The organism is Rhizobium sullae (genome assembly GCF_900169785.1).
Taxonomy (GTDB): domain Bacteria; phylum Pseudomonadota; class Alphaproteobacteria; order Rhizobiales; family Rhizobiaceae; genus Rhizobium; species Rhizobium sullae.
Window position 1 is genome coordinate 1 of sequence record NZ_FWER01000013.1, and the last position, 114,234, is coordinate 114,234.

Consider the following 114,234-nt stretch of genomic DNA (forward strand, 5'->3'; position numbering starts at 1 on the left):
TTCTCCGCAAGCACCCGTGCCAGGGCATCTTTGAGAATTGCGCGGATCTCGTCGTTCGCTAAGCCTTGAATTGCGAAAGCCCGGCTTGGTTCGACGCCCGGATCTTCTTCCTGATCGCTGACGGTTTCATTGTCGCGCACCAGCGATTCCAACGCCTGATGAAACTTGGGATCTCCGGCAATGATTGTGAGCAGCGACACAAAAAGCCGACGATGGGCGTTCAACCGCGCTTCCGTTTCGTCTGCCATGTCGCTCATTTTATCGATCCCGCATCTAGCAGCGGAACGAGAGCTTGAGAAATTTGTTCCGGCGCTAAGCGCAAATCGAGACGCCGACGTGGTGACGTTTCAAGATCGATATTGCATTCGGTGGCCGCTAGTCGGACGAACTGTTCCAGCGCAGAACCGTGGGAAGCATTCCCCGCTCCGCCGGCCATCCGGTCAGGGAACGATACCTCGGCAGGCCCAGGCGACGTTCGCAAAAGTTCTCCGGCCGTCGGGCTGACCGGCCTCGTAGGCGTCGCGCACGGCAGCCTCGGTGCGCACCCGTTCCGCGGCGTCGAGCGTGGCCACATATTTGCCGAGCGGCCCTTCGCCAGCGCCAATCGGTGTCCAGTAGTCGTCAAAGTTTTGATAGTCCATGCGGATCATCAGCTGGGTTTCCGTGACGTTTACGAGACCCTGCTCGACAAAAGTCCGTTTCATTTCGTCCGGTTGCATCATCGGTTGGAAGCAATAGCGGGCGCGCAGCTGGCGCCCGGCGTCGCTGAGAGCCGCCACCGTGTCGACCATCATGCGCATGCCGGGCATGCCGCCGAGATGATCCCATACGGCCGCCGCGACGATGCCGCCCGGCCGGACGACGCGACGCATCTCGGCGACGGCCTTACTGGCCTCGGGTACGAAGTGGAGGACGAGCAGCGCCAAGGCGCGGTCGAACGTGCCGTCATCGAAAGGGAGTGCGCAAGCGTCCGCTTGCCGGACCTTTATGCGCGGGTCGGTGTTGCGCCGGATTGTTTCCTCGACAAAGACGGGAGAATAATCGATCGCGGCGATCTCGCCGAGCTCGGCGGTCCTGGCGAGCGCGAACGTCAGGCTGCCGGTGCCGCAGCCGACATCGAGAACCTTTTCGCCGTCGGCAAGCCCCGCGAAATCAATGAACATGGGCGCGAGTTTTTGGCTCCAGCGCCCCATGAGTTGCTCATAGCCGGCTGCATCGTGGATGGTGAAGCTTGAGGTCATCGAACTATCCATAGATTTTGGTCGTATGCTAGACTTCGATAGAGTGCTTGCCAAGGCGCAAAAGCAATCGCTTTAAGGGGTAACTGATCGCTGTGTTCACCCCGCTTCAGTCATCTCGATCAACTGGATCAAGTTCCCGCAGGTGTCGTTCAAGACGGCCATCTTGACAGTGCTTGCATCCATAGGCGCTTGCGTGAACTCCACTTCCAAGGGCACGCAGCCATATTCCGCGTCCAGTTCATCGCCTCGGGGGTGCGCTGTGGAGGCGTCGCGTAAATCTGAGGTTTCTTAGGTGGAGCTTAACATTCTGGAATTAAGCATGTTCTCATGAAAAGGGCATGCTACACATGAAACATCCTCGGCTTCGCGCGGTCTTCCTTCTCCTCATCCTTCCTGCTGCCGCGTCGGCGTCCATCTGGGCGGCGCTCGCGATTATGATCGGGGTCGCAACAGGAGCTACCGACGAGGCGTCCATTGGACGGCAGCGGCATCTTGCGGAAATCGTGGTTGCGAAGCTGCAGGAGGGCGTGGCCCACGATCAGGAAAGCGTGACGGTATGGGACGACGCAGTGCGAAAGGTTGCCGCTGGTGATCAGGACTGGATGGAGATGAACCTCGGCAAGTGGATGTTCACTTACTTCCAGCACGAGCGGGCGTTCGTGGTCGCTCCGGACGGGAGTGCAATCTACGCCTTCGCCAGTGACGAAGCCGACCCCAAAGAAGCCTTCCGGCAGATGCATGACATAGTTCTTCCGCTGGCCCAGAAGCTCCGGAGGAGGCTGGTCACAGGCGACCAGAATGGCGTCTCCGACCAAGTCCTTAGCATCGGCGAAAGCGAGCTGGCCCTCGTCAATGGCCATCCGTCAGTCGTCAGCGTGAAACCCATAGTGTCGGATTCCGGCGATATAGAACAGGATCCGGCGCGCGTAAATCTTCACGTCGCCGTACGCTACCTCGATGGCAACTTCCTATCCGGCATGGAGCAGGAATACATGTTCGACGACCTCCGCTTCGCATGGGCGCGAAGCAACGACGACGGCCGGTCCTATGCGAAGTTGAAGAACGCGACCGGAAGCGACTTCGGATATTTTTCCTGGCGACCGTTCGCACCAGGCGCCGCCGTGGCGGCCAGCGTCGGCCCAACGGTCGCCATCGCCGGTATCGCCGTCTTCGCTGCCATGAACGCTATGGGAGGGGCGGTGCTGCTACGAAGCCGCCGCCTGCAGCGCAGCAGAGCCGAGCTGGAGCACCTAGCCGCGCACGACGGCCTCACCGGACTGGTGAACCGCTCCGAGTTCCAAAGACACCTTTCTCAGTCGTTCGCCTCCTCCGTACCTGGACAGTCCACCGCAGTGCTGTTCATCGACCTAGATCGTTTCAAGCAGGTGAACGACATGCTTGGCCATGCGGCGGGCGACGCTCTCCTAGTGGCGGTTGCCGGCCGCCTGCACGATGTCTGTTCCGGAAGCCTTGTAGCGCGCCTCGGTGGCGATGAGTTTACCGTCGTCCTGAAGAACGTCTGCGAGGAGAACGTGGCCGCCGTCTGTGAGCATATCCTTGAAGCGATGGGGCGCCCCTTCGAGATGGACGGAGGCCCGATCAGCATCGGCGCGAGCATTGGGGTGGCTATCGCCGAGAGCGGAATGGCCGCTTCGGAGCTAACGAGAAAGGCTGATATCGCGCTGTATAATGCCAAAGGCGCCGGCCGAAACTGCTACGCGATCTTCGGCGCTCATATGGAGGAGCTCCTCCAGACGCGCCGCGAAATCGAATACGATTTGCGGCGGGCCGTAGCCGAAGGAGAAGGACTGGAGCTTCATTTCCAACCCGTCTATGTGGCGGACAACGGTGCGCTCTGCGGTGCTGAGGCGCTCCTGCGCTGGCATGACCCGATCCGCGGCAGCGTCGGTCCGGACGTGTTCATACCGATTGCGGAAGAATGCGGGCTCATGAACTCGCTTGGAGAGTTCGTCCTGAGGGAGACGTGCCTCGCCGCGCAGCGCTGGCCGGCGCTCAAGATCGCAATGAATGCGTCCCCGAAGGAACTCCGGGGCGATGGCTACCCGCTCAAGGTGATGTCGATGCTAAATCACTACGGCATCAACCCAGAACAGATCGAAATCGAGATTACGGAAGGTACGCTCCTTGACAGCGGAGGACAGTGCCAGCGAAACATCGAGACGCTTCGATCGGCTGGCGTCCACTTCGCGCTCGACGACTTCGGAACGGGGTTCTCCTCGTTTGGACGCCTTCAGAACGTCAAGGTCGACCGTATCAAGATCGACAAGAGCTTTATCGACCGGTTCGGAAAGGAAGAGGAGGGGCAGGCCATCGTCGAAGCCATGATCGGATTGGCGCGCGCCAAGGGCTTGAAGACGACGGCCGAGGGCGTTGAAACCGAGGACCAGCGCGTGGCGTTGAAGGAACTCGGCTGCGATCATCTTCAGGGGTATCTGCTGTCCCGGCCTCTTTCGAAAGAGCAGTTCGATGAACTCGTCGGAGGCAACGTCGTCAACCTGCGTCTGTCAAAGATATCAACCCTCGCTCACGCCTCAAGCAGCCAGACCGAATAGCAGCGGCAGTGAGGCGGTCAGAGTCGCAAGCAGCATCCCGGACGGCGCGCGAGGTCGACGCGCGGCGTGCTGTTGCTATTCTCGTTTAGATTCCGCCGCGCAAGAAGCCGCCGCGGCCGCCAGGCCCCGCGTCGCCAGCGTTCCACGGCCGCAGGTACTGCTGCACGAACGTTTGACGCTGTCAAACGCCTTGGCTCGATCTGCAACGTACGATACTCTAGCTGCTTAGAATGGGAACGGAAATCAGGCTCTCACTTGGATGATGTCAGGGATTTCGACGGGAATGTGCGCCTCGCGAGCGGCATCGATGAAGGCCTGCCTTGCCTGCTCTTTTGACGTTCTTCCGTCAGCTACGCCGATGCATACTTCCATGGCATCGAAAAATGCTTTGCCATCGGACACAGGCCAATACCGGAGAAGCATATCGAGGGCCTCCCGCGTATTTGTAATGGTGTAGAGCTGTCCGCTCTTCTTGCAGACAATCATTACCGGCTGAACCCATTGCGCATTGTCCATGGCCCACCTCACGACCTGTCGGCAAGTTACACTCACTGGAATCCTGCACGGGCGCAAGCGGATTCAAAGGTTGGGTTAATTTCTCATCGATCCTGAAGACACAGAAAAACGCGGGGGAGCAGTTACCGCGCGTTTCGTTCGACACCGCCCGAACGCGCAGCGGTTTCCGGAGCCTTGGTGCGGGCAAGTTCCTGCAGGAATTGGTCCATCAGGGGGAATCTCCAAGCGCCAATACTTGCGTTCGGAGGCCAGCGAAAATTCAGGTTTTGTCTGCACCAATCGCGCCATTTGCAACCTGGGCTTCTGTCACATCCCCGCGACCCGCCAGCAATCCGGGTCGGTCGCTGGGAGGCGTCGGCAACACCACGACCGCGGTCGGCGCTACGGACGACCGCGGTGCTCACAAATATGCTGCTAGGCTCGGCCATGGATTCAAGCCGCGAAAGGTCTCTCCGCAAAGCCGAGCTGGATACCGATAGCCGCATCAAGGGCCTCATTCACGCTTGGGAATGCGGTGAGGAACCGTCGCCGGCGCTCTTGAGACTCCGGTCACCGTGGCGCTCGACCGACGGTTTGATGACATCATCGAAAACTGAACGCAGCTTTGCCTAGGTCGCAGCCTCGTCCTCGGCCACAAGGCGGCTATATCCGGCGATGTCGCCGGCCATGATCGCAGCGAGCTTCCGTTCCACGCTAAGTTCTCGTTACTTTACTTCGGGTCACAACGTGCCTCTTGCCAACACCGGTTGCTATCGGGTTGGAGGAAAAGGAGATCAGCCCTTGCGCTTGGTCGTTCCTGAAATCCATTTGGCCTGCTGGCCGCTGAGCAGGGCGCGATAGCGTTCCTGGCTGGCGGTCAGGTGAGCACGCATGGCGGCGCGGGCGGCTTCCGGGTTATTGGCAGAAATCGCCTTCAGGATTGCCAGATGCTCTCGTTGCAGGCCTTCCTGATAGTTACGCGATAGCATGCTGTCTGTACCCCAAGGGGAAGCGACGTCGCAGGGGATCGCCCGCATGCCGAGCGCATCGAGAACTTCTACGTAGTAGGTATTATTAGTGGCGGCCGCAATTGTGCGGTGGAAAGCGAAGTCGCTCTTGCCCGTTGCCTCGCCGCGCTCAAGCAGCCGGTCGAATTCGAAGAAAGCTTCCTGGATCTGAGCCTCCTGAGCGGCATTGCGCCGCAGTGCAGCAAGCCCCGCGCTCTCGATCTCCAGTCCCATGCGCACCTCGATCACATTAAGCGCATGGGAGATCTTGTTGCCGACATCAAGGGTGATCGAACCGAAAGCAATCGTCGGGTGGTCCTTGACGAAGACGCCGGCGCCTTGCCGCGCCTCGACAAGTCCATCGGCGGCAAGGGTCGCAATCGCCTCGCGGACAACGGTGCGGCTGACGCCGAAGAGCTCGCCCATCCGGCTCTCCGTTGGTAGCTTCTGGCCGGGCGCGTATTCCCCGGACAAGACCTGAGCACGGATGGCCGAAACCACGCTTTCGGAGAGTTTCGGCCTTCGCTCGACCCTCAAATCAACGGCTATATCGGCCGCCATGTCGCTCTCCTATTTGAACACAGCCGGCAGCCACAGCGAAATTGCCGGGATGTAGGTGACCAGTCCGAGCACCACCAGGCCGGCGCCGTAGAACGGCCAGATCGAGCGCATAGCCTCCCAGACGGAAATCTTGCCGACCGCACAAGCCACGAATTGCACGGCGCCGACTGGAGGCGTGTTCAGCCCGATGCCGAAATTCAGGATCATGATCACGCCGAAATGCACCGGATCGACGCCGTAGGCCTGCGCCACCGGTAGGAAGATCGGCGTGCAGATGATGATGGTCGGTCCCATGTCCATGAACGTGCCGAGCAAAAGCATCAGGACATTGAGCAGCATCAACACCGTCAGTGGATCGTCGGCGACGGTCTTCATCCAGATCACCAGCGAGGCCGGCACCTTGAGGAAGGCCATCAGCCAGGAGAAGGCGGCGGCGGTGCCGATGATCAAAAGCACCATTGCCGTCGTGCGCACGGCGCCTTGCGTGGCGTGGACGAAGTCTTTCCAGCTCATCTGCCGGTAGACGAAGAAGGTTATCAGCAGCGCGTAGAGCACAGCGATGCACGAGCTTTCCGTCGCCGTGAAGATGCCGGACCTCACCCCGCCGAAGATGATGGCGATCAGCAGAAGCCCGGGCAGCGCGACAGCGAGCAGATGCGCCGCCACGGCAAAGCCGGGGAACGGCTCCGTCGGGTAGCCGCGCGAGCGCGCGACGATGTAGGCGGTCACCATGAGTGCAACTGCGAGCAAGATGCCGGGTAGTATGCCGGCGGTGAACAGGTCGGCGATGGAGATCTTGCCGCCTGCGGAGATCGAATAGATGATCATGTTGTGGGAGGGCGGCAGGAGCAGCGCGATCAGCGCCGCCATCGAGGTCACGTTGACCGCATAGTCTGCGCCATAGCCGCGCTGCTTCATCTGCGGGATCATCAGGCCGCCGACGGCTGCGGCTTCTGCCACCGCCGAACCGGAAATGCCGCCGAACAGCGTCGCGGTGACGATGTTGACCTGGCCGAGACCGCCGCGCACGTGGCCGACCAGGGACGCGGCGAAGGCAACAATGCGGCTCGCGATGCCGCCGCGTACCATCAAGTCGCCGGCGTAGATGAAGAAGGGGATGGCGAGCAGCGAAAACACGCTCATGCCGGAATTGAGCCGCTGGAAGACGACGAGCGGCGGTAGGCCCATGTAGACCACCGTTCCGAAGCTGGCAACCCCGAGGCAGAAGGCGATCGGCGTGCCTATCAGCATCAGGGTGGTGAAGACACCGAATAGGATCCAGAGTTCCATCGCAACTACACTTTCAATTTGACGTTCGGGTCGGCATTGATGTTTTCGATCTCGACGGCGATCTCGGCGGGCAAAATCTCATCCAGCGCATCGTCGATCGGTTCGCCGGCGAGACGAAGCACGATGCGCTCCAGCGAGAAGATCACGGCAAGCACACCGCCGGCGGCGAGCGGCAGATAGTCGAACGCGCCGGAAATACCCAGGGACGGCAAGGTGGTGTTCCAGGTCAGGCTCATAAGCGCACCGCCGTACCAAATCATGCCGGCGCCGAAGGCCAGAATGACCACGTCCGAGATCATGCGCAGGACGCGCTTGCCGGATTTCGGCAGCACGTAGAGCAGCACGTCGAAACCAAGATGGTTGTTCTCCCGGATGCCGATGGCGGCGCCGAGGAAGATGAACCAACTCATCAGCATGACCGAACCCGGCTCCGTCCAACTCGGCGAGTCGTTCAGCACGTAACGGCAAAATACCTGCCAGGCGACGAAGGCTGTCATCAGCACCAGGCCGGCGCCAGCGAGCCACAGTGCGGCGTTGCTCAGGCGCGTCAGGAAATTGGTGACGGGTGTCAGGTTGTTCGACATAAGGGCCTCGTCGAATTTGGGCGTTCACTCTCCCTTATGGGGAGGATCGATCAAGATTTGCGTGAAACGGCAGATGAACCGGGGTGGAGATAACCGCCACCCCGGTAGCCTGACGCCGCCTCCTGCAAAAAAAGGGACGCAAGGCGCGGCTACTGCACCGCTTTTACATCCTCGACCATCTTCTTCAGCACGTCGTTGGTGACGTGCTTCTCGTAAACCGGGGCCATGGCGTCGATGAACCCCTGCTTGTCCGGCATGGTGATCTGCGCGCCGAGTTTTTCGACATTGGCACGCGATTCAGCGACCTTGGCTGCCCAGAGCTCGCGCTGCTTGGCGACGCTGTCCTTGGCTGCCTGCTTGAAGATCTCCTGATCCTCCGGCGTCAGCTTGTCGAAAGCGGCCTTGTTCATGACGAACACCTCCGGCAGGATCGTGTGCTCGTCGAGCGAGTAGTTCTTCGCAACTTCGGCGTGCTTGGCGGTGTCGTAGCTCGGGAAGTTGTTTTCCGCGCCGTCGATGACGCCCGTTTCGATCCCCGAGTAGACTTCGCCATAGGGCATCGGCGTGGCGTTGGCGCCGAGGGCCGCCACCATGTCGACGAAGATGTCGGACTGGATGACGCGGAACTTCAGGCCTTTCATGTCGGCAACCGAGGCGATCGGCTTCGTCTTGTTATAGAAAGAGCGTGCGCCTGCGTCATAATATGCCAGCACCACGAGGCCGGCCGGTTCGAACGCCTTCTTGATCTGGTCGCCGATCGCGCCGTCCATGACCTTGTGCATGTGTTCTTCTGAACGGAAGATATAGGGCAGCGCCGGCACGATGGTTTCCTTCACCGTCCCGTTGAACGGCGCCATCGAGATGCGGTTCAGCTCGATCACGCCCGAACGCACCTGCTCGATCGTGTCCTTCTCTTCGCCGAGCTGCGCGGAATGGTAGACTTCGACGGCGTAGCGGCCGCCCGTGCGCTCCTTCACCAGCTCGCCGAAATACTTGACGCCCTCGACGGTCGGATAGCCATCCGGATGAGTATCGGACGATTTCAGGACCGTTTGAGCGCTGGCCGCGCTGCTCATGAACGAGGCGGCAACAATAAGACCCGCCGCCAGTTTAACAAAGCTTTTCATGCTCTCCTCCCGATTTGCATGACGATTTAATTTTTCAGAGCCGGTACGCCTGCTTTGAGAGTCCAAAGGAAAAGTCCCCCTGCACGCTTTGCCTCCTTCCGGCGATAGTCCACGACCAGACACTGGTGGTCCGGCACGATTGAGAAGTTGCGCGAATTAGGAAGCCGCTCCTCCAACCGGCCCTCTATGGCTAGGGCCAGCAAGATGTAATGTCAACATACAAAACCTATGTACTTGTATGATGAATTCTTGCGCCCCGTACGGCAGAAAAACAAGCAGGGAACATGCAGACGAGGCGACAACGCAACATTGACAAGCAGGTGAATGCGGGCGTTCCTGTGTTGATCGATTGAAGGGCTGACGGAGGGACTGAGATGGCAAAATTGCGCATCGGGTTGATCGGTCTCGGCATGGCCGCAGCGCCGCATGCCAAAGGGCTGCTCGATCTTAAGGACAGAGTGGAGGTCGCTGCCGCCTTCAGCCCGACGCCTGCGAGGCGGAAAGCATTTTCAGAGACCTACGGTTTTTTGACTTGCGACGACGCCGAGACGATATTCAGCGACCCGTCGATAGTTGCGGTCATGATCCTGACGCCGCCCAATACGCACCTCGAACTGGTACGGCGAGCAGCCGAAGCACACAAGCACGTGCTTCTCGAAAAGCCGCTGGAGATCACGCAGGAGCGGGCGCGGGCGCTGGTCGAGGTGGCGGAGCATGCCGGGATAAAGCTTAGCATCGTTCTTCAGCATCGCTTTCGTCCGGTCAGCATGGCATTTGCGGGACTGATCAATGAAGGGCGCCTCGGCGAGATCGCCAGCGCTTCGGCGCGCCTCCACAACTGGCGGCCGCAAAGCTATTATGACCAGCCGGGACGCGGCACTCGGGCTCGTGATGGCGGCGGCGTGCTTCTCACCCAGGCCATCCACACACTTGACCTTCTGGTTTCGCTCGCCGGCCTTCCGGAGGAGGTCAGAGCCTATGCGGCAACCAGCAAGGTGCACCGCATGGAGACGGAAGATCTGGCAATGGCGGCCATCCGCTTCGCAAGCGGAGCAATCGGGACGGTGAGCGCCACCACCTGCGCCTACCCCGGTTATCCGGACGAGATCGACGTCATCGGCACCCGCGGGATGGCCCGCCTCGGCGGGCGAAGTCTTGCCGCTTCCTTCCACGATGGAACCGAAATTTCAATCGAAGACAAAGCAGCCGGTGGTGCCGGCGCCGATCCTATGGCCTTCCCGCACGACCATCACCGCGCCGTGCTTGCCGATTTCCTCGACGCTATCGAGCATGGAGGCGAGCCGCGCGTGACCGGGCGCGAGGCGCTAAAGGTTCACCGCCTCATTGATGCCATTCTCGCCGCCGCCGAAAGCGGCCAGCCGGTACGTCCGTAAAGCGTTTCCGCGAGCAACCAAGCCGGCATGGTCGAGCTCAGTCTGGCGTCTGGTCGACCTAGCTCAGGAACTATCCTTCCCGGCGGGAGTTGAGCGTGGAAGGGAGAAACCGACATGCCAGCAAAATCCAAAGCACAGCAGAAGGCGGCTGGAGCAGCTCTCGCAGCAAAGCGCGGCGAAATACCGAAAAGCGAGCTTAAGGGGGCGTCCAAGCAGATGGTTGAATCCATGAGCGAGAAACAGCTCGAGGAGTTCGCCGCGACCAAGACAAAAGGAAAACCGGAACACGTCTCCCGGAAGCAGTAGGACGGCGTCAAAGGCGACTCCGTGCCCTCGGCCTATATTTGGCTCAATGAATCGGCAGGTTTCTCTCTCAACGTTGGCCCTACAAGAATGTCATCGGCCCTGCGTTCAGGATCACACGCCCGCATTTCGGCCGTCAGCAATTTTAAAGCCTCAGCCAACTTTCTTTCCGCATTGACGGTAAACGCTGAACCGGCTTCCCGCAACTCGCCGTAGGCTTTTGCGCACTCATAGACCTCATCGACCCTGGCAAGACACTCCGCTGTGGGTTTGATGAGTCTCAGGGCGAGACGGAGGTTGATTGCGATCGCAAGTTCGAACGCAGCAGCCGAGAAACTTGCAACCGCGCCCGGGGGATGGACGCGGTTCAGAAACACCTGCCATTGAGGGATCATTGCGGTCTCCGGAACACCGACCTAAATTTCATGAAAAACGAGAGTACGCGAACACATATCTCTCGTGGGTTGATCATGCCCTCCAAGTCCTCGTCTGTCCTCGGACCTTAGTCTTAACGCTAGCGGACGAAAGTCTGATCCCGCCCATGGGAAAGGTCTGATGACCTTCAATCCGGCGTATCGAGGGTTGACGGCCAGCATCCGACATGAGCAATCTCATGGAGCTTGGGCTGGAGTTTTTCGGCTTCGAATCTTGGCTGCACGTAAATTTGCTCAGCAGGTTTTGCCCGCCGTCTCGAGCCGAATGTCCGCCATTGCTCCAAGTGCGCCCTTTAATTATCACAAAGGATGTGGGTGCTGACCCGCGTCAGGTAACAGCGATGACTACGCGTCGGAATTTTCTAGCCATCTTGTGTTGGGCTTCGGTCGGCGCTTCCCTTTCGGTTCTTCCCTACAAGATCGAAATTGCCGGATCCGCATTCGGCGTGACCGCCCAGTCTGCTCTGGCCAAGAGTGGAAACAACGGGAATGGGGGTGGCAACGGCGGGGGCAATGGCAACGGCGGAGGCAATGGCGGAGGCAACGGCGGAGGGAATGGAAACAGCAGCGGCAATGGGAACAGCGGCTCGAGCAACGGCTCTTCCGGAAAGAACTCTGGTGCATCAGCTACGACAAGCGACAACTCCTCGCTCGAAGTGCGTCACGTCGATGGAATGAGCGAGGAGATCAAAAGGGGACGCTACGTCATGAAGGACGCGAAAGGACGCACGATCGTCAATCGGCGCGCCACCTTTGATGATGTAAAGCGGCTTCGGTCGTTCAGTCCCTGACCAGCTTTCGATCAACGGCATCGCGAAGGACCATCGCCGCCTCGGTCCTGTTATTGACGTCAAGTTTCGCCATGACCTGTGTCATGTGATGCTTGATCGTTTTCTCGTGCAGGTCGAGTTTTCTGGCCACCTCCTTATTGCTAAGTCCTGTCGCGACGAGGCTCAGAACTTCGTGCTCGCGTGCGGTAAGCGCCGCAATTGCGTCAGCATCAGAAGACGGGGGTGGATTGTGAAGCAACTTGGCGGACAGCGTCGGCGCGACATATCCGTCCCCCGCAGCCACCGTACGGATGATGTCGGCAAGCGCCCTGGAGCCGACACCCTTGAGAACATAACCTTTCGCCCCCGCTTTCAAGGCGCCGGTAACGTCGTCGTTGGCTTCAGAGACCGTCAACATAATGATCTTCTGCGACGGTGATACTTCAAGGATCGGATCAATCGCATTCAGTCCCCCGCCGGGCATGGAAATGTCGATGAGCATGACGTCAGGCTGCAGGTTCTCTGCAATTCGCAACGCGTCATCCCTCGATCCGCCTTCGGCAACCACCTCGAAGCCGTCGATCTCCGACAAGCTCCTCGTTACGCCCTCTCTAAACAACGGATGATCGTCGATAACCGCGACCCGTATCTTTTCGCTCATACTTGCTCGGCCTCCTCAGTATTCAGTGTCATTCTGACGATCGTGCCTGGCGCCGCGGATGTGATCTCGAACGTACCGCCAAGACTTTCAACGCGTTCCCTGAGGCCTGCAAGCCCAAGGCTGGTAGGCCCGACGTCGTCAGGGTTGAAACCCGGCCCATCGTCTGCAACCTCCACAGTGACGCACTTTCCCTGCAGGCGTTGAATAACGTGCTGGCCACCGCCGCCGTGACGATGCGCGTTATTCAGCGCCTCCTGGACGAAACGGTAGACGCATATCTTCGCAGACGGCGACAGACAAACAGATGTGCTGGATGTGACCAAGTCGACCACCGTTCCGGTTCTCTGCCGATGCGCGTGAACACTCCGCTCCAATATTTCCGAAAGACTCGCAGCCTCGATCTGCGGCAAGACCAGACCGCTGCAAATCGTGCGGATTTCGTGCATGGCCTCGTCGAGGCTTGCCTTGATGGACGCGATCTCCTGCTCGCGCCTGGCCGGAGAGGTCGGGGAGCCGACGACGGTGCGACTATCCAGCCGAAGCGACGCATAGGCTATAAGCTGGGCCGGGCCATCGTGAAGATCAGCGCCGATGCGCCGCAGATGGCTCTCGTTCAACGCCGTGACACGCTCGGACGCGCGCTGGACACGCTCCCGGAGAGCCTCGTTCTGGGCGAGTAGGGCGGACAGATCGTCAATCCGCTGCCTTAACGCGTGACGCTGGTTTTCGATCGTCCGGCTGCCCCTTAGAACAATCGCAGATAGCGTGGCAAAGAACACGAGCGTAAAGCCTGCCACGGCGAGCCACGTATGAAGCCGGGCCCGGTTCAGGCTGTGCTGGAAGTCGTAGGCAATCTCGTAAAACTCGGAGACGGCGACCACCTGTCCCGACCAGGGCTGAAGGACAGGGTTATAGATCTCCAAAAGCGGTTTTCCGGCCAGGCGTTCTGTCTCGTCCTCGACATCATCGAGGTCGTTGAATTGCGCCGCCATCTTGCCGGCAAAGGCCGTCTTGAGTTCATCGCTAAGCGGGAACCTCTTCCCGACCATGGCCCTGTCGTTCGAATAGAGAACGGTTCCGTCCGACCGCCACAAACGGAATGACAAAAGCCGGTCTCCGAGCGCACCTTGCCCGAGCGTCTCGTCCAGAGCTCTCGCGACCGTGTCGTCAAGCGCCTCGCTCGTCTGCATGTCAGGCAGCAGCGGAGCAACGACACTGTCCACGTAAAGGGCGGTCGTTGCGGCAGAATTGCGTGTAACGGCGTCTTCGATCATACGTGTCACGAACGCCCCGACCAGGAGCATCGCCACGATCGAGACGACGCCGCCAATGACCAGGAACTGCTTGGCCAGCGACTGCGAATTCCACTTTGAAATCAGGTTGGGCCGACGCACGAGTATTCTCGGGGATTGGTCGCATAATATGGGCGACCCGTTTCGATCTGGCAGACAGCCTACCGTCTCCGCTGCGGCGGTCAATGGTGAGCTCGTCCTGCCCCGACTATCAGACGTTTGGAATCCCTCCATCGGACTTAAGTCCTAACCGCCGCGGCATTGGTCTGAGGATCATGGAATCGCGCCGCTGCGCGAGCTATTGTCGCCCCACTGATGCCGCTCATCTGCAGCGACCGCGATTTGCATCGCTGCTTCAACAAGGAGACAATCACATGCCTATCAGGAAACTTGTCGGCCGGAGCATCCTCGCGCTCGCCATGACCGTCGCTCCACTGGCGGGCGCCTCGCTGGGGATATCGGATGTGGCCTTCGCCAAGGGCGGAAATGGCAACGGCAATTCCGGGGGTGGGAATGGGAATGGCAACGGCAATGGGAATGGCAACGGAGGCAGCCATGGCAGCGCCGGTTCGAACCATGGCAAGTCTGGGAACGCGCATTCGAAGGCGAGTTCCAAGACTGGGACTGCAAGCACGCCGACGCTCGAATCGCTTTTCTTTCACGACAAGAAACCCAGCAAGGCCGTAAAGGCGGGTAAGCCCGCGAAGGCCGGCAATGCTGCAAAGGCAAGTCTGAGGAGCGCCAAATCAGATACGGCTGGCCTGAGTTCGTTGAACCGCAATTATCACGCCTACATGAATTCCAACGACCCGCGGCTGGCCCCTGTTGCCGACTATGTGATGGCATATGCGGAATTCGAAAAGGTAAGCGGGCCGAATGTGCTTCCGACGGATCCCGAACTGAGCGATGAGGCGCTGCGCGAGGCTCTTGCGGGCTTCACGAAGGGAGGGGTCGTGAGCGACGATGCCCTTGCAGAAGCAAAGGAAATCCTTGGCGTGGGGCCGGCCGTCGGCAAGATCGATGAGATTCGCGAAACGCTCCCCGAGCCGGAGATCGTGGATACCGTTGAGGAGCCGGCAGCCACGGAAACGACAACTGTGACGATCGTCACCGAGACGCCAGTCGAACCGGCGAACTGACGTTGGTCATTCGCCGGTACCTTGCGGCGGTGACTGAAGAGTAGGTCCGCTCGGCTTCAGGCTATTTTCGTGCTAAAGTACAAAAATTGGGGGGCGATGTTGAATGGGAGGACGAAAACATGCCCACTCAAGTCCCAAAGGATTTCCGCCGTGTGATCGTTGCCGCGTCGGTAGGAAACATCATCGAATGGTATGACTTCTATATCTTCGGAAGCTTGGCCGCCGTGCTTTCGGTGAAGTTCTTTGAGCAATCCAACCCGGTTGCAGCTCTGCTGAGTACGATTGCGCTGTTCACCGCAGGATTCCTGATCCGTCCCTTGGGGGCGTTCCTCTTCGGCTGGATGGGCGACCGGGTCGGCCGCAAATACACGTTCCTCATCACGCTCAGCGGCATGGGGTTGGGCACAGGCGCCATCGGCTTGATACCGAGCTATCAGGCGATCGGGCTGACCGCCGCATTCCTCCTCTTCGGCCTGCGGATGGTCCAGGGCTTGTGCCTGGGCGGCGAGTATGGCGGGGCCATCACCTACGTCGCCGAGCATGTCCCCGACGAACGCCGCGGCTACTACACAGGTTGGCTTCAGACCTCTCCAACTCTCGGGATCGTGGTGTCGCTGGCCGTGATCATCGCGACGCGCACGTATTTCGGCAATGAGGTCTTCGACGAATGGGCGTGGCGCATTCCGTTCCTGGTATCCTTCCTGCTGGTAGCCATTGCAATCTATATCCGGCTTCAGCTCCGGGAGACACCGATCTTCCAGGAGATCAAGGCTAAGGGACAGATGACCCGAAATCCCTGGAAGGAAGCCTTCCTCAGTGCCAACATCCAATACGTCGGGATCGCGACCATCGTGCTGATCGGGCAAGGAGTGGTCTGGTACAGCGGCCAGTTTTGGGCTTTGTACTTCCTGCAGCAGGTTTCCAAGGTGGACTCGCTGACCTCGTCCTACATCGTGGGAGCTGCGCTGCTCATTGCAACGCCGAGTCTGATCTTTTTTGGCTGGCTGTCAGACATTGTCGGCCGCAAGCCAGTGATTCTCGGAGGCATGCTGCTCGCCGCGATCACGTACTATCCGCTGTATTTGTGGCTGGGAACAGTCACGCAGCCTGACAACATCAACTTCCCGGCCGCGATCTTCATCATCTTCATCCTCGTTTGCTATGTCGGGATGGTATATGGCCCGGTCGGAGCGTTCCTGGCGGAATACTTCCCCGGCAGGATCCGGTACACGTCGGTATCGGTGCCGTATCACATCGGCAATGGCTGGGGCGGCGGATTGGTGCCGTTCATCACCTCGGCGGCGTTCGCGGCCACCGGCAGCATCGGCTACGCGCTGATCTACCCAATCGCGGTTCCTGCCGTATGCTTCCTGCTCGCCCTCTTCCTGATGCCCGAGACCCGCAGAATAAGCATCTGGGAGCCGGTCGAGCCTAGTACCGGATCGTAACAAGGTTGTCCGTGTGCGGGGCGCAAGGCCCGCCTCGCACCGTCGCATAGGAGCGCCCGTGACCCGCCAATCGCCTTCGACAGCCATCGCGGCAATCGCATCACCGGCAATTTCATTCTGATCGACCGGATGACCAATCGGACCATCGATGCCAATATGTGTCGAGCGGAAAATATTCGCTGGCAGGCTCTTGAGATCAATCGCGGGTCGCGTGCCGTCCTGATGAACCAGCGGCCTGCGGTCGTATGGTTCACCGGGCTTTCAGGCTCAGGCAAGTCGACTGTTGCAAATAGTCTCGAGAAGCTGCTCCACGCTAAAGGCCGTTACACCTACGTGCTGGATGGCGACAATATTCGCCATGGCCTCAACCGCGATCTTGGCTTCACCACTGAAGACCGCGTCGAAAACATCCGGCGCGTTGCGGAAGTGGCCAAGCTGATGGCCGATGCCGGATTAATTGTGCTCGTCTCCTTCATCTCGCCTTTTCGCGCCGAGCGCCAGCTCGCACGCGCGATGATGGAAAAAGGCGACTTCTTCGAAGTATTCATCGACACACCGATAGAGGAATGCGCCAGGCGCGATCCGAAGGGGCTCTATAAGCGCGCGATCACCGGCGAGATCAAAAACTTCACTGGAATCAGCTCCCCCTACGAGCCGCCGGAGAATCCTGAGCTCCGTCTTCGCACGGTGGGTTCCGATCCTGATCGGCTCGCCATGCAGGTGGAGGAGTTGCTCGGCGTGCGCCCTGCGGGCTGAGGGTGGGAAATCAAGTTGAGGGCGAACTGACAAGCTATTCTGCCCATCGCGGCGGTTCCCTCTATCACTGAAAGTTGAAAGGATGCGCGCGGCGGAAGGTCACTCCCGGACCAAGCTGTGTTACAGTTTTCTTATTATTTGACTAACGCAGTGATTGGGTTGCCGATGCTTACGACACTCGCTGTGCTCATGAGCCTCTCTGGCGCCGCTGCGACGATGGCGCAAGCGGCAGGAGGCGAGGTCGATGTTGAGCTCGTCCTCGCGGTCGATACCTCCCGGTCCATGGACTATGAGGAAATTCGCATCCAGCGTGAGGGTTATGTCGAAGCGCTCAAGCACAAGGAATTCATCGACGCGGTAAAGAACGGTCCCATCGGCCGCGTCGCCATAAGCTATTTCGAATGGGCAGGCTATGTGGTGCCTGGTTCCGTGATCGATTGGGAGGTAATCGAGACGCAGCAGGATGCGGTCGATTTCGCCGGCAAGCTTGAAGCACGGCCGATCAACACGCAGCGCCGCACGTCGATCTCCACCGCCATCGCCCAAGGCACGATGATGATCGCCTCCAGCCCCTATAGCGGCGTGCGGGAGGTGATCGATGTTTCCGGGGACGGCCCAAACAATTCCGGCGACCCGGTCACGCCCAGCCGAGACAAGGCGATGAAAGCAGGCGTCGTCATCAACGGCCTCGCGATTATGCTGAGGCCATCTGAGAGCAGGCTCGACGAGTATTATGCAGATTGCGTGATCGGTGGGCCCGGCTCCTTCGTGCTGCCGGTTCACAAGATCGAGGATTTTGCCGTTGCCGTGCGCCGTAAGCTGGTCATGGAGATCAGCGGCCTTACCCCGCCGGCCACGGTACGGAAAGTTGCTGGCGTCGAGCCAACCACCGATTGTCTGATTGGCGAGAAGCAGTGGCAAGACCTGTTCGACCGCTGACTTCCACTATTTCATCCTCTCCAGCTTTGGTTCGGTTCTTGAACGGCGGACAGGAAAGGCGACCGGGCGCAGCTGGATCTCAGCTGCGCCCGTGTGCCTATCCACCTCAGGCGGCAAGATCGAAGCGATCGGCGTTCATCACCTTCGTCCAGGCCGCCACAAAGTCGCGCACGAACTTCTCTTGCGTGTCACTCTGACCGTAGACTTCGGCGAGCGCTCTCAGTTGGGAGTTCGAACCGAAGACGAGATCGACACGGGTGCCGGTCCACTTCATTTCATCCGTATTGCGATCGCGTCCCTCGAATACGTACTTCGATTCCGGTGCCGCCTTCCAAACCGTGCCCATGTCGAGCAGGTTGACGAAGAAATCGTTGGTGAGCGTTTCAGGGCGCGTGGTGAAGACTCCGTGCTGGGATTGTCCGGCATTGGCGTTCAAAACGCGTAGGCCGCCGACGAGAACTGTCATTTCCGGCGCTGTCAGCGTCAGCAGTTGCGCCTTGTCGATCAGCAACTCCTCGGGCGAAATGGAATATTCGCCCTTCTGATAGTTGCGGAACCCATCGGCGATCGGTTCGAGTACGGCAAAGGAGTGCACATCGGTCTGCTCCTGCGTCGCGTCGGTGCGGCCGGGCGTGAACGGAACTTCGATGTGATGACCGCCGTTCGCCGCCGCCTTCTCGATGGCTGCTGCGCCGCCGAGCACGATGAGATCGGCGAGCGACACTTTCTTTCCGCCGGACTGGGCGTCGGTAAACGCCTTCTGAATCCGTTCAAGCGTATCGAACACGATCGCCAGCTGGTCTGGCTGGTTGACCTCCCAATCCTTTTGGGGTGCGAGGCGGATGCGCGCGCCGTTTGCGCCTCCGCGCTTGTCGGAGCTGCGGAAGGTGGATGCCGAGGCCCAGGCGGTCGAGACCAGCTGGGAGATTGACAGTCCCGATGCGAGGATACTGCCCTTGAGATTGGCGATATCCTGTGCGTCGATCAGGACGTGGTCAATCGCGGGGAGGGGATCCTGCCAGATCAGTTCTTCCGCCGGAACTTCCGGGCCGAGATAGCGCACGCGCGGTCCCATGTCGCGATGGGTCAGCTTGAACCAGGCGCGGGCAAACGCATCTGCGAACTGATCCGGATTTTCGAAGAAGCGCCGGGCAATCTTTTCGTAGGCAGGGTCGAAGCGGAGCGCAAGGTCCGTGGTCAGCATGGACGGCGCGTGACGCCTGGACTTGTCGTGCGCGTCCGGTACTGTACCGGCACCGGCACCATGCTTTGGCGTCCACTGATGCGCACCGGCCGGGCTCTTCGTCAGTTCCCATTCGTAACCGAACAGGTTCCAGAAGAAGTTGTTGCTCCACTTCGTCGGTGTCGAGGTCCAGATGACTTCCAGGCCGCTGCCGATAGTGTCGCCGCCCTTGCCGGTTCCGAAGCTGCTCGTCCAGCCGAGGCCCTGCTCCTCGATGCCGGCCCCCTCGGGTTCAATACCAACGTGCGAGGCATCGCCTGCGCCGTGGGTCTTGCCGAAGGTATGTCCACCCGCAATAAGGGCGACAGTCTCTTCGTCATTCATGGCCATACGGGAGAAGGTCTCACGAATGTCCCTGGCGGCGGCAAGCGGATCGGGGTTGCCGTTCGGCCCTTCCGGATTGACGTAGATCAGACCCATCTGCACGGCGGCGAGGGGAGTTTCGAGATCTCGTTCGCCGGAGTAACGCTTGTCCGCCAGCCAGGTATCCTCGGCGCCCCAGTAAACGTCTTCTTCAGGCTCCCAGACATCCGGACGGCCGCCGGCGAAGCCGAACGTCTTGAAGCCCATCGACTCCAGGGCAACATTGCCGGTGAGGATCATCAGGTCGGCCCAAGAGATCTTGTTGCCGTATTTCTGCTTGATCGGCCAGAGCAGCCGGCGTGCCTTGTCAAGATTGACGTTATCCGGCCAGCTGTTGAGCGGTGCGAAACGCTGCTGACCCGCTCCCGCACCGCCGCGGCCGTCGCCGGTACGGTAGGTACCTGCACTGTGCCATGCCATGCGGATGAAAAGTGGGCCGTAGTGACCGAAGTCGGCCGGCCACCAGTCCTGCGAATCGGTCATCAGCGCGAGGAGATCCTTCTTTAGCGCCTCCAGGTCGAGCTTCTTGAACTCCTCGGCGTAGTCGAATCCTTTGCCCATCGGATCGGACAGGGAGGAGTTCTGATGGAGGATCCTGAGGTTCAGCTGGTTCGGCCACCAGTCCCGGTTCGACCTACCGCCATGGGCCGTGTGCGTATGCACGACTGGACACTTGCCCGCAGTATCGACTTTTGAATCCATATTTTTCTTCCTTGTGATCACTTGAATTGGGCCACCCAGGGGAAGACCGCCCTGAAGCAAAAGAGTTCAGGGCGTCCGGCGCCTGGATAGTCTGTACGTCAACAAGCTACGCTACGCACCATCAGTGACCATTATATGGGCCGCGTGTGACGGTGGCTGCATCTCATCTCCGCTTCAGGCACTATACCCAAGCAGGTTCATTAATTTAAGTTGGATTTTCCGATCATTGCGATAAGGTTTAGTTATGCAAAGACACTTAAGCAGCTTCGCTGCTTTTCGAGGCGTTGGCGTCTGCCATCGTCGGCGACGAAATCCGTTTTTGTTTTCTAGGCATCACAATTGCAGCAACATTGCCTGAACATCCTTCCGTCCCAGTAATGCTGTTGCAACCTTCGCGGCAGACAAGGGAGGGACGCGAGGGCGAGGCGACGTATTGAGGCTTCTGTTAATCGAGGAGGAGAGAACTGGCCGATGCGCTGTCGGTGGCGCTGAGCAAACACGGCATCGTCACAGACGATACAATGCATCTCGCTGACGCAATCGAATTAACGCGCCAAAATGTTTACGATGCGATCCTCCTGGACCGGCGTCTACCTGATGGTGAAGGATTGACGTTCATTCCGACGTTGAGGCGGGCAGGTTGGTAGTTGCCTATGAGGGAGAAAGCTCCTGCGCTCTGATGAGCTCATCGCGCTGACATCGATAGACACCTGCAGAACGCCTCCTATTCCGGACACGCGCGATTTACGGAGCCGTCGAGTTCGATGGAGCGCCGGGAATACCGGCTGGACTTCCCCGGCATCTGCAATGGCCGATACGCGATCCGGATCCTTCCAAAGAGATTTTGCTTCGACCAAAGCGATGTTGGCTTTGGCTCGGAGGATCATCTGCTTTCGGTGGACGTTCGATGCGATTGATGGCCGCGACTGGAGCCACGGCCGTCTCTTGCGTTCAGGATGGCATGGCCTGATCGCAGGGCACACCGCAGCGGCGCCTAATGCCCGTGGCAGTGATCAGCGCGCCGGCCACGGCGGCTGCGACCGGGACGATGAGCGCCGTCTGAAGCGATACCAGCCGCGCTTCAGCAGATGTGGAATCGCCAAGAGCATAGGCGCCGATGGCACTTGCACCCGAAAGGCCGAGGGCTGCGCCGAACTGGAAGGCGGTATTGACCAGCCCGCCGGCCAGCCCCTGTTCGTCTTCACGAATGCCGTCGGTGGCGGTGATTGTCAGCGGGCTGTAGGCGATCGAGAAGGCCAGTCCGAGCAGCAGCATGCTTGGGAAGATCGCGGCATATGTCCAGTCGAGTTCCATCCGCAACAGTAATGCATAGGAGATGGCGGCAAGAACGAAGCCTCCGAAGATGACGCGTTCGTTTCCGAAGCGATCGACAAGCCTGGGCGTCAGGATGGGAGCGACGACCGCGTCGATGCCGATCACCAGCATCGCAATGCTGGTCTGCATGGGTGTCCAGCCAAGCAGTTCCTGGAGATAGAGTGTCGCGATAAACTGGAAGCCGAAGAATGATCCGGCGAACAGCAGTGCTCCGAGGTTCGACCGGACGAGGGATCCGGAGCGGAATATTCCGAAACGCACGAGCGGGGAAGCGGACCGGCGCTCGACGAGGACGAAGGCAAGCCACAACGCCGCACTCGCTCCGAACACGCCGAGCGTCCATGCCCAGTTCTGGTCCGGATGTTCGAGGCGGGTCACGCCATGGACTGCAAGCAGCATCGCCGCCGTTAGCGCGACAGCGCCAGGGATGTCGAAGCGCTCCTTGGCGGTTGCAGACTGCGTGTCGGCGATGAGCCTGATCGCGGCCGCAAAGGTGAGGAGCGCGAGGATGACCGGCGCAAAGAACACCCAGCGCCAGTCGATCGCGGAAAGAAAACCGCCCAAGACAAGCCCAAACGAGAAACCGGCGGAGGCCGTGGATGCGTAAATGGTCACTGCGCGGTTGCGCTGAGGGCCTTCCGGAAAACTCGTCGTGACAAGCGCCAAGCCGGCCGGTGTCATGAATGCCGAGGCGGCGCCGGTGACAAAGCGAGCGAGAAGGAGCATCCAGCCTTCCGTGGCAAGGCCGCCGAGGCCCGAAAATGCAATGAAGACCGCAAGTGCGGAAAGGAAGACCCGGCGCTTGCCGAAGATGTCCGCAGCGCGGCCGCCGAGCAGCATGAAACCGGCGTAACCGAGCACATAAGCGCTCACCACGCCGCTCAGCGTGGTTGTCGTCAAATTAAGATCGGACCGGATTGCCGGAAGCGCGATATTCAGCATGGCGACATCGATGCCCTCAAGAAAGATTGCCCCGCAGAGGACGATCAGCGTGGCTGCGGCACGGGGCGTCATAGGTGCAGCGCCTGTTTCAGGGGATGAAAAGGTTGTTGACATAAAGCATGATCCTTGGTTGACGATGGAGGAACAGTGACTTTTCGTCAGCCAGTTCCCTCTTGTAACTATCAAACAATAAGGCCATGATCCGGCGCTATGAAAGAAGGCACTTTAAACTCACCGAGTAACCCTTGCAGCACCGAGGCGGATTACGAGGTCCTGCAGTGGGACGCGCGCGAAGGCTGCGAGGTACGGCAAATCCTCGATCGCATCGCCGACAAATGGTCGCTGCTGGTGATCGCGCTGCTGGAAAAGCGCACTCTGCGCTTCACCGAATTGCGCAACAGCATCGAAGGCATCAGCCAGCGCATGCTGACGACCACCTTGCGCAACCTGGAACGCGACGGAATTATCGAGCGGACGGTCTATCCCGTCGTGCCGCCGCGCGTGGAATACGCCCTGTCGCCCCTCGGCTGTACTCTGCACGAAACCATCCAGGCGCTGGTGGGGTGGACGGAATCGAACCAGGCTGAAATTCTGGCGGCCCGCGCCCGTTATGACACTAAGGCAGCCAGCGAGCGCTGGTGAAAGGTAATTTGCCGATGCCGACTGAACGTCCGACTTCGCCTGTAAGAGCGACGCTTGCTTCCATAGATCGCTTCTGCCGCGCCGTCTTCATTGCAGCGGGTACTGACAAGGCTACCAGCGATGGAGCGACGCGGGGGATGATGCATGGAACGCGGCTCGGCATCGACAGCCATGGCGTCCGGCTGTTGCCGCACTATGTCAGGGGCTTGACCGAAGGCCGCATCAACCGGCAGCCGAAGGTGGCGCTGGCTTCGGCATTCGGAGCGGTCGGTGTGCTCGACGCCGATAATGGCCATGGAGGGCTCGCTACTTTCGTGGCGATGGATCATGCGATCGAATTTGCGGACCGTTACGGCATCGGGGCCGTGGCCATCCGCAACTCCTCGCATTTCGGGCCTGCCGGTGCCTATGCGCTCGAGGCGACCCGGCGGGGCTTCATCGGCTTTGCCTTTTGCAATTCCGACAGTTTCGTCCGCTTGCATGACGGTGCGATGCGCTTTCACGGCACCAATCCGATCGCCTGCGCCGTGCCTGTCGTCAACGACAATCCCTGGCTCTTCGACATGGCCACCAGCGCGGTGCCCTATAACCGCGTTCAGCTTTACAGGAGCCTTGGCAAGAGCCTGCCTGCCGGTACGGCTTCGGATAGCCGCGGCCACGATACCACCAACCCGGAACAAGCCGACATGCTGGCGCCGCTTGGCGGTGAATTCGGGTTCAAAGGTGCGGGGTTGGCGGGAATTTCTGAAATCCTCAGCGCTATCCTGACCGGCATGAAATTGAGCTTCGACATCGCGCCAATGCCCGGCCCGGATTTCTCGACGCCGCGGGGACTCGGCGCGTTCGTGCTCGCGATGAAGCCTGATGCTTTCCTGGATAGACACCGGTTCGACGCTGCCATGACGCGCTATCTGGAGACGTTGCGAAATTCACCGGCCCGCGATGACCTGCATGTCATGGCGCCGGGCGACCGCGAATGGAACGTTGCTGAGGACCGCGAGAGGAATGGTGTCGAACTCGACCCCGCGACAGCGGAATGCTTTGCGGCGCTTGCCGCGCGTTACGATCTGAAACCCCCGTTCGGCCCGTAGGGCCTGTTTCTTGCGGCGGATTGACGCATAGGAAGATCAATGTTACCAAGGGATGAATTGGTCAGGCCACTTGGCCAATTTTGCGTTTGAGGAGAAACGCGCAGGGAGGCATATGTTTTCAGCTGTTGAATCGCGCCGCCTTTACAGGCAGGTGGCGGACCAAATTCGTTCGATGATCGCGACTGGCGAACTGGCTGTTGGCCAGCGCCTTCCGCCCGAGCGCGAACTCGCCGAAAAGTTGGCGGTCTCGCGCCCGACCATTCGCGAAGCTTTGATAGTGCTGGAAGTAGAAGGGCTCGTGCATATCCGCATGGGCTCGGGAATATATGTCGCCCGGAAGCACACCATTCAACCCGCTCAGCCGGAGCGCGAACCATTCGAAGGGCCTTTCGAGCTGCTGCAGGCCCGCGCCATCATCGAATGCGCGATCGCCGAAGAGGCTGCACAGCGTGCGACGCCCAGCCACATTGCCGTGCTCGACGAGAATCTGCAGCAGATGGCAAGCGTTGTCAGCGACACCAACGCGGCGCTCGCCGTCGACCGAGCCTTCCATACGGCAATCGCCGGGATCGTCGAAAATGCGGTGCTCATTCGCTTCACCGGCGAAATCTACGATCAGCGCATGACGCCGTATTTCGAGAAGCTGGCGAGCCATTTCGAGGGACCGGATTCCTGGACGTGGGCGATGGAGGAGCATCGCGCCATCAGGAATGCGATCGCAGCCAACGATCCCGTGGCCGCCAAACAGGCGATGCGGACGCATCTCGACAGATCGCAGAAGAGATTTTCCGAAAGCTTCGGGGAGGAGTTTTTCGGAGAAGACGAAGGCCGCGCGGCCCAGAGGAAAGCAAAGATCTAACGCAAGCTCGGGAGGAAAGAGCGATGAAGATCAGACTGGCTACGATAGTTTGCACGGCAGCCGCCATCATGGCGACGACGGTTGCAGCGCACGCACAGACGGTCCTGAAATGGGCCCATGTCTACGAAACGTCCGAGCCCTTCCACACGGATTCGGTCTGGGCATCCGAGGAGATCAACAAGCGCACCGGTGGGCGCTACAAGATCGAGGTCTATCCCGCTTCACAGCTTGGCAAGGAAGCGGACATCAACCAGGGGTTGAAGCTTGGCACCGTCGATGTCATCATTTCCGGGTCGAGCTTTGCCGCCCGCGACTATAAGCCGATCGGCGTCACCTACTTTCCCTATATCTTCCGCGGTCCAGAACATCTGATCGCCTACACCAAGAGCGATGTTTTCAAGCGCCTTGCGCAGGGCTACGAGGATAAGACCGGCAACCACATCGCTGCCGTCAGCTATTACGGCACGCGCCAGACGACCTCGAACAAGCCGATCGCGAAGTGCGCCGACATGCAGGGTCTCAAGATTCGTGTTCCGGACGTTCCGGCCTATCTCGCGATGCCGCGGGCCTGCGGCGCCAACACGACGCCGATCGCCTTTGCCGAGGTCTATCTGGCGCTTCAGAACGGCACGGTCGAGGCACAGGAAAACCCGCTGACGACGATCGAGGCGAAGAAGTTCTACGAAGTTCAGAAGAACATCATCCTAACCGGCCATATCGTCGATCACCTGAACACCGTGGTTTCCAAAACCCTGTGGTCGAGCCTTTCCGACGAGGACAAGAAAATCTTCGGAGATGTGATGCAGGAAGCTGCAGAGCGCACGACGAAGACGATTGAAGGGCGTGAGAACAAGCTCATTGCCACCTTCAAGGAAAAGGGCATCAACGTAACAGAAGTCGACAAGAGCGACTTCGAGAAGACGGTTGCCGAGAAGGTGGCCTTCGAGGACTTCGGCTACGAGAAGTCCGACTGGGAAGCCATCCGCGCTATCCAATAATCGTGACAATGCGGCGCCATCGAGCGCCGCATTCTCCCTTCCGGCAAAAACGGATGTCGCTCATGTCGCAAGAAGTCCATACCCAGATCACCCCCGACGAGATTGCCCACACCTTCGAAGGCGCTGCTCCAACCGCTAAAGCTTCGGACTATGCCCCGGAGGACTGGATCACCCTGATCGTCTTCTGGCTGATGACCGGCTGCGTCTTCCTGCAGTTCTTCACACGTTATGTCTTGAACGACAGCTATGCCTGGACGGAAGAGATCGCCATCAACTGCCTGATCGGCGTCGTCTTCCTCGGTTCGATCATGTGCGTGCGCACCTCGCGCCATATCCAGGTGGATGTGTTCTACCACTATATGCCTGCGCGTCTGGCGAGGGTTCTTGCCACCTTCGTCGATGTCGTGCGCATCGGCTTCTTTGCCTACGCCTGCTATCTGATGTGGCGCTATGTACAGATCGTCGCCGGCGAGGAGATGGTGACGATCGCGCTGCCCCGCAACATCGTTTTCTATAGCGTCTTTGCCGGATTCGTCCTGATGCTGCTGCGCGCCATCATGGTCTCCGTGGCCAATATGCGCCGCGGCTATTCCGTTCTGGAACGGCCTGAGGAATTCCAGAAAATCGAGGATTGATCAAATGCTCCTGCTCGTCGGCTCCTTTCTCTTGCTGATGGTCATCGGCGTGCCGGTCGCCATCTCGATGGCGTCCGCCTCGGTGCTCTATATCGTCCTTTATGGCGTCGCGCCCGACATCATCGTCGCCCAGCGCATGATCGCCGGCGTCGAGAGCTTTCCGCTGCTTGCCGTTCCCTTCTTCATTCTTGCCGGCAACCTAATGAATTCGGCTGGCGTAACAGGCCGCATCTATTCGTTTGCGGTTGCCCTCGTCGGCTGGATGAAGGGAGGGCTCGCGCAGGTCAACATCATCGGCTCGGTCATCTTCTCTGGCATGTCGGGAACCGCGCTTGCGGATGCCGCCGGCATCGGTACGATCGAGATCAAGGCGATGAAGGACCATGGCTATCCGGTCGAAGCTGCCGTCGGCGTCACCGCGGCCTCGGCGACGCTCGGCCCGATCTTTCCGCCGTCTCTGCCCTTCGTCATCTACGGCATGATGGCGAATGTATCGATCGGCGCGCTGTTTATGGCCGGCATCCTGCCCGGAATCGTCATGACCATTCTGATGATGGTGACGGTGGCCGGCTTCGCCTATGCGCGGAGCTGGGGTTCAGACGCGCCCTTCGATGTGAAGCAACTGCTGTCGGCGTCGCTGGAAATCGTCGTGGTGCTGCTCGTTCCCGTCGCGATCTATCTCATGATGCTTGCCGGCTTGTCGATGAACGTGTCGGCCGGCATTGCGCTTGCAGCGCTTCTGGCGCTGGACTGGTATTTCAGTTTTTCCGCCGTCATGGCGCTGATGACGCCGGTCATTCTCATCGGCGGGATGACGATGGGCTGGTTCACGCCGACGGAGGCGGCGGTCGCGGCGGTGCTCTGGTCGCTTTTCCTGGGGCTGGTGCGCTACCGCACGATGACGTTCGCAACGCTCGCCAAGGCGAGCTTCGATACGATCGAGACCACGGCCTCGGTCCTTTTCATCGTCACGGCGGCCTCGGTTTTTGCCTGGCTGCTGACGGTCAGCCAGGCAGCACAGCTCTTATCGACGGCGATCCTTTCGATCACCGACAACAAGTGGGTGTTCCTGATCCTCGTCAATCTGCTGATGCTTTTCGTCGGTTGCTTCCTGGATACGATCGCTGCGATCACCATCCTCGTGCCGATCCTGTTGCCGATCGTGATGCAGTTCCAGATCGATCCCGTGCAGTTCGGCCTCATCATGACGCTCAATTTGATGATCGGCCTGCTGCATCCGCCACTCGGAATGGTATTGTTCGTCCTGTCGCGGGTGGCAAAGCTCTCCGTCGAGCGCACGACCATGGCGATCCTGCCTTGGCTCGTTCCGTTGTTCATCGCGCTGATCCTGATCACCTTTATTCCGTCGGTTTCGCTCTGGCTGCCGCAGCAGCTCGGGTTGTTGAAGTAATCACGGAGGTACGCATGCAGACGCGTTTTGCCCGGCTTTACGGACCACGGGACCTGAGGGTCGAGGCAGGCTCGGTGCCGGAACCCGGGGAAGGCGAAGTGCTCTTGCGCATGGCGGTTGCGGGGATCTGCGGCTCCGACCTGCACTACTACCAGGATGGCGGCTTTGGGCCGGTGCGTGTGCGCGAGCCGATCATTCCCGGCCACGAAGCATCCGGCTTCGTCGAGAAGGCGGGCGCTGGCGTGGCCTTGCCTCCTGGCACCCTCGTCGCCGTCAATCCGAGCCAGCCGTGCGGATCGTGCGAATATTGCGAGTGCGGGCAGCCGATCCACTGCCTCAACATGCGTTTCATGGGCAGCGCCATGCGGCTCCCGCATGAGCAAGGCATGTTTCGCCAGTGGCTGGTCGTATCGGCAGTGCAATGCGTTGCCGTTTCCGGGGAGGTCAGTGCCGCCGAAGCAGCCTGTGCCGAACCGCTCGCCGTCTGCCTGCATGCGGCTTCACGCGCGGGCGATATCGCCGGAAAGAAGGTGCTGGTCACCGGCGCCGGGCCGATCGGATGCCTCGTCGTTGCCGCCGCAAGACATCATGGGGCTGCGGAAATCGTCGTCACCGACCTCGCTGATGCAGCACTGCAGCGCGCAGGCGCCATGGGTACCGGCAAGACGATCAATGCGAAAGATCAGGACGCGCTGGCGGCATACGAAGCCGGCAAGGGCTATTTCGACCTCGCTTTCGAGTGTTCCGCCGCAGCACCCGCAATCCGCTTTGCCATCGCGTCGGTCAAGCCGCGCGGCGCCATCGTGCAGGTGGGCGTGACCGGGGACATCGCCATTCCGTTGAACGCTCTTGTCGGCAAGGAGCTGCATATTCACGGTTCGCAGCGCTTTCATCCGGAATTCGCGGATGCCGTGGCATTGATCGCCGGCCGGCAGATCGACGTTCGCCCGATCATCAGCCACAGCTTTCCGCTCGATCGTGCCCTTGAGGCTTTCGAGCAGGCCGGTGACCGCTCGGCTGCGTGCAAGGTGCAGCTGGTTTTCTAGGGAGCAAAAACGAGATCGCCAATTTCCTTGCACGCGATGACGCGCAAGGTAGTTGACCACGAAGGAGTTGCCCTCGATGACTTTGAAGGATTTGTTGTTGTCCTTGAAGGTTGGCACGTCGCAAATGCGAGCCCTGATTTTTAGGGAGAGCCAGAAACTCGAACTTAACCTATATAAATAATAGCTATTTACTGTGCGCTCACGTTTTCGACGCTATCTGTATGGATAGAAGAAGGCACTGCGCGGGTTCTGCGGGGCGATCGAACATGCTGACCAAAAAGGGAAAATATGGATTGAAGGCACTGGTTGATCTGGCGCGTCTTGCGCCGGGCGAAACCGCCTTCATCAACGATGTCGCCGCGCGCAACAATATCCCGAAAAAGTTTCTCGATACGATCCTTCTGGAACTCCGCAATGTCGGTATCCTGCGCTCCAAGAAGGGGCCGGGCGGCGGCTATTCGCTGTCACGGCCGGCGTCGGAAATCCGCATCGGTCACGTCATCCGCACGCTCGACGGCCCGCTGGCCCCCATTCGCTGCGCAAGCCGCACAGCTTATGAAGCCTGCGATGACTGTTCTAACCCGGAAACCTGTCATGTGCGCCGCTCGATGACCGAGGTGCGAGACGCGATCGCCGATATCCTCGACAACATGACGCTCGATCAATTCGTCGCGAAGGGCGACAACCTTGGCGATGGAGTCGATGAAACGTCGCCGGTTTCCGCCGCGGGCTGATGCTCTACCGATCCTTTCGCAAATGATGGGCGGCGCGCTGATGAAGAACATCGGCGGATGTTCCCAGCGCGCGGATGCGGGCGTTTCGCCAATGCCGGTCGAGATTGAGGCCGACGCTTGCAGCGTTTTTTCCTGCCAGTTCGAAAGCCAGGGTCGAGGCATTTATCGCCAGTTCGCTTGCGGCAGCACGCGCGGCGGTGGCGGAGAAATAGGCATCTTCGACCGCCCGGCCGCCAATATTGATCTGCGCGATGTCGAGCTTCCGGCCGGCCCTTTCCAAAAGCGCCGCAACCGTCTCCATGGCGATCGCAAGCTTGCCGATGTCGCTTGCCTGTGCCGCGCCGGCATCCGCGGAAAGAACCGCGCGCGCGATCCCAAGATCGACGGCCGCATGCTGCAATTCGCCGATCGCCGACGGCGCAGTCGCGGCAGGCGCGACCGCGTCCGCGTTGACATGCACGTCGCTGGCCACGATGGCGGCTGTGCCGTTGGTGCGCTGCCCAAGGCCGTCCCAATCATCGACAAACTGAAGGCCTTCGCTGTCGCAGGGGAGGTAAAGCGTGCTCTGATCATCTCCGACCGCAATCCAATCGGCGAAGAGCACCGCGGGCGAAGACGTGCTGCGACCATTTAGTCGATACCCGAGACCGCGGGAACTGACTGCGGCAGTATCGGGGAATACGGTTGCGGCAAAGCGATCGCCGGCGAGCACCCGCGCAAAGAGGGCGCGCTGCAACTCCTCGCCGGCCTGCTGCCGCAATCCATCGAGCACCGTAAAATGAACTTCGAGAAATTCGCCGATCGAGGGATCGCCTTCAGCGATAATCGCAACGATTTCGGCGAGCAGCGAATTGGTGACGTCCAGCCCTTCATATTCGGGTGGGACCGTGATCGCGCCAAGGCCGGATTGTGAAAGCGCGTCGATTTCTTGATAGGGCAGTATGCGATTGATGTCGCGCTCGCTCGACTGCCGCTGGAACACGGCGGCAAGGCTGCGCGCCGTATTGATTGCCTCTTCCTCGCTTCCGATGCGCTGTGCGACCGGCCGCGTTCGGTCGTGAAATTGCGATACGGTTCCCATCTGTCGTACTCTTGTTCGAAGATGATAGAAGTGATGGATCAAAACCGGGATGATAAGGTCGGTTTTTCTACAAAATCAGTATGGTTTGAATTTTCTTGCCAGCTTGATAAAGATGGCGATGCCTGACTATCCCACAAACCCGGCAATTCTCAACGGCGCGACTTTCAGTCAGGCGCAGGATTGATTATGGCTCATCCGTTTGCAGCCGACCAAGAGGTTCCCATGATGCTATCGCCTGCCCGGCAACGCCTTGAGCTCGATCCCCGCGACAGGCCGATCTATGCCATAGGCGACATCCACGGGCGTCATGACCTGCTGCAGATGGCCGAACATACGATCGTGAAGGATGCAGCACGCCTGCCAGGGCGCAAGCTCATCATCATGCTTGGTGACTATATCGACCGTGGCCCGTCGTCAGCGCAGGTGATCTCGCATCTGATGGGGTCGCCGCCGGAGAATTTCGACCGCATTTGCCTGACCGGCAACCACGAAATCATGATGCTCGACTATATCGACGGGAAGATTTCGTTTTCCGAATGGATACGCATGGGCGCCGATTCGCTGCTGCGCTCCTACGGTCTCGATGCAGAGCATCTGCCGCTGATCTTCCCGACGGCGGCCAAACTTGACGGCTTCATTCGCCAATCGCTGCCGCGCCAGCACATCGATTTCATGCGGACGCTGCCAATCCTTGTCGACACGCCGGATGTTCTGTTCGTCCACGCCGGGATCGATCCAAGTTCTACGATCGAGAGGCAGAGCGACGAGGATCTCGTCTTTATCCGCGAGCGGTTCCTCGACAGCGGCATCCCGCTGCCGAAGCTTATCGTTCACGGCCATACGCCATGCAACGAGCCGGAGGTCCAGCCGAGGCGGCTTAATCTCGACACGCGGGCCTTCAAGAGCGGGCGGCTGAGCGTCGCTCGCCTGTGGCGAGGCCAAGTTCACCTCTTCTCCACATGATCAGGCCTCGGCCGACTGCCGCTTTGCCGGAATCTCGTCCGTGTAGTAGCTGACATATTTGTGGTGGTAGCGTTCCGTCCCGCCGAAATTGCTGAACTTGCCGAGTTCCGACATATCCGTTTTGTTGAGGATGACGCCGAGAATCTTCTGCTTTATCTGTGGTTCGGCATTCACGATGTCGCGGACCATGTTGGTCGGCGTCTGGCCCCATTCCGTCACAAACAGGAAGCCGTCCACCTGTGGGGCGAAGGCCTTCGCGTCGATGACCGGGCCGAGCGGTGCAAGGTCGACGACGATGTAGTCGAACATCTTGCGGGCATTTTCCATCAGGTTGAACATGCCCTGCGAGGAAAGAAGCTCGCTGGTGTGCATCAGGTTGTCGTTCGAAACGACCGGCAGGATCGCGAGCTTGGTGCGGCTGTCGACCCTGACGGCACTTGCCCACGGCACTTCGCCAAGTACCGCCTCGACGAGACCCTGCTGCGGCGGGGTCTTCAACATGCGCGTCAGGCCCGGGTTGCGAAGGTCGGCGTCGATCAGCAGCGTGCGCTTGCCGCTTGAGGCGAGCAGCGCTGCGAAGTTTGCGGCGGTCGTCGACTTGCCTTCGCCGGGAAGGGCGGAGACGACGCCGATGACGCGGTCGCTCTTGCCCTGGAACATGACGTCGCTTGCAAGCTTGGCGTTGCGAAGCGTTTCGGCAAAGACCGAGCGCGGCGCTTCGAGGACAATGCGCATGATGCGCTCGAAGCTTGCGCCGTCATCCGGCGCTTCCGCGGTCTGTGGTAGCGGGGTCTTGCGCGGCTGGAAGACCTTGCGTTCCTTCGGCAATTTGCCGACCAGCGGCAGATAGCCGAGGAACTTCAGACCCAGGATAGAGCGAACGTCGCCCTCGACGCGGAAGAAGCGTTCGCGGAATTCCTGGAATGCCGTCAGCGCGCCGCCCGCCATCAGGCCGAGGACGATCGCCAGACCGAGCGTCATCGTCTTCTTGGGGCTCGACGGCGCCGTGGGGATACCGGCTTCGGAAATCACGCGCGCCTTGGCGATCGGGAAGGATTGCTGCTGCGCAGCCTCCTCGTAACGGCCGAGATAGGCTTCATAGAGCGTCTTCAGCGCGGTCGCCCGCTGTTCGAGATCGTTGAGCTTGACGATCGACTTGTCGGACTCAGAGTTCTTTCCGGTCAGGTGCCGGATATTTTCCCGCAGCGACTCCTCGCGAGATTTGGCGACCTCGAACTCGTTGCGGTAGCTGGAGGTAAGCTGCTGGAGCTCTTGGAATATCTGACGCGTCAGGTCTTCCTTTTCCGTGCGGAGCTGCACCGCCTGCGGGTGATCGGCACCGAAATTGGTGGCGATTTCCTGCTCGCGGCGGGTGACCCCGATGTAACGTGTACGGAGGTCTTGGATCACCGAATTGTCGGTCTGGCCGGAGGAAATCGCGGCGTTGTTGACCGCACCTTCCGGACCTTGGTCGACAATCGATTTGAACTGATTGTAACGGGCCGAGGCGCTGGCCGCGTCAGCCTGCGCGACGATGAGTTGCTTGTTGAGGTCGGCAAGCTGCTGCTCGGACATCAGTTCGCCATTCGCCGACGTCAGGCCGTTTTCCGTCTTGAATTTTGCGACTTCGAGTGCCGCCTGTTGCGAGCGGTCGCGGAGATCGGCAAGACGTTCCTGCAGCCAGACGGAGGCGCGTTCGGTTGCGTCGAAATTCGCGTTGAGCTGGTCGTTCAGATAGGCGTCGGCATAGGCCTTTGTGACCCTTGCCGCCAGCATCTGGTCGGTCGAGCGGAAGGAGACGGCGATCACAGAACTGCGGGAAACGCGTTCCACAGCCAGCGCCTGCTGCAGCATGGCCGCGGCCTTCTGCCGGCGGCCGTTACGTGCATCCCCCTCGGTGACAGGCGGGCCGCCCGGTGTCAGGGCGCTCGCAACGAGCTTCACGCCGGACTTCACGAGCTCGGCCGGCGACATGCCGGGGTTCAGGATGGTGTCGTTCTCCGAGAGGTTCTGGGCGTCAACGACGCTCAGTGCCAACTCGTTCGACTTCAGGATCTCGACGGCGCTCGCGATCTGCATATCCACCTGCTGGGCGCTGGCGGCAGGCGCCTCATCCTCGGCGTATTTGGTCATGCTGTCATCGAGCAGGATCTGCGTCATCGACGTGTAGACGGATGTCGCAAGGATCAGATAGATGGCAGCAAGCGCCACGAACGCGACGACGCAAAGCGCGATCGAACCAGCGCGGCGAAACAGGATCGCAATCAGCCGATCGATATCGATGAAGCTGTCGGAATCGTCGGACGCTTTCGGTACGGTGCTGTGCAGGGTCAGGTTTCGTTGGTTCATGAGGTCATCCTTTGGGCGTGCGCGGTGCGCCACCGAATGTTGGAATGTCTGTCTTGAGGCCAGCGAGATTGCGGAATGCCGCGGCCAATCTGTTGAGGCGGACAGCGATCGGCATCTTGAGGTGGCGGAGGGCAATAGGATCGCTCCATGCCGCCTTGATCATGCCGGAGATCGATCTGTTCTTGACGCTTTCGACGAGGAGAAGGAACGATCTCGCCTGCCGCAGGCTGCGTGCCCGGAATTTCTGCGCAGCCATAGCCTTCACATCGAGCGTGTGCTTGCCGAGGAAGACCCTGTCTCCTTCCATCATCGCCTCGATATGCCGGAGCTCCAGCATGCGGGAGATGGAACCCTCGCGGATATTGTAGTCATAGCCGGCAACCGGCTCGACCACGCAGCGCGCGCCAAGCGCCAGCGCGGAGGCGAGGAATACATAATCCTCGCCGATCCGCAGATTCTCGTCGAAGCGCAGTGCATGGCGCTCGATGAAAGCGCGTTCGAAAACGGGCTTGAGATAACCGAAATTATGCGTCGTCTGGAAAAGCGCATTGGAGCGAATAAAAACGGGCAGCGTCAGTTCCGGCATGGCTGCGAGCATGCTCTCGGAGAACATCGTTTCCGGCGGCGTACCATCGGCGCGGATCACCCGCAGATTGTCGACTGCGATCTGCGCGCCGGCTTTCTCGGCGCGGGCAATCAGCCTGGCCAGCCGCCCCGGTTCGATCGCATCGTCGGAATCGAGCACGGCAAGCCACCGGCCCGTTGCTGCGGCCATGGCTGCGTTGCGTGCTGCGGCAGGTCCGCCGTTCTTTTCGAGGGCGAGCAGGCGGACATTCCTTTCCGCATAGCCTTGCGCCACTTCGCGCGTGTCATCGCTCGAGCAATCGTCGGCAACGATGACCTCGACGGTCACGCCTGTCTGCGCCAGCGCGCTTTCGATCGCCTTCGAAAGCGTTTCCGCTGCATTGTAAGCAGCCATAATGAAGCTGATGTCTGGCAGCTCTTTCGTCATGCAGTCCCCTCTGCTGCGCCATATTGGCGGATCTCGCGCACGCCGAGCAGGCCGCTGACGACGCCGAGATGCATCACGCCGCGAAGTGCGTAACGATAGCGCGGAACGGGAGCCAGGATGCAGATGAGCGCCACGCCCAGGCAATAGCCGGCCTTTGCCGTGGCAAACCCGATCTGTCTCAGGCGGTCAAGTCCCCGATGCTTTTCCTGCAGCAGGCGCCCATGCGTCTGGCCGAAGCGGAAGCGGCGTTTCGCGAGCCAGGAAAGCTCCGCCCGTTTTTCCGGTACCGCCTCATAGACATGCGCTTCGGGGGCGTAGGCGATGCGTCCTCCGTCCCGGTGCATATGGCTGAAGAATTCGGTGTCTTCGCCGCCCGTCTTTCCAAGCGCCAGATTGAAGCGGCGGCCCTTCACATGTTCGGAGCCGAGGCGGAGCAGCACATTGCAGGTGTAGCCCGTGCGGATTTCGCCGCCAACCCAGACCGGCAGGGTCGAATGAAAATCGCCGTCTCGCATCCAGGCAGGAGCGGTTGACGAGTAGACGCTCCGGACCGGGCCGAGGATCGCATCGGCGCCGGTCTTTTCCGCCCCATTCAGCAGCTCCACCAGCCAGCTTTCCGAGGCATCCTCATCGTCGTCGATGAAAGCCAGAAAATCGCCAGTGGCGTTTTCGAGGCAGGCGTTGCGGGCAATCGAGATGTTTGATGCCGGGCAGTGCACATAGGCGATCTCGTGCGGGATCGTCGAGCGGAGCGCTTCGACGCGTCCTTGTGCGCTCGGCGTCACATCATTGTCGGCAACGATGATGCGCAGGCTGACATTCTCGGGAATCGCAAGCACGCCAAGCGAAAGCAGCGCCTCGTCCAACGAGGCGCGGCGATAGGTGCAAACGCCGATATCGATCTGCATGCGTTGGTCCTTCATCAAGACGTCTTGCGGTTGCGGAAGTTCAAGAGTTCCATCCAGAAACCGGCCGACCAAGCGAAATGCATCACCATGGCCGAGAGTGCGGCAAGCGGCCCGTACGGATTACGCTGGCCGACCGCCATCCAGAAACCGTAGCCGACGCAGGCGGCGGCCCAGAGGCTGAACGGAATGACCGCAATCCAGCTCAGCACGGCCAGAAACGCGCCGATAAAGACCGGCACCACCGCGAGCGGCAGCATCTGGCGCAGGTTCGGCATGCTGCCATGCTTCAGAATGTTCTTCGCACGGCCCCGGCCATAGCCGAGATATTGCCGGAAAAGCGTTCCAACGGTTGATCTTGGATAATAAATCATCTGCGTCTTATCGGTCATCCAGATGCCAAAACCCGCCTTTTTCAGACGGTAATCTAATTCCGCGTCCTCATTATGGCTGAATGTTTCATCGTAGCCGCCGACGGTCTCGAAGGCTGCGATACGCATCAGCGCATGGTGGCCGTGGTCGGTCCAATGGCCCTTGGCCCCCCCGCGATGTTTCGAGCCGCCATTGCCGAGTTTGGAGTTCTGCGCGAAGGCGGTGGCCTTCTGGAACATGCCGAATCCGATCGTTTCCATGGAGACGACGACCGAATCCGCCTGGGTAAGCTCGGCTTCCTCGACGAGTCGTTGGCAAAAATCCGTCGGATAATCGCCATGGGCGTCGATCCGGATCAGGTATTCGTAGTCGCGGCCGAAAGTCTTGACTGCGAGATTGATGGCTGCGCTCTGGATGCGGCGGGGGTTGTTGAGAAGGATGACGCGCGGGTCGGTTTCGCTGATGCGGCCGACGATTTCGCGCGTGCCGTCGGTGCTGCCACCGTCTGCGACGACGATGCGGGCATTCAGCTGATCGAGCGCCGAACCGAGCTTTTCGATCAGGGGTTCGATGTGCTTTGCCTCGTTCAGGCAGGGAATGATGATGAGGCAGGCGACGCTGGAACAAACATCAGTCATCATTGCAGTCAACCCTTCTGGAACTGCTGTTGCGGGGCTAGAGGCATTGGCCGCGTGCGCTTCGGCGGCGGACGGTACAAGGCGGGACAGATTGTCGACTAAGGTGCGGCAATCGCTGCGGTCGGCGAGCCAGCTCTTCCGGTCTTCAGCAGCGACGGCCGCTGCAAGCGAGCCGTAACGCTCGCCGGTGAGGCCTTCGAAAAGCGCCTCAAGGCTTTCGACAGAGGCGTCGTGCAGCGTCAGGCCGATCTCCTTGCGGGAGAGGAAGCGAGCTGTCTCAGTGCTAGCGAGCGCTATCGGGACGCTGCCATAGAGGCAGCCTTCATAGAGGCGGTTGGGAAGCAGCCAGCTGGAATTGAGGCCTTCCTCGAAGAAGTCGATCGCCCAGGAGAAGTGGACATCGCTGTAAATTGCCGACAGGTCTTCCGGGTTCTTATACGGCCCCTCGAAGGTCAGATAGGGTTCGTTGGCGACGAAGGTGTCGAAATCCGCGAATTCGGAATAGGCCGGCCGGCCGCGCAGCACGACGCGGACGCGGCCATTCATCCGACGGGAGAAATCGGCAAGCAGTTGCAACGACTTGCGGCAGCGGAGCGCGCCGAACCAGCCGATTTTCCAGGGCTCGGCTTCGGCTGGCGGCAGGCGGAGCGGGGTTGCTTCCGGCATGCCGTTCAGCGCGAGGACCTTGTTCTCGACAAGCATGATCGGCGCCTTGAGAGCCGAGCGCGGAACGAAATAGTTGGCGATGAAGGCGGGCGAACTCGTCAGAATCAGCTTCGCCTCTCGCCCGAAATAGGCTTCCGCAAGGCCGACCGCCTTTCCGGCCATGCCGTCGCTCACGAGAAGGCGATGGATATCAAGGCACTCATAGACGATCGGCACACCGCCGAAGAGGTGGCTGGCGCGATCGGCGACTGCGAGCGATTCCAGATTGCGCCCGATGATCACGTCTGGCCGTTCGATACCCTTCAGCAGGCCCCGCAGTCCAGCGACCGCCTTTGCGACGGCGCTTATGCGCTGGCCAAATTTGGCGTCGGCGGTCCGCCCGAGTTCGATCGGCGTGAGGCCGTTGACGGCGGCAAGCGCGTTCTCGCCGCGCCGGAAGCCGGCCAGCGTCACCGAGGCAGCGCCTTCAGTCAGCATCAGCACGCGGCGGCGCACGGCGGGATCGGCCAGATCATGCGCCAGATAGAGGACTTTGAGCATCAATACTCCTTGCGCTATCCCGGATATCACCGGAGTCCGTTTCGGGGTGTGCTGTGCAATCTTTCGGCAGTTTCACTACGCTCAATTGAGCGTGCAGGCGATCGAACCCTCGAACTGGCATTTGTCGCCCGGAGCCGTGTAGGCCATCCGATCGATTTCCATCGTCGTTGGTTGCGTATAGGCGAATTTTCCCATCCAGTTCACAAGTTTGTCGGTTCCCCAGAGGCTGAAGAAGATCTTCTGCGGGTTCTGGGGGATCTTGGACGGGTCGGTGACGTCCTGGACGAGCTTGCCGTTCAGATAATAGCGAAGCCGGCCCGGCTCCCAGACGAACGCGTAGTCATTGAAGCTCTGGTCGGCCCCCTGGCCGACGGGCACGAGCTTTTCGTTGCCGCCTTTGGCCTTGATGTACTGGTTCACCTGGACAGTCGACGTGTCCTTGCCGAGCACCTCGAAGTCGATTTCGTCGTGCTGCTGCTTGTCGGCAGGGCCGATATAGGTGAAGAAGGCGGAGTTCAGGCCCTTGCCGGTTGCAGCCTTGATCCGCGCTTCATAGGTGCCGTAGCTGAAGCGCTTTTTTGTCTGGATCTCGCCGCAGAGATAGTTGCGGTCCTTGGATTTACCCTCGGCGAAGGTCAGCTGCAGCATGCCGCCCTCGGCCTTCACCTGGTTTTTCGACCAGGTGCAGTTCTGGTGGGCGCCGTTGTTCCAGCCGTCGGATACATACCAGATGCTGCGGTCGATCTTGTCGAAATCATCCACGAAGGATTTGCTCGTTGCCTGCTGGGCATGTGCGGGGAGGGCGCCGAGGATAAGGGCGCCGATCGTCATACTCTGGCAAAGCAGTCGCGCATGGGCGATTTTGGCCGTCATGTCTCACCTTTGCTGTGGAGCGAATTCTGCCGGGACCTTCCGGCGGAAAGCGGATTGAGAGCTCTTTTTGGTCCGTCCGCCGGTCAGCACGGCGTAGAGGCGCGGCGCGTTGTTGCGGACGAAGTTGTTGGAAAGCGCAAGCACTGGAAAAAGCACCAGAAGCGAGCCGCAGAAAAAGAGCGGATAGAAGCCGATGCCCGTCTTTTCCCAAATCATGAAGAATAGGACGAGCAAAGGATAATGTGCGCAGAAGATCCAAAAGCTCAGGCTTCCGGTCTTCGAAAGACGCTGGCCGAGGGAGGTCTTGATCAGCGGCGCCGAAAGCATCCAGAAGCCGGCGGCTCCGCCGATTGCCAGCGCATTGCGGCAAAGCTCCACCCAGTCCGGCATTGACGGACCGGTCATGTAGATCGCGGTCGCAAGCAGTGCCGAAGCGGCAAGCAGAGCCGCCACGCCAAGTGGTGCAAAGCGGTCGAGTGCCTTGATGTCAATCTTGTAGAGGCTCGCATAGATGCCAAATGCGAAGCTGAAGAGGATCGAGCGCTTGATCACGATGTAGAGCGACATTTCCGGAATGAGCGCGAGCAACAGCAAAGTCGACAATGTCAGCAGGGGAACGCGCCGGATGAGCCAGGCAAGCAGCGGCGAAAGCAGGACGCAGACGAAGAGGTCGCGCAGGAAGTAAAGCGGGATGTTGGTGGGAAATTCCTCTGCCGCAAAGAGCTGGCTGAGCAGATCGCGTACCGATGCCGTCCAAGGGCTTACGACGTAGCCGTCACCAATGCCGACGCTCAGCATTGCCAGCGCAGCGACAAAGAACGCGGTGTTCCAGATGAGAAACGGCAGGAAGACGGTCTGCGCTTTCGTGCGCACGGTTTTCCCATAGTTGAAGCCCTCCGTCCCGCCGCGAAACAGCAGGTAGCCGGAAATGGCGCTGAGGCAGGGAACCCCGACGCGGAAGAGCGCTTCGCTCAGGAAGACCCGCAGCCAGTCGAAGAAACCGTAGTTTCCGTTGAACGGCGTATTGGCAGGGTCAAACGGTATATGGACGAACACGATGCCCGAAATGAGCACGATGCGCATCAGGTTGATCCGCGAGGATACGTTGGCGTCAACGTTCACGTTATCAGTCACCCCTATTGGGTCGCACCTCCCCTTGCGACCGTTTCAACGAGAGCAGACTCGAGCCCGCAGACCAAAAGCTAGAGCGTTTTCACGGAAGAAAATATGGCACTGCAGCAAAAAGTGATCGGCGATCCCGTTTCGGGACGGCTGATTTTAACGGTTGCGGCCACGGGTTTTATCGTGTTTGGCTTTAAGAGAACCTACTGAAACGCCGATGGGCCAACGTATTTCGGAAAGTCATCATAAATTCAAATTGGTGAGGCTATGACGCCCGCTGCGGCGGAAAAGTTTTTTTCGTTTGGTGAAGGAGTCTATCCCTTTCCCGCGATGCCGGGCGCTTGAATGTGGCTGAAATGTGGCTTTCGCTACGCCAATGGGTTTATTCGGCACATGGCTGTTTGCGACCGCCAACGGTCTTTGACAAATTTCGGCCGGAATGACCTTGATCATTTCGCAGTGCAGCAACTTGCTTGGTGCGGTGTCGGCCCTATGTGCCCACCGGACGGCTCTTCAGGAGAAAGAATGGCGACCTTTACGATCATTATCCCCTTTTATCAACGCGAGGACGGCATTCTTCGCCGCGCGTTGGCCTCGGTCTTTGCGCAGAGTTTTCAGGACTTCGATGTGATTGTCGTCGATGATCAGTCGCCTTATCCCGCCGAGGACGAGTTGAATCCGCTTGTCGAAGAGCAGAGATCGCGGATTGCCGTCGTGAAGCAGGCGAATGCGGGACCGGGCGGGGCGCGTAATACCGGCCTCGACAATGTTCCGGCGGCAACGCGCTTCGCAGCCTTCCTCGATTCCGACGACTTGTGGACGCACGAACACCTGCAGAATGCCTATGATGCGCTGCAGAGGTTCGATGCCGACTGCTATTGGGCGTCGATCCACGGCGGCGAGGAATTCGATTATCATTTCAGCATCGCCGACCTGGAGGCCAGCGAAAAGGCGGTACGCCTTTGCGAACACCCACTTCTGCTTGAGATTCCGGATATTGCCAGCGTGATGCTCAAGAACTGGGCCTTCCTCCACATGTCGTGCATGGTCATCGGCCGACCGCTGATCGAGAAGGTGCGCTTCGACGCTGCGCTGCGGCTGGCGGCGGAGGACGTGCTGTTCTTCTGCGATTGCATGCTTGCGGCGCGGCGCGTTCTTCTTTGCGTGGAGCCGGGGGCCTTGCGCGGCGAGGGCATCAATATCTTTCACGGCGTCGACAACGATTCACCGCAGTTTCTCAAGCAGCAGTTCATCACCTGGATGGCGCTCGACCGGCTTGAAAGCCGCTTTTCGAAGCGCCCGGTCGAAATTGAGACCATCAAGGCCTACAAGAACCGGGCGCGGAAGCAGGCGCTCTGGAGCCAGGCGCGGCTGGTGCGCAGGCGCCGCCTGCCGGACTTCCAAATGCTGGCCCGCTGGGCGTGGCGCGATCCGGCCCTGTTTGCGAGCGCTCTTCAGATCGCCGGCGGCAAGCTTTCGAAGTAGCGCTGGCTATTCGGCCGGTGAGGCCAGCAGATATCTGAGGCCGCCGGCGCCTCTGGTGGCGATCTCGACTCCACCGGGGCTGCGGAACCGTTCCGTTTTGTCCATGAAGATGCCGCTGGCAATCGCCGGAACGGCGAAAGGATGGGCGAAGGCGTAGCGCAAGGCCGCACCAGCGCCCGACTGCCTCTTGATATCGAGGAAATGGCGAAGCTCATATTTGCCGCGGGCATGCCTCTCATGGCGGCGGACGGCCGCGGCGGCTTCCGGCGTCAGGCTGCCGCTGGCCAGAATCGCTTGGTCGGCTTCGTAGAGCTTGCGGAGGTCCTCTGTCCGGTGGCTGCCGCTCAACGAGTTGCCACGCACGACGGCGCCGTAGCCGCAGCTATGGATCACCTTGTAGCGCGCGCCGTTTGCCAGGGCCCGGACGTAGATGTCGTAGTCCTCACCGAGACGCATCTCCTCGCGATAGCGCAGCTTGTGAGTATCGAGAAACGCGCGCCGCATCACCGGTTTCAGGAAGCCGATTTCGCCGCGCCGGACGCCCCGCTTCGAGATATTGCCGTCGATGAAGGTCACCAGGTCGAGAAACAGGGGACGGTCCGGGAAATGGTCGAGTTGCTGAGGCGCGCGCATCACGGTCTCTGCCTCGACAAAGGCAATGTTGTCGGCGACGAAATCCCAGTCATCCTCTGCAAGCATGCGGCTGAACCGGCCTTCGAAAAAGAAATCGTCGGCATCGAGAACGCTGATCAGCGGCGCGGTGGAGATTTCGATCGCGTGATTGCGGGCGGCCGATGGGCCTCTGTTCCTCTCGAAGGAAACGACGTTCAGGCGACTGCTGCCGTCATCGGCAGATCTGGCGGCGCCGGCGGTCCCATCGCTGGATCCGTCGTCGATGACGACGACTTCAGCCACTTCTTTTTCCCGTAAAGCCGAAGCGACAGCCATTCCGATCGTATCGGCCGCGTTCTTGGCGGCGATGATCACGCAAACACTTGCCTGAGCCATTTCAACCACGTCGTACCCTCCGTTGTCTCGCGCAAGAGTTAGGACGTCGCCGCGTCGGCGGCAATGTAAAAAACCTTCAAAAGATTTTACGGGATCGTTCCGGCGCTATCGTTGACCGCGCGAAAAGACTTGTTCTTAACGGTTGAAAGGCTCGGAGCCATTGAAGGGCGAGACAGGAATCTTCTCGTTGTCGTCGCTGCGGGACGGTACATGGGATACCGCCATGGTGCCTTGCGTGTTGCGCGCCTTCGCTTCCTTCCACACGAGGAAAAGCACGCAACCGAAATAGCCGATTTGAAGGAGAACCGCACAGATCACCGTGTCGATCAGTGTCGTCGTCAGTGAGCCGTTTAGCCAATAGGTCGCAACCGCAAAAACGGCTAAAGCGCCGATCATGCTGACGAAAACGCGAGGTGCATACATAGCCTTGCCTCCCTTGGGGAGGTTCGTTCAATGAACAGTCATTGAATTCGGGCTTCCTCCCTAAGGACCCTTTACTTTGTATATTTTAGAAGGCTCCTCGTTTCAACCGAACGAGGACATTCTTTTTCATCCATTGCCCCTTTTCTACAGTATTCGGTTTAAGGTTTCTTTCCCGTTTTGGGTAAAATCGACGACGCCTCGTTAAGGAATGCCGTGAGGGCATTCGGGTAGCTAAATGTGTCGATTTTACTCCAGGTTGTCCGAATTTTGACATTGCACGCAGTACTTTGCGTCACATTTGCCTACCGAACCAACGCATGAGAGACAAATGCGTTCAACTTTTATTACAAAGTTTTCATCTAAATCGATTTGAGTGTGCGGCGCAAAATTGATGGTGCAACGCAATAAATTGGCGATAAGACAATATAGTTGACCTACTCCGGGTAGTGCCCTCATGGCTTAGCCAAATGTCACCCGGAAGGCGTAGAAAGATTTATTCTTCAATCTTTTTGCGATGCGAAGCAAATACGAAGACCTTTAGTGCGCCGCACAGAGTCTATTCAAAAACATTGCATGCTTTGAATATGAAATTTAGAGAACCCTTAAAAAAAGAAATGTGATCAAGACACGCCTGAAACGGGCCGTTACACAATCGCCATGAAATTGTGGCTTAAAAAAACAAATTCCGCCCATACACTCCTTATTCGTCAGCGCTAGCTTAGCGGCCTGGGCATACCGACCAAACGGCAAACATAAGTGGAGTTAACTCTATGAAGTCTGCGACGAGATCGGACGATACGCCATTCTTTGGCGTGGTTCATGCGAATGCGTTTCCGCCGACCGGCGGAATCATGAAGCGGGCATTCGATATCTCAGCTGCCTCGCTCGGGCTCCTTTTCCTGAGCCCGATATTTTTAATGGTGATGCTGCTCGTAAAGCTCTCCGACAAGGGGCCGGCTTTCTATGGGCATCGCCGTATTGGCCACAACGGCCAGGAGTTCCGTTGCCTGAAGTTCCGGACCATGGCCGTCAATGGCGACAAGGTCCTGCAGGAGCATCTGCGCAACAACCCGAAGGCAATGGAAGAGTGGTGCGCAACGCGAAAACTGCAGAACGATCCGCGGGTGACCGCGGTCGGAAGCGTGCTTCGCAAGCTCAGCCTTGATGAACTGCCCCAGCTCATCAACATTCTCCGCGGCGAAATGAGCGTTGTCGGGCCGCGGCCCGTCGTTCTTGACGAACTGGAGCTCTACGAGTCCTCAGCCGTCTACTATCTACAGGCGCGTCCGGGCCTTACCGGCCTTTGGCAGATCAGCGGACGCAATGATGTGTCCTACGCTGCCCGCGTTGCTTTCGATACTCACTACGTCGAAAACTGGTCGCTCATCCGCGATGTGAAGATCATTGCACAGACGATTCCCGCCGTCTGCATGCAGCGCGGCAGCTACTGAGAAGCCGCCTTCCATATACGCCAAGTAACGTACGGTACTGCTTTTGGCTTGCCGTGCCGATTTACGAGGAAGACTGAATGAGAGAAATCCTGTTGCGCCGCAACTTGCTTGAAAATTCGTTTATGCACGGCCTCGCTTTCGTTGCGGGGCTTGGCATATTGATCGGGTCCTCCGGCTTTGCCCGGGCTGCCGACTACCAGCTCGGCACCATGGACAAGCTGCGCATCCGCGTTGCCGAATGGCAAACGGCGGAAGGCGCGATCCGCGACTGGTCAGTGGTGAGTGGCGATTACACGATCGGCCCCTCAGGCAGCCTTTCACTGCCATTCGTAGGCGACCTCCCAGCCTCCGGAAAGACGACGGATGCAATCGCGAAGGAAATCGGCGTCGCGCTGCAGAAGCAGTTCGGCCTCAAGGACCGGCCGTCGGCATCCGTCGAGCTCGCTCAATTCCGGCCGGTCTTCATGACCGGCGATGTGGAAAACCCCGGCGAATATCCCTTCGCGCCCAATCTGTCAGTCGTGAAGGCCGTCAGCCTGGCTGGCGGCCTGCGGCGGGCCGATGCCGGCCAGCGCTTTGCCCGCGACTTCATAAATGCCAAGGGCGATGCCGTCGTCTATACGACGGAACGCAACCGGCTCATTGCCCGCAAGGCTCGGCTGCAGGCGGAAATTGCCAAGAGCGACGCGATCGAAATGCCGAAGGAACTCACGGATCTGCCCGAGGCAAAGGCCCTGCTTGCTAGCGAAACGGCATTGATGAGTACGCGCAAGAAGCGTCTCACACTGCAGCTTCAGGCACTGGACGACCTGAAATCGCTGTTGCAGGCCGAAATCGAGTCTCTCGGCAAGAAGACCGAGACGCAAACGCGCCAGCTCGAGCTTGCCAAGGAAGATCGCGACAAAGTCGAAAACCTTGCCGAGAAAGGCCTTGCGCTCAGCGCCCGAAAGATGGCCGCCGAGCAGCGCGCCGCCGATACCGAGGCAACGCTTCTCGATATCGATACCAACATCTTGAAGGCCAAGCAGGACATCAGCCAGGCCAATCAGGACGAGATCACCCTGCGGAACGACTGGGACGCCAAACTGTCGCAGGAATTGCAAGACACGGAATCCGAACTCGATACACTCAATCTGAAGATTGCGACCAGCGATGCATTGATGTCGGAAGCCCTGGCACAATCGAACGACGCCGCCCGCTTCGATCCTCAGAATGCCGCGAGCATCAGCTATTCCATCGTGCGGGAGGTTGACGGCCTGTCGAAGGAAATTCCGGTCCAGGAAAATACCGCATTGCAGCCGGGCGACCTGATCAGGGTCACCGCCGGGGTTGCAATGAGATAGCGGAGACCCGTATGCGGATCGCCAAATCGTTGCTGATAAAACCGGGGGAGAACGAGCTTTACGCCATTCCGGCGGTTGCGCTCTCGCTCTTCTGCTTCGCCTACTCGATCCGTTTCGGACAGGTGGCGATCCTGTTTTACTATGCCTTGTGGCTGCCGCTCGTCGCCGTCAATTATCGCAAGGTGCTCGGCAGCTACAGCCGGTTCATCTGGCTGTTCGCCTTTGCCGCTTTCGCTTTCCTCTCCGTCTTCTGGTCGGCCGTGCCGAGCGTGTCGCTGAGGGCGAGCATCCAGTATCTGACGCAGGTGATCTGCGCGCTGATTGCCGTGCGCGTGCTTGATGTCCGGACGCTGACGCTCGGATCGGTGGCGGGTGCGGCGATCGTGCTGCTCTATTCGATCCTCTTCGGCTACTACGAATATGACGTGCTCGACGGGACCTACAGTTTCGTTGGCGCCTTTGCGTCGAAGAACCAGCTCGGCTTTTATGCGTCGCTGGGCATCATCTTCGCCTTTGCCGCCGTCTTTATTTATGGCGAGCGACGCCTCTGGATGATGGCGTCGGGCGTGGTCGGGCTCATGGCGGCCTATTGCCTGCTTGCCTCGCAATCGGCCACCTCGGTCATCACGACGGCGGCGATCGTCGCGCTGCTGATAGGCTTTCGCGTCGTGCTCATGTTGTCGCCGCAACAGCGCAAGCTGCTGGTGGTCGGCGGCGGCGTCGCGGCTGTCATCCTGGTAGTAGCAGGTGTCTATCTGGGCGCTATCGACGCGGTGCTCGGCATCTTCGGCAAGGATTCGACCCTGACGGGCCGCACCTATCTCTGGCAGCAGGGTATCGAGGCTGCGGCGCAGAACCCGGCCATCGGCATCGGTTATCAGGCTTATTGGGTTCAGGGCTTCGCAGAGCCCGAGCGGCTATGGAAGGAATTCTTCATCGCCTCGAGAGCCGGGTTCCATTTTCATAATACCTATATCGAGACGGCCGTCGAACTCGGCCTGATCGGCGTGCTCATCCTTGCTGTCACGATCATCGCGACCCTCTGGGGGCATCTGCGCCGGCTGATCGAGGATGTGCGCAACGATGAATCCTATGTTCTTTTCGGTATCACCGTGCTGCTTCTGATCCGTTCGTTCGTGGAGATCGACGTTCTGACGCCCTATAACGTCGGTACCTTTCTTCTTTATTTTTCCGCGGGAAAACTTGTCGGCGCGCGCCAGCGCTCGGCGATGGCCGGCCTGCAGCGTTACCAATCTGCTGCGACCGTGCGTTCCTGATTTTTTGCATGTACGCCGCCGAACGTGGCGTGATGAGGGATATGCATGAAGACCCTATACGGGATCCAATATTTGCGTGCCTTTGCGGCACTGGCCGTTGTCGTTTTCCACGCGGCAGAAAGAAGCGGCGGGCATTTCGCGATTGGCTCCGCCGGCGTCGACGTCTTCTTCGTCATCAGCGGCTTCATCATGTGGGTGATCAGCGACCGCAAGCCCCTGACGCCGCAGCGCTTCCTTCTTGACCGCATCCGCCGTATCGCACCTTCATACTGGCTGGTGACGGTCATCATGATCGGCGGAGCGCTGGCAGGATTGTTTCCGAACCTGAAGCTTGACGCTGGCCATGTCCTGGGCTCGCTCTCCTTTGTTCCCGTGCGCTCGCCGAGCAGCGGCGAGATCTGGCCGGTCCTAGTCCAGGGTTGGACGCTCAATTTCGAAATGTTCTTTTATGTCCTGTTTGCAGGCGCGTTGTTCCTGCCGCGCCAGTGGCGACTGCTTTTCCTCTCCGTGGCGTTCGGTTTCTTCTTCCTGATTGGTCTCATATGGAAGCCGTCTTCGCCGATGCTCGCCACCTACACGCGGCCGATCATCCTGGAATTCCTCGGCGGTGTCATCATCGCCGAACTGTGGCTGCGGCGTTGGATCGCTGGCAACAGCCTCGGGCTTGCCTGTGTCGGCGCCGCACTCTGCGGTTTTGCGGCGATTCACCTGATAGGTGCCGAGTTCGACGAATTCATATGCGGGCCGCTTGCGATGGCGCTGGTGTTCGGCATGGTCTCGCTGGAGGCAGACGGCAGCATCGGCCGCGTCCCGGTGCTCACCTATCTCGGCGACGCATCCTATTCCATCTACCTATGGCACACGCTCGCCATATCGGTCGCAATCAAGGTTGCTGCCGGCATCCTCGGCATCCCCGGCAGCCTTGCGGTCGTTGTGGCTATCTGCAGCGGAACGCTCCTCGGTGTCGCGGCCTACGAAATGATCGAAAAGCCGCTGCGCAAGCTGCTGTGGGACGGAGAACTCAAGCGCCGCCCGCTTGCAAGGCGCCCTTCCTAATCAGGTTGCTCCTTCAGCCGCGGCTGGTGCCGGTTCGACGGGCTTGCGCCGACGGGCGCGCAGCACGACGTAGAAGACCGGTGTCAGGAACAGGCCGAAGATCGTGACGCCGAGCATGCCTGAGAAGACGGCGGTGCCGAGCGACTGGCGCATTTCCGCACCTGGCCCCGTCGCGATCATCAGCGGCACGACGCCGAAGATGAAGGCGAATGCGGTCATCAGGATCGGGCGAAGGCGCAGATGGCTGGCTTCAATCGCCGCCTCCACCGGCGTCTTGCCTTCCTCTTCGGCTTGCCTTGCGAATTCGACGATCAGGATCGCGTTCTTCGCCGCAAGGCCGATCAGCACGATGAGGCCGATCTGCGTCAGGATGTTATTGTCCATGGCGCGGAGATGGACTCCCAGCAGCGCCCCAAGGATCGCGAGCGGCACGATCAGGATGATTGCCAGCGGCAGCACCCAGCTTTCATATTGCGCTGACAGCGCCAGAAAGACGAAGATCACCGAAAGCCCGAAGATATAGATCGCGGTATTGCCGGTGCTTCTTTCCTGGAAGGCGATCTCCGTCCATTCGAACGTCGTTCCTGCAGGAAGGGCGTTCTCGGCGAGTGCTTCCATCTTGTCGAGGGCGCTGCCGGTCGAGGTTCCCGGGGTGGCATTGCCCTGCAACGGCACCGACACATACATATTGTAGTGCTGGACAAGCGCAGGGCCGCTGGTATCGCGGATGTCGACTAGCGTACCGAGCGGCACAAGCGCGCCGGTCGCCGACCGCACCTTGAGCGCAAGGATATTGTCACGCTCGATGCGGAACTGTTGATCTGCCTGCGCGCGAACCTGGTAAACGCGGCCGAAGGCGTTGAAATCGTTGACGTAAGACGTGCCGAGATTGATGGAGAGCGTGTCGAAGATATTCGGGATCGGCACGTTCAAGGCGCGGGCCTTGTCGCGATCGATCTCCAGGAAGTATTGCGGGCTTGATGTTGAGAAGGTGTTAAAGACGCCTGTGAGCCCCTCCGTCTGGTTTGCCTGGCCCATTATTTGATTGGCAATCCCCAGCACGCGGCGCATGTCGGCGCTTTCGCGATCCATGAGCTGCATCTTGAAGCCGCCGGCATTGCCGATGCCGGCGATCGGCGGCGGCGGAATGGCGATAATAAAAGCCTCCTGAATGCTCTGCAGGCTGCCGTACAATTGACCTATGATTTGGTTGGCGTTCTGGCCGTGCTCCAGCCGGTTTTCGAACGTATCGAAAGCCGCAAAGACAACACCGGCGTTTGACGCATTGGTAAAAGTCGCGCCGCTGAAGCCGGAGAAGGCAACGGCGTTCTTGACGCCAGGCGTATTCCTGATGATTTCCGATGCTTGCTGGATGACGGCGTCCGTGCGCGCGAGCGAGGCGCCTTCCGGCAATTGCACCACGACGATCGCGTAGCCCTGGTCCATGACAGGTACGAAACCACGGGGCACGATCGTACTCATATAATAGGTGGCGCCAAGCAGGCCCGCGAAAACGAGAAGCGCAACTCCGCACGCCGTCCAGGTCCGCACCGTGTGCCGGACGACCCACGAATAGCCCGAGCTTGTCTTGTCGAAGCCAGTGTTGAAGCCGTTCGCAAGTGCGCGGCCGAACCGGGAAATCGGGTTTCGCCGTTTTTCATGATGTTCGTGCGGCTTTAGAACGATCGCCGCAAGTGCCGGTGACAGCGTCAGCGAATTCAGCGCCGAGATGGCAGTGGCGACCGCAATGGTGACGGCGAACTGCCGGTAGAACTGGCCGGAAATGCCTGGAATGAAGGCCGTCGGGACGAAGACCGCGATGAGGACCAGCGAGATTGCCACGACTGCGGTGCCGACTTCGTTCATCGTCACATGTGCCGCCTCCCTCGGCGTCATGCCCTTCGCGAGATTTCGCTCGATATTTTCGACGACGACGATCGCATCGTCGACCACGATGCCGATCGCCAGCACGAGGCCGAAGAGCGTCAGCATGTTGAGCGAGAAGCCGAATGCGAGCAGGAAGGCGAAGGTGCCGATCAGTGACACCGGGATCGCGACGATCGGGATGATCGCCGTGCGCCAGGACTGCAGGAAGACGAGGACCACCAGCGCCACGAGGAGCGCAGCTTCACCGATGGTCTTGTAGACCTCGTTGATCGATTCCGCGATGAATTCCGTCGGATTATAGACGATGTCGTAGGAGAGCCCCTGCGGGAAATCCTGCGACAGGTCCTGCATCGTCGTCTTGATCGAATCGGCGGCAGCCAGCGCATTCGTTCCGGGACGGGAGAAGATACCGAGGGCGACCGCCGGTTTGCCGTTCAGATAGCTGTTTGTGACGTAGTCCTTCGCGCCGAGCTCGATACGGGCAATGTCCTGCAACTGCACGAGACGACCGTCCGCAGTCGCCTTGACGATGACATAGCGGAATTGCCGCGCATCTGAGAAACGGCCCTCGGTCGTGACCGTATATTGGAATGCATTGGTGCCGGAACTCGGCGGGCCACCGATTGAGCCGCCCGACACCTGGACGTTCTGGTCCCGCAGTGCCTGCACCACATCGCTGGAGGTCATGCCATATGCTGCAAGCCTCTCCGGATCCAGCCAGATGCGCAGCGAATATTCGCGTTCGCCGAAGATGAGCACATCGCCCACACCATCGAGGCGGACGAGCGTGTCGCGAATGCGGGTGCGAGCATAATTCGAAACGTAGAGCTGGTCGTAGCGAGAGTTCGGCGACAGTACATGCACGACCATCATCAGATCGGGCGAGCTCTTGGCCGTGGTGATGCCGATGCGGCGGGCCTCCTCCGGTAGCCGCGGTTCGGCAATGCCAACGCGGTTCTGGACGAGAACCTGAGCTTTGTCGAGGTCGGTGCCGAGCCGGAAGGTGATGGTGAGCGCCATGGAACCGTCCGCTGTCGAATAGGAAGACATGTAAAGCATGTCCTCCACGCCGTTGATCTCCTGTTCGAGCGGCGTCGCAACCGTGCTGGCGATGGTTTCGGCATCCGCACCCGGATAGGAGGCGCGCACGACGATGGTCGGGGGCGCAATCTCGGGATATTGCGCGACGGGCAACTGGAAATAGGCAATGCCGCCGACAATCAGCAGCACGATGGAGAGCACCGAGGCGAAGATCGGCCGGTCGACAAAGAAATGCGCGAACCTCATTGCGCGAACTCCATGCCTGCGGCTTCCGGTGGGATGTCCTCACGGCTCTGCGGCAGCTCCGTCATCTGCGGCGTGATCTTGGCTCCGGGGCGGGCGCGCATCAGGCCGTTGACGATGATCGTCTCCTTGCCGTCCATGCCTTCGCGGATGGCGCGGTAGCCGTAAAGCCGCGGGCCGGGGCGCACGGGCTTGGTGGAAACCGTGCCGTCTTCGCCGACGACGTAGACGACGCGCTCATTCTGGTCGGTTCCGATCGCCTCATCCGGCACGAGAATGGCTTTGTAGACGTTGGATGCTTCTGCCTGCACGCGGCCGAAGAGGCCGGGCAGGAGCACGAAGTTCGGATTGGCGAAACGGGCGCGGACACGCATCGTGCCGGTCTCGTTGTCGACACGGTTTTCGGCGAAATCGAGCTTGCCTGTGAACGGTTTCTCATTGGCATTCGTGATGCGGACTTGCACCTCAAGACCGCCGCCGCCCTGCTGAAGGTCGCTGCCTCGGGCACGCGCCGTCTGCGCGAAGTTCAAGAGCCGGCGCTCGTCGACGTCGAAATAGAAGTCGATCGGATCGAGCGAAACGATCGTCGTCAGCACCGACTGGTCGGCCTGGACGAGGTTGCCGGCGGAGATCAGCCGGCGGTCTATCCGGCCGCTGATCGGAGCCGTGATCTTCGTATATTCCAGGTCGAGCGCGGCGCGATCGGCCGTGGCCTGGGCACCGCGGACATTGGCCTGTGCGGAAACCCATTCGCGGCGCCGGTCATCGAGCGTCGAGACCGACTGGCTGCCGCTGGTGGCAAGTGATTCAGCGCGTTTGAACTGCGCCTCGGCGTAAATCAATGTCGATTTGGCGACTTCAAGTGCAGCGGTTGCTTCATTGAGCGCGGTGACGAAGGGGCGCTGGTCGATGACGAAGAGTAGGTCGCCTTTCTTGACCATCGCGCCATCGGTGAAATGGACTTCCTGCAGGTAGCCGCCGACGCGCGATCGCACGGAGACCTCGTCGACAGCCTGGAAGCGGCCGATGAACTCGTCGCTGTCGACGACATCGCGAACGACGGGTTTTGCAACCGTGACGGGCGGGGCAGGCGGGGCTTCCTGGGCAATCGCGACGATCGGCGAAAGCATGGAAAGGCAGGCAAGCGTCAGTATGTTGCGAAGAGAGTAAAGCATAACGATCCCCCATTCTGGGCGGCCGGTATGCCGCCAAACTTATGCGGTAACGATGCGATTCATATCTGCTGTGTCAAACCCGGCTTTCCCGCGTTCGTCTTGCTGTCCTGGTCACACAGCATGCCGTCCGGCAGGCGTGCCAGCATGCAAAAAGGCCGAAGTTCTGCTCCGGTAACTCTCTGAAATCGGACTATAAACGTCAGTGGACAAAAATTGCAAACGTCAATCGCCGGCAGTTTGAGAAACTGACCGGGATTACCGGTTTCGACAATCAACTCTTGCCAGCGACGCTCCAGACACCCGAATTCCTGGTTTCGGAAGCTGGCCTTAACCGTGCCCTGCGGAATCGACGATCATCGCCTGTATGGACGACTTCAAGCTGCTGATGCTGATTCGCTCGCGGTGATGCCGCTGGCGCTGCTCTTGCGCAAGCCCAAGGCTGCGCCCGTATCAACGGACCACAGCGGTGATGGAATGATCAGCGGAACGGCTTGCTCAGATATCGCGAGCCCTGAATGCCGAAGCGCCATGGAGCTTCGGCATTTTTCGTTATGCCGATGCGCAGGCCCGAGATGATCGGAACTGGTGCGGAGGGCGAGATCGAAAAAGGCGGGCGATCGAGAAGACGGTTGTTGATGGCGATGTCGATATCGAGCGCCTGGCAAAGCTTGCCGGGACCGCTGCAGAGCTGGGTGAGCACATCGGTGCCACGGCGCTCGATCATATGGGCGATGCCATTTTCAGGTTCAAGCGCGCGGATCAAAACGGCCGAGCCTGGCGTGCAGACGAAGTTCAGGCACCAGTACATGCCGTAGATGCGGTAGATGTAGACGTTACCCGGCGGGCCGAACATCGCGCCGTTGCGCCTGGTCGGGCCGCGGAAACTGTGCGAGGCTTCGTCATGCGGGAAATAGGCCTCCGTCTCCGTGATGCGCCCGCCCATGCCGTTGACAAGCAGGTGGCAGCCGATGAGATCGCGGGCGACGGCGATCGCGTCGCGCTCGAAGAAGCTTCGGAGGTCGCCGCCGGTCAAGGCAGCCTTTCCAATGGCACTCTTATTCGTCATTCAAGTTCCCGTCGCTTGATTCCGGCGGATATCATCGCGTGCCGGGCACCGCTACCCGAAATTTGTTCGCTGCTGCGCAAAGATATTCACCAGCCAGTCGATGAAGACACGGACCCGGGGCGAAAGCTGGCGGTTGCGCGGGTAGAGGAGCGAGACTGGTGTTTCCGTCAGCGGGAAACCCTTCAGTATCTCTATCAGCTCGCCGGAGGCGATGTAGCGTCCGGCGTGATAGCGCGGCACCTGGATGATGCCTAGCCCGCAGCGCGCCGCCGCATGAAGGCTCTCGGCTGCATTGACGGAGACAGTGGCCGGGATCATGACATTGCGGACCTGACCGTCGATGATGAATTCCAGCGGCAGCAGCCCGCCCGTCGCGCTGGACCGGAAACCGACCATACGGTGGCCATCGAGGCTGTCTGGATGTTCCGGCATGCCATGGCGCTCGATGTAGGCGGGTGAGGCGAGGGTAATCTCCTCCAGCATCGCCACGCGGCGGGCGATCATATCGCTGTCCTGCGGCACGCCGACGCGCAACACGCAATCGATGCCTTCGCGCACGAGATCGACCAACCGGTCGCCCTCGCTCATGTAAAATTCAATATCCGGATACATTTCCAGGAAGGACGGCAGGCTCGGCAGCACGAAATGCCGGGCAAGCGTGCCGTGCACATCGACTCGCAACATGCCCTTCGGCTTGACACCGGCAAAGGCCCCCTCGGCGTCCTCGATGTCGGCCAGAATCGAAAGGCAGCGCTGATAGTAGGCTTCGCCGTCGAGCGTCGGGCTGACATGGCGGGTGGTGCGTTGCAGCAGGCGGACGCCAAGTCGGGCTTCGAGCTGCTTGACGGCGTCAGTCACCGTCGAGCGCGGCAGCCCGGTGTCCTCGGCTGCGAGCGTAAAGCTGCGGCGTTCCACGACGCGGGAGAAGACCCGCATAGCATCGAATCTGTCCATTCTATTTGTTCGTATCTTCCGGATAGTGATGCCGAAGAATGCGTCATTATCCGCAGATTGAAAAGCGGCATCTTCTCCTCATCGAAATGCGCTACGGCGCAATTGAACGAAGGAGAAAGAAAATGACCAGCAATAACAACAAGATCGCCCTTGTAACCGGCGCTTCCCGCGGCATAGGCGCCGCTGTCGCGGAACGTCTCGCCAAGGACGGCTTTACCGTCGTCATCAACTATTCCGGCAACGCGGCTCCCGCCGAAGAACTGGTGCAGAAGATCGAGCAGGCCGGCGGCAAGGCGCTGACGGCGAAGGCCGACGTCAGCGACTCAGAGGCCGTGCGGCGGATGTTCGATGCGGCCGAAGCGGCCTTCGGTGGCATCGACGTTCTCGTCAACAATGCCGGCATCATGATGCTGTCTTCGATCGCCGACGCCGATGATGCCAATTTCGACCGCCAGGTCAGCGTCAACCTCAAGGGCACCTTCAACACGCTCCGCGAGGCCGGCAAGCGCCTGCGCAACGGCGGCCGGATCATCAACTTCTCGACCAGCGTCGTCGGCGTCAAGCTTGAGACCTACAGCGTCTACGCCGCCACCAAGGCCGCCGTCGAAATGCTGACGGCGATCATGTCGAGGGAAATGCGCGGCCGGAACATCACTGTGAATGCGGTCGCTCCCGGCCCGACGGCCACCGATCTCTTCCTCAACGGCAAATCCGACGAACTCGTCGGCCGCATGTCGAAGATGAACCCGCTCGAGCGCCTAGGCACGCCCGAAGATATCGCTGCCTCCGTCTCGTTCCTCGCCGGTCCGGACGGCTCCTGGGTCAACGGCCAAGTCCTGCGCGCCAACGGCGGCATGGTCTGATGCGCAACATCCAGCCAACCATCTCAATTCACCTCGTGAAAGAAGGAATGGGACAATGAGCAAGCAAGTTATCATCATCACCGGTGCATCGAGCGGCTTCGGCGCTCTCACTGCCCGCGCCCTTGCTAGGGAAGGCCACATCGTCTACGCCGGCATGCGCGCCACCGAAGGCCGCAATGCCAAAGCGGTCGCCGATGCAGCCGCTTTCGCCAAAGAGCACGGCGCGGATTTGCGCTCCGTCGAACTCGATGTCGCCTCCGGTACTTCGGTCGAAGCCGGTATCGCCAGGATCATCGCCGAGGCCGGCCGCCTCGATGCCGTCGTACACAATGCCGGCCACATGTCCTTTGGTCCGGCAGAGGCGTTCACGCCGGAACAGTTCGCCGAGCTCTTCGACATCAACGTGCTTTCGACGCAGCGCGTGAACCGGGCAGCGCTGCCTTATCTGCGTAGGCAGGGCAAAGGGCTGGTCGTCTGGGTGTCGTCATCGAGCGCCCGCGGTGGCACGCCTCCGTACCTTTCTCCGTACTTCGCCGCAAAGGGCGATGGACTCGCTTGCCGTCTCCTACGCTGCCGAACTCAGCCGCTGGGGCATCGAGACCTCGATCATCGTTCCCGGCGCCTTCACCAAAGGCACCAACCACTTCGCCCATTCCGGCTCGCCCGCCGATACAGCGGTGGCCACCGAATACAGCGAAGGCCCCTATAAGGGCGTTCCGGAGCAGGCGTTGAACGGTCTTGCCGCACTGGAGCCAGCCGATGCCGATGCGGGCTCGGTTGCCGCCGCCATTGCCGAAGTCGTCGCCATGCCCTTCGGGAGCCGCCCGTTCCGCATGCATATCGACCCGTCGCAAGATGGCGCGGAGATCGTAAACGGCGTTGCCGACCGGGTTCGCGCCGAGATGTATCGCCGCATCGGCCTCGAAGACTTGCTCAAGACTCACGTTAGGGGTTGACGTTCTGCGGCATTGTTCCGTTTTTCTGAACGGTGATGCTCGAAGTTACGGTCTTACAATCCGACCGGATGCAATTATATTTGTTGGGCAAGGAGCGAACGGAAATCCCCATCCGGGACGCCAACCTCCAAAAGCCTGCCGGGCCATTTTCCCTGGTGACGCGGGGCTCGAAATTCGAAGTTTATCCGATCGCGGCCCGTCGAAGGTTTCCCTGCCTTCCGGGCCGCTTCCGTTTTCAAGCGTCGTTGAGCTTCGCGTCGGCGAGCAGCTTTACCATCCAGTCCACGAAAACGCGCACCTTGTTGCTCAGGTGCCGGTTCGGCGGATAGACGACGTAGAGCGGCAGCGGATCGCGCTTCCATTCCGGCAGAACTTGAACGAGTTCTCCCTTTGCGATTGCTTCGCGCGTCATGAAACGGAGCATTTGGCCAACGCCGAGGCCGTTGGTGAGCGCACTCATGAATGTTCTGCCGTCATTCACCGAGACGATGTATCTCGGGTTCACCTCTATCTCTTCATTGCCGTTCTTGAACACGAACGGCATCATGCGGCCGGTCTGCGCGCGGAAATAGTTAATGCCGTAATGGCTACTTTCGAGTTCTTCCGGGCGTGAGGGCATGCCGAATTTCTCGATGTAGCGGGGCGATGCGCAGGTGACCATTTCGATTTCCGACACCCGCCTTGCGATCAACGACTGATCGGCGAGCGTGCCGGCGCGAAGGGCGCAATCGACATTCTCCGCAAGGTAGTCCACGGTGCGGTCGCTGACGCCGAGATCGATGCGGATATCCGGGTATTTCAGATAAAAGTCGCAGAGCGCCGGCACGATAATGGTGTCGGCAAAAGCGCCTGACATTTCAACGCGTAAGCGGCCGGTTGGAAGACTCTGGGAATTGGAAAGGCTGCCGTCGAGCTCTTCGAGTTCCGAAACAATCTGGGAGGCGCGTTCGTAGTAAAGCGCGCCGTCGGTCGTGACCATGACGCGCCGCGTCGTGCGGTTGAGCAGCTTGGTGCGCAGATGCGCTTCCAGTCCCTGGATGAGATTGGTGATTGTTGCTTTGGGCATTGCGAGCGTGTCAGCCGCCCGTGTAAAGTTGCCCGTCTCAACGACGCGTATGAAGGCGCGCATTGCCGAGAGCTGGTCCATCGGAAATCTCCACAGTTTGCACTGCGATATTATTCGAAATTCGGAACAGTGTAATCATAATACAGCTTCTTATTCCGCGATGTGAATAACAATATCTTTTTTGCAAGATTGGCAAGCCATGGCTGCTTGCCGTGCGTTACATCCCATTAAGCGAAAGCCCGACCGATGACGGTGCAGGTGAAAGACATGGTGCTGGAGAAGGTGGCTATCGGCCCCGTTTCCGCGCGCGTCTATCAGGGCGCCGAATTCGGCAAGGGGGCGCCGATCGTTCTGTTCTTTCACGGCGGCGCCTTCCTGCAGTCAGGCATCAAGGAAAGTGCGGTTGCTGAGAGCATGGCGAAAGCCGGTGCGATCGTTGCGGTCCCTGACTATAATGCGCCGCTCGGCAACGTCTTTCCGAAACCGCTCGAAGTCGGTTACTCCCTTTTTTCCTATCTTGCCAACAAGCGCGCATCCGGCATTGGCGATCGCAATTCACTGCTTCTGATCGCCGGCGAAGAGGCTGGCGGTAATATTGCCGCGGGTGTAGCGCTGAAGGCACGCGATCATTATGCCAACGCGCTCGACGGCCAGATCCTGCTTTCGCCGCTCCTCGATCCGTTCATGGGTACGTCCTCCATCCGCAAGGCGGACGGCATCGGCATGCGCCAGAGCTGGACGGAAGGGTGGAGCCACTATCTCAGCGGTGGCGGCTGCCACCCCTATGCGGCACCCTGCCTCTGTTCGCGCATTTCCGGGGTTGCGCCGGCGCTGATTTTCACCGCGGAAGACGATCCTCTGCGCGACGAGACCGTCGGTTATGCCGCCCGCCTCAAAGAGGCAGGCGTCGGGGTCCGCCAGCATATCCTCCCCGCCGGGACAGGCTGGCCATCTATCTACGGCGGGAAAACGGTCGGCACCTCGAACTGGCAGGAAAACATCAGCCGCGAGTTCGGAAGTTTCGTCCAGGAGTTAAGCGTTCAACACCAATTGCATTGAAAACGAACTGATTATCGCCGGCCACAAAAGGCCGCAAGGAGAGTACCAATGACGTCCAGAAAGAAGCGCTGGGCCCTGGTGGGCGCTGGCATAGGGCTTGTTGCGTCTGTTTCAGCAGCCGCCGTCTTTTTTGAATTGCCGATGAGCACTGCTGCCACGGCTGCTTCCGCTCCTGCACAGGCTCCCGCCGTACCGGTGACGGTTTCTGTCGTTGCTGCCCGTAATGTGACTGCTTGGGAAGAATTCTCTGGCCGTTTGGAAGCGGTCGACCGGGTTCAGGTGCGTTCTCGCGTCGCGGGCGCCATCCAGTCGGCTCACTTCCGCGAAGGTGCGCTGGTGAAGGCCGGCGATTTGCTCTTCACGATCGATCCGGCCCCCTATCAGGCCGCGGTTTCGCAGGCCGAAGGGCAGGCGGCTTCTGCCGAGGCCAAGGTCAGCCTGGCGCAGATCGAGCTTGAGCGCGGACGCCGGCTTTCGGACAGCCGCACGATCTCGCAGAGCGATATGGACCAGCGCCAGAGCGCCTATACCGAGGCGCAGGCAGGGCTTCGTACCGCGCAGGCGGCGCTGCGATCGGCTCAGCTCGATCTCAGCTATACCGAGGTCCGGGCTCCAGTTTCCGGCCGCGTCGGCAAGCTGGAAATCACCGCCGGCAACCTTGTCGCCGCAGGCTCGGCTTCACCAGCACTGACGACGCTCGTCTCGGTCGATCCGATCTATGCGAGCTTCAACGCCAGCGAGGAGATGGTGACGAAGGCGCTGTCGCAGCTTCCGGCTGGCGACGGTGCAGTCCGTCCGCTCGAACAGATCCCGGTTGAAGTCGGCACGCTCGCCGATGAGGGCACGCCGATCAAGGGCAAGCTCCAATTGGTTGACAACCAGGTCGATGCCGCAAGCGGCACGATCGGAGTACGTGCGGTGTTCGACAATCCGGGCGGCAAGCTACTTCCCGGCCAGTTCGTGCGCGTCCGCATGGGGCAGCCGAAAGCCGAAAACAGGGTTCTCGTCAGCGAACGCGCGATCGGTACCGATCAGGACAAGAAGTTCGTCTTCGTCGTCGACGGCGAGAACAAGGTCAGCTACCGGCCGGTTCAGCTCGGCAACGTAAGCGACGGCCTTCGCGTCGTCGAAAGCGGGCTGAACCCGGGCGACACGATCGTCGTCAATGGCTTGCAGCGCATCCGTCCGGGCGCGATCGTCGAGCCGCAGATGGAAGAGAAGGTGGCGGCCAAGTAGGCGTCGGCTATTCCCTTCTCTCCAGCGGGGAGAAGGTAGCCTGAAGGGTCGGATGAGGGAGCAGTCGCGGCAAACGCGCCCGCCGCTTATCGCTCGGTCGTTCGCTGCCCTGACAGGCATCTTCTCCCCAGGTGGGGAGAAGCGAGAATGAGCCAACTAAATGACCCGCCGGCGGTCTCCCAACCGCCGGACAGGGGCTTTGCATCCAAGTTCATCCCGGAGAGGGCTTTGAAATGAACATCTCCAGATTTTTTGTGGACCGCCCGGTGTTTGCCGGCGTGCTTTCGGTCCTCATCCTCGTCGCCGGTCTGATCGGCTTGAGGGCACTGCCGATTTCCGAATATCCGGAGGTCGTGCCGCCGTCGATCGTCGTGCGTGCCACCTATCCAGGCGCCAACCCGGAAGTTATCGCACAGACGGTTGCCACACCTCTCGAAGAGCAGATCAATGGCGTCGAGGACATGCTCTACATGTCCAGCCAGGCAACCTCCGACGGCGTCATGACGCTGACGGTGACCTTCAAGCTCGGCACCGACCCGGATAAAGCGCAGCAGCTCGTGCAGAACCGCGTCTCGCAGGCCGAACCCCGCCTGCCGGAAGAGGTGAAGAGCATCGGCATCACGACGGTCAAGAGTTCGCCGGACCTGATGATGGTCGTCAACCTGATCTCGCCGGACAACCGTTACGACATAACCTATCTGCGCAACTACGGCGTCCTCAACATTAAGGACCGCCTGGCGCGCATCGATGGCGTGGGCCAGGTCCAGGTCTTCGGTTCGGGCGACTATTCGATGCGCGTCTGGATCGATCCGCAGAGGGCTGCCGAGCATAATCTCGCCGCCAGTGATATCACCAATGCCATCCGCGAGCAGAACGTCCAAGCCGCTGCCGGTACGATCGGCGCTTCGCCGAGCCTGCCAGGCACCGATCTGCAGCTCAACGTGAACGCGCAAGGCCGCCTGCAGACGCCGGAGCAGTTCGGCAACATCATCGTCAAGACGGGCGCCAACGGCGAGATCACCCGGCTTAGCGATGTTGCGCGCGTCGAGCTCGGCGCTGCCGATTATTCGCTGCGCTCGATCCTCGACGGCAAGCCGGCGGTTGCCATTCCGGTCTTCCAGTCTCCGGGTTCCAACGCCATCACCATCTCGGACGAGGTCCAGAAGACGATGGAAGAGCTGAAGACCGCGATGCCGGACGGGGTCAGCTACGAGATCGTCTACGACACGACGAAGTTCGTTCGTTCGTCGATCGAGAAGGTCGTCGATACGCTGCTTGAAGCCATCGCGCTCGTCGTTCTTGTCGTGATCCTGTTCCTGCAGACATGGCGTGCCTCGATCATCCCGCTGATCGCCGTTCCGGTGTCGATCATCGGCACCTTTGCGGTGATGTACGTCTTCGGCTTCTCGATCAACGCACTCAGCCTCTTCGGCCTGGTGTTGGCGATCGGTATCGTGGTGGACGATGCGATCGTCGTCGTCGAAAACGTAGAGCGCAACATCGAGAATGGGCTCAGTCCGAGGGCTGCGACCTACAAGGCCATGAAGGAAGTTTCCGGTCCGATCATCGCGATCGCGCTCGTGCTCGTCGCTGTCTTTGTGCCGCTTGCCTTCATCAGCGGCCTGTCGGGTCAGTTCTATCGCCAGTTCGCGCTGACGATCGCGATCTCGACGGTTATCTCGGCTCTCAACTCACTGACGCTGTCTCCGGCGCTGGCAGCGCTCTTGCTGCAGGATCACCACGCCAAGCGTGATTGGCTGACGCGCGGCATGGACTTCATCTTCGGCTGGTTCTTCCGCGGCTTCAACCGCGCCTTTGGTGCCGGTTCGAGGGGCTATAGCAAAGGTGTCGGTGGCCTGCTGTCGCGCAAGAGTATCGTCATGGTCATCTACCTGGCGCTGGCCGGTGCGACCTACGGCATCTTCAATGCCGTTCCGGGTGGTTTCGTGCCGGCACAGGACAAACAGTATCTGATCGGTTTTGCCCAGCTGCCGGATGCCGCAAGCCTTGACCGGACCGAAGATGTTATCAAGCGGATGAGCGATATCGCCATGGCCGAACCCGGCGTTGCCCACGCAATCGCCTTCCCGGGTCTGTCGATCAACGGCTTCACGAACTCTTCGAATGCCGGCATCGTCTTCGTGACGCTGAAGGATTTCGAGGAGCGTAAGTCGCCCGCACTTTCCGGCGGTGCGATTGCCATGTCCCTGAACCAGAAGTTCGGGGTCATCCAGGATGCCTTCATTGCGATGTTCCCGCCGCCGCCGGTCAACGGCCTCGGTACGACGGGCGGCTTCAAGATGCAGCTCGAAGACCGCGCCGGCCTCGGCTACCAGGCGCTCGATGAAGCCACCAAGGCTATCATCGGCAAGGCTTATCAGACGCCTGAGCTGACCGGCATCTTCTCCGCCTACCAGATCAACGTTCCGCAGCTCTTTGCTGACCTCGATCGCGCGAAGGCCGAGCAGCTCGGCGTCTCGGTGACTGACGTCTTCGAAACACTGCAGATCTATCTGGGTTCGCTCTATGTCAACGACTTCAATGCCTTCGGCCGCACCTACAGCGTCCGCGTGCAGGCCGATGCGAAGTTCCGCGCCCAGGCGGACGACATCGGCCAGTTGAAGGTCCGTTCGGCATCGGGCCAGATGATCCCCTTGTCGGCGTTGCTGAAGGTCAGCGCGACGACCGGGCCGGAGCGGACCAACCGTTATAACGGTTTCCTCTCCGCCGATATCAACGGCGGTCCTGCTCCGGGCTTCTCCTCCGGCCAGGCTCAGGCCGCGATCGAAAAGATCGCCAACGAGACGCTGCCGAAGGGCATCAGCTTCGAGTGGACGGATCTGACCTACCAGCAGATCCTGGCGGGCAATTCCGGCGTACTGGTCTTCCCGCTGGCGCTGCTCCTGGTCTTCCTCGTGCTAGCCGCCCAGTATGAAAGCCTCACTTTGCCGCTTGCGATCATCATGATCGTGCCGATGGGTGTGCTGGCCGCCTTGACGGGTGTCTGGCTGACGGGTGGAGATAACAACATCTTCACCCAGATCGGCCTCGTGGTCCTTGTCGGTCTATCGGCGAAGAACGCGATCCTGATCGTGGAATTCGCCCGCGAACTGGAGTTCGAAGGCCGGACACCGGTTCAAGCGGCAATCGAGGCAAGCCGTCTGCGCCTTCGCCCGATCCTGATGACCTCCATGGCCTTCATCATGGGTGTCGTGCCGCTGGTGGTCTCCACTGGTGCGGGTGCGGAAATGCGCGCTGCCATGGGTGTCGCGGTCTTTGCCGGCATGATCGGCGTGACCTTCTTCGGCATCTTCATGACGCCGGTCTTCTACGTGCTGGTCCGTAAGCTGACGGGCAACCGTCCGCTGGTGCAGCACAACGACAACCATCCAGCGTCGGATGAAAATGTCATCCGGGTCGCGGCGGAATAAGCGGCAAACGCTGTCGAAATCAAAGGCGGGACATCTGGTCCCGCCTTTTTTATTTGCATGGCGGTGTCATGCGTCTATGTCTTTGATGAACGTACATCGGGCGAACAGAGCCATCCGCCAGAGCGTACAAACATGCCCGTTGGGGGAGGACAACATGACAGAAAACAAGCCGCCGAAGCGCCGCCTGCGTTCGCAGGACTGGTTCGACAATCCCGATCATATTGATATGACGGCGCTCTATCTCGAGCGCTTTATGAACTACGGCATCACGCCGGAAGAGCTGCGCTCCGGCAAGCCGGTCATCGGCATCGCCCAGAGCGGCAGTGATCTTACGCCCTGCAACAGGGTGCATGTCGAGCTTGCCAAGCGCGTGCGCGACGGCATCCGTGATGCGGGCGGCATTCCGATCGAGTTTCCAACGCATCCGATCTTCGAGAACTGCAAGCGTCCGACGGCGGCGCTCGACCGCAATCTCGCCTATCTCGGGCTTGTCGAAATCCTCTACGGCTATCCGCTCGACGGCGTCGTGCTGACGACCGGCTGCGACAAGACCACGCCTTCGGCAATCATGGCGGCGTCGACCGTGGATATCCCGGCGATCGTTCTTTCCGGCGGGCCGATGCTTGACGGCTGGCACGAGGGCGAACTGGCGGGCTCCGGAACCGTGATCTGGCGCATGCGGCGCAAATACGGTGCCGGCGAAATCGACAGGGAAGAGTTCCTTCAGGCAGCGCTCGATTCTGCACCGTCCGTCGGCCACTGCAATACGATGGGCACAGCCTCGACGATGAACGCGCTGGCCGAAGCGCTCGGCCTTTCGCTGACGGGGTGCGGCGCCATTCCGGCTGCTTACCGCGAGCGCGGCCAGATGGCCTACCGCACCGGGCGGCGCGCCGTCGAGATTGTGTTCGAGGACCTGAGGCCGTCGGACATCCTGACGCGCGAGGCTTTCCTCAACGCCATCCGTACCAATTCGGCGATCGGCGGTTCGACCAATGCGCAGCCGCATCTCGCGGCAATGGCGAAACATGCGGGTGTCGAGCTCCACCCCGAGGACTGGCAAGTCCATGGTTTCGATATCCCGCTGCTTGCGAATGTGCAGCCGGCTGGCGCCTATCTCGGCGAGCGTTATCACAGGGCAGGCGGCACGCCGGCCATCATGTGGGAGTTGCTGCAGGTCGGTAAGCTCGACGGCAACTGTCGCACGGTGACAGGCCGGACCATGGCCGAGAATCTGGAAGGCCGGGAGGCGAGCGACCGCGAGGTCATCCGGCCGTTTGCGAAACCTCTCAAGGAGCGGGCGGGCTTCCTCGTTCTTAAGGGCAATCTCTTCGATTTCGCGATCATGAAGATGAGCGTGGTCTCGGACGAGTTCCGCGCGCGTTATCTTCAGGAGGCCGGGCGCGAGGGCGTATTCCAGGGGAAGGCTGTCGTCTTCGACGGCTCGGAGGACTATCACAACCGCATCAACGATCCTTCGCTCGGTATCGATGAGAATACCATTCTCGTTATCCGCGGGGCGGGACCGATCGGCTGGCCGGGGTCAGCCGAGGTCGTCAATATGCAGCCGCCGGACCACCTCCTCAAACGCGGCATCAGCAGCCTGCCGACGATCGGCGACGGCCGCCAGTCGGGCACGGCGGACAGTCCTTCGATCCTCAACGCCTCGCCGGAAAGCGCCGCGGGCGGCGGTCTCGCCTGGCTTCGCTCCGGCGACATCATCCGGATCGATTTCAATTACGGCCGCTGCGACATGCTGGTCGACGACGCAGAGATCGAACGCCGGAAAGGAGATGGGATTCCGCCGGTGCCGGCCGATGCCACGCCGTGGCAGCGAATATACCGCCGGTCGGTCAATCAGCTTTCGGAAGGGGCCGTGCTTGAAGGGGCGGCAGACTTCCGCCAGATTGCAAAGGTTCCGCCACGTCACAACCATTAGGGGACACCCCCTACGGAAGTAAGAAAGGGTTCACCTCGTAACTAGATCGGGAATTCGTAAAAGGCTTCGTTAATGTGGGTTTGAGACGGTATTATAACTTCTCGCATCTGCTCAAGACCGAGACACCGAATTGCCGAAAAAAACACCGACCCGGTCGGAACAGGAATTCCAGAATCTGTTAAGGCGCCTCGAGCTTGCGCTCGACGCGTCGCAGATCGGCGTTTGGGAGCATGATGTGCGCACCAACCAGATCCTGTGGGATGCGCAGATGCACCGGCTCTATCAAACAGGCGAGACCATGTGCGTCGTTCCGACATCGATGTGGTGCGACGCGATCCATCCGGAAGACCGGCAACGCGCAGTGCAGGAATTCGAGGAGGCGGTCGCCCGGCGCGGTGCCTACAATTCCGAATTTCGCATAATCCTGCCAAGCGGCGCAATCCGGCATTTGCGCTCGCGGGCGCATTTCTACGTCAGCGAGGAGGGCGCTCCCTCGTTCATCGGCGCTGAGTGGGACGTCACGGCGGACGTCATATTGAACGCCGAGCTGAAGAACCAACGACAGGTCGCCGAGGCGCGGGCAAGGGCGCTTGAAGAAAGCAACGCGCGCATCGAATATGCGGCCGAGCACGATTATTTGACCGGGCTGCCCAACCGCCGCCTGTTCGACAGGCGGTTTACCGAACTGCATGCCGATAAGTCGAACTCGATGCTTGCCATCCTTCACCTTGGCCTCGACCAGTTCAAGCAGATCAACGATAGCTATGGCCACGCTGCAGGCGACGCCGTTCTGCGCGCGGCAGCGCTGCGGATTACGGCCGCCGTTCCGGGAAGCAGCCTCGTCGCGCGGGTTGGCGGCGATGAATTCGTCGTTCTGCTCTGGAATTTCGCAGGTGTCGAAGAACTCACCCGCATTGCGGCGGATGTGCAGCAGCGGCTGCGCAAGAAGATCCGGTTCGGCCAGGAACTGCTGCAGTCCGGCACGTCAATCGGCATATCATGGAACACCGGCCGGCGGACGCGCAATCTGTTCGCCGAGTCCGATCTTGCGCTTTATCAGGCGAAGAAACTCGGCTTGAACCGCATCGAATTCTTTACCCGGCAGTTGCAGGACGAACTGCTCGGCAAACGGCGCCTCGCCGAAGAGCTGAAGCGCGGCCTGGAGCGCGGAGAGATCGTCCCTTATTACCAAGTGCAATATGACGCCAGGACGCGCGCGATTTCCGGCCTCGAAGCGCTTGCCCGCTGGCTTCATCCGGAAAGAGGTTTGCTGTCGCCTGCTGCGTTCCTGAAGATTGCGGAAGAAAGTGGACTTTCGGCAGACATCGACGAAACAATCCTCAGGAAGGCGCTGGATGATCGCCGCAATTGGCAGGATCGGGGCGCCGCTGTTCCGCGCATAGCGGTCAACATTTCCAGCGCGCGGCTGTTCGATCCGGCGCTGCTCGATGGCCTCCGGGCGATGGAGGTTCCTCCTAGCGAATTCGCTTTCGAGCTGGTGGAGACGATCTTTCTCGACGATCCCGATGAGAGGCTGCTGAGCAATATCGATCAGATCAAACAGATGGGCATCGATATCGAGATCGATGATTTCGGCTCGGGGCACGCCTCACTAATCGGGTTAGCAAAGCTGCGCCCAACACGCTTGAAACTCGACCGGCAGTTGGTGACCGACATCGTCGAATCCGAGGAACAACACCGTGTCGTCAGTTCCATCATCGACATAGCCAAAGCGCTCAATGTCGGCGTGATCGCGGAAGGCGTTGAAACGGAGGGCCACGCTGAAGCGTTGACGCAGCTCGGCTGCGACATGCTGCAGGGTTATGCACTCGGATATCCGATGCCAGCTGCGGAGATCGGCAAGCTCATTTCGCCGACCGGCCGAATTCCGGTCAAATCGGGTGCGGGCGGACGAACGCTGGGAGTTACGATTCCAGCTCCCGGCGGGCTTCCAGATACCATTCGACAAAAGCTCTGATGCCGGTTTCGAGCGTCGTGTCCGGTTTGTATCCCGTCAGGGCGACAAGCAGGTCCGGGCTTGCGAAGGTGCGCGGCACGTCACCCTTCTGCATCGGCAGCATCTTACGCTGCGCCGGCTGGCCGAGCGCTCTCTCCACTGTCTCCACGAAGTCCATGAGGCTGACCGGCTGACCGCCGCCGATATTGACGATGCGGAACGGCGCCTGGCGGGACAGCGTCTCGACCTTCTCGTCGGCAACGCGGTTTTCCTCCGAGGGCGTGATCGCGGAAAGTCGCACGATCGACTCGACGAGGTCGTCGATATAGGTGAAATCGCGGCTCATCTTGCCTTCGCCGTAGATTTCGATCGGCTGGTCTTCCAGCATGCTCTTCACGAACTTGAAGAGCGCCATGTCCGGGCGGCCCCAGGGACCATAGACGGTGAAGAAACGGAAGGCGGTCGTCGGCACCTTGTACAGATGCGCATAACTGTGCGCCATCAGTTCCATCGACTTCTTGGTCGCGGCGTAGACCGTCAGGGGTTCGTCGGCCCTGTCGGTCTCATGGAAGGGAACGGAGGGATTCGCACCATAGATCGAAGAGGTCGAGGCCAGCATTAGATGCTGCACCTTATGGCGCTCCGCGGTTTCCAGGATATTCCACGAGCCTTCGACGTTCGAGCTCAGATAGGCGCGAGGATTTTCGAGACTGTAGCGGACGCCCGCCTGGGCCGCGAGGTGGATCAGGACGTCCGGCTTTGCCTGGCTGACCGCGTCCTCCAGCGCCTTCTGATCTTCAAGCATGGCGACCACCGGCTTGAAGGTGGGGAACTGGGCCAGAGCCGCATGCCGCATGTGCTTGAGCTTGACGTTGTAATACGGCGTCAGGCCGTCAAAACCGGTAACCCGATGCCCATCCTGCAACAGGCGCCGCGCGAGGTGAAAGCCGATGAAGCCTGCGGTGCCTGTTATGAAGTAATGCATTTCTATCTCTTCTCCGTCTTCTTACCGACGGCGAAGTGGCTGAAGCCGTGACGCGTGATTTCGGTGACAGGATAGACATTTCGCAAGTCCACAACCACGGGATTCTTCATCGCGGTCTTCAGGCGCTTGAAGTCGAGCGCACGGAATTCATCCCATTCGGTAACGAGCACGATGGCGTCGGCGCCTTCGGCGATATCATATGGGTCCGTGCCGTAGGTGACAGGGCCAAGCATTTCCTTGGCCGCTTCCATGCCTTCCGGATCGTAGGCGTGAACGGTGGCGCCGCCGTCGAGCAGCGCCTGGATAATGGTGATCGACGGCGCATCGCGCATGTCGTCGGTGTTCGGCTTGAAGGTCAGGCCGAGCACGGCGATCTTCTTGCCGCGCACGCTGCCGCCGCAGGCGGCGATTACCTTGCGGCCCATGGCCCGCTTGCGGTTGTCGTTGATCGCCACCGTCGTTTCGATGAGGCGCATCGGGCTGTCATAATCCTGGGCGGTCTTGACGAGCGCCAGCGTGTCCTTCGGAAAGCACGAGCCGCCATAGCCGGGACCCGCATGCAGGAACTTGTCGCCGATGCGTTTGTCCATGCCGATGCCCTTGGCAACCTTCTGCACGTCAGCGCCGATCTGCTCGCAAAGATCGGCGATTTCGTTGATGAAGGTGATCTTCATGGCGAGGAAGGCGTTGGCGGCGTACTTGATCAGCTCCGACGTGCGGCGCTCGCAGAAATAAAGCGGTGCTTCGTTGAGGTAGAGCGGCCGGTAGACTTCGCGCATCACTTCCGTGGCGCGTGCATCTTCCGTGCCGATGACAATGCGGTCGGGGCGCTTGAAATCGGTGATGGCAGCACCTTCGCGGAGGAATTCCGGGTTGGAGACGACGGCGATATCCTTGCCGGGGAACTCCTCGCGGAAGATGCGCTCGATCTCATCGCCGGTGCCGACGGGAACAGTGGATTTCGTCACGACGACCGTGAAGCCGCTGACGGCGGCGGCAATCTCGCGTGCTGCAGCATAGACGTAACTCAGGTCGGCATGGCCGTCGCCGCGGCGCGACGGCGTGCCGACTGCGATGAAAACGACATCGGCGTCTGCGACTGGTGCAGCGAGGTCTTTGGAGAAATCGAGGCGACCGGCGGCCCGGTTATGTTCGATGATGGCATCGAGGCCCGGCTCGAAGATCGGCACTTCACCGCGCTCAAGGGCATCGATCTTCGCTTCGGATTTATCGACGCAGGTGATGTGGTGGCCGAAATCCGCAAGGCAGGCACCCGAGACGAGACCGACATAGCCCGAACCAATCATAACAATGCGCATAGGATAACCTTCATGAAAACGATCGCGGCCTATCGGCGGCAAAACGCAATCGTGTTACAGGCGCACCGTTATAAATTCAAGACAGCGCCAGTTCTCAGCTGCGCCCAAACTCGTCGACGATGCGGATGATATCGTCCTCGCCGAGGTAGGAGCCGGTCTGCACCTCGATCAGTTCGAGCATGATCTTGCCCGGGTTTGCCAGGCGGTGCACCTCGCCGAGCGGGATATAGACCGACTCGTTTTCCCGCAGCATCTGCACATTCTCGCCGATTGTCACCTCGGCCGTGCCCTTGACGACGATCCAGTGTTCCGAGCGGTGGTGATGCTTCTGCAGCGACAGCTTCTTGCCGGGTGTCACGAAGATGCGCTTCACCTGAAAGCGGTCGCCGTTGAAGATCGAGGTATAGCCGCCCCAAGGCCGGTACGAGGTCGGATGGGTCTCGGTCAGTTTCGACGTCGCAGGCAGGGCGGCCAGCGTCTTGACGAGGTCGCCGACGCTCTGGCTGTCCTGCAGCTTCCCGACATAGACGGCATCTTCGCTGGCGATTACCGCGACATCCTCCATCCCCTGAACGGCTAGATGCACGCCGTGGCTCATCACCAGCGAGTTGCGGCTGTTGACGAGCGTCGTGTTGGCGGTCGCGACGTTGCCGTTCGGGTCGCGTGTCCCGGTTTTCCAGACGGAATCCCAGCTGCCGAGATCCGACCACTTGAAGGGCGAGGGCACGACGGCGGCATTGGCCGTCTTTTCCATGATCGCATAGTCGATCGAGATGTTGGGGGCCGTTGCGAAGGATTTGGCGTCGAGACGGGTGAAGTCGAGATCGCGGGCGGCCTTCGCGACGGCGTCTCCTGCCGCTATCATGACGTCCGGGGCATAGTTGCGCATCTCGGCCAGGAGTGAAGACACCTGGAACATGAACATGCCGGAATTCCAGTAGAAGCCGCCGGCAGCCACCATGTCTTTCGCCTTGTCCAAAGGCGGCTTTTCGATGAAGCGTCTCACTGTCTGCGCGCCGGTCGGAAGGTTTTCGCCGCCCTCGATATAGCCGTAACCAACTGCTGGTTCGGACGGCTGGATGCCGAACGTCACGAGCTTGCCGCTGGCGGCCGTTTCCCGTGCCATGCGCACGCTGTCGAAATAGCTCTCGTCGGCGACGATCTCATAGTCCGAGCCGAGCACATGCATGATCGCGTCCTTGCCGAAAAGGTCGGCAACGAGGGTGGCAGCGGCGGCAACGGCAGGTGCGGTGTTGCGGGCCACCGGCTCCAGCAGGATTGCCTTCAGCGTATGATCGAGTTCGCGGGCCTGTTCGGCAACGAGAAAGCGGAATTCCTCATTGGTCAGCACGATCGGAGCTTCGTAGAGGGCAGGATCGGAGACGCGGGCGAGCGTTTCCTGGAACAGCGTCTTGTCGCCGATGAACTGGATGAATTGCTTGGGCGCGGCAGCGCGCGACAGCGGCCACAGGCGCGTGCCCTTGCCTCCTGCCATGATCACGGGAACGATCTTTTGCGTCATCGGGTGCGTTTCCTCAAATCTTCTGTCTTCAATCAATTCTGTCGGCCCAGTGCGTGATCCGGTTCAGTCCGGCGTCAAGCAGCTGGCTTGCGGCCTGTTCGGTTTCCGCTTCGACATAGCAGCGCATCTCCGGCGCGTTGCCCGAGGGACGGAAATGGACGATGCGCTTGTCGGCCAGCGTGACGCGCAAGCCATCGATATCGCTTGCTGTGAAGGGCTTGCCAATAGGCTTCAGGAATTCGGCGAGGTTTTCCTGCGAGGCGCGCAAATAGGCCATGAGCCGTGCGCTCGTCTCGACGGGGAAGTTCTCCAGCCGGTCGGCCGCCGCGACCGGAAGATTGTAGGAACCGGCAATCGCAGACAGCGGCTTCTTCTGTGCCGCCGCCAGCGAAAGGACGGCCAGTATCGGCAGGAAGCAGTCGCGTGTCGGCAATGCCTCCAGCGTCTCGCCGTTGATGGCGAAATCCGAACCGGTCAGCAGGCCGCCATTGGCTTCAAAGCCCATCACGCGGTCCTTGCCTGCGGAGATCGCCTCCTGCATGCCGGCGATGACGAAGGGCGAGCCGACACGCGTGCGGGTGACGTTGAAAGAGCCGGCCGTCTCGATGCCGGAGTTGGAGGTAACGGGCGTTACGACGGTGCCGGCGTTCAGAAAATTCGCAGCGATGAGCCCGAGCAGGTCGCCGCGCAGCGGAGCGCCGGTCTCGTCCGCTGCCAAAGGCCGGTCGCCGTCGCCATCGGCCGAAACGAGCGCATCAAGCATCAGGGACTGTGCCCAATCCTTCAGGAACGCGATAGTTTCCGCCGAAACGGCTTCGGTATCCACGGGGATGAATGTCTCCGACCGTCCAAGCGCGATGGCTTCGGCTCCGTAATGCGACAGCAGCCGCACCATCATGTCGCGCGCAACCGTACTGTGCTGATAGACGCCGATCTTCAGGCCGGAAAGGGCATTTGGAGGCAGGATGCCGGCGTTACGCGCCATGAAGGATTCGGCGCATTCGCCGGACCTGTCCTCAATTTCTGCTTTGCCTGCCATTACGCCTTCGGGCAGGGGGCGGTCGAGCTTGGCTGCAAGATCGGATATCGCCGCTTCGTCCGCCTTATCGATCTCGCCATCGGGCCGGTAGAATTTGATGCCGTTGCGGTCCGCCGGGATGTGCGAGCCGGTGATCATCAGGCTGGCGGCCTTGTTGCGCGACCCGTAGAGCGCGAGCGCCGGTGTCGGAACGGTGCCGCAGTCGGCGACCCTGAAGCCCAGTCCGGTCAGCGCGAGAGCACAGGTCTCAGCGATCGCAGGGCTGGAATCGCGGAAGTCGCGGCCGAGCAGGACGAGATCGCCTTCTTTTGCGTGGCCGCTTTNCAGCGATCGCAGGGCTGGAATCGCGGAAGTCGCGGCCGAGCAGGACGAGATCGCCTTCTTTTGCGTGGCCGCTTTCAAGAAGATACTGCCCGAACGCTGTCGCATAGACAGTCGACGCCCGGCCTTTCAGATCGGTGGAAAGGCCGCGCAGGCCGCTTGTTCCAAATTTCATCCGTGTTAAGCCTTTGCTGACGCTTGCTTTCCTGCGCGAATTATCACGAGTCTGACGATACTTCGTAAATTTTGGCCGCGATAGGTGACTAAAATATTCTACACCTCCCTTTTCAAGGCAAATCCATCAACCCTTCGGTGGAACGAGGACGATCGATGAGCGAACAGACCATCGCGCTCGAAGAAAGCTGGAAGGCGGCGCTCGCGTCTGAATTTTCCAGTCCCTACATGCAGCAGCTCAAGGATTTCCTGCTGGTGCAGAAGCGGAGCGGCAAGCGAATCTTCCCCAAGGGGTCGGAATATTTTCGTGCCCTCGATCTCACGCCGCTCGCCGAAGTGAAGGTAGTCATTCTCGGGCAGGACCCCTATCACGGTCTCGGGCAGGCGCATGGGCTCTGCTTCAGCGTTCGCCCAGGCGTGCGCATCCCGCCCTCGCTGGTCAATATCTACAAGGAGATGGAAACCGATCTCGGCATCAAGCCGCCGCGGCACGGCTTCCTGGAGCATTGGGCGCGGCAGGGCGTGTTGCTGCTGAACAGCGTTCTGACCGTTGAGGAGGCGCAGGCCGCATCGCATCAGGGCAAGGGCTGGGAGCGCTTCACCGATGCGGTGATCCGCAAGGTCAACGAGGAATGCGAGTCCGTCGTCTTCATGCTCTGGGGTTCCTATGCACAACGAAAGGCCGCTTTTGTCGACACCTACCGCCATCTTGTCCTGAAAGCGCCGCATCCGTCGCCGCTTTCAGCCCATAACGGCTTTTTCGGATGCAGGCATTTTTCGAAGGCGAATGCTTTTCTGCAGTCTCACGGCCGTGCGCCCGTCGACTGGGAATTACCTGCCAATCCGCAGGATATCTAGCTTTTTCTGAACGCCGCCGGATCGGCGTTCAACAAAAGGAGACAATGCGTTTTGATCTCCCGGACTATTCCAAAACGCTCGAAGCGATCATCTATGACCCATCAAAGGCTCGCCGTCGCGGGCAAGAAAGGGGTCTCGACATGCTCAACCAGATCAAGGGCCTGCACCACGTCACATCGATGGCGGAGGACGCCGGCACAAATAATCAGTTCTTCACGAACACGCTCGGCCTGCGCCGCGTCAAGAAGACCGTGAACTTCGATGCGCCTGACGTCTATCATCTCTATTATGGCGACGAGACCGGTTCGCCGGGTTCGATTATGACCTATTTCCCGTTTCCCAAGATGGCGCAGGGCCGTCCAGGCACCGGCGAGGTCGGCACGACCGTCTTCTCCGTTCCCGAGGGTTCGCTCGGCTTCTGGAGCGACCGGCTCGCCAAAGTCGGCACCGGCGGTCTCAAGGCCGACGAGAGCTTCGGCCAGAAGCGGTTGAACTTTGCAGGTCCCGATGGCGACGGCTTCGCGCTTGTCGAGGTCAGGGACGACGGCCGCCAGCCATGGACGCATGGCGGCATCAGCGAGGATCACGCCATCCGCGGTTTCCACTCCGTTGCCATGCGCCTTCGCGATGAGGGTGCGACGTCCGAACTCCTGAAATTCATGGGCTATGAAGTCCAGGAGGAGAAGGACGGCGTGAAGCGCTTGGTGATGCCGGGCGGCAATGGCGCGCATCTCGTCGATCTCGAAACGATGCCGAATGTTTCCCGTGCGCTGCCGGGTGCCGGCTCCGTGCACCACGTCGCCTTTGCCGTCGAAAACCGCGAGAAGCAGCTCGAAGTCCGCAAGGCACTCGTGGATACGGGTTACCAGGTGACACCGGTTATCGACCGCGACTATTTCTGGGCGATCTATTTCCGCACGCCGGGCGGCATTCTCTTCGAGGTCGCCACTAGCGAACCCGGCTTCGATCGGGATGAAGACACGGCTCATCTCGGCGAGGCGCTGAAGCTGCCGCAGCAACATGCGCATCTGCGGCAGCTGATCGAGCAGCACTTGCAGCCGCTCGAAGCATAAGGGGCAGACCGATGAACGACCACAGCTATGTGCATCGGCTGTACGCCGGTGCACCGGGAAAACCTATCCTGTTCGTGCTGCACGGCACCGGAGGCGACGAAAACCAGTTCTTCGATTTCGGACGGCGGCTTCTGCCCGATGCGACGATCGTCTCTCCCCGCGGCGACGTTTCGGAACACGGCGCGGCACGCTTTTTCAAGCGCACCGGCGAGGGCGTCTACGACATGGACGATCTTGCCAGGGCCACGCGGAAGATGGCGGCTTTCGTCAAGGACATGACGGTCGATCACGGCGCGTCGCACATCCTGGGCATCGGCTTTTCCAACGGCGCGAACATCCTGGCGAATGTGCTCATCGAAAATGGGTTGTTTGATGCGTCGGCGCTCATGCATCCGCTGATCCCGTTCCAGCCGAAGCCGAATCCGGAGCTTGAAGGCCGCAAGGTGCTGATCACGGCGGGCGAACGTGATCCGATCTCTCCGGTCGGGCTGACCCAAGCGCTCGCCGTCTATTTCGCCGGGCAGGGGGCGGCGACCTGGACAGAGTGGCACCAGGGCGGGCATGACATCCGCCCAAACGAGATCGACGCCGTGCGGCGTTTCTTCGAGCCGTATTTCTGACTAGCGGAAGATTGGCGGCAGTGCTTCCGAGACCTCTTTGTCCGGCGCGGGCATCCAGCGTCCCGTCGAAAAATAGGCCCTCGTCCGCGTCTGCGGACCGGGTGCTGCCTTGATCGTCAAGATAAAGTTGAAGCTGTTCTCGCTGCTGAATTCGCGGGAGAAGACTATACTTGCGCCAAAACCTTCCGCCCTGACATCCTTCAGCTCGAGGATCGCGCTCAAGGCATCATGGAGATCCGGCCAGTGCGGTTGTGCGAGCACCGTTTCGAAAACGCGCATGAAAGACGGATCGAGCCGGCCCGCGCTATCCGTCACCGGCCCGACGATCTTGGCGCGCATGTTGGAAATCGCGCCTTTGCGATCTCCGCGAATGATCAGAAACACCGAACTCAGCGGGCGCTCCCCATCTTCCTTGTAGACCTCTTGAAAAGAGCATTCATAGGCGCTGCTGCCCATGGCGGAGGCACGCCATGTGGTCATCTCGATGCCTGCCTTGCGCAACGTTTCACACATGTCCGGCCCGGACATCCGCCAGGTCCGCAGGAAATTTCCGGCGAGTTCGGGCTGCGCAACATCGATCAGCCTCGGCGGGATCTTGATCGACTGCAGTGGAGCAGGCGTTGCAACCTCTACCACCTGCGGCGGCGGTTGCTGGACCTTTTGCGGATTGAGATCGTAGCCCAACAAAGGTGTCAGGGCGCGTAGATGGCGCATGTCGTTGGATAGCAGGACCGTGCCGGCAACGAGCGAGATCGAAAGCGCAAGCATCAGCCACAGTGCTGCACGGCGCTTGCGGCGCCGCGGCGGCGTTTTCATATCGAGGCCGGACGGTTGTGTGGCCAAGGCTTTCACTCGTTGCAGATGCGCCACTGTAGACAGCATGCTTCAGGTTTCTCTTGCAACCAAATTGATCGCCGGGAGTGCTATATTAGTAAAGAATTCACTCCGTTTGCGCTAGGACGGCCAGAAGCGGCCACGCGAACCAATCTGCGGTACCGGCAAAGAGGTGCTGTCATTCAGGCTTTGCTGCTTCTACGAAGTAATTCCCTTGAGATTTCAACGGCGTTGCTTCATGATAATTGCGATGCGAAGATTTTCGTGTCGTGCCTTATGACGATCGATGCAGATCGTTTCAGCAATGAACATGTTTCTTCGCGCCCAGCAGCGATGCTGTGGTTCAGGCTTTAGCGTTTTTGGATATTCTCCCCTGCGAACTTGAGGCAGGGTTTGCTTGGGAAGGTTGCATGAGTTCGGAATTTGCGGTTCGCGCGATGCGGCCGGGTGAGTTAGAGCTTGTGCTCGAGTGGGCAAGGCAAGAGGGGTGGAATCCAGGACTCGACGATTCGCTCGCTTTCCAGGAGGCCGACCCGTCCGGCTTTTTCGTTGGTGCTGTCGGTGAAGTCCCGGTAGGCTCCATTTCGGTGGTGAAGTACGGCGAAGGCTTGGCGTTTCTCGGCCTCTATATCGTCCATCCAGATTTCCGCGGCAAAGGCTACGGCAGGGCGCTCTGGAAGGCCGGTGTGGCGTCTGCGGCAGACCGCACGATCGGTCTCGACGGTGTCCCCGCACAGCAGGAGAATTATCGCAAGGCAGGCTTCGAACCCGCCTATACCACGGTGCGGTACGGCGGCGTTCCGAAGACGTTGCCCCAGTCCTTGCTCTTGGCGCACCCAGTCTCCGACAAGCTGGACGGGCTGTTTCGTTACGACGCCTCGATTTTCACTGAACCGCGCAATGCGTTCGTTGCCGCCTGGTGCAAGAGGCGTCGCGGACGCAAGACCGTGATCGTGCGCAAGAGCGGCAAGATCCGCGGCTATGCCACGATCCGCCGCTGCTATGAGGGCTACAAGATCGGGCCGCTTTTTGCCGCCGATGCCGAGACCGCAGCTGCGCTGCTTGCCGAATTGCTGCCGGAGGCCGGCGGCGAGCCGGTGTTCATCGATGTCCCCGCCGCCAACAGGGAAGCGCTCGCGCTGGCCGAAAGCCTCGGTCTCGAACCGGTATTCGAGACGGCGCGCATGTATCGCGGCGCCGCCCCTCATATGCCGCTGAAGAACGTCTATGGCATCACGACGCTGGAGCTCGGCTAGTCCATAGGCGAAGCGGAGACGGTTGAGGTCGAAAGCTTTGGACGGCCCCTTTCAGCGATTGCAATGCCTCCCAGCGTCAGCACCAGCGAGACGATATGGAAGAGCTGCAACGTCTCGCCGAGCAGCAGCACGGATAGAAGCGTGCCGAAAACCGGGACGAGATTGATGAAGAGCCCGGCCCGGTTGGCGCCGATCCATTCCACGCCTTTGATATAGAGGATCTGCGCAACCAGCGAGGCGAAGATCGCGGTGTAGAACGTGATGATCCAGCCTTTGCCGTCGGGAAGCTGCGCATTGCCCGCCGCACTTTCCCAAAGCAACAGTGGCAGCGACGTCAGCGCCGCCGCAAGCGCGGGAAACGCCATGAGCGTGCGCCAGTCAACAGGCGGCTTCCAGCGCAGGAAGATCGTGTAGATCGAATAGGCTGCGACCGCCACCAGCATTAAGGCGTCGCCGCGATTGAGGCTGAGCCTGAGCAGCGTTGCGAGGTCGCCGTGCGCGGCGGTCAAGGCAACGCCGACGAGCGTCATGCCGAAGCCGGCGACCTGTGCCGCCGAAACGCCGGTGCGGAAGAAAACCAGATTGAGCAGGAAGATGAGCATCGGGATGCCGGCCTGCTCAATCGCGACGTTGATGGCGGTGGTGTATTTCACAGCCGAGTAAAGCATGGCGTTGAAGAGCGTATAGCCGACCATGCCGTAGAAAAGGAGCAGGGGCAGCTTATTGCGGACAATCGGCCAGTCCCTCTTGAGCTGTGGAAGCGACACTGCCGCGATGAGCGCGGTCGCAAGCGTCCAACGCAAGAAAGTCAGCGTCATGGGGCTGACATGGCCGAGCGCGAGTTTCCCGGCAACTGTGTTTCCGCCCCAGCACAGCGTCGCAATGACGAGACAAATATAGGCCGTGATATGCAAGGATGATTCTTCCGTCTTCCGAAAAAGCAGTTCGGATAGCTGCCGATGCATGGGCAATAGCCCGCGGCAGGCTGATTTGTCACGTAAAAAGCCCAATTCGCCCTGATAACAGGGTCGCTTTCCAAAAAACAAAGCTTTATAGATGCGCGGGTTTGAGCAGAGCGCGGATAATCCGCCGGTAACAGGAAGAGTTGGATGACGAACGTAGTCGTGGTCGGTTCGCAATGGGGTGACGAAGGCAAGGGCAAGATTGTCGATTGGCTTTCGGAACGTGCGGATATCGTTGTGCGCTATCAGGGCGGACACAATGCCGGCCATACGCTCGTCATCGACGGCACGAGCTACAAGCTATCGCTGCTGCCTTCCGGCGTCGTGCGCCCGGGCAAGATGGCGGTGATCGGAAACGGCGTCGTCGTCGATCCGCATGCCTTGATCGCCGAGATCGAAAAGCTGGAAAAGCAGGGCGTCAAGATTTCTCCTGACAACCTGCGCATCGCCGACAACGCGACGCTCATCCTGTCGCTGCACCGCGAGCTCGATGCCTACCGCGAAGATGCCGCCTCCAATAGCGGCACGAAGATTGGCACGACGCGCCGTGGTATCGGCCCGGCTTATGAAGACAAGGTTGGCCGCCGTGCAATCCGCGTGATGGATCTCGCCGATCTGGAAGCGCTGCCGGGCAAGGTCGACCGCATTCTTACGCATCACAATGCGCTCCGCCGCGGCCTGGGTGTTGAAGAAGTGAGCCACGAGGCTATTATGACGGAACTGACGTCGATTGCGGATCGCGTGCTTCCGTTCCGCGAAACGGTCTGGCTGCTTCTCGACAAGGAACGCCGTAAGGGCGCGCGCATCCTCTTCGAAGGCGCGCAGGGTAGCCTGCTCGATATCGACCACGGTACCTATCCTTTCGTGACCTCGTCCAACACCGTCGCGGGGCAAGCCGCAGCGGGCTCCGGCATGGGGCCGGGTTCGCTCGGCTACATCCTCGGCATTACCAAGGCTTACACGACGCGCGTCGGCGAAGGTCCGTTCCCGACCGAACTCAACGACTCGGTCGGCCAGTTCCTCGGCGAAAAGGGCCATGAATTCGGTACGGTGACGGGCCGCAAGCGCCGCTGCGGCTGGTTCGATGCCGCACTTGTGCGCCAGTCGGTTGCCACGAATGGCATCACCGGCATCGCGCTGACTAAGCTCGATGTGCTTGACGGTCTCGACGAACTGAGGATCTGCATCGGCTACATGCTCGATGGCGAGCAGATCGACCATCTGCCGGCAAGCCAGGCGGCGCAGGCCCGGGTGGAGCCGGTCTATATCACGCTGGAAGGCTGGAAGGAATCGACTGTCGGCGCCCGCAGCTGGGCCGATCTGCCTGCGCAGGCGATCAAATATGTCCGCCAGGTCGAGGAGTTGATCGGCGCCCCGGTCGCGCTTCTATCCACAAGCCCTGAGCGCGATGACACCATACTTGTGACTGATCCGTTTGAGGATTAATGTCGCGGTCATTATGGCACCTGGCCCGGTCGAGAACCGGGCCTCTCGAGAAAAGTAACTAATGGCTGATTTTATTGCAGTTATCCGGCGGGCGGTTGACGGCCTGGCCGAGAACACCCCCGAGATGCGGGCGAAGGTTTACGAGCGTGCCCGCGGGGCGGTGCAGCGGCAGCTCGAAAACATGAAGCCGCGTCCGCCGGAAGCGATGCTGCAGCGCCAGCTCGATAAGCTCGATGCCGCTATCCGCGAGGTGGAGGCCGAGCACTCCGAGGCATTGCCGGACGATGAGGCAGCCACTGCTGCAGCAGCAGAAGCGCTTGTCCATGAAGAGCCTGCGCCCGAGCTGCCGGCGGAATATGCGGCCGTGCCGAAGCCGGCTGAAGAACCGGTTGCTGAGGAATCGATTGCCGAGGAACCAGTCGCCGAAGACCATCTTGCCGACGCGGATGCACCAGCCGAACACCGGCACGAGGAGCCGCAGCCTGAGCCGCAGGAAGAGGCGGCCCCCTACGAAGCACCTTACGAGGAACCTGCGCCGATAGCGGCCGCGGAAGAGGCTGCGCCGGAAGAAGAATGGGACCGTCCGGTCGAGGAAGTTGCTGCTGCGGCGGAAGCGGAAGCAGCCCCTCCCGAGGAATGGGCTGCATCGTATCACGATGAAGTGCCGGTCGAGGAATACGCAGCTCCGCCGGAGGAATATCTCGAAGAAGCGCCTGCCGTCGAACCCGAACCGGCTGTCGAACCGGAACCCCTCCGTCCAGCCGGCGAATACGATCCGTCGAATCGCCTTGTCGAACCGTTCGTCTCCTTCGAGAAGCCGGAAGAGTTCGTCGAGCACAGCCGCGAGGAACCGCTGCAGGCGGAAACGGTTGCGCATTTCGATCCCGTCTGGGCAGAACCTGCTGCCGAAATCCCAGCCGAGCCCCCGAAAGACGCCGAGATTGCATGGGCTACTGAAGAGGTCAGAAATTTCTCAGAAAGCGTTCCGCCTGCGGAGTCGGCCAATGACCACGCGCGCGCCTTCGAAGAAGCCATTGCAGGTCTTCAAAACCCGCCGCCGCCCGCGAAGATGCCGGCCGCAAACGAGGGCTTTTCCTGGGAAGCCGCTGCCTTTGACGATCTGCCGCCGATCGAGGCAGGCACCAGCAAGAAGGCCCCAGTGGCGGCCCACTTCGACGATTCCGACCTGTTCGCCGAGATCCACGGCAAGCCTGCGGCGCCTGCTCCCGATGTGCCGGGCGAGGAGTGGCAGGAAGCAAAGGAGCTTCGGGGCTACGATCGCCGCGGCGTCGTTGCGGAGGACGACGATTCCGTACCGGCCGCTGATATTGACCAGCTCGTCGCGGCCAAACTGCAGAACAAGAACTTCCGCATGGAACCGAAGCGCCGGCGCCTCGGTCTCAACATGATCATTACCATCATTGCCGTACTGGCAGTGCTGGGTGGCGGGGCCTACGCCGCCTGGATGAACCGCGCCCAGTTGATCGCGATGGTTGACGATCTGGTGAGCGCCGCTCCGTCCAAGACGGCCGAGAGCGAGCCCGCTGCTACGCAGAACCAGACGCCAGCAGCCCCTTCGACAAACAATACCGAAGCGGCCAAGCCTGACGAAAACGATAGGCAGGTTGCCTCACTCGATGACGGCTCTTCGGTCAGCAACAAGTTTAACCAGCGCCTCATGGCAGACGGCAGGGAAGTCGACAGCGGCCCGGCTGCCATACCCGGTACGCCGACAGCCGAAGGCAAATCGGTCGCCGAGCAGAATGTCGCATCCGCCGCGCCAGCTCCGCCCGCACAGGCAGGTGCCGCGCCCGCCGAGACGCTGACACCGAACGGGCCTGCCGCTGCCTCGCAGCAGCAGGTGCCTGCCGGTGCGGCTGAGAAGATGTTCCTCTATGAGGAGCGAATCGGCCAGAGTTCGCCGACTGCGATCCAGGGGAGCGTCGCCTGGAGCGTCCAGCATGAAACTGGCCAGGGCGGTAAGCAGGAATCGACGGTGCAGGCCAATGTGACGGTGCCGGAGCGCAATCTTTCGGCTCTCGTGACCTTCAAGCGCAACTCCGACCCGTCGCTTCCGGCAAGCCATCTCGTCGAGGTCGTCTTCTCGCTTCCGCCGAATTTCGAAGGCGGCAGCATTGACAGTGTCCAGCGCATTTCGATGAAGCGCACGGAGCAGGATCGCGGCGACCCGCTGATTGCCGTGCCAGCCAAGATCACCGACGATTTCCATATGATCGCACTGAATGACTATCCGGATGCCCGCAAGGCGAACCTCGACCTGCTTGCGACGCGAGACTGGATCGATATTCCGATCACCTACCGCAACGGCCGTCGCGCGCTGATCACCATGCAGAAGGGTCCGACGGGCACGGCAGCCTTCAGCACGGCGATCAAGGAATGGACGGCGCTTGGCGACGTGAGCACGAGCCAGTAGCAGGTCTAGGGCCTAGGCGGGGGAGTTCCCTTACCCTAACCCTCTCCGCGTTTTGACGGGGAGAGGGGACCTGCCTCACTCAACGTTGGCGATTGAGGAAAACCGTGCGACACATATTCCTTGGCCCGCTTGCGGTGAGAAGGGCGCAATGGCGCCAGCAATCCAATATGGGCGAGCAATTACCTATGTTTCGGAAGAGCGCCCGCTGCCGCCGCCTCACGTCGAGGGTTCGTGTACCGCATGCTTGGACGCTCGACCATGCGTTGCCACCAGGAGGCGAGGGCGGCGTGCTGTTCCAGCAATCCTCGCGCTTCCGGAACCATCAAGAAGTAGTCCATCATTGGCGCGACGTGTAGATCGGCCAATGTCAGGCTCTCGCCGCCAAGCCAGGGTGCCCCGTCCATCAAATCCGCCAGAGCCTGCAAGCAAACAGGCACTTTGGATCGCGCGATGGCCACTCGCCTTTCATCGCTTGGCTCCCCGCGTAGTGGCTTCGAGACCAGTTCCACATACATCCCCCAGACGAGGTTGGAGTAGATGTATCCATCCGCGATGCTGATGATCTGATTCATCCGGGCGCGCTGCTTTGGAGTTGCCGGTTGCAGCCTCGGACCTTCGAATGCTTCGTCGAGATAGCGCGTTATCGCTCCGCTCTCATAGAGATTGAAGCTATCATGCTCGAAGGCCGGGATTCGGCCGAACGGCTGCCGGGCGAGATAGGATGACGGGGGTCCCGACGCGGCAAAGACATCGACGGGCACCAGATCATAGTCGACGCCCTTTTCGTGCAAGGCGAGCCGCACGGCCCGCACGTAGACGCTGTAGTCTGCTCCGAACAATTTCGGCTTCTGGCTCATCGCTTCTTGCGACCCATAAATAAGGAAAACCGCCGGCCGCGATCTGCAGCAAGCGGCTTTCCGATTTCATATCGGGGCGTGGAACCCGTTATGCCGTGGCTTCGACGACGCGGACGGCTTTTGCCCTCTCCAGAGCTTCCTTGCGCACGGCGTCCTGCACCTTTTCGAAGGCGCGGACTTCGATCTGGCGCACGCGTTCGCGGCTGATGTCGAACTCGGCCGACAGATCTTCCAAAGTGACCGGATCGTCAGCAAGACGGCGTGCCTCGAAGATGCGGCGCTCGCGGTCGTTCAGCACGCTCATCGCCTTGGAGAGCATGCGGCGGCGCGTTTCGAGCTCGTCCTGCTCGATCAGCACGTCTTCCTGGCTGTCGTGATCATCCACGAGCCAATCCTGCCATTGGCCGCTGTCGCCTTCGGAGGCCTTGATCGGCGCGTTCAGTGAAGCGTCGCCGGAAAGGCGACGGTTCATCGAAACGACTTCCTCCTCAGAGACCTTCAGCTTCGTGGCGATCTCCGCGACATGCTCCGGCCTCAGATCGCCTTCGTCGATCGCCTGGATGCGGCCTTTCAGGCGGCGCAGGTTGAAGAACAGGCGCTTCTGATTTGCGGTCGTGCCCATCTTCACCAGCGACCACGAGCGCAGGATATATTCCTGGATCGAGGCCTTGATCCACCACATGGCGTAGGTGGCGAGACGGAAACCGCGTTCCGGATCAAACTTTTTCACGGCTTGCATGAGGCCGACATTGCCTTCCGACACGACTTCGCCGATCGGCAGGCCATAGCCTCGATAGCCCATCGCGATCTTGGCGACGAGGCGCAGGTGGCTGGTGACGAGTTTATGCGCAGCTTCGCGATCGCCGTGCTCGGAATAACGCTTTGCCAGCATATATTCCTGCTGCGGCTCCAGCATTGGAAACTTGCGGATTTCGTCGAGATAACGATTAAGACCGGCTTCGCCGGCGGTAATGGATGGCAAGGTATTGCGGGCCATGATTGCACCCTCCTGTATAGATTCCGGTTCCCGATGGAACGCGTCCCCGCGTCGGAACAGGCGAACCGGGACGTGCGGCTCAAATCCAAGCCCGCACTAAGTCCATATATAGATAAGTATGGCGGAACAGCGGTTCAAGCCCGTCAAAAGCCTTCACGAAGACGTTATACGGCTAACGGCGAAGCGCCTCTGCGAGTTCCACCATATCTTCGGGAAGCGGCACTTCGAAGTGCATAAGCTCGCCGGTGCGGGGATGCTCGAACTGCAGCATATAGGCATGGAGCGCCTGTCGGCCGAAACGGTTGACGACTTTGCGGGCTTCATCCGGCAGCAGATTGGCCTTGGTTCTCAGATGCGCGCCATAGACGGTGTCGCCAAGCAGTGGATGGCCGATGTGGGCCATATGGACGCGAATCTGATGGGTACGGCCGGTTTCCAGGTGGCACTCCACCAGCGAAGCAAGCGCTGTAGCATCCGAGTTCTCGTGGAAGCGTTCCAGCACTTCGTAATGTGTGATGGCCTCGTCGGCATCCTGGCTGTCGGCACGTTTGACCGAGCGGCGCGTGCGGTCGCCAGTGGAGCGGCCGAGCGGCACATTGATCGTGCCAGAGAGCGAGCGCGGCCGGCCCCAGACGATCGCCTGGTAGGCGCGTTCGAGCGGCATGGTGCGGCCGTGGTCGGCAAACTGCAGCGACAGGTGGCGGTGGGCGATGTCGTTCTTGGCGACGACCATCACGCCGGTCGTATCCTTGTCGAGCCGGTGCACAATGCCGGGCCGCCGGACGCCGCCAATGCCCGAGAGGCTGTCGCCGCAGTGGTGGATCAGCGCGTTGACGAGCGTGCCCGTCCAGTTTCCGGCGGCGGGATGGACGACCATGCCGGCCGGTTTCGAGATGACGATGAGGTGGTCGTCCTCGTAAAGGATGTCGAGCGGGATATCCTCGCCCTTCGGGGTCGGGTCTTCTGGCTCTGGCAGCAGGATTTCGTAATTGTCGCCGGGGCGCACCTTCTTTTGCGGATCGAGGGCTACTGCGCCGTTCACGAGCAACTGACCGTCCTTGATCAACACCTTTACGCGGCTGCGGGAAAATTCTTCGCCGAGCTGAGCCGTCAGCCAGGCATCGAGGCGGCCTTCGGCATTCTCGTCGGCACTCAGGACTTTCCTAATACCTGATGCTTGTTTAAAGGGGTCGCTCAAGACGCTTCTTCTCCGAAAGTATTTATAGGACGCCGTTATGACGAAAATCGAGCCAGACGATCAGGAAGAACAGCCCCTTGACCCGGCAATGGAAAATGTCCGGCGCAAGATGGTCCGCCTGCAGATCGTTTCCGGCGCCATCATGTTCGTGAGCCTTATGGCGGTCTTCGGCGCCGTTGTCTACAAGACGATGGAGGCCGAACCGGCAGCGGTCTCCAGCTCCGGCGTTCCTTCGGATTCGCCGGTCAGGTCCACCGTTTCCCTGCCGCTCGGTTTCGCCGTGCACTCCACGTCGCTCTCCGGAAGCCAGGTTCTGTTCTTCGGCCAGTCCGTCGACGGCAAGCGCCAGGCGCTTGTCTTCGACATCAAGGCTGGCCGGCTCATTGCCGACATCACCGTCGCCGGCAACTAAGGCCGATGGTCGCCGCGCCGATCACGATCGAAAGCCCTGATGATCCGCGCATTGCGGAATTCCGCGCGATCCGCGAGCGCGACCTGACAGGCAGACAGAACCGCTTCATCGCCGAAGGAACTGTCGTGCTGCGCATGCTGGCCGAAGCCCATGCCGCAAGAAGTGGTTTCGAGGCGGAGAAGATCCTGCTGCTGCGAAATCGGGCCGACGGGGTGTCCGACATCCTGGCACGCTTCCCGGACGACGTTCCGGTCTACGTCGCCGAGGCGGATGTTCTCGACGGAATCGTCGGCTTCCATCTGCATCGCGGCGTGCTGGCGCTCGGCCGACGCATCCCGGGCAGCAAGAGCTTGCTCGATAGCCTGCCGGACCGCGCACTCGTGCTCGTCGGCTGCGGCATTTCCAATCACGACAATGCAGGCTCGATGTTCCGCAATGCGGCTGTCTTCAACGCGGACGCCATCTTTCTCGACGAGACGTCCTGCGACCCGCTGTACAGGAAGGCGATGCGCGTTTCCGTGGGGTCCGTGCTGAGCGTTCCCTATCAGCGGAGCGGTTCCGCCCTTGATATCCTCACCGCGCTCGCCGAACGTGGCTTCGATATCTGGACGCTGTCGCCGCGCGGCGCGACGGACATCCGGGCGATACCGCCTTCGGATCGTATGGCGCTGGTGGTCGGTACGGAAGGAGAAGGGCTGCCGGAAGCGATCCTGTTGCGCTTCCGGAGCGCACGCATTCCGCAATCTACCGGCCTCGACAGCCTCAATGTCGCGACGGCGACCGGCATTACTTTATTCGCGATGGCGTCCGTAGCTGGCCGTCTCTGAATCAGCCCGGTTGCGACAGGATCGTTGCCGCGCGCTGGGCGAGGCTCACGCGTTCGCCCTCTTCGTTGGCCGCATCCTCCGGCAGAAGGTCGCGGATTGGCGAGGAGGAGCCTTCGTTAAGCGCCGTCAGAGCGACCACGCCGGCCGCGATCGCAGCGATCTCTTCGCGCATGGCGCTGTCGTTGCCCGTCGTCGCCTTCGCCTTGGAAATGCGATCGGAAACGGCTGCACTGCGCGCGCGAACCTCTTCGGCAAGGCGGGCGGCAACCGCTGCCGAATCGAGTTCGGAAGCTGGAGCTTCTTCCTGCATCAGTTCGTCCCCCTTGGTTTCAACCGCTGCCAGCCCCGCATCGCGAAGCGCACGGTTTTCCTTGCGCAGGCCGACACTGAACAACTTCAACTGCTCTTTGAGCTTGGCGATTTCCTGCTGGCGGCGACCGAGCAGCGCTTCCTTGTCGGCAGCAGCAGCTGTTTCGCGCGCGGATTTGTCTTCGAGGCGGATCACCATATGCTCTTGCTGCGTCAGCTTCTGCTCGGCATCCTTGGCCCGCTTCTGCAGAAGATTGACGTCCTGGCGTAACGTGTCGCGTTCGTCGCGCAGCGCATTGGCGCGGAATTTTACGCTTTCAATCTCAGTTTCGCGCGCCGCCATGTCGATTTTGAGGTTGTCCGCCTGCTCGGCGAGCTTGTTGAGGCGCGTGCGCAGCGTCTCGATCTCGCTTTCCTTTGCAGAACTCGCCTGTTCGGCAATGTGCAGGCTCGTCTTCAACTGGCTGATATAGTTCTCGTCCTTGCGCAGATGAGAGCGGAGTTCGGCAGCCTCGACGTTCAGATCGCCGATCTGGGCCTGCAATGCGCCGATTTCGGACGACAAGCGGCCGGCATCGAGCGCAAGGGAATCATGGCGAAGCTGCAGGGACAGGGATTTTTCACGCTCGCGTATCAGGTCCTGTGCCGTTCTAGCATTCTCCGCAGCGTAGAGCGCCCGCACCATGTCCTTCTGCGCCCGCACTTCCTGGGGGCTGAGGGGCATCGTCGCCTTCATGCGGTTTTCCGTATACCAGACGATGCGGCGATGGATTGCGGGAGAAATCAGGAAGACGAGGAACGCCGCCGTCAGGAAACCCAGTCCGAACAGAAGAGCATATTCGATCACGGCACGGCCACTGCTTTGAGGTTTGATTTGCGTCAGCGCCAATGATTAAAGCACGCGCTGCGCCTAGAGCAAGTGGCGGATAGGTGACGGCGGGGAAGAATCCCGCCGCCTGATCGCAGCTTCAGAAGGGGTTCCAGGTCGGGCCTGGCGTGATTTTCAGATAGCCGACGTTGACGCCGAGACGGGCGCCGACCCCGGTGCGGATCGGAACCACCAAAACATTGTTGTTCTTCAGCAGCGTCATGCCGAAGCCGGCGATGACGAAGGCCTGGCCGCTGACACCGCCGAAGCGGGCATAGATGCTGTCGATTGACGGCAGGTCGTAGACCAGCATCATGACGCGCGTGCCCTGGCCGCCGTAGTCGATACCGAGGGACGGACCCTGCCAGTAAAGGGGATGTGCGCCGGCGTTCTTGGTGTTGAGCTGACCTTCGCCGTAGGTCAGGCCGGCGATGAAGGCGCCGGACCCTTCCTGTCCCAGAACGTAACCGTTCGGCAAGCCGTATTTCTGGAAGGCTGCTTCGACGACCTTGGCCAGTCCGCCGCTGGTCGAGCCGAAGAAGGAGTGGCCGGCATCGACGATCTCCTGCATCGTATACTGGCCGTTGTTGGCTTGCTGCTGCGCGGCTACCTGGTGTGGGGAGAGCATAAATGCGGAAATGGTCAGCGCGACGAGGAGCCGGCAAAAGCCCATAAATCTTCCGGGGGATTGAAGGCGCATGGTGTCATCCGTTCATCATGGTCGGTTCGATGAGCCGTTTCCGGCAGTGGATGCATTTTGCGCGGATCGTCTTAATAATCGGTTTACCAAATATGGTGTCATTATGGCGGAGAGTACGGCGCAAACTTCGTGCAATTTTGATCAAGCAAGATAGGCGGGATGAATTTACCGCCTTCAGGAGACCATGATGTCCAAGAACCCCAATCTTACATTGACCGGCCCGGATCTGGCCGCGCTACTTTGCAGCCGTGTTTGCCATGACGTCATCTCGCCCGTCGGCGCGATCAACAACGGCCTCGAACTGCTGGATGAAGGCGGCGCCGATTCGGACGCCATGGACCTCATCCGCACGAGCGCGCTCAATGCCTCGGTCCGCCTGAAATTTGCACGACTGGCATTCGGAGCTTCCGGTTCGGTCGGCGCTTCGATCGATACCGGCGAAGCTGAGCGTGCTGCAAAGGATTTCGCGGTCGCCGAAAAGAAGACCGAAGTGATCTGGAACGGGCCGCGCGCGATCGTCGCGAAGAACCGGGTCAAGTTGTTGCTCAATCTTTTCCTTGTGGCCTATTCCTCGATCCCGCGCGGCGGCACGTTGGAACTAACACTTGAGAATCCGGAGTTCGACGCGAAGTTCAAGATCGTCGCCAGGGGCAAGCTGATGCGCGTGCCGGCGAAGTTCGTGGAAATCACATCCGGCCAAGTCGAGGAGGCGATCGATGCGCATTCGATCCAGCCTTACTACACGGTCCTGCTTGCCGAAGAGTGCGGCATGGAGCTTGGCCACAGCGCGACGGGCGAAGAAATTATCTTCACCGCTGAGTCCGTTTCCGTCTAGCGTCATGGTTGCATGGCTGCAGCCTGCTGCGATCCGGGTAACACTTCGTTAGCCTAATGGACCTATTCTCGAGGACTGAAGCGCCACTGGAGTAAAAGTGGAGCGAAGGAGCAGGCATGCAGCGGTTCATGATCACTGATAGTTCGGATGTCGTCCGCAAGGTCGGAAAACGCATCCTTTCCGAACTCGATTTCCTTGTCAGTGAGGCGTCCAATGCAAGCGAAGCGCTTTCGCGCTGCCAGGCCGAGCTTCCGGAATATATGATCGTCGATTCCGGCATGGACGGCGCGCTCGAACTGATTTCCGCCATCCGGACGATGGAAGGCGGCAAGGAGGTCAAGATCTACTACTGCGTGATCGAGGCCGATCTCAAGAAGCTGATGATGGGCAAGCGGGCAGGGGCTACCGACTTCCTGCTCAAACCCTTCGACCGCAAGATCCTGACGGCCGTTTTCGGCAACCGTGCCATCGCTGCCTGATTTTCAACATTTTCAAAGGGTCGAGCCGCCTCCGGGCGGCTTTGTTTTCGCAGGTCCGAAACGAAAAGTCCCGCCGGAAAAGCGGGATATTTCATAATCGGAAAGGGTAATTTCAGCGTCTCAAGCGGTTTCGGCATATTCGGCGCCGTCCGGTTCGCGCAGAACATAGCCACGGCCCCAGACGGTCTCGATATAGTTTGCGCCGCCGGCAGCGTTTGCGAGCTTCTTGCGCAGCTTGCAGATGAAGACGTCGATGATCTTCAGTTCCGGCTCGTCCATGCCGCCGTAAAGGTGGTTGAGGAACATTTCCTTGGTGAGCGTCGTGCCCTTGCGGAGCGAAAGCAGCTCCAGCATCTGATATTCCTTGCCGGTCAGGTGAACGCGCTGGCCACCGACCTCAACGGTCTTGGCGTCGAGATTGACGAGCAGCTCACCGGTCATGATGACCGACTGGGCGTGGCCCTTGGAGCGGCGGACGATCGCGTGGATGCGGGCGACCAGTTCGTCCTTGTGGAACGGCTTGGTCATGTAGTCGTCGGCGCCGAAGCCAAGGCCGCGGACCTTGTCTTCAATACCTGCCATACCTGAGAGGATAAGGATTGGTGTCTTGACCTTGGACAGGCGGAGAGTGCGGAGCACTTCATATCCGGACATGTCGGGAAGGTTCAGATCGAGAAGGATGATGTCGTAATCATACAGTTTGCCAAGATCGACGCCTTCCTCACCGAGATCGGTGGTGTAGACGTTGAAACTTTCGGATTTCAGCATCAGTTCGATGCTCTGCGCTGTCGCGCTGTCGTCTTCGATAAGTAGTACCCGCATTATTATCCCCTTTACCGCCGCCGAAAGGTGGTCTGGCCCCCTACGCGATACCCGAATACTTCACTGCGTGATTTGGAAGCTGCCACGAAATGGTTAACAAATTCTGATTCACTCTGGCAAGAGGTAACGAATTTATTAAGCAATTTGTCCATTTCGCTGTTTTCCAACGAGAATTCGCAACGCCAACCCTTAACTTTTACATTAAGAATGGCCGGTAAGCGATTCATTCGACTCACCAATGAACAGGATCCGGAAATCGCGTAGTGATGTTTACCGACCCTTAAATCATCGGCACTATCATTAACGATGCCCGTAAACGAAAGGTTACCGCCGGTAGGTTTTTGTTAATACCGACGGAAATTTTTTGGGCAGACCGTTTCAAACCGGTGCGCAAGGGCAATTTAGTAGAGCCGGGATCTCGCATCACTGGAGTAATGCGTATGAAGTCGCGTGAGAGCCTAGTTCGCCTGAAGGAGTTTCAGGTGAACGAAAAACGACGTCAGCTGCAGCAATTGCAGATGATGATGTCGGAATTCGAACGGATGACGAAGGATCTGGAAAGCCAGATCGTCGTCGAAGAGAAGAAGTCCGGCATTTCCGACCCGAATCACTTCGCCTACCCGACCTTCGCAAAGGCGGCACGCCAGCGCGCCGACAATCTTCAGGTTTCCATCAAGGAATTGAAGATGCAGGAAGAGTCGCTGGAGCAGGCGCTCGAGGAGATGCAGGCGGAATATGCCCGTGCTACCGCGCTCGAAGAGCGGGATGGCGCCATTCGGGCCCGCGCCTGATCGGCGGGCAGCGGACGCCGGCGGCGGCGTCCTGGGGATCGCCTGAAGAAGCCATGTATGATGGGCATAAGTCCGTCATACATGGCTTTTGGTGTTGTTAATTCACCACGTCGCGCCAATCGTCATGGCGTTGTGATTGCGCCTTGAAGAACGGGCAGAGCGGAAAGATCTTCCAGCCGCCCTTTCGCGCCTCTTCGACGGCGTGAAGCGCAAGCGCCTGGCCGATGCCTTTGCCGCGAAGGGCATCCGGCACGCCGGTGTGATCGATGATGATGAGCTTCGGCGACGTGCGGGAATAGCTCATTTCAGCCTCGTGGCCGTCGACCTCGGCCACATAGCGGCCGCCCGAGGCACTGTCTTCGTTGCGAATATCCATTATATTTTCTCCGAAAACCGATGTTATTGAGCCAGATCGTGACATGGCGGTGTAGTCATGCCAAGCCGGTGCAGGCGGCGACACAGTGTTCAACCAAGGGGTATCCGATGAGAAAATTGGTGGGAGTCCGGCCGGTACTGCTTGCTGCAGCACCATTTTTCCTGGCGCTCGGGCTGGTCCTGCCTCTGATCCGATTCGAGAAACTCTACTTCTTCAATGAGACACCGTCGCTGGTGGAGATCGTCGCTTCGCTCTGGAGCGGAGGGGATATCCCGCTTGCGCTGGTCGTCGGGATCGTGTCGGTCGTATTGCCAATCCTGAAGATCATCGGCATCGCCGCCGAGGCGACGGCCGCCGGCGGCGGGACCGGCAGCTGGTTTTATCGCTACGCCGTGCCGTATCTGTCCAAGTGGTCGATGATGGACGTATTACTGGTGGCGATCGTGATTGCGGCGGCGAAGACGACGGGCCTGGCGGATGCTTTCACACAGCCCGGACTCTGGTGCTACGCAGCGTCAACAATAATTTCGGGCCTTCTTCACTCCCTTCAGGGAGATGCGCCCGGCCCGAAATAATGTCTTTGCCTGTGGCAGGTGGTTTAGTGACGGTATTGCTGGATACGCGTCGTGCGCAGGCCGGCAAGGCCGTGGCTGTTGATCGACGACTGCCAGGACAGGAATTCCTCGACGGTGAGCGTGTAACGCTCGCAGGCTTCTTCCAAGCTCAACAGGCCACCGCGAACCGCCGCGACAACCTCAGCCTTGCGACGGATAACCCAGCGCCTTGTATTCGGCGGCGGAAGATCCGCAATCGTCAGCGGGCTGCCATCGGGGCCGATGACATATTTTACTCGGGGACGTATCATTTCGGTCATTGGACTCTCTACACAACTCAAGACCACGCCGGCACTCTAGCCCGTCACATTTAAAAATTGCCTAAGCGCATAGTAAGACTTTGATAACAACTTTAGCCGCTTTCCCGCGTGCCGCGACTTCTTGCCTGCTGTAGCGTCAATTTGTACGGGACGCATGGCTCCCATGCTGAATAAATAGTATCGATATTTCGGCGATGGCTTTATAAGCGCCGCAACATCATGAATGAGCGCTAGACCCCGTCTCCTCTTCTCGCAGCATCAGTCAAAGATTACGTCCGAATGCCTCCCGTCCTTGCGGCGCGGGGCATTGTTGCGGTCTTGCTGTTGTCCGGCGTCGCAAGGCTGTCGAGCGAGGGGCATGAGCGACGGCCGCGGCTGAGGAAAAGACAATGACTAGACGTGAGCGCGCAGCCCACAAATACGCAGACGATAATGCTTTTCCGCTTTCCACTGCCGTTCGCACAGGCGAGTTGAAGGAGGAACTGAAGCGCCGGCTGGAGAGTATGGTGAAAGCCGCAGGCTTCGATTATTATCTCTTCGCAGCCTTTCCGCGCGGCGACAGCACGGCTTTTCTCGAAAATCGCATTGCCAGCAACTGGCCGCAGAACCTCACCAATCTCTACGGCGAGGCCGATCTGTTCTATTGCAGCCGGCTGGTGGGTGTTCTGAAGCGGACGATCATGCCGGTCTTCTGCGATGCCGGTCCATTCGCTGGCGATGCCGCCAACCAGGAAAACCGCCGGCTAAATGCGCTGTTCCGCATGCACGGGCTGCAGAACACGTTCGGCTTTTCGCTGCACGACGCCGACCTGAAGCAATACATCTTTGCCTTCTCCGGTAGCCGCGCCGCGCTTTCGCGCGAAGAAGAGATGGATCTGTTTTATGCAGGGATGGAAGCGCTCGACCGTTTCAGCAGCGAGAACCGCACAGACGAGGGGCCTCCGGAAAATCTTACCCGCCGTGAGATCGAATGCCTGCGCTGGTCGGCGGCGGGCAAGAGCAGCGACGAGATTGCGATCATCCTCGACCTCTCGTCGCATACGGTGGTCGGCTATCTGAAGGGCGCGATGCGCAAGCTCGATTCGGTCAATCGCATGCAAGCCGTCGCCCGCGCCTTCCGCTACAGATTGCTATAAGCCGTTCAGGGCAGAATGGCGCTCACTTCGGTCTTCCCGGCACCGAACTCGTATGGGCGGTGCCGGTGCGAAGGATCGAGAGCCAGTCGCCGCTTGCATGCTGCGCGCGGCCGAAAGCCAGCAGCGACGCCGTATCACCGGCGGACGCTTTGTTGACCTTGATCTGGTGGCCCTGACCTTCCTGGCTGAAGAGGCTTGCAGGTGCTGCGACGGCGAGGCGATTCGTGGTGTCGGCTGTGGCGTTGAGGCCGAGAAGCGGCAGGCCGCTCGGTGCAGGTGGCGACAGATCGCTCCAGAGACCGGCCTGCAGGATGCGGAATTTGCCGGCTTCGAGAAAGAAGGCGCGCCAGCCTTCGCGTGGCGCGATGTAGAGCCAGACGCCGCTTTGCCGGTCCAGAGATCGCCGGCGCCCGATGCACTCAGGTAGCAATCGCCTTCGGGCGGGAGTGCCGATTCCGCCGTCACGGCTCACCTGCACGACGGCATCGAGACGCTGCAGCGCCTCATTGTGCGTCACGTCCTTTTCGGATTGCGAGGGAAGTATGTAGGGGAGGGCGAGATTAGTCGATTCGTCGGACAAGATGCCGTCTCCGTTTGGCGCCGAACGCGCGGTTATCGCCGCATCGTAAGGCGCCTTCGGAATGTGCCGACGAAATGCCCTTCTTTCTTTGATTTTTAATGGTTTTCGCCTGAAGCCATGCGCATTTGCGCGGGCATTTCCCTGCCGCCCCAGGAGATGAAGTCGGGATTGGCGAAGTCGAAATCCGCCCTGTCGCCGGTCTTGCCGTAGGTGAGCGGCAATCCATCTATGGTGACGGTCGTGCCTCCCGCGGCACGCAGAACCGCGTCGCCCGCTGCCGTATCCCATTCCATCGTGCGGCCAAAGCGCGGATAGACGTCTGCCTTTCCCTCGGCAAGCAGGCAGAATTTCAGCGAAGAGCCGATATTGGTGCACTCTGAGATCGCCTGCTCAGCGAGAAAGCTGTCGGTCGCGGGGCTTTTGTGGCTGCGGCTGGCAAGCGCAAGACGCTTGGCGGGCGGTTCTCGGACCGCGATCGCGATGCGCTCCATCACCGTAAAATCGGCGCCGACGACGAGTTTTTCCGCGTGTCCAGCCTCGCCCGTAAAGGCAACACCGAGTGCCGGCGCATAGACGATCCCTGCAAGCGGTACGCCGTGCACGACATAGGCAATGTTGACCGTAAATTCCCGCCGTCTGTCGACGAATTCGCGCGTGCCGTCGAGCGGATCCACCAGGAAGAAAGCCGTTCCCTCGATATCCGGCACGCGGCCGGCTGCCACCGATTCTTCGGCAATTACCGGAATATCTGGATAGCTGCGCGCAAGATGCGCGAGGATGATCTTCTCCGCCTCCTCATCGGCGCGCGTTACAGGGCTTGAATCTGCTTTTGTCGCGACGGCGCAGCCTTCCTCGAAGATCGCTATGATCGTTCTTCCCGCCTCAAGTGCCGCCTCTTCGAATGTCGCCAGCATGTTCCCCTCAATGAACGCAAGCATCCTGAAAGCCCGTCTGCAGTATATAGATAATATGGTGATTGGCTATTTTTTTGGGCGGCCGAAAAATCATCCTGCAGATGTCCGCCTGCCTTGAGATGTTTTTCGCGTCCAGCCCTCGAATTTTGTACGAAATTTGCTGAGAGTTCCTTTTCTGTGGAAAAGGTATCATGCGAAGGGTTGCCCACCTCGCAGGCGATTTAGTTAATCCACAGCCGGTTTCTGACTAAAATTTCCCCAGGGAATGCCTCTTTAATGTGGATTTTGGTTCGAAACGCGCCACTTACGTCCGTTTGGACAAGAATCTGACCCAGTAGAGCCTTTTTGTCTTCACATTTCCGCGGAAAGCGGTATGGATGCCCCACATGAGGTTCCGATAAAAGGGAACTACAGACCAAAAAGAGATGCAGTCATGTTGGCTCGCATCCAGGGGAAATGAGATATGGAGTATTTCGTCCAGCAGCTCTTTAATGGGCTGACGCTCGGATCCATCTATGGCCTTGTCGCTATTGGCTACACGATGGTTTATGGCATTATCGGCATGATCAATTTCGCCCATGGCGATATCTTTATGCTCGGTGGTTTCGCCGCTCTTATCGTCTTTCTCGTCCTCACATCCATCTTCGCAGGCCTTCCGGTCGCAGTTCTTCTGCTGCTGATGCTTGTCGTTGCAATGTTGATGACGAGTTTGTGGAATTGGACGATCGAGCGGGTTGCATACCGGCCACTGCGCGGTTCCTTCCGCCTGGCGCCGCTGATCACCGCGATCGGCATGTCGATCACGCTGTCCAACTTCATCCAGGTGACGCAGGGCCCACGCAACAAGCCGATTCCGCCGCTCGTCGGCTCGGTCTACAACATCGGCGGCATTTCGATTTCGCTGAAGCAGATCATCATCATCGTCATCACCGTGGTGCTGCTGGCCGCTTTCTGGTATATCGTCAACCGCACGGCGCTCGGACGCGCCCAGCGCGCGACGGAGCAGGACCGCAAGATGGCCGCTCTTCTCGGCGTGAACGTCGATCAGACGATCTCCATCACCTTCATAATGGGTGCGGCGCTCGCCGCCGTCGCCGGCACGATGTATCTGATGTATTATGGTGTCGCCTCGTTCAACGATGGCTTCACGCCGGGCGTCAAGGCTTTCACCGCAGCCGTTCTCGGCGGCATAGGCTCGTTGCCAGGTGCCGTTCTCGGCGGCTTGATGATCGGCCTCATCGAGTCGCTGTGGTCCGCCTATTTCACGATCGCCTACAAGGATGTCGCGACCTTTGCGATCCTCGCTTTCGTCCTGATCTTCAAGCCGACCGGCATCCTCGGACGGCCGGAAGTCGAGAAGGTATAACATCATGGCAAACATCGAAAATTCTGCTGGCAAGCCCGCACCCGGGCTTGTCCAGAAGGGCCTTACGGAAGCCTTCTTCGCGGCCGTCCTTTCTCTCGGTCTGTTCGTTCTCTATGTCGGCCTCAAGACCGACCAGAACATCAATAACGAGCTGATCATCGTTCAGCGCTGGGGCCTGCTCGCGATCTTTGTGGCGATCGCTGCGATCAGCCGCTTCGTCATCGTCGTTTTCGTGAAGCCGAACATCGACAAGCGCAAGCTTGCAAAGGCGAAGCAGGGCGAGCTCGACATCTCGACTGAGAAGGGTTTTCTCCGCCAGCATTTCCTGAAAATCGCGCTGGTCGCGCTGCTGCTCTACCCGGCGGCCATCTATGCGGCTTTCGGCGCGCAGGGCTCGCTGAAATGGGTCGACAACTTCGGCATTCAGATCCTCATCTATGTGATGCTCGCCTGGGGTCTTAACATCGTCGTCGGCCTGGCCGGCCTGCTCGACCTCGGTTACGTCGCTTTCTATGCGGTTGGGGCCTATTCGTACGCGCTGCTGTCCAGCTATTTCGGCCTGTCGTTCTGGCTTCTGCTGCCCATGTCGGGCATTCTGGCGGCACTCTGGGGCGTCATCCTCGGCTTTCCGGTCCTGCGGTTGCGCGGCGACTATCTCGCCATCGTGACGCTCGCCTTCGGTGAAATCATCCGTCTCGTGCTCATCAACTGGACGGCTGTAACCAAGGGCACCTTCGGCATCTCGGGCATCCCAAAGGCGACGCTGTTCGGCATTCCTTTCGATGCGACGTCGGGCGGCTTTGCCAAGCTCATGGGCCTTCCGATGTCATCGGCCTATTACAAGATTTTCCTCTTCTATCTGATCCTGGGTCTCTGCATGCTGACGGCCTATGTCACGATCCGGCTTCGCCGCATGCCGATCGGCCGCGCCTGGGAAGCTCTGCGCGAAGACGAGATCGCCTGCCGTTCCCTCGGCATCAATACGGTCACGACAAAGCTCACCGCCTTTGCGACGGGCGCTATGTTCGGCGGCGTCGCCGGCTCATTCTTTGCAGTGCGCCAGGGCTTCGTCTCGCCGGAATCGTTCGTATTCCTGGAATCAGCCGTCATTCTGGCTATCGTCGTCCTCGGCGGCATGGGATCGCTGACCGGTATTGCGATTGCTGCGGTCGTCATGGTCGGCGGTACGGAACTGCTGCGCGAAATGGACTTCCTGAAAGCTGTCTTCGGTCCGGATTTCACGCCGGAACTCTACCGCATGCTTCTCTTCGGCCTCGCCATGGTCATCGTCATGCTGTTCAAGCCGCGCGGCTTCGTCGGCTCACGTGAACCGACTGCCTTCCTCAAGGAACGCAGGGCAGTCTCCGGAAGCTTTATCAAGGAGGGGCACGGCTGATGAGCCCCACAGAAATGACGACAATGTCCAGCGATACCCTGCTCAAAGTCGAGCATCTGTCGATGAAATTCGGTGGCCTCATGGCCATCAACGATCTGTCCTTCGAAGCCAAGCGCGGCGACATCACCGCGCTGATCGGTCCGAACGGCGCCGGCAAGACGACCGTCTTCAACTGCATCACCGGCTTCTACAGGCCGACGATGGGGATGGTCACGCTGAACCAGCGGAGCGGAAAGCAATACCTGCTCGAGCGTCTGCCAGATTTCCGCATTACCAAGGAAGCCCGGGTCGCCCGCACCTTCCAGAACATCCGCCTGTTTTCAGGCCTCACCGTTCTGGAGAACCTGCTCGTCGCCCAGCACAACAAGCTGATGAAGGCATCGGGCTACACGATCCTTGGCCTTCTCAATATCGGTCCGTATAAGAAAGAGGCTGCGGCATCCATCGAGCTCGCACGCTTCTGGCTGGAAAAGGCCGATCTGACCAGCCGCGCCGACGATCCTGCAGGCGATCTGCCCTATGGCGCGCAGCGGCGTCTCGAAATCGCCCGCGCCATGTGCACTGAGCCGGAGCTGCTCTGCCTTGACGAGCCCGCCGCCGGCCTTAACCCGCGTGAATCGGCGGCCCTCAATGCGTTGTTGCAGGAAATCCGAGCCGAGACCGGTACCTCGATCCTGCTCATCGAGCACGATATGTCGGTGGTCATGGAAATCTCCGACCATGTCGTCGTGCTGGAATACGGCCAGAAGATTTCCGACGGCACGCCGGAGCATGTGAAGAACGACCCGAAGGTCATCGCGGCCTATCTCGGTGTTGAGGACGAGGAAGTGGAAGAGGTCATCGCAACCGTCGTGAGCCTCGAAGGGGGCGCAAACTGATGGCCGGCGAACAGCTTCTCAAGGTTCAGGGCGTCGAAACCTATTACGGCAACATCCGTGCGCTCGCCGGTATTGATGTCGACGTCAACAAAGGCGAGATCGTCAGCCTTATCGGCGCAAACGGCGCCGGCAAGTCGACGCTGATGATGACGATCTGCGGCAGCCCGCAGGCCCGCAAGGGTTCAGTCATCTTCGAAGGACGCGACATCACCCGCATGCCGACGCACGACATTGCGCGGCTTCGCATTGCGCAGTCCCCGGAAGGTCGCCGCATCTTCCCGCGCATGACCGTCACGGAAAATCTGCAGATGGGTGCGGGTCTCGATAACCTCAAACATTTCAGCGAGGATACCGAGAAGATCTTCACGCTGTTTCCGCGCCTCAAGGAACGCCATGCGCAGCGCGGCGGCACGCTTTCTGGCGGTGAACAGCAGATGCTGTCGATCGGCCGCGCGCTGATGGCCCGTCCGAAGCTATTGCTTCTCGACGAGCCTTCGCTCGGTCTCGCACCGCTGATCGTCAAGGGCATCTTCGAGGCGATCAAGAAGCTCAACGAGCAGGAAGGCCTCACCGTCTTCCTCGTCGAGCAGAATGCATTTGCTGCCCTGAAGCTTTCGCACCGCGCTTACGTGATGGTGAACGGCAAGGTAACGATGAGCGGGTCCGGCAAGGAGCTGCTCGCCAATCCGGAAGTCCGTGCCGCCTATCTCGAAGGCGGAAGACATTGAGCCGGGCAGAAGGGAGAGTTTGATATGCAGGGACTTTTCTTTGAGCCGGATACGGGCGTGCGGATGGTCATCCGCGGGCTGGTCATGCTGATCGGATTCTGGACGGCGTGGCGTGCCGGCAAGGCTGCAGCTGAAAGCTGGAGCGACTATCCGCTGGTTGTCGTCTACACGTTCCTGCTCGCCTGGGTGATGCAGTTTCTGCATCACGCGCTCTTCAACGGGCCGATGCTCAGCGTCTTCTTTTACGTCATCGATTTCGTGCTGCTGCTCGTCTTTTCGACGGCGGGTTTCCGCTATCGCCGCACCAATCAGATGGTCAACAACTATTACTGGCTGTACGAAAGAACTTCTGCCTTCTCGTGGAAGGACAAACATTGACAGTCCGTTGAAACTAGGCATGAATTGCCTTCAGAGTGGAACAGCTTTCCTGGCGCAGTGAATGGTGGGTAATGCGCTGGGTCTTGGACCGGAACCCGCCCAAAAATTGGGAGTAAAAATATGAAGAAGTCTCTTCTGTCGGCAGTGGCTCTGACGGCGATGGTCGCCTTCAGTGGCAACGCCTGGGCCGACGTTCTCATTGGCGTCGGCGGTCCTCTGACTGGCCCGAACGCTGCGTTCGGCGCTCAGCTTCAGAAGGGTGCTGAGCAGGCAGCCGCTGATATCAATGCCGCAGGCGGCATCAACGGCGAGCAGATCAAGCTCGAACTCGGCGACGACGTCTCCGACCCGAAGCAGGGCATTTCGGTTGCCAACAAGTTCGTCGCTGACGGCGTGAAGTTCGTTGTCGGCCACTTCAACTCGGGCGTTTCGATCCCGGCGTCTGAAGTCTATGCTGAAAACGGCATCCTCGAAATCACCCCGGCTGCAACGAACCCGGTGTTCACCGAGCGCGGCCTGTGGAACACCTTCCGCACCTGCGGCCGTGACGACGCGCAGGGCGCGATTGCCGGCAAGTATCTTGCCGACCACTTCAAGGACGCCAAGATCGCTGTCGTTCACGACAAGACACCTTACGGTCAGGGTCTTGCCGACGAGACCAAGAAGTCTCTGAACGCTGCCGGCGCTACGGAAGCCATGTATGAAGGCATCAATGTCGGCGACAAGGATTTCTCCGCCCTCATCGCAAAGATGAAGGAAGCCGGCGTCTCGATCATCTACTGGGGTGGTCTGCACACTGAAGCCGGTCTCATCATCCGCCAAGCTGCCGACCAGGGCCTGAAGGCAACGCTCGTTTCCGGTGACGGCATCGTCTCGAACGAACTTGCTTCCATCGCTGGTGACGCAGTTGCCGGTACGCTGAATACCTTCGGCCCGGATCCGACGCTCAACCCGGCCAACAAGGAACTGGTTGAGAAGTTCAAGGCTGCCGGCTTCAACCCGGAAGCTTACACGCTCTACTCCTACGCTGCTGTTCAGGCGATCGCCGGTGCTGCCAAGGCGGCCGGTTCGACCGATGCGGAAGCCGTTGCAACCGCGATGAAGGAAAAGGGTCCGTTCCCAACCGTTCTCGGCGACATCTCGTTCGACGAAAAGGGCGACCCGAAAATCCCGGGCTACATCATGTACGAATGGAAGAAGGGTCCGGACGGCAAGTACAGCTACTTCCCACAGGGTATGTAAGCTTCGATTGCACGGTCCAGTACCGTTTACGGAAGCCCGGTCGAGACCGGGCTTCTTTCTTTTTGGACAGGCGTTTCAATTCTTGCGGCCATCCTCTAGTTCTTTGAGGCGAAGAATTTTGAGACGGAAGCACCAATGTCCAGACCGCGCATTCTCGTCACCCGCCGCTGGCCCGCCGCAGCAGAAGCCGCGCTTGCCGAACGTTTCGACGTGACCTTCAACGAGAAAGATGTTCCGCTTGGCCTCGGGCAGATACGGCAGGCGCTGGCGGATTATGATGCGGTCCTGCCCACCGTTTCCGACAAGCTGCCGGCCAGCGTTTTCGAGCGTGACATTCGCACGCGGATCCTCGGCAATTTCGGCGTTGGTTACAATCACATCGATATCGCTGCCGCAAAGGCAAAAGGCATCCTGGTCACGAATACACCCGGTGTTCTTACCGACTGCACGGCGGATATCGCCATGCTGCTCCTGCTGGCCGTTGCCCGCCGCGGCGGCGAGGGGGAACGCGAAGTTCGCGCCGACGCGTGGAAAGGCTGGTGCCCGACGCATATGATCGGCACGAAGGTGACCGGCAAGACGGTTGGGATCATCGGCTTCGGCCGCATCGGAAGGGCCTTTGCACAGCGCTGCCATTCCGGCTTCGGGATGAACGTGGTCTTCTACAATCGTTCCAAGATCAATGACGATGAGGCCGAACGCTATGGCGCGCTGCAACTGGCGACGATGGAGGAGGTGCTTGCTGCTTCCGATTTCGTTTCGCTCCATTGCCCCGGCGGCGCCGAGAATCGACATCTGATGAATGAAGCGCGCTTTGCGACGATGAAACCGGGCGCGTTTCTGATCAATACGGCGCGCGGCGACGTGGTCGATGAGATGGCCCTGATCAGCGCCCTGGAGGCAGGCACCATCCGTGGTGCGGGGCTCGACGTCTATGAAGCCGAGCCGCAGGTGCCGGAGAAGTTGAAAGCGATGGAGAATGTCGTCCTGCTGCCGCATCTGGGCAGCGCGACGGCCGAGACCCGAACGGCGATGGGCATGAAGGTGGTGGAGAACATCAGCGCTTTTTTTGACGGGCGTGAGCCGCCGGATCGCATCGTTTGACTTCGCTCCATGCGGCGCAGGTTCTCCTACCGCGAGAGCTGACGATCGGGCTCGCCTGCTGCAACTGTCCTGCTGTCGCGGCCGCTCAAACCGAACAGGATACGTGCCGGGCCGGGCACGAAGTCCACGCAGAAGGCAAACAGAGCCGAAAGCAGGATTGTCGCGGCCGTGATGATCGAGAAGCTTACGGTGACGGGCAAGTCGAGCGGCAGGACATAGTAGAGCGCGGCTACCGTTACAGTTTGATGCACGATGTAGAGCGGGAACACCAGACGGTTCAACCCCGATAGCCTTGCGCTCTCGCGATTGAAATGATGGGCCGCAAAACCGACGAGCGTCAGGATCATGCTCCAGGCCAGCAAGAATATCCCTGCCTTGAACAGCGGCGTATTTTGCGCATAGCTCCCGATCGCCTGGTCGGCCGGGACCATCCAGGCATAGCGATAAAGCAGCACGGTCGTCGCCAGCGCGATTGCGGCGCTGACGAACCGCCGGCTAATGATCGTCTCAATCAATGCGCTGTGATGGCGGGCAATGAGGAAGCCCAGTCCGAACCAGCTCGCCCAAACCGCAAACCACGCGCCATCATTGTAGAGGGCATTTGTTTGCTTCGGAAAGAAAGGCGAAAGCGCCAGGTTGAGTGCCAGCGGCAGCAGGAAGAAGAAATAGATGAAGCCGGTTTTCGAAGTGCGTTCGAACCAAGCTGCAATCTTGTTCCCGGGCTGTACCAGATATCCGAATATGGGATAGCAGATCACCGACATGACCAGCAGATAGGCGACGAACCACATATGCGCCCATGTGAAATTGCCTTTGGGATAACGGCCTTCGGTGAAGTAGCGGGTTATCCAGAATTCGAGAAGTGAGCCCTGATAGCCGTCCTCGTACATGCGCTCGTACCAAACCTGCGGCACGACGATCACTGCCATGGCAAAGAGGAGAGGTATCAGCAGACGCATCGTGCGCTTGCGCAGAAACGAAAGGCTGCTTGCCGAGCCGAAGGTAAAAGCCGCTCCCATGCCGGAGACGAAAAACAAAAGCGCAAGCCGCCACGCGCGCGGGAAGTCCATGACCAGCGAAAGCGTGGCGCTTGTCTTGTCGCTGTGGATCAGCCAGTTCATGTCAGGCAGAAAGGACGCCGACGAATGGTAGAGGAGCAGGATCGCGAAGGCGAAGATCCTAAGCCGATCCACATAGTAAAGCCTGCTTTTCATGCCCGACGCCTGCGTTGCAATGGCCTATGGTTCCTCTTGCATACGCGCAAAGGATTTAAGGATCACTGCCCAAGCGTGGTAAATGCTTTCCAACCCGAAGACGTGGGTGAACGCCATTGGGTTGGCCCAGATTAAGTTCGAAGAGCAGCTCGTTGTCTTGCTCGCCAATCACTTTCCAGCCGGCTTGGCGATAAAGCTTCTCGGCTCGTGTTCCGGGGTCTGTTGTCAGCCAGATGCGATCATAGCCTGCATCCATCAGGGCCGAGCAGGCGCTGGCAAGAAGGGACGTTCCGATACCGCGCCTTGCGTAAGCATCATCGACAAACAGCGCCCAGATGTTTCCGTTGCACGGGTCGCCAGCGGAAAAGCCTTGGACCTCGCCATCCTGTTCCCAGACGAATATTCCCGGGTTTGCAATAAACCAACGCAGATCGTCGAGTGTAACCTTGCCGGGATCGGATAGCCGGTTTTCACTAACGCTGTTTCGGATCTCCACGATGCGGGCGATATCCCGTTCTGTGGCTTTCCGGATCATATCTCCAGCCTTTGTCGTGTCAGCGGCTGTCTCGATAAGCTGCACAGACGCTCATATCTCGTGCAGCACATGCGCTGCCTTGACCGCAGCAGACGCCCGGTTCTCGACGCCGAGCTTCACATAGATCTGCTCCAAGTGCTTGTTCACCGTGCGTGCCGACAGGCCCAATATCTCGCCGATGTCGCGGTTCGCTTTGCCCTTGGCGATCCAGAGCAGCACCTCGGATTCACGCTGGGTCAGGGAAAAATGCTGGCGAAGCACGACGTCGTCCCTGTGTTGATTGGCGGCGGTCAGGCGGAAGAGATATTCGTCAGGCCCGATGGCTCCGAGGAAGGCAAGCTGGAGCGTTGCCTGACCCGCATGCGCGATTGAGATGACGGCATCGCGCCCGGCTGCGGCGCGAACCTTCATCCACTCGGCAATATGACTGGTGACGATCTCCATGCCGTCATCGCTGCCGGTCGCGGCATTGACGAGGCGGGTTGCCTGCGGCGTCGACCAGTGAACAGTGCCGTCGCCCCTGGCCGCAAGCAGATGCCGCCCGGCGGCGTCCAGAGCCACACGGGCGCTTTGCGCCGAGCGCGCATTGCGAAGGTGAACACGAATGCGGGCGCGAAGCTCATCGACATTGATCGGCTTGGTCAGATAATCGACGCCGCCGGATTCCAGCGCGTGGACGACGTGTTCTGTCTCCGTGAGGCCGGTCATGAAGATCACCGGCACCTGGCTGACCGCAGCATTGGCTTTCAGCCGCCGGCAGGTCTCGAAGCCGTCCATGGCCGGCATGACCGCATCAAGCAGGATCAGATCCGGCGTGATGCGGTCGACGATGTTCAAGGCCGCGGAGCCCGAGGTCGCGATCAGCACGGAAAAACCTGACTGTTCCAGCGCGTCTGTCAAAAAGCCCAGCGCCTCCGGTGAGTCGTCGACCAGCAGAACGATATCGCGGGGGAGGGCCGGTTCAGCCAATGGTGTCTACCTTTTCGTCGAAGCCGTGCAGGAAGGTCATGAAGCCGGCAAGGTCGAAGGCGGCGACATAGGTGCGGAGTTCATCCGTAAATGGCTGATTTGCCGCCACCTTGGCAAGGTCTGCCAGCTTTGCTTCGATGCCGCGAATATAGCCGATCTCGCCGAGGCGGAGCAATTCCTCGATATGTGCTGCACCGGGACTCTTCATCGGCGGTTGCGCCACGGGGAAGGTCGCTTGGGCGGCGGCGGCATAGAGCCACTTCAGGCCAAGATGCAGTGCCAGCTTGTCGCGAAGCTGCCTGATATCGACCGGTTTGCCGATTGCATCGCTATGACGGCCGTCGCTGCCGGCGGCGGCCGCCGCGTCTCCGATATTGGCGGAGAGCATGACGATCGGGGAGGTCTGGCCGGTTTCGCGCAGGCGCGAGACGAGCTGCCAGCCGTTCATGCCGGGCATCGAGATGTCGACGAGGAAGAGGTCCGGCTGGATACCTTCTATCAGGGTGAGGCAATCGGGGCCGTTGCCCGCCGTCAGCACGACGAAATCGAGCGGCACCAGGATTTCCCGCATCATCTCGCGATGGTCTTCGTTGTCGTCGACCACGACAATCGTCCGGCGGGGGCCATCGTAGCTGACGATCTTCTTTTCCTGCGGTGGAACGATCATCTCGCGCATCACCGCCGATAGCATCAGGCGGACGCGGAAGGTCGAGCCCTTGTCCTTCTCGCTGCTGACGGAGATTTCGCCACCGAGCGTGTTGGTGAGGAGCTGCGTGATCGTCAAACCCAATCCCAACCCCGGCATCGGGCGAATATTGTCGGCTTCGCCCCGCTGGAAGGGCTCGTAGATGCGGCCTAGATCCTTTTCGGCAATGCCGCGGCCGGTGTCAGAAATGGTGAAGGTTGCAACCTGGCTGCGATAGCCGACATCGAAGGCCACGCGGCCCTCGTCGGTAAACTTGATGGCGTTCGACAGCAGATTGACCAGGATTTGGCGCAAGCGCTTTTCGTCGGTGCGGACGAAGTGCGGCAGGGACGGAGAGCGGTCATGGCTGAAAGCAAGGCCCTTCGCCTGCGCCTGCGGGCGGAACATGTCGACGATCTGGTCGAGGAAATCGCGGATGTTGATTTCGTTCGAATAGACCTGCAGGCGGCCCGCCTCGATCTTGGAAATGTCGAGCAAACCGTCGATCAGGCCGGAAAGATGCTCGGCGCTGCGGCGGATAACCTTGATGGACGACTGGCGCGGCGCGGGGATGGTCTCGTCGCGCTCCAGAATCTGGGCATAGCCGAGAACGGCGTTGAGCGGCGTGCGCAGTTCGTGGCTCAGGCCGACGACATATCGGCTCTTCGCCCGGTTCGCGGCCTCTGCCGTCTCCTTGGCATTCTGAAGCGCTGCGTCAGTCTTCTTATGAGCGGCGATTTCTCTCAGCAGCAGGGTATTCTGGCGCGAGGATTCCTCTTCGGCGACGACGCGGCTGTCATGCGCCAGCACGTAGAACCAGCAGACGACGCCGGCTATGACGGCAAAGACGAAGAAGACGATCAGGATGGTGCCGTTGACGACCTCCGCCGTCTCCGGCGAGGCAGAGGCGACCTGATGGGCGATCATCGCAAGGATCGCGCCGACCGCTGTCAGGGCCAGAACCACGGCGATACCATAACGTCCGAGACGGGTGGTCAGCTTCTCGACCACCGTTTCCGGCAACAGGACCTTGGCAACGGTGCCGACCTGCGTATTGAATCGCGCCTTCGGCTTGCACATGTCGTGGCAGCGGCTGTCGAGCGAGCAGCAGAGCGAGCAGATCGGCGCCGCATAGGCGGGGCACCAGGCCATGTCCTCCGGCTCGAACGGGTGCTCGCAGACGGAGCAGGTGATGTTCGTCAGGTTTTTCCAGCTGTGGCGCGGCTTGCGCGCTAGATAGAACTTGCCCTTCGTCGCCCAGGCGATCAGCGGCGAAGCCGTCAGCGCGATCACCAGCGTGATGTAGGGTGCAAGCGAAGCGGCGATCACCCCGAAGGCGCCAAAATGGGCGATCAGCGCCACCGTCGCCGAAAGGCCCATGGCGCCGAGGCCGACGGGGTTGATGTCGTAGAGATGCGCGCGCTTGAACTCGATGCCGGGCGGTGCAAGGCCAAGCGGCTTGTTGATGAAGAGATCGGCCGAGATCGTGCAGAGCCAGGCCATGGCGATGATCGAGAAGATGCCCAGCGTTTCCTCGAGCAGCCCGTAGATGCCAAGTTCCATGAGAAGCAGGGCGATCGCGACGTTGAAGATCAGCCAGATGACGCGGCCGGGGTGGCTGTGGGTCAGGCGCGAGAAGAAGTTCGACCATGCGAGTGAGCCCGCATAGGCGTTCATCACGTTGATTTTCAGCTGTGAAACGACGACGAAGGCCGCCATCAGCAACAATGCGCCGTCCTGCCAGGGGATCATGTAGCCGAAAGCGGTCAGATACATCTGCGCCGGATCGGCGGCGCGGTCGACAGGCACGCCGGCGCTTAACGTCAGCACGACAAGGAAGGAGCCGGCGAGCAGCTTCGGTGCGCCGATGATCACCCAGCCGGGACCGGCCAGAAATACGGCAAGCCGATGGCGCCATTTGCGCTGCCCGTCCGGCGGCAGGAAGCGCAGGAAGTCGGCCTGTTCGCCGATCTGGGACATGAGCGCCAGGATGACGGCGGAGGCGGCGCCGAACTCGATCAGATTAAAGTCCGCAATCGTGCCAGGCGGGCCGGATGCGTGGCGGATGCCGGCAAAAGCGCGCCAGAGATCGAACTTCTCCCAGTCCGAAAAGGCGATGAAGAGGAAGGGGAGGATGTTGAGCACGATCCAGAACGGTTGGGTCAGGAGCTGGAAGCGACTGATAAGTTTTACACCGTAGGTCACCAGCGGGATCACCATGACGGCGCTGATGATATAGCCGATCCAGAGCGGGATGCCGAGCGTCAGCTCCAGCGCGCCGGACATGATCGAAGCCTCGATAGCAAAGAGCATGAAGGTGAAGCTGGCATAGATCAGCGAGGTGATCGTCGAGCCGATATAGCCGAAGCTTGCCCCGCGTGTCAGAAGATCGATGTCGACGCCGTGCCTGATCGCATAGCGGCTGATCGGCAGGCCGATCGCCAGCATGGCGATCGAGGCGACGATGATCGCGAAGAAGGCGTTGGTCGTGCCGTAGGAGAGGGTGATCGCGCCGCCGATCGCTTCGAGCGCGAGAAAGGAGATCGCGCCGATCGCCGTCTGCGAGATGCGCTGCGAGGAAAATTGCCGGGCGCTCTTGGCGGTGAAGCGCAGCGCATAGTCTTCCAGCGTCTGGTTCGCGACCCAACGGTTGTATTCGCGTCTCACCGGAATGATGCGTTGGCGCGCTGCCATGCCTATTTTCTAGCGCTCTCTATAAAATGATTATTGAATAGGCAGCTTTGGCAGGAATGACGGAAAACGCAAGAGGCGCGGCGCGCAAGTTCATGGAACAGCCATATTTTTGAAACGCCTCTGTCACAACGAAATCCTACCACTCCGGAATTCCTTCCTAAAAAATACGGAAAATCCATTATGTCTGTCTTGCGCCGTTGCCGGTTGACCACCGCGCTTTTCGTTCTCCTGACCGTTGTGCCGTCGCTTGCAAGTGCCCAGTCGGCCTATGTCGATGCCGGCGTCACCAACAAGCGCGGCGATGCCTGCTTTTCGGCCGCAGACAGCAATGCCGCGGTGCGTCTTCTCTCAGGCTTTCTGAATATCTGGACGCCGCGCACGCCGTTCGTCGATGCGGGCGTCGAAGCGCCGGCCAAGGACAATTGCCCGGCCGTTGCCAAGACCGATTGGGACGGCATTCCCTTCAGCCCGACCGACGGCCATATCGTCAACCAGGCGGTTCACGACGCGAATATCGCCTATGTCATCAAGGTGACCCGTGCGCGCACGGCGCAGCAGGCCATCGTCGCCTATCTCGACGACCGGCGAGGTAAGAATGCCAGCATTGTCGACGGCCTTGGTCCGCTGACGGATGCCTGGAAGGCCGGGTCAAAGCAGACGACGACGATTACGGAAGTCGCCGCCGACGCGACGACAGTGAAGTACGACGACAAGGGAAACAATCGCGGGCTCGGCAGCAAAGCTGACGAGAAAACCAAGACCGATGCGAACCCGGACATGGGCCTTGCGGTCGACCTCATCAACGCCGCAAGCGGCGACGGCTCGACAGAAGCCGCCAAGCGCTATTTCAAATATGCGCGTCCCTATCGCTGGAGCAAGGATGTGGTGGTCCTCCCGACGCTTGAGCCAGCCAAGAGCGGCAAGCCGGCCGAAGACGGCGGTTTCCCGAGTGGGCATGCGGCGGAAGCCTGGCGCGATGCACTCTCCATGGCCTATCTCGTGCCGCAACGCTTTCAGGAAATGCTGACGCGTGCCAGCGAAATGGGCGAGAGCCGCATACTGGCCGGTATGCATTCGCCGCTTGACGTCATGGGTGGCCGCGTTCTCGCCACCGCGACGGTCGTCTACAACCTCAATAAGCCGGAGAATGCCGCATTGAAGCGTGATGCTTACCGCCAGGCGCAGTCCTGGCTCGTCATCAAGAGCGGCGCGACGGGCGAGGCCGGTCTTGACGCCTTGTCGCATGCGGCGGTGCTTGCCAACGACCGCTTCGCAGACAGCAGCGCGAACCGCGCCTATGTGCTTGAACACCTGACCTACGGTTTCGCGCGGGTCGACGCGACCGACCGGCCGCCGCGCGTGCCGAAGGGTGCTGAAGTGCTCCTCGAAACGCGTCTGCCCTATCTCGACGCCGAGCAGCGGCGCGCGGTGCTGGAAACCACCGAAATCGCTTCGGGCTATCCGCTGCTCGACGATACGGAAGGTTACGGCCGCCTCAACTTCTTCGCCGCCGCGGACGGCTACGGCGCGTTCGAGGATGAGGTGACGGTGACGATGGACGCAGCCAAGGGCGGTTTCAACGAGCTGGACACCTGGAGGAACGACATTCAAGGCACGGGTCGGCTCGTCAAGCGCGGCGGCGGCATCCTCGGGCTTTCCGGCGCCAACGGCTATACCGGCGGCACGGTGCTGGAGGAGGGTGCTTTGGCGGCCCTGTCGCCGGCGGCCTTCGGCAGCGGCGATCTGGTGGTCGACGGCGGTTCGCTCATCCTGGTGGCCGAAAAGCCAGTGACCGTCGGCGGCGACTATCGCCAGCGCGCCAGCGCCGTGATGAAGCCGACGCTCGGAGAAGGCGGCAAGGGCGGCCTCATCGTCAAGGGCAAGGCGGTACTTTCCGGCGAACTTCGCGTGACCCTTGCCGACGGCTATGCGCCGGCGCCGGGCACGAAGATCGAGTTCCTGAAAGCGGATGCTGTCACCGGGACTTTCGGCAAGGTGAGCGTCGAGGGCCATAAGGCAAGCGTTGCCTACGGCCCGACAGCCGTCACCTTGACGATCGACGGATAGCAGATAGAGGCATCCGCAGGGCTATCATCGCATTTAAGCGCGAAGCGCCGGATGAGGGGCTTCGCGGTATGTTCGGCCTTTCGCTTGTCGCTCAAGACGTTGCTTCGCTCCACCTCCTCATCTGCCCTGACGGGCCTCTTCTCCCCGCAGAAGAGGAAGAGGCAGAATGCCGTTCCTCCCCGATCTGCTCATTTCGCCCCCACCCCTACGTCATATTGCGTATACGGTTTTGCGCTGCAGCGCCCGATAGTCCCTCAAGCAACAGTGATTTCAGTTTCCGGCCTGTTGCGGAACAAGAAGAGGGGAGTTCAACCAGATGAATCTCAAGTCCTATGTAACGAGTGCTGCGCTTGGCGCCGTCATGGCGGCCTCAACCGCCTTCCACGGCGCGGTTGCCGCCGCCGACACGATCAAGGTCGGCGTGCTGCATTCGCTGTCCGGCACCATGGCGATTTCCGAAACGACGCTGAAAGACGCGATGCTGATGCTCATCGACGGGCAGAACAAGAAGGGTGGCCTTCTCGGCAAGAAGCTCGAAGCGGTCGTCGTCGATCCGGCTTCCGACTGGCCGCTCTTTGCCGAAAAGGCACGCGAGCTGATCGAGAAGGACAAGGTTGCGGCCGTCTTCGGTTGCTGGACCTCGTCTTCGCGCAAGTCGGTTCTGCCGGTTTTCGAAGAGCTGAACTCGCTGCTTTTCTACCCGGTTCAGTATGAGGGCGAAGAGTCTTCGCGCAACATCTTCTACACGGGTGCTGCTCCGAACCAGCAGGCGATTCCGGCCGTCGACTACCTGATGGAAAAGGAAGGCGTCAAGCGCTTCGTGCTCGAAGGCACCGACTACGTCTATCCGCGCACGACCAACAAGATCCTGGAAGCCTACCTCGTCTCCAAGGGCATTCCGAAGGAAGACATCATCGTCAACTACACGCCGTTCGGCTTCTCCGATTGGCAAACGGAAGTTTCCAAGATCAAGGAATTCGGCTCGTCCGGCAAGAAGACCGCCGTCGTCTCCACCATCAACGGCGACGCCAACGTCCCTTTCTACAAGGAACTCGGCAACCAGGGCATCAAGGCAACCGATATCCCGGTCGTCGCCTTCTCGGTCGGCGAAGAAGAACTTGCCGGTCTCGACACCAAGCCGCTCGTCGGCCATCTCGCTGCCTGGAATTACTTCGAGTCGGTCGAAAGCCCGGCGAACAAGAAGTTCATCAAGGAGTGGCACGCCTTCACTAAGAACGACAAGCGCGTGACCAACGACCCGATGGAAGCCGCCTATATCGGCTTCAATGCCTGGGTTAAGGCCGTCCAGGCTGCCGGAACGACGGATACGGACAAGGTTCTCGACAGCATCATCGGCACCACGGTTCCGAACCTTTCCGGCGGCTATGCCACCGTCATGCCGAACCACCACATCACCAAGCCGGTGCTGATCGGTGAAATCCAGGCTGACGGCCAGTTCGAAATCGTCCAGGAAACGTCAGCCGTCGTCGGTGACGAATGGTCCGACTTCCTGCCGGACTCCAAGGACCTGATCTCCGATTGGCGCAAGCCCATGAACTGCGGCAACTTCAACGCTGCAACGGGCAAGTGCGGCGGCAAGGGCTCCTGAGTACGAACCCGATCCGTTGACTGCCTGAAGCCTTCCGTCCGGATCCCTTATCCGGGCGGAAGTTCCGTCCCGAGCGATTGCTGCCCACAAGGCCAACGACAAGCCAGGCGAGAGAGCCCATGTTTCGCGCCATCAAGATTTTCCTTCTGACGATCTGCCTCGCCCTGCCGGCATTCGCGACGGCGCTCAAGGCACAGGAAGACATTCACCCTCTCATCGATGCGCTTGGTGTTGGCGATTTCGATGCCCGCGAGGCGGCCATCAAGGCGCTCGTGGCTTCCAAGGATCCGCTTGTCGGCCAAGTCCTGCAGCAGTTGAGCGACGGCCAGCTCTACGTGAATTCCGAAGAAGGCGGTCCCGTTCTCCTGCAGGGCGGCACGGATGATGAGCCGACCTATTCCGACCCTATCACCGGCGAAGCTGCCGCCGATGTCGATCCGGACTACATGTCCAAGGTGAAGATCAACAATTCCCTGCGCGGCGTGATCGCCAGCGCCGTGAGCACGCTGACGCTGCTGAGCCCGGACCGTACCGCGCGGCTCGCTGCCGCCCAAGGGTTGCTCAAGGATTCCGACCCTTCCAATCTCGATCTCCTGGACTCGGCGCTCGCCGATGAAAAGGACGCCGAGGTCAAGAACACGATGGAAGCGGCTCGTGCGGTGATGATGCTGAAAAGCGATGTCAGTGCCGACGAGAAGAAGGCGGCGATCGATACGATCGCGGCGCGCGGCGGCCGCAACGCGCTCACCATCCTGACCACCGCGATGGAGACCGCGCCCGACGACCTGAAGGCCGGCATCGAGGCCAATATCGCCAATATCAAGCGCAATCTGGCGCTCTGGGATATCGTGCAGAACATCTGGTACGGCCTGTCGCTCGGCTCGGTACTGCTGCTCGCGGCGATCGGGCTTGCCATTACCTTCGGCGTCATGGGCGTCATCAACATGGCGCATGGCGAAATGGTGATGATCGGCGCCTACACGACCTATGTCGTGCAGGAATATATTGCATCGACCTTTCCCGGGCTCGCAACCTATTCGCTGGTGATTGCGATTCCGGCTGCGTTCCTGTTCACAGGCTTCGTCGGCCTCGTCATAGAACGCACGGTCATCCGCCATCTCTACGGCCGTCCGCTTGAAACGCTGCTGGCCACATGGGGCGTTTCGTTGATCCTGCAGCAGGCGGTCCGCACGATCTTCGGCCCGACCAACCGCGAAGTGCGCAATCCGAGCTGGATGTCCGGGGCCTTCGAACTCGGCGGGCTGTCGATCACCTGGAACCGGATGTGGATCATCGTCTTTTCGATGATCGTCTTCGTGACCCTGCTCTTGCTCCTGAAGCGCTCCGCCTTCGGCCTGCAGATGCGCGCGGTCACGCAGAACCGCCGCATGGCATCATCGATGGGCATCCGCACCGGCTGGGTCGATGCCTTCACCTTCGCGCTCGGTTCCGGTATCGCCGGCATGGCGGGCGTGGCCCTTTCGCAGATCGACAACGTCTCGCCGAACCTCGGCCAGAGCTACATCATCGACAGCTTCATGGTTGTGGTCTTCGGAGGCGTCGGCAATCTCTGGGGCACGCTAGTCGGCGCGCTGTCGCTCGGCGTCGTCAACAAGTTCCTCGAGCCCTTCGCCGGCGCTGTGCTCGGCAAGATCCTCGTGCTTGTCCTCATCATTCTCTTCATCCAGAAGCGTCCGCGCGGGCTCTTCGCACTCAAAGGAAGGGCGGTGGAAGCATGATTGCGGCCTTCCTGCTCCGGTCGCTCGACCGCAAGATTTCGATTGCCATCGCCATCCTGCTCGCGGTCGCTGTGCTGGTGCCGGTGCTCAATCTGCTGACCGGTCCGGATCACGCGCTGCATATCCCGACTTACATCATGGCGCTGTTCGGTAAGTATCTGACCTATGCGTTGCTGGCGCTGGCACTCGATCTCGTCTGGGGCTTCTGCGGCATCCTCTCGCTCGGCCATGGTGCATTCTTCGCGCTCGGCGGCTATGCGATGGGCATGTACCTGATGCGCCAGATCGGCTCGCGAGGCGTCTATGGCAATCCGATCCTGCCGGACTTCATGGTGTTCCTCAACTGGCAGGAGCTGCCGT

The 114,234-nt window shown here is 60.1% G+C and carries 98 protein-coding genes and 4 pseudogenes (1 of these 102 only partly in view); 54 read left to right on the plus strand and 48 right to left on the minus strand.

Features of this window, described 5'->3' with window-relative positions:
- A partial coding sequence (locus tag BN1800_RS13250; RefSeq protein WP_086998133.1) for a hypothetical protein occupies positions 1 to 257 on the minus strand: 257 nt, incomplete at its 3' end.
- Positions 258 to 440: 183 nt separating this feature from the next.
- On the minus strand, positions 441 to 1,241 hold the full coding sequence (locus BN1800_RS13255) for a class I SAM-dependent methyltransferase (RefSeq protein ID WP_086998136.1): 801 nt from the start codon (positions 1,239 to 1,241) through the stop codon (positions 441 to 443).
- 338 nt (positions 1,242 to 1,579) lie between these two features.
- Between BN1800_RS13255 and BN1800_RS13265 the strand changes: the two genes are divergently transcribed.
- A complete protein-coding gene (locus BN1800_RS13265; protein WP_244564486.1) occupies positions 1,580 to 3,814 on the plus strand; it encodes a putative bifunctional diguanylate cyclase/phosphodiesterase in 2,235 nt (744 codons plus the stop codon).
- 243 nt (positions 3,815 to 4,057) lie between these two features.
- On the opposite strand, the gene BN1800_RS13270 is transcribed toward BN1800_RS13265, so the two are convergent.
- From BN1800_RS13270 to BN1800_RS13295, 6 genes and pseudogenes are all read right to left on the minus strand, one after another.
- Positions 4,058 to 4,330, minus strand: coding sequence for a DUF982 domain-containing protein (locus BN1800_RS13270; RefSeq protein ID WP_027510065.1), 273 nt, complete (start codon positions 4,328 to 4,330; stop codon positions 4,058 to 4,060).
- Between the two features lie 365 nt (positions 4,331 to 4,695).
- Positions 4,696 to 5,022: pseudogene (locus BN1800_RS42340) on the minus strand (adenylate/guanylate cyclase domain-containing protein); the annotation flags it as partial.
- An 81-nt stretch (positions 5,023 to 5,103) separates the two neighbouring features.
- Positions 5,104 to 5,877 carry a FadR/GntR family transcriptional regulator gene (locus BN1800_RS13280; protein ID WP_027510067.1) on the minus strand — a complete coding sequence of 258 codons (774 nt, stop codon included), beginning with the start codon at positions 5,875 to 5,877 and terminating at the stop codon, positions 5,104 to 5,106.
- Positions 5,878 to 5,886: 9 nt separating this feature from the next.
- Positions 5,887 to 7,167, minus strand: coding sequence for a TRAP transporter large permease (locus BN1800_RS13285; protein ID WP_086998141.1), 1,281 nt, complete (start codon positions 7,165 to 7,167; stop codon positions 5,887 to 5,889).
- Positions 7,168 to 7,172: 5 nt separating this feature from the next.
- Positions 7,173 to 7,751: a TRAP transporter small permease gene (locus BN1800_RS13290; protein WP_027510069.1), complete on the minus strand. Its 579-nt coding sequence runs from the start codon at positions 7,749 to 7,751 to the stop codon at positions 7,173 to 7,175.
- Positions 7,752 to 7,900: 149 nt separating this feature from the next.
- Complete coding sequence (locus BN1800_RS13295) at positions 7,901 to 8,878, minus strand: TRAP transporter substrate-binding protein (protein WP_027510070.1); 978 nt, start codon at positions 8,876 to 8,878, stop codon at positions 7,901 to 7,903.
- A gap of 374 nt (positions 8,879 to 9,252) precedes the next feature.
- Here BN1800_RS13295 and BN1800_RS13300 point away from each other — a divergent pair, with 374 nt between their 5' ends.
- Positions 9,253 to 10,272, plus strand: a complete 1,020-nt coding sequence (locus tag BN1800_RS13300) for a Gfo/Idh/MocA family protein (RefSeq protein ID WP_086998144.1) — start codon at positions 9,253 to 9,255, stop codon at positions 10,270 to 10,272.
- Between the two features lie 114 nt (positions 10,273 to 10,386).
- Positions 10,387 to 10,578: a DUF3008 family protein gene (locus BN1800_RS13305; RefSeq protein WP_027510072.1), complete on the plus strand. Its 192-nt coding sequence runs from the start codon at positions 10,387 to 10,389 to the stop codon at positions 10,576 to 10,578.
- Positions 10,579 to 10,610: 32 nt separating this feature from the next.
- Here BN1800_RS13305 and BN1800_RS13310 read toward each other — a convergent pair whose 3' ends face one another.
- Entirely contained in the window at positions 10,611 to 10,970 is a 360-nt protein-coding gene (locus BN1800_RS13310) for a hypothetical protein (protein WP_051336564.1), read from the minus strand.
- Between the two features lie 380 nt (positions 10,971 to 11,350).
- On the opposite strand from BN1800_RS13310, the gene BN1800_RS13315 reads away from it, so the two are divergent.
- Positions 11,351 to 11,800 (plus strand): hypothetical protein, encoded by a 450-nt coding sequence (locus tag BN1800_RS13315; protein WP_027510073.1) that lies wholly within the window; start codon positions 11,351 to 11,353, stop codon positions 11,798 to 11,800.
- On the opposite strand, the gene BN1800_RS13320 is transcribed toward BN1800_RS13315, so the two are convergent.
- Positions 11,790 to 12,440 carry a response regulator gene (locus BN1800_RS13320; protein WP_027510074.1) on the minus strand — a complete coding sequence of 217 codons (651 nt, stop codon included), beginning with the start codon at positions 12,438 to 12,440 and terminating at the stop codon, positions 11,790 to 11,792. The two genes, BN1800_RS13315 and BN1800_RS13320, sit on opposite strands and share 11 nt — an antisense overlap.
- Positions 12,437 to 13,834 carry a sensor histidine kinase gene (locus BN1800_RS13325; protein WP_244564487.1) on the minus strand — a complete coding sequence of 466 codons (1,398 nt, stop codon included), beginning with the start codon at positions 13,832 to 13,834 and terminating at the stop codon, positions 12,437 to 12,439. Before BN1800_RS13325 ends, BN1800_RS13320 begins: the two co-directional genes overlap by 4 nt.
- 272 nt (positions 13,835 to 14,106) lie before the next feature.
- Here BN1800_RS13325 and BN1800_RS13330 point away from each other — a divergent pair, with 272 nt between their 5' ends.
- From BN1800_RS13330 to BN1800_RS13345, 4 genes and pseudogenes are all read left to right on the plus strand, one after another.
- A complete protein-coding gene (locus BN1800_RS13330) occupies positions 14,107 to 14,871 on the plus strand; it encodes a hypothetical protein (protein ID WP_244564488.1) in 765 nt (254 codons plus the stop codon).
- A 119-nt stretch (positions 14,872 to 14,990) separates the two neighbouring features.
- Entirely contained in the window at positions 14,991 to 16,319 is a 1,329-nt protein-coding gene (locus BN1800_RS13335) for an MFS transporter (protein WP_027510077.1), read from the plus strand.
- Between the two features lie 66 nt (positions 16,320 to 16,385).
- Positions 16,386 to 17,075 (plus strand): annotated as a pseudogene (gene cysC, locus BN1800_RS13340) (adenylyl-sulfate kinase); the annotation flags it as partial.
- A 165-nt stretch (positions 17,076 to 17,240) separates the two neighbouring features.
- Positions 17,241 to 18,014, plus strand: a complete 774-nt coding sequence (locus tag BN1800_RS13345) for a DUF1194 domain-containing protein (RefSeq protein WP_086998149.1) — start codon at positions 17,241 to 17,243, stop codon at positions 18,012 to 18,014.
- Between the two features lie 106 nt (positions 18,015 to 18,120).
- Here BN1800_RS13345 and katG read toward each other — a convergent pair whose 3' ends face one another.
- Positions 18,121 to 20,322, minus strand: a complete 2,202-nt coding sequence (katG, locus tag BN1800_RS13350; protein WP_086998152.1) for a catalase/peroxidase HPI — start codon at positions 20,320 to 20,322, stop codon at positions 18,121 to 18,123.
- Positions 20,323 to 20,755: 433 nt separating this feature from the next.
- Between katG and BN1800_RS13355 the strand changes: the two are divergent.
- Positions 20,756 to 20,963: pseudogene (locus tag BN1800_RS13355) on the plus strand (response regulator); the annotation flags it as partial.
- A gap of 310 nt (positions 20,964 to 21,273) precedes the next feature.
- Here the strand turns inward: BN1800_RS13355 and BN1800_RS13360 are convergent.
- Complete coding sequence (locus tag BN1800_RS13360; protein ID WP_086998155.1) at positions 21,274 to 22,671, minus strand: MFS transporter; 1,398 nt, start codon at positions 22,669 to 22,671, stop codon at positions 21,274 to 21,276.
- 138 nt (positions 22,672 to 22,809) lie between these two features.
- Here BN1800_RS13360 and BN1800_RS13365 point away from each other — a divergent pair, with 138 nt between their 5' ends.
- The 8 genes from BN1800_RS13365 to BN1800_RS13400 all read left to right on the plus strand — a co-directional run bounded on the left by BN1800_RS13365 (position 22,810) and on the right by BN1800_RS13400 (position 30,015).
- A complete protein-coding gene (locus BN1800_RS13365; protein ID WP_027510082.1) occupies positions 22,810 to 23,241 on the plus strand; it encodes a winged helix-turn-helix transcriptional regulator in 432 nt (143 codons plus the stop codon).
- 14 nt (positions 23,242 to 23,255) lie between these two features.
- Positions 23,256 to 24,332, plus strand: coding sequence for an Ldh family oxidoreductase (locus BN1800_RS13370; RefSeq protein ID WP_086998158.1), 1,077 nt, complete (start codon positions 23,256 to 23,258; stop codon positions 24,330 to 24,332).
- 112 nt (positions 24,333 to 24,444) lie between these two features.
- A complete protein-coding gene (locus tag BN1800_RS13375; protein ID WP_086998161.1) occupies positions 24,445 to 25,191 on the plus strand; it encodes a FadR/GntR family transcriptional regulator in 747 nt (248 codons plus the stop codon).
- A 23-nt stretch (positions 25,192 to 25,214) separates the two neighbouring features.
- Positions 25,215 to 26,189 carry a sialic acid TRAP transporter substrate-binding protein SiaP gene (locus tag BN1800_RS13380; protein WP_086998164.1) on the plus strand — a complete coding sequence of 325 codons (975 nt, stop codon included), beginning with the start codon at positions 25,215 to 25,217 and terminating at the stop codon, positions 26,187 to 26,189.
- A 62-nt stretch (positions 26,190 to 26,251) separates the two neighbouring features.
- Positions 26,252 to 26,824 carry a TRAP transporter small permease gene (locus BN1800_RS13385; protein ID WP_027510086.1) on the plus strand — a complete coding sequence of 191 codons (573 nt, stop codon included), beginning with the start codon at positions 26,252 to 26,254 and terminating at the stop codon, positions 26,822 to 26,824.
- Between the two features lie 4 nt (positions 26,825 to 26,828).
- A complete protein-coding gene (locus BN1800_RS13390) occupies positions 26,829 to 28,235 on the plus strand; it encodes a TRAP transporter large permease (protein WP_086998167.1) in 1,407 nt (468 codons plus the stop codon).
- Positions 28,236 to 28,249: 14 nt separating this feature from the next.
- Positions 28,250 to 29,281: an L-idonate 5-dehydrogenase gene (locus tag BN1800_RS13395; RefSeq protein WP_086998170.1), complete on the plus strand. Its 1,032-nt coding sequence runs from the start codon at positions 28,250 to 28,252 to the stop codon at positions 29,279 to 29,281.
- A 266-nt stretch (positions 29,282 to 29,547) separates the two neighbouring features.
- On the plus strand, positions 29,548 to 30,015 hold the full coding sequence (locus tag BN1800_RS13400) for an RrF2 family transcriptional regulator (RefSeq protein WP_027510089.1): 468 nt from the start codon (positions 29,548 to 29,550) through the stop codon (positions 30,013 to 30,015).
- 4 nt (positions 30,016 to 30,019) lie between these two features.
- Here the strand turns inward: BN1800_RS13400 and BN1800_RS13405 are convergent, their stop codons facing one another.
- Positions 30,020 to 31,096 carry an acyl-CoA dehydrogenase family protein gene (locus tag BN1800_RS13405; RefSeq protein ID WP_086998172.1) on the minus strand — a complete coding sequence of 359 codons (1,077 nt, stop codon included), beginning with the start codon at positions 31,094 to 31,096 and terminating at the stop codon, positions 30,020 to 30,022.
- Positions 31,097 to 31,321: 225 nt separating this feature from the next.
- Here BN1800_RS13405 and BN1800_RS13410 point away from each other — a divergent pair, with 225 nt between their 5' ends.
- Positions 31,322 to 32,059 carry a metallophosphoesterase family protein gene (locus tag BN1800_RS13410; protein WP_086998428.1) on the plus strand — a complete coding sequence of 246 codons (738 nt, stop codon included), beginning with the start codon at positions 31,322 to 31,324 and terminating at the stop codon, positions 32,057 to 32,059.
- On the opposite strand, the gene BN1800_RS13415 is transcribed toward BN1800_RS13410, so the two are convergent.
- From BN1800_RS13415 to BN1800_RS13440, 6 genes are all read right to left on the minus strand, one after another.
- Positions 32,060 to 34,408 (minus strand): polysaccharide biosynthesis tyrosine autokinase, encoded by a 2,349-nt coding sequence (locus tag BN1800_RS13415; RefSeq protein ID WP_086998175.1) that lies wholly within the window; start codon positions 34,406 to 34,408, stop codon positions 32,060 to 32,062.
- A gap of 4 nt (positions 34,409 to 34,412) precedes the next feature.
- A complete protein-coding gene (locus BN1800_RS13420) occupies positions 34,413 to 35,420 on the minus strand; it encodes a glycosyltransferase family 2 protein (RefSeq protein WP_086998178.1) in 1,008 nt (335 codons plus the stop codon).
- A complete protein-coding gene (locus BN1800_RS13425; protein WP_086998181.1) occupies positions 35,417 to 36,343 on the minus strand; it encodes a glycosyltransferase family 2 protein in 927 nt (308 codons plus the stop codon). The genes BN1800_RS13420 and BN1800_RS13425 overlap by 4 nt, the downstream gene beginning before the upstream one ends.
- Positions 36,343 to 37,338 carry a glycosyltransferase family 2 protein gene (locus tag BN1800_RS41380; protein ID WP_179213788.1) on the minus strand — a complete coding sequence of 332 codons (996 nt, stop codon included), beginning with the start codon at positions 37,336 to 37,338 and terminating at the stop codon, positions 36,343 to 36,345. Before BN1800_RS41380 ends, BN1800_RS13425 begins: the two co-directional genes overlap by 1 nt.
- Positions 37,339 to 38,622: 1,284 nt before the next feature.
- The gene (gene exoK, locus BN1800_RS13435; RefSeq protein ID WP_244564495.1) at positions 38,623 to 39,372 is read right to left on the minus strand and encodes an endo-1,3-1,4-beta-glycanase ExoK; all 750 of its coding nucleotides are present in this window, start codon (positions 39,370 to 39,372) and stop codon (positions 38,623 to 38,625) included.
- Positions 39,373 to 39,417: 45 nt separating this feature from the next.
- On the minus strand, positions 39,418 to 40,536 hold the full coding sequence (locus BN1800_RS13440) for an acyltransferase family protein (protein WP_051336565.1): 1,119 nt from the start codon (positions 40,534 to 40,536) through the stop codon (positions 39,418 to 39,420).
- Positions 40,537 to 41,061: 525 nt separating this feature from the next.
- Here BN1800_RS13440 and BN1800_RS13445 point away from each other — a divergent pair.
- Positions 41,062 to 42,021 carry a glycosyltransferase family 2 protein gene (locus BN1800_RS13445; protein WP_086998190.1) on the plus strand — a complete coding sequence of 320 codons (960 nt, stop codon included), beginning with the start codon at positions 41,062 to 41,064 and terminating at the stop codon, positions 42,019 to 42,021.
- 6 nt (positions 42,022 to 42,027) lie between these two features.
- On the opposite strand, the gene BN1800_RS13450 is transcribed toward BN1800_RS13445, so the two are convergent.
- Both BN1800_RS13450 and BN1800_RS13455 read right to left on the minus strand, forming a co-directional pair.
- Positions 42,028 to 43,029: a glycosyltransferase family 2 protein gene (locus BN1800_RS13450; protein WP_086998193.1), complete on the minus strand. Its 1,002-nt coding sequence runs from the start codon at positions 43,027 to 43,029 to the stop codon at positions 42,028 to 42,030.
- A gap of 135 nt (positions 43,030 to 43,164) precedes the next feature.
- Positions 43,165 to 43,452 (minus strand): exopolysaccharide production repressor protein, encoded by a 288-nt coding sequence (locus BN1800_RS13455; protein WP_027510100.1) that lies wholly within the window; start codon positions 43,450 to 43,452, stop codon positions 43,165 to 43,167.
- A 770-nt stretch (positions 43,453 to 44,222) separates the two neighbouring features.
- Here BN1800_RS13455 and BN1800_RS13460 point away from each other — a divergent pair.
- The 4 genes from BN1800_RS13460 to BN1800_RS13475 all read left to right on the plus strand — a co-directional run bounded on the left by BN1800_RS13460 (position 44,223) and on the right by BN1800_RS13475 (position 48,579).
- Entirely contained in the window at positions 44,223 to 44,903 is a 681-nt protein-coding gene (locus BN1800_RS13460) for a sugar transferase (protein ID WP_027510101.1), read from the plus strand.
- Between the two features lie 122 nt (positions 44,904 to 45,025).
- Positions 45,026 to 46,246, plus strand: coding sequence for a polysaccharide biosynthesis/export family protein (locus BN1800_RS13465; RefSeq protein ID WP_280173952.1), 1,221 nt, complete (start codon positions 45,026 to 45,028; stop codon positions 46,244 to 46,246).
- Positions 46,247 to 46,257: 11 nt separating this feature from the next.
- Complete coding sequence (locus BN1800_RS13470) at positions 46,258 to 47,523, plus strand: O-antigen ligase family protein (RefSeq protein ID WP_086998199.1); 1,266 nt, start codon at positions 46,258 to 46,260, stop codon at positions 47,521 to 47,523.
- Between the two features lie 45 nt (positions 47,524 to 47,568).
- Positions 47,569 to 48,579, plus strand: coding sequence for an acyltransferase family protein (locus BN1800_RS13475; protein ID WP_086998202.1), 1,011 nt, complete (start codon positions 47,569 to 47,571; stop codon positions 48,577 to 48,579).
- Here BN1800_RS13475 and BN1800_RS13480 read toward each other — a convergent pair whose 3' ends face one another.
- From BN1800_RS13480 to BN1800_RS13495, 4 genes are all read right to left on the minus strand, one after another.
- Positions 48,580 to 51,753 carry an efflux RND transporter permease subunit gene (locus tag BN1800_RS13480; protein ID WP_027510105.1) on the minus strand — a complete coding sequence of 1,058 codons (3,174 nt, stop codon included), beginning with the start codon at positions 51,751 to 51,753 and terminating at the stop codon, positions 48,580 to 48,582. It lies immediately after the preceding gene.
- Positions 51,750 to 52,925: an efflux RND transporter periplasmic adaptor subunit gene (locus tag BN1800_RS13485; protein ID WP_086998205.1), complete on the minus strand. Its 1,176-nt coding sequence runs from the start codon at positions 52,923 to 52,925 to the stop codon at positions 51,750 to 51,752. Before BN1800_RS13485 ends, BN1800_RS13480 begins: the two co-directional genes overlap by 4 nt.
- 478 nt (positions 52,926 to 53,403) lie before the next feature.
- Positions 53,404 to 53,991: a DNA-3-methyladenine glycosylase gene (locus tag BN1800_RS13490; RefSeq protein WP_086998209.1), complete on the minus strand. Its 588-nt coding sequence runs from the start codon at positions 53,989 to 53,991 to the stop codon at positions 53,404 to 53,406.
- Between the two features lie 51 nt (positions 53,992 to 54,042).
- The gene (locus tag BN1800_RS13495; protein WP_027510108.1) at positions 54,043 to 54,945 is read right to left on the minus strand and encodes a LysR family transcriptional regulator; all 903 of its coding nucleotides are present in this window, start codon (positions 54,943 to 54,945) and stop codon (positions 54,043 to 54,045) included.
- Between the two features lie 122 nt (positions 54,946 to 55,067).
- Between BN1800_RS13495 and BN1800_RS13500 the strand changes: the two genes are divergently transcribed.
- Together BN1800_RS13500 and BN1800_RS13505 are read left to right on the plus strand one after the other, a co-directional pair.
- Positions 55,068 to 55,808 carry an SDR family oxidoreductase gene (locus BN1800_RS13500; RefSeq protein ID WP_086998431.1) on the plus strand — a complete coding sequence of 247 codons (741 nt, stop codon included), beginning with the start codon at positions 55,068 to 55,070 and terminating at the stop codon, positions 55,806 to 55,808.
- A 55-nt stretch (positions 55,809 to 55,863) separates the two neighbouring features.
- Positions 55,864 to 56,764 (plus strand): annotated as a pseudogene (locus BN1800_RS13505) (SDR family oxidoreductase).
- 235 nt (positions 56,765 to 56,999) lie between these two features.
- Here the strand turns inward: BN1800_RS13505 and BN1800_RS13510 are convergent.
- Entirely contained in the window at positions 57,000 to 57,911 is a 912-nt protein-coding gene (locus BN1800_RS13510) for a LysR family transcriptional regulator (protein WP_027510111.1), read from the minus strand.
- A gap of 165 nt (positions 57,912 to 58,076) precedes the next feature.
- Between BN1800_RS13510 and BN1800_RS13515 the strand changes: the two genes are divergently transcribed.
- The 5 genes from BN1800_RS13515 to BN1800_RS13535 all read left to right on the plus strand — a co-directional run bounded on the left by BN1800_RS13515 (position 58,077) and on the right by BN1800_RS13535 (position 67,473).
- Positions 58,077 to 58,889: an alpha/beta hydrolase fold domain-containing protein gene (locus BN1800_RS13515; protein WP_027510112.1), complete on the plus strand. Its 813-nt coding sequence runs from the start codon at positions 58,077 to 58,079 to the stop codon at positions 58,887 to 58,889.
- 48 nt (positions 58,890 to 58,937) lie between these two features.
- Positions 58,938 to 60,125: an efflux RND transporter periplasmic adaptor subunit gene (locus BN1800_RS13520; RefSeq protein WP_027510113.1), complete on the plus strand. Its 1,188-nt coding sequence runs from the start codon at positions 58,938 to 58,940 to the stop codon at positions 60,123 to 60,125.
- Between the two features lie 233 nt (positions 60,126 to 60,358).
- A complete protein-coding gene (locus tag BN1800_RS13525; protein ID WP_027510114.1) occupies positions 60,359 to 63,556 on the plus strand; it encodes an efflux RND transporter permease subunit in 3,198 nt (1,065 codons plus the stop codon).
- A gap of 154 nt (positions 63,557 to 63,710) precedes the next feature.
- Positions 63,711 to 65,495: an IlvD/Edd family dehydratase gene (locus tag BN1800_RS13530; RefSeq protein WP_027510115.1), complete on the plus strand. Its 1,785-nt coding sequence runs from the start codon at positions 63,711 to 63,713 to the stop codon at positions 65,493 to 65,495.
- Between the two features lie 130 nt (positions 65,496 to 65,625).
- Complete coding sequence (locus tag BN1800_RS13535) at positions 65,626 to 67,473, plus strand: putative bifunctional diguanylate cyclase/phosphodiesterase (RefSeq protein ID WP_086998212.1); 1,848 nt, start codon at positions 65,626 to 65,628, stop codon at positions 67,471 to 67,473.
- Here the strand turns inward: BN1800_RS13535 and BN1800_RS13540 are convergent.
- From BN1800_RS13540 to BN1800_RS43890, 5 genes are all read right to left on the minus strand, one after another.
- Positions 67,421 to 68,437 (minus strand): NAD-dependent epimerase, encoded by a 1,017-nt coding sequence (locus tag BN1800_RS13540; RefSeq protein WP_086998215.1) that lies wholly within the window; start codon positions 68,435 to 68,437, stop codon positions 67,421 to 67,423. The genes BN1800_RS13535 and BN1800_RS13540 overlap by 53 nt on opposite strands.
- Before the next feature lie 2 nt (positions 68,438 to 68,439).
- Entirely contained in the window at positions 68,440 to 69,756 is a 1,317-nt protein-coding gene (locus BN1800_RS13545; RefSeq protein WP_086998218.1) for a UDP-glucose dehydrogenase family protein, read from the minus strand.
- 94 nt (positions 69,757 to 69,850) lie between these two features.
- Complete coding sequence (locus BN1800_RS13550) at positions 69,851 to 71,278, minus strand: mannose-1-phosphate guanylyltransferase/mannose-6-phosphate isomerase (protein ID WP_027510118.1); 1,428 nt, start codon at positions 71,276 to 71,278, stop codon at positions 69,851 to 69,853.
- 28 nt (positions 71,279 to 71,306) lie between these two features.
- Entirely contained in the window at positions 71,307 to 72,662 is a 1,356-nt protein-coding gene (locus BN1800_RS13555; protein WP_425299004.1) for a phosphomannomutase, read from the minus strand.
- Positions 72,565 to 72,813 carry a hypothetical protein gene (locus BN1800_RS43890; protein WP_425299001.1) on the minus strand — a complete coding sequence of 83 codons (249 nt, stop codon included), beginning with the start codon at positions 72,811 to 72,813 and terminating at the stop codon, positions 72,565 to 72,567. Before BN1800_RS43890 ends, BN1800_RS13555 begins: the two co-directional genes overlap by 98 nt.
- Positions 72,814 to 72,968: 155 nt before the next feature.
- Here BN1800_RS43890 and ung point away from each other — a divergent pair, with 155 nt between their 5' ends.
- The 3 genes from ung to BN1800_RS13570 all read left to right on the plus strand — a co-directional run bounded on the left by ung (position 72,969) and on the right by BN1800_RS13570 (position 75,363).
- Positions 72,969 to 73,670, plus strand: a complete 702-nt coding sequence (ung, locus tag BN1800_RS13560) for a uracil-DNA glycosylase (protein WP_086998221.1) — start codon at positions 72,969 to 72,971, stop codon at positions 73,668 to 73,670.
- A 140-nt stretch (positions 73,671 to 73,810) separates the two neighbouring features.
- Positions 73,811 to 74,743: a VOC family protein gene (locus BN1800_RS13565; RefSeq protein ID WP_027510121.1), complete on the plus strand. Its 933-nt coding sequence runs from the start codon at positions 73,811 to 73,813 to the stop codon at positions 74,741 to 74,743.
- 11 nt (positions 74,744 to 74,754) lie between these two features.
- Complete coding sequence (locus BN1800_RS13570; RefSeq protein WP_086998224.1) at positions 74,755 to 75,363, plus strand: alpha/beta hydrolase; 609 nt, start codon at positions 74,755 to 74,757, stop codon at positions 75,361 to 75,363.
- Here the strand turns inward: BN1800_RS13570 and BN1800_RS13575 are convergent, their stop codons facing one another.
- Entirely contained in the window at positions 75,364 to 76,206 is an 843-nt protein-coding gene (locus tag BN1800_RS13575; RefSeq protein WP_244564489.1) for a DUF6030 family protein, read from the minus strand. It abuts the gene before it with no gap.
- 401 nt (positions 76,207 to 76,607) lie between these two features.
- Here BN1800_RS13575 and BN1800_RS13580 point away from each other — a divergent pair, with 401 nt between their 5' ends.
- The gene (locus tag BN1800_RS13580) at positions 76,608 to 77,453 is read left to right on the plus strand and encodes a GNAT family N-acetyltransferase (RefSeq protein WP_027510124.1); all 846 of its coding nucleotides are present in this window, start codon (positions 76,608 to 76,610) and stop codon (positions 77,451 to 77,453) included.
- On the opposite strand, the gene BN1800_RS13585 is transcribed toward BN1800_RS13580, so the two are convergent.
- Complete coding sequence (locus BN1800_RS13585; protein WP_027510125.1) at positions 77,450 to 78,367, minus strand: DMT family transporter; 918 nt, start codon at positions 78,365 to 78,367, stop codon at positions 77,450 to 77,452. The two genes, BN1800_RS13580 and BN1800_RS13585, sit on opposite strands and share 4 nt — an antisense overlap.
- Positions 78,368 to 78,562: 195 nt before the next feature.
- Between BN1800_RS13585 and BN1800_RS13590 the strand changes: the two genes are divergently transcribed.
- On the plus strand, positions 78,563 to 79,861 hold the full coding sequence (locus tag BN1800_RS13590; protein ID WP_027510126.1) for an adenylosuccinate synthase: 1,299 nt from the start codon (positions 78,563 to 78,565) through the stop codon (positions 79,859 to 79,861).
- A 61-nt stretch (positions 79,862 to 79,922) separates the two neighbouring features.
- Positions 79,923 to 82,295 (plus strand): hypothetical protein, encoded by a 2,373-nt coding sequence (locus tag BN1800_RS13595; protein ID WP_086998229.1) that lies wholly within the window; start codon positions 79,923 to 79,925, stop codon positions 82,293 to 82,295.
- Between the two features lie 179 nt (positions 82,296 to 82,474).
- Here BN1800_RS13595 and BN1800_RS13600 read toward each other — a convergent pair whose 3' ends face one another.
- The 3 genes from BN1800_RS13600 to BN1800_RS13610 all read right to left on the minus strand — a co-directional run bounded on the left by BN1800_RS13600 (position 82,475) and on the right by BN1800_RS13610 (position 85,347).
- Complete coding sequence (locus BN1800_RS13600; RefSeq protein WP_086998232.1) at positions 82,475 to 83,152, minus strand: glutathione S-transferase family protein; 678 nt, start codon at positions 83,150 to 83,152, stop codon at positions 82,475 to 82,477.
- A gap of 88 nt (positions 83,153 to 83,240) precedes the next feature.
- Positions 83,241 to 84,149, minus strand: a complete 909-nt coding sequence (gene rpoH, locus BN1800_RS13605) for an RNA polymerase sigma factor RpoH (RefSeq protein WP_086998235.1) — start codon at positions 84,147 to 84,149, stop codon at positions 83,241 to 83,243.
- A gap of 172 nt (positions 84,150 to 84,321) precedes the next feature.
- Positions 84,322 to 85,347, minus strand: coding sequence for an RluA family pseudouridine synthase (locus BN1800_RS13610; protein WP_086998238.1), 1,026 nt, complete (start codon positions 85,345 to 85,347; stop codon positions 84,322 to 84,324).
- Between the two features lie 37 nt (positions 85,348 to 85,384).
- Between BN1800_RS13610 and BN1800_RS13615 the strand changes: the two genes are divergently transcribed.
- Both BN1800_RS13615 and BN1800_RS13620 read left to right on the plus strand, forming a co-directional pair.
- On the plus strand, positions 85,385 to 85,759 hold the full coding sequence (locus BN1800_RS13615; RefSeq protein WP_027510130.1) for a hypothetical protein: 375 nt from the start codon (positions 85,385 to 85,387) through the stop codon (positions 85,757 to 85,759).
- Between the two features lie 5 nt (positions 85,760 to 85,764).
- The gene (locus tag BN1800_RS13620; RefSeq protein WP_086998241.1) at positions 85,765 to 86,586 is read left to right on the plus strand and encodes a TrmH family RNA methyltransferase; all 822 of its coding nucleotides are present in this window, start codon (positions 85,765 to 85,767) and stop codon (positions 86,584 to 86,586) included.
- Position 86,587: 1 nt separating this feature from the next.
- Here BN1800_RS13620 and BN1800_RS13625 read toward each other — a convergent pair whose 3' ends face one another.
- Together BN1800_RS13625 and BN1800_RS13630 are read right to left on the minus strand one after the other, a co-directional pair.
- Positions 86,588 to 87,742, minus strand: a complete 1,155-nt coding sequence (locus BN1800_RS13625; RefSeq protein ID WP_086998434.1) for a coiled-coil domain-containing protein — start codon at positions 87,740 to 87,742, stop codon at positions 86,588 to 86,590.
- 121 nt (positions 87,743 to 87,863) lie between these two features.
- Complete coding sequence (locus BN1800_RS13630) at positions 87,864 to 88,463, minus strand: DUF1134 domain-containing protein (protein ID WP_086998245.1); 600 nt, start codon at positions 88,461 to 88,463, stop codon at positions 87,864 to 87,866.
- Between the two features lie 184 nt (positions 88,464 to 88,647).
- On the opposite strand from BN1800_RS13630, the gene chpT reads away from it, so the two are divergent.
- The gene (gene chpT, locus BN1800_RS13635; RefSeq protein WP_027510134.1) at positions 88,648 to 89,298 is read left to right on the plus strand and encodes a histidine phosphotransferase ChpT; all 651 of its coding nucleotides are present in this window, start codon (positions 88,648 to 88,650) and stop codon (positions 89,296 to 89,298) included.
- 116 nt (positions 89,299 to 89,414) lie between these two features.
- On the plus strand, positions 89,415 to 89,777 hold the full coding sequence (locus tag BN1800_RS13640) for a response regulator (protein WP_027510135.1): 363 nt from the start codon (positions 89,415 to 89,417) through the stop codon (positions 89,775 to 89,777).
- A gap of 120 nt (positions 89,778 to 89,897) precedes the next feature.
- Here BN1800_RS13640 and ctrA read toward each other — a convergent pair whose 3' ends face one another.
- Positions 89,898 to 90,599 (minus strand): response regulator transcription factor CtrA, encoded by a 702-nt coding sequence (ctrA, locus tag BN1800_RS13645; RefSeq protein ID WP_027510136.1) that lies wholly within the window; start codon positions 90,597 to 90,599, stop codon positions 89,898 to 89,900.
- A gap of 440 nt (positions 90,600 to 91,039) precedes the next feature.
- On the opposite strand from ctrA, the gene BN1800_RS13650 reads away from it, so the two are divergent.
- Positions 91,040 to 91,390, plus strand: a complete 351-nt coding sequence (locus BN1800_RS13650) for a hypothetical protein (protein WP_027510137.1) — start codon at positions 91,040 to 91,042, stop codon at positions 91,388 to 91,390.
- Positions 91,391 to 91,487: 97 nt separating this feature from the next.
- On the opposite strand, the gene BN1800_RS13655 is transcribed toward BN1800_RS13650, so the two are convergent.
- Positions 91,488 to 91,766 carry a GNAT family N-acetyltransferase gene (locus BN1800_RS13655; RefSeq protein WP_027510138.1) on the minus strand — a complete coding sequence of 93 codons (279 nt, stop codon included), beginning with the start codon at positions 91,764 to 91,766 and terminating at the stop codon, positions 91,488 to 91,490.
- 107 nt (positions 91,767 to 91,873) lie between these two features.
- Here BN1800_RS13655 and BN1800_RS13660 point away from each other — a divergent pair, with 107 nt between their 5' ends.
- Positions 91,874 to 92,341, plus strand: a complete 468-nt coding sequence (locus BN1800_RS13660) for a paraquat-inducible protein A (protein WP_027510139.1) — start codon at positions 91,874 to 91,876, stop codon at positions 92,339 to 92,341.
- Between the two features lie 23 nt (positions 92,342 to 92,364).
- On the opposite strand, the gene sciP is transcribed toward BN1800_RS13660, so the two are convergent.
- Positions 92,365 to 92,640 (minus strand): CtrA inhibitor SciP, encoded by a 276-nt coding sequence (sciP, locus tag BN1800_RS13665; RefSeq protein ID WP_007533628.1) that lies wholly within the window; start codon positions 92,638 to 92,640, stop codon positions 92,365 to 92,367.
- Between the two features lie 389 nt (positions 92,641 to 93,029).
- Between sciP and BN1800_RS13670 the strand changes: the two genes are divergently transcribed.
- Complete coding sequence (locus tag BN1800_RS13670) at positions 93,030 to 93,776, plus strand: LuxR C-terminal-related transcriptional regulator (protein ID WP_086998248.1); 747 nt, start codon at positions 93,030 to 93,032, stop codon at positions 93,774 to 93,776.
- A 22-nt stretch (positions 93,777 to 93,798) separates the two neighbouring features.
- On the opposite strand, the gene BN1800_RS13675 is transcribed toward BN1800_RS13670, so the two are convergent.
- Positions 93,799 to 94,356 carry a hypothetical protein gene (locus BN1800_RS13675; RefSeq protein ID WP_086998250.1) on the minus strand — a complete coding sequence of 186 codons (558 nt, stop codon included), beginning with the start codon at positions 94,354 to 94,356 and terminating at the stop codon, positions 93,799 to 93,801.
- A 95-nt stretch (positions 94,357 to 94,451) separates the two neighbouring features.
- The gene (cysQ, locus tag BN1800_RS13680; protein WP_086998437.1) at positions 94,452 to 95,270 is read right to left on the minus strand and encodes a 3'(2'),5'-bisphosphate nucleotidase CysQ; all 819 of its coding nucleotides are present in this window, start codon (positions 95,268 to 95,270) and stop codon (positions 94,452 to 94,454) included.
- A 463-nt stretch (positions 95,271 to 95,733) separates the two neighbouring features.
- Here cysQ and BN1800_RS13685 point away from each other — a divergent pair, with 463 nt between their 5' ends.
- The 7 genes from BN1800_RS13685 to BN1800_RS13715 all read left to right on the plus strand — a co-directional run bounded on the left by BN1800_RS13685 (position 95,734) and on the right by BN1800_RS13715 (position 102,362).
- The gene (locus tag BN1800_RS13685) at positions 95,734 to 96,636 is read left to right on the plus strand and encodes a branched-chain amino acid ABC transporter permease (RefSeq protein ID WP_027510143.1); all 903 of its coding nucleotides are present in this window, start codon (positions 95,734 to 95,736) and stop codon (positions 96,634 to 96,636) included.
- A gap of 4 nt (positions 96,637 to 96,640) precedes the next feature.
- On the plus strand, positions 96,641 to 98,032 hold the full coding sequence (gene livM, locus BN1800_RS13690; RefSeq protein WP_086998253.1) for a high-affinity branched-chain amino acid ABC transporter permease LivM: 1,392 nt from the start codon (positions 96,641 to 96,643) through the stop codon (positions 98,030 to 98,032).
- Positions 98,032 to 98,910 carry an ABC transporter ATP-binding protein gene (locus BN1800_RS13695; protein WP_027510145.1) on the plus strand — a complete coding sequence of 293 codons (879 nt, stop codon included), beginning with the start codon at positions 98,032 to 98,034 and terminating at the stop codon, positions 98,908 to 98,910. The genes livM and BN1800_RS13695 overlap by 1 nt, the downstream gene beginning before the upstream one ends.
- Positions 98,910 to 99,638, plus strand: coding sequence for an ABC transporter ATP-binding protein (locus BN1800_RS13700; RefSeq protein ID WP_027510146.1), 729 nt, complete (start codon positions 98,910 to 98,912; stop codon positions 99,636 to 99,638). Before BN1800_RS13695 ends, BN1800_RS13700 begins: the two co-directional genes overlap by 1 nt.
- Positions 99,639 to 99,662: 24 nt before the next feature.
- A complete protein-coding gene (locus tag BN1800_RS13705) occupies positions 99,663 to 100,016 on the plus strand; it encodes a DUF6867 family protein (protein WP_027510147.1) in 354 nt (117 codons plus the stop codon).
- A 120-nt stretch (positions 100,017 to 100,136) separates the two neighbouring features.
- Complete coding sequence (locus BN1800_RS13710) at positions 100,137 to 101,258, plus strand: branched-chain amino acid ABC transporter substrate-binding protein (protein WP_027510148.1); 1,122 nt, start codon at positions 100,137 to 100,139, stop codon at positions 101,256 to 101,258.
- A gap of 135 nt (positions 101,259 to 101,393) precedes the next feature.
- Positions 101,394 to 102,362: a 2-hydroxyacid dehydrogenase gene (locus BN1800_RS13715; protein WP_027510149.1), complete on the plus strand. Its 969-nt coding sequence runs from the start codon at positions 101,394 to 101,396 to the stop codon at positions 102,360 to 102,362.
- Between the two features lie 26 nt (positions 102,363 to 102,388).
- On the opposite strand, the gene BN1800_RS13720 is transcribed toward BN1800_RS13715, so the two are convergent.
- The 4 genes from BN1800_RS13720 to BN1800_RS13735 are packed head-to-tail and all read right to left on the minus strand — an operon-like array spanning position 102,389 to position 108,459.
- Positions 102,389 to 103,576 carry an acyltransferase family protein gene (locus BN1800_RS13720; RefSeq protein WP_086998256.1) on the minus strand — a complete coding sequence of 396 codons (1,188 nt, stop codon included), beginning with the start codon at positions 103,574 to 103,576 and terminating at the stop codon, positions 102,389 to 102,391.
- A gap of 55 nt (positions 103,577 to 103,631) precedes the next feature.
- Positions 103,632 to 104,111 carry a GNAT family N-acetyltransferase gene (locus tag BN1800_RS13725; RefSeq protein WP_086998259.1) on the minus strand — a complete coding sequence of 160 codons (480 nt, stop codon included), beginning with the start codon at positions 104,109 to 104,111 and terminating at the stop codon, positions 103,632 to 103,634.
- 51 nt (positions 104,112 to 104,162) lie between these two features.
- Positions 104,163 to 105,080 (minus strand): response regulator transcription factor, encoded by a 918-nt coding sequence (locus tag BN1800_RS13730; RefSeq protein ID WP_027510150.1) that lies wholly within the window; start codon positions 105,078 to 105,080, stop codon positions 104,163 to 104,165.
- The gene (locus BN1800_RS13735; protein ID WP_086998262.1) at positions 105,073 to 108,459 is read right to left on the minus strand and encodes a hybrid sensor histidine kinase/response regulator; all 3,387 of its coding nucleotides are present in this window, start codon (positions 108,457 to 108,459) and stop codon (positions 105,073 to 105,075) included. Before BN1800_RS13735 ends, BN1800_RS13730 begins: the two co-directional genes overlap by 8 nt.
- A 180-nt stretch (positions 108,460 to 108,639) precedes the next feature.
- Here BN1800_RS13735 and BN1800_RS13740 point away from each other — a divergent pair, with 180 nt between their 5' ends.
- The 4 genes from BN1800_RS13740 to urtC all read left to right on the plus strand — a co-directional run.
- Positions 108,640 to 110,526, plus strand: a complete 1,887-nt coding sequence (locus BN1800_RS13740) for an acid phosphatase (RefSeq protein WP_086998266.1) — start codon at positions 108,640 to 108,642, stop codon at positions 110,524 to 110,526.
- Positions 110,527 to 110,842: 316 nt separating this feature from the next.
- Entirely contained in the window at positions 110,843 to 112,135 is a 1,293-nt protein-coding gene (gene urtA / locus BN1800_RS13745) for an urea ABC transporter substrate-binding protein (protein WP_086998269.1), read from the plus strand.
- A gap of 119 nt (positions 112,136 to 112,254) precedes the next feature.
- On the plus strand, positions 112,255 to 113,874 hold the full coding sequence (gene urtB, locus BN1800_RS13750; RefSeq protein WP_086998272.1) for an urea ABC transporter permease subunit UrtB: 1,620 nt from the start codon (positions 112,255 to 112,257) through the stop codon (positions 113,872 to 113,874).
- Positions 113,871 to 114,234, plus strand: the beginning of a protein-coding gene (urtC, locus tag BN1800_RS13755) for an urea ABC transporter permease subunit UrtC (RefSeq protein ID WP_027510155.1). The gene runs 800 nt beyond the window's last position; only the first 364 of its 1,164 coding nucleotides appear in the window; its start codon is at positions 113,871 to 113,873; its stop codon lies off the right edge, out of view. Before urtB ends, urtC begins: the two co-directional genes overlap by 4 nt.

What these genes read in the sequence shown, in the direction of transcription:
- BN1800_RS13255 (WP_086998136.1), bottom strand. Translation starts at nt 1,241, where the DNA reads ATGACCTCAAGCTTCACCATCCACGATGCAGCCGGCTATGAGCAACTC.
- BN1800_RS13265 (WP_244564486.1), top strand. Translation starts at nt 1,580, where the DNA reads ATGCTACACATGAAACATCCTCGGCTTCGCGCGGTCTTCCTTCTCCTC.
- BN1800_RS13270 (WP_027510065.1), bottom strand. Translation starts at nt 4,330, where the DNA reads ATGGACAATGCGCAATGGGTTCAGCCGGTAATGATTGTCTGCAAGAAG.
- BN1800_RS13280 (WP_027510067.1), bottom strand. Translation starts at nt 5,877, where the DNA reads ATGGCGGCCGATATAGCCGTTGATTTGAGGGTCGAGCGAAGGCCGAAA.
- BN1800_RS13285 (WP_086998141.1), bottom strand. Translation starts at nt 7,167, where the DNA reads ATGGAACTCTGGATCCTATTCGGTGTCTTCACCACCCTGATGCTGATA.
- BN1800_RS13290 (WP_027510069.1), bottom strand. Translation starts at nt 7,751, where the DNA reads ATGTCGAACAACCTGACACCCGTCACCAATTTCCTGACGCGCCTGAGC.
- BN1800_RS13295 (WP_027510070.1), bottom strand. Translation starts at nt 8,878, where the DNA reads ATGAAAAGCTTTGTTAAACTGGCGGCGGGTCTTATTGTTGCCGCCTCG.
- BN1800_RS13300 (WP_086998144.1), top strand. Translation starts at nt 9,253, where the DNA reads ATGGCAAAATTGCGCATCGGGTTGATCGGTCTCGGCATGGCCGCAGCG.
- BN1800_RS13305 (WP_027510072.1), top strand. Translation starts at nt 10,387, where the DNA reads ATGCCAGCAAAATCCAAAGCACAGCAGAAGGCGGCTGGAGCAGCTCTC.
- BN1800_RS13310 (WP_051336564.1), bottom strand. Translation starts at nt 10,970, where the DNA reads ATGATCCCTCAATGGCAGGTGTTTCTGAACCGCGTCCATCCCCCGGGC.
- BN1800_RS13315 (WP_027510073.1), top strand. Translation starts at nt 11,351, where the DNA reads ATGACTACGCGTCGGAATTTTCTAGCCATCTTGTGTTGGGCTTCGGTC.
- BN1800_RS13320 (WP_027510074.1), bottom strand. Translation starts at nt 12,440, where the DNA reads ATGAGCGAAAAGATACGGGTCGCGGTTATCGACGATCATCCGTTGTTT.
- BN1800_RS13330 (WP_244564488.1), top strand. Translation starts at nt 14,107, where the DNA reads ATGCCTATCAGGAAACTTGTCGGCCGGAGCATCCTCGCGCTCGCCATG.
- BN1800_RS13335 (WP_027510077.1), top strand. Translation starts at nt 14,991, where the DNA reads ATGCCCACTCAAGTCCCAAAGGATTTCCGCCGTGTGATCGTTGCCGCG.
- BN1800_RS13345 (WP_086998149.1), top strand. Translation starts at nt 17,241, where the DNA reads ATGCTTACGACACTCGCTGTGCTCATGAGCCTCTCTGGCGCCGCTGCG.
- katG (WP_086998152.1), bottom strand. Translation starts at nt 20,322, where the DNA reads ATGGATTCAAAAGTCGATACTGCGGGCAAGTGTCCAGTCGTGCATACG.
- BN1800_RS13360 (WP_086998155.1), bottom strand. Translation starts at nt 22,671, where the DNA reads ATGACGCCCCGTGCCGCAGCCACGCTGATCGTCCTCTGCGGGGCAATC.
- BN1800_RS13365 (WP_027510082.1), top strand. Translation starts at nt 22,810, where the DNA reads ATGAAAGAAGGCACTTTAAACTCACCGAGTAACCCTTGCAGCACCGAG.
- BN1800_RS13370 (WP_086998158.1), top strand. Translation starts at nt 23,256, where the DNA reads ATGCCGACTGAACGTCCGACTTCGCCTGTAAGAGCGACGCTTGCTTCC.
- BN1800_RS13375 (WP_086998161.1), top strand. Translation starts at nt 24,445, where the DNA reads ATGTTTTCAGCTGTTGAATCGCGCCGCCTTTACAGGCAGGTGGCGGAC.
- BN1800_RS13380 (WP_086998164.1), top strand. Translation starts at nt 25,215, where the DNA reads ATGAAGATCAGACTGGCTACGATAGTTTGCACGGCAGCCGCCATCATG.
- BN1800_RS13385 (WP_027510086.1), top strand. Translation starts at nt 26,252, where the DNA reads ATGTCGCAAGAAGTCCATACCCAGATCACCCCCGACGAGATTGCCCAC.
- BN1800_RS13390 (WP_086998167.1), top strand. Translation starts at nt 26,829, where the DNA reads ATGCTCCTGCTCGTCGGCTCCTTTCTCTTGCTGATGGTCATCGGCGTG.
- BN1800_RS13395 (WP_086998170.1), top strand. Translation starts at nt 28,250, where the DNA reads ATGCAGACGCGTTTTGCCCGGCTTTACGGACCACGGGACCTGAGGGTC.
- BN1800_RS13400 (WP_027510089.1), top strand. Translation starts at nt 29,548, where the DNA reads ATGCTGACCAAAAAGGGAAAATATGGATTGAAGGCACTGGTTGATCTG.
- BN1800_RS13405 (WP_086998172.1), bottom strand. Translation starts at nt 31,096, where the DNA reads ATGGGAACCGTATCGCAATTTCACGACCGAACGCGGCCGGTCGCACAG.
- BN1800_RS13410 (WP_086998428.1), top strand. Translation starts at nt 31,322, where the DNA reads ATGCTATCGCCTGCCCGGCAACGCCTTGAGCTCGATCCCCGCGACAGG.
- BN1800_RS13415 (WP_086998175.1), bottom strand. Translation starts at nt 34,408, where the DNA reads ATGAACCAACGAAACCTGACCCTGCACAGCACCGTACCGAAAGCGTCC.
- BN1800_RS13420 (WP_086998178.1), bottom strand. Translation starts at nt 35,420, where the DNA reads ATGACGAAAGAGCTGCCAGACATCAGCTTCATTATGGCTGCTTACAAT.
- BN1800_RS13425 (WP_086998181.1), bottom strand. Translation starts at nt 36,343, where the DNA reads ATGAAGGACCAACGCATGCAGATCGATATCGGCGTTTGCACCTATCGC.
- BN1800_RS41380 (WP_179213788.1), bottom strand. Translation starts at nt 37,338, where the DNA reads ATGATGACTGATGTTTGTTCCAGCGTCGCCTGCCTCATCATCATTCCC.
- exoK (WP_244564495.1), bottom strand. Translation starts at nt 39,372, where the DNA reads ATGACGATCGGCGCCCTTATCCTCGGCGCCCTCCCCGCACATGCCCAG.
- BN1800_RS13445 (WP_086998190.1), top strand. Translation starts at nt 41,062, where the DNA reads ATGGCGACCTTTACGATCATTATCCCCTTTTATCAACGCGAGGACGGC.
- BN1800_RS13450 (WP_086998193.1), bottom strand. Translation starts at nt 43,029, where the DNA reads ATGGCTCAGGCAAGTGTTTGCGTGATCATCGCCGCCAAGAACGCGGCC.
- BN1800_RS13455 (WP_027510100.1), bottom strand. Translation starts at nt 43,452, where the DNA reads ATGTATGCACCTCGCGTTTTCGTCAGCATGATCGGCGCTTTAGCCGTT.
- BN1800_RS13460 (WP_027510101.1), top strand. Translation starts at nt 44,223, where the DNA reads ATGAAGTCTGCGACGAGATCGGACGATACGCCATTCTTTGGCGTGGTT.
- BN1800_RS13465 (WP_280173952.1), top strand. Translation starts at nt 45,026, where the DNA reads ATGCACGGCCTCGCTTTCGTTGCGGGGCTTGGCATATTGATCGGGTCC.
- BN1800_RS13470 (WP_086998199.1), top strand. Translation starts at nt 46,258, where the DNA reads ATGCGGATCGCCAAATCGTTGCTGATAAAACCGGGGGAGAACGAGCTT.
- BN1800_RS13475 (WP_086998202.1), top strand. Translation starts at nt 47,569, where the DNA reads ATGAAGACCCTATACGGGATCCAATATTTGCGTGCCTTTGCGGCACTG.
- BN1800_RS13480 (WP_027510105.1), bottom strand. Translation starts at nt 51,753, where the DNA reads ATGAGGTTCGCGCATTTCTTTGTCGACCGGCCGATCTTCGCCTCGGTG.
- BN1800_RS13485 (WP_086998205.1), bottom strand. Translation starts at nt 52,925, where the DNA reads ATGCTTTACTCTCTTCGCAACATACTGACGCTTGCCTGCCTTTCCATG.
- BN1800_RS13490 (WP_086998209.1), bottom strand. Translation starts at nt 53,991, where the DNA reads ATGACGAATAAGAGTGCCATTGGAAAGGCTGCCTTGACCGGCGGCGAC.
- BN1800_RS13495 (WP_027510108.1), bottom strand. Translation starts at nt 54,945, where the DNA reads ATGGACAGATTCGATGCTATGCGGGTCTTCTCCCGCGTCGTGGAACGC.
- BN1800_RS13500 (WP_086998431.1), top strand. Translation starts at nt 55,068, where the DNA reads ATGACCAGCAATAACAACAAGATCGCCCTTGTAACCGGCGCTTCCCGC.
- BN1800_RS13510 (WP_027510111.1), bottom strand. Translation starts at nt 57,911, where the DNA reads ATGGACCAGCTCTCGGCAATGCGCGCCTTCATACGCGTCGTTGAGACG.
- BN1800_RS13515 (WP_027510112.1), top strand. Translation starts at nt 58,077, where the DNA reads ATGACGGTGCAGGTGAAAGACATGGTGCTGGAGAAGGTGGCTATCGGC.
- BN1800_RS13520 (WP_027510113.1), top strand. Translation starts at nt 58,938, where the DNA reads ATGACGTCCAGAAAGAAGCGCTGGGCCCTGGTGGGCGCTGGCATAGGG.
- BN1800_RS13525 (WP_027510114.1), top strand. Translation starts at nt 60,359, where the DNA reads ATGAACATCTCCAGATTTTTTGTGGACCGCCCGGTGTTTGCCGGCGTG.
- BN1800_RS13530 (WP_027510115.1), top strand. Translation starts at nt 63,711, where the DNA reads ATGACAGAAAACAAGCCGCCGAAGCGCCGCCTGCGTTCGCAGGACTGG.
- BN1800_RS13540 (WP_086998215.1), bottom strand. Translation starts at nt 68,437, where the DNA reads ATGCATTACTTCATAACAGGCACCGCAGGCTTCATCGGCTTTCACCTC.
- BN1800_RS13545 (WP_086998218.1), bottom strand. Translation starts at nt 69,756, where the DNA reads ATGCGCATTGTTATGATTGGTTCGGGCTATGTCGGTCTCGTCTCGGGT.
- BN1800_RS13550 (WP_027510118.1), bottom strand. Translation starts at nt 71,278, where the DNA reads ATGACGCAAAAGATCGTTCCCGTGATCATGGCAGGAGGCAAGGGCACG.
- ung (WP_086998221.1), top strand. Translation starts at nt 72,969, where the DNA reads ATGAGCGAACAGACCATCGCGCTCGAAGAAAGCTGGAAGGCGGCGCTC.
- BN1800_RS13565 (WP_027510121.1), top strand. Translation starts at nt 73,811, where the DNA reads ATGCTCAACCAGATCAAGGGCCTGCACCACGTCACATCGATGGCGGAG.
- BN1800_RS13570 (WP_086998224.1), top strand. Translation starts at nt 74,755, where the DNA reads ATGAACGACCACAGCTATGTGCATCGGCTGTACGCCGGTGCACCGGGA.
- BN1800_RS13580 (WP_027510124.1), top strand. Translation starts at nt 76,608, where the DNA reads ATGAGTTCGGAATTTGCGGTTCGCGCGATGCGGCCGGGTGAGTTAGAG.
- BN1800_RS13590 (WP_027510126.1), top strand. Translation starts at nt 78,563, where the DNA reads ATGACGAACGTAGTCGTGGTCGGTTCGCAATGGGGTGACGAAGGCAAG.
- BN1800_RS13595 (WP_086998229.1), top strand. Translation starts at nt 79,923, where the DNA reads ATGGCTGATTTTATTGCAGTTATCCGGCGGGCGGTTGACGGCCTGGCC.
- BN1800_RS13600 (WP_086998232.1), bottom strand. Translation starts at nt 83,152, where the DNA reads ATGAGCCAGAAGCCGAAATTGTTCGGAGCAGACTACAGCGTCTACGTG.
- rpoH (WP_086998235.1), bottom strand. Translation starts at nt 84,149, where the DNA reads ATGGCCCGCAATACCTTGCCATCCATTACCGCCGGCGAAGCCGGTCTT.
- BN1800_RS13615 (WP_027510130.1), top strand. Translation starts at nt 85,385, where the DNA reads ATGACGAAAATCGAGCCAGACGATCAGGAAGAACAGCCCCTTGACCCG.
- BN1800_RS13620 (WP_086998241.1), top strand. Translation starts at nt 85,765, where the DNA reads ATGGTCGCCGCGCCGATCACGATCGAAAGCCCTGATGATCCGCGCATT.
- BN1800_RS13630 (WP_086998245.1), bottom strand. Translation starts at nt 88,463, where the DNA reads ATGCGCCTTCAATCCCCCGGAAGATTTATGGGCTTTTGCCGGCTCCTC.
- chpT (WP_027510134.1), top strand. Translation starts at nt 88,648, where the DNA reads ATGATGTCCAAGAACCCCAATCTTACATTGACCGGCCCGGATCTGGCC.
- BN1800_RS13640 (WP_027510135.1), top strand. Translation starts at nt 89,415, where the DNA reads ATGCAGCGGTTCATGATCACTGATAGTTCGGATGTCGTCCGCAAGGTC.
- ctrA (WP_027510136.1), bottom strand. Translation starts at nt 90,599, where the DNA reads ATGCGGGTACTACTTATCGAAGACGACAGCGCGACAGCGCAGAGCATC.
- BN1800_RS13650 (WP_027510137.1), top strand. Translation starts at nt 91,040, where the DNA reads ATGAAGTCGCGTGAGAGCCTAGTTCGCCTGAAGGAGTTTCAGGTGAAC.
- BN1800_RS13655 (WP_027510138.1), bottom strand. Translation starts at nt 91,766, where the DNA reads ATGGATATTCGCAACGAAGACAGTGCCTCGGGCGGCCGCTATGTGGCC.
- BN1800_RS13660 (WP_027510139.1), top strand. Translation starts at nt 91,874, where the DNA reads ATGAGAAAATTGGTGGGAGTCCGGCCGGTACTGCTTGCTGCAGCACCA.
- sciP (WP_007533628.1), bottom strand. Translation starts at nt 92,640, where the DNA reads ATGACCGAAATGATACGTCCCCGAGTAAAATATGTCATCGGCCCCGAT.
- BN1800_RS13670 (WP_086998248.1), top strand. Translation starts at nt 93,030, where the DNA reads ATGACTAGACGTGAGCGCGCAGCCCACAAATACGCAGACGATAATGCT.
- cysQ (WP_086998437.1), bottom strand. Translation starts at nt 95,270, where the DNA reads ATGCTGGCGACATTCGAAGAGGCGGCACTTGAGGCGGGAAGAACGATC.
- BN1800_RS13685 (WP_027510143.1), top strand. Translation starts at nt 95,734, where the DNA reads ATGGAGTATTTCGTCCAGCAGCTCTTTAATGGGCTGACGCTCGGATCC.
- livM (WP_086998253.1), top strand. Translation starts at nt 96,641, where the DNA reads ATGGCAAACATCGAAAATTCTGCTGGCAAGCCCGCACCCGGGCTTGTC.
- BN1800_RS13695 (WP_027510145.1), top strand. Translation starts at nt 98,032, where the DNA reads ATGAGCCCCACAGAAATGACGACAATGTCCAGCGATACCCTGCTCAAA.
- BN1800_RS13700 (WP_027510146.1), top strand. Translation starts at nt 98,910, where the DNA reads ATGGCCGGCGAACAGCTTCTCAAGGTTCAGGGCGTCGAAACCTATTAC.
- BN1800_RS13705 (WP_027510147.1), top strand. Translation starts at nt 99,663, where the DNA reads ATGCAGGGACTTTTCTTTGAGCCGGATACGGGCGTGCGGATGGTCATC.
- BN1800_RS13710 (WP_027510148.1), top strand. Translation starts at nt 100,137, where the DNA reads ATGAAGAAGTCTCTTCTGTCGGCAGTGGCTCTGACGGCGATGGTCGCC.
- BN1800_RS13715 (WP_027510149.1), top strand. Translation starts at nt 101,394, where the DNA reads ATGTCCAGACCGCGCATTCTCGTCACCCGCCGCTGGCCCGCCGCAGCA.
- BN1800_RS13720 (WP_086998256.1), bottom strand. Translation starts at nt 103,576, where the DNA reads ATGAAAAGCAGGCTTTACTATGTGGATCGGCTTAGGATCTTCGCCTTC.
- BN1800_RS13725 (WP_086998259.1), bottom strand. Translation starts at nt 104,111, where the DNA reads ATGATCCGGAAAGCCACAGAACGGGATATCGCCCGCATCGTGGAGATC.
- BN1800_RS13735 (WP_086998262.1), bottom strand. Translation starts at nt 108,459, where the DNA reads ATGGCAGCGCGCCAACGCATCATTCCGGTGAGACGCGAATACAACCGT.
- BN1800_RS13740 (WP_086998266.1), top strand. Translation starts at nt 108,640, where the DNA reads ATGTCTGTCTTGCGCCGTTGCCGGTTGACCACCGCGCTTTTCGTTCTC.
- urtA (WP_086998269.1), top strand. Translation starts at nt 110,843, where the DNA reads ATGAATCTCAAGTCCTATGTAACGAGTGCTGCGCTTGGCGCCGTCATG.
- urtB (WP_086998272.1), top strand. Translation starts at nt 112,255, where the DNA reads ATGTTTCGCGCCATCAAGATTTTCCTTCTGACGATCTGCCTCGCCCTG.